General features: G+C 64.5%; 121 protein-coding genes, 1 tRNA gene and 2 pseudogenes (2 of these 124 only partly in view). 64 read left to right on the top strand and 60 right to left on the bottom strand.

All coding sequences use genetic code 11. The annotated features are described in order from the left end of the window. Nucleotides 1-294: the 5' end (the start) of an NAD(P)H-binding protein gene (locus ACFC0O_RS19000; RefSeq protein ID WP_375959478.1), read on the bottom strand. It extends 627 nt beyond the left edge of the window; only the first 294 of its 921 coding nucleotides appear in the window; the start codon lies at nucleotides 292-294; its stop codon lies off the left edge, out of view. A 357-nt stretch (nucleotides 295-651) separates the two neighbouring features. Here ACFC0O_RS19000 and ACFC0O_RS18995 point away from each other — a divergent pair, with 357 nt between their 5' ends. Further along, nucleotides 652-2052, top strand: coding sequence for an ABC1 kinase family protein (locus ACFC0O_RS18995; protein WP_375959476.1), 1401 nt, complete (start codon nucleotides 652-654; stop codon nucleotides 2050-2052). Here ACFC0O_RS18995 and ACFC0O_RS18990 read toward each other — a convergent pair. Continuing rightward, nucleotides 2003-2749: a GntR family transcriptional regulator gene (locus ACFC0O_RS18990; RefSeq protein ID WP_375959474.1), complete on the bottom strand. Its 747-nt coding sequence runs from the start codon at nucleotides 2747-2749 to the stop codon at nucleotides 2003-2005. The genes ACFC0O_RS18995 and ACFC0O_RS18990 overlap by 50 nt on opposite strands. Before the next feature lie 116 nt (nucleotides 2750-2865). On the opposite strand from ACFC0O_RS18990, the gene ACFC0O_RS18985 reads away from it, so the two are divergent. Next, nucleotides 2866-4242 carry an ABC1 kinase family protein gene (locus ACFC0O_RS18985; protein ID WP_375959472.1) on the top strand — a complete coding sequence of 459 codons (1377 nt, stop codon included), beginning with the start codon at nucleotides 2866-2868 and terminating at the stop codon, nucleotides 4240-4242. 5 nt (nucleotides 4243-4247) lie between these two features. Here the strand turns inward: ACFC0O_RS18985 and ACFC0O_RS18980 are convergent, their stop codons facing one another. From ACFC0O_RS18980 to ACFC0O_RS18970, 3 genes are all read right to left on the bottom strand, one after another. Then, entirely contained in the window at nucleotides 4248-6209 is a 1962-nt protein-coding gene (locus tag ACFC0O_RS18980) for a CocE/NonD family hydrolase (RefSeq protein ID WP_375959470.1), read from the bottom strand. Nucleotides 6210-6282: 73 nt separating this feature from the next. Next, the gene (locus ACFC0O_RS18975) at nucleotides 6283-7179 is read right to left on the bottom strand and encodes an SDR family NAD(P)-dependent oxidoreductase (RefSeq protein WP_375959468.1); all 897 of its coding nucleotides are present in this window, start codon (nucleotides 7177-7179) and stop codon (nucleotides 6283-6285) included. Beyond that, a complete protein-coding gene (locus ACFC0O_RS18970; RefSeq protein ID WP_375959466.1) occupies nucleotides 7176-8729 on the bottom strand; it encodes a flavin-containing monooxygenase in 1554 nt (517 codons plus the stop codon). The genes ACFC0O_RS18975 and ACFC0O_RS18970 overlap by 4 nt, the downstream gene beginning before the upstream one ends. A gap of 207 nt (nucleotides 8730-8936) precedes the next feature. On the opposite strand from ACFC0O_RS18970, the gene ACFC0O_RS18965 reads away from it, so the two are divergent. The 5 genes from ACFC0O_RS18965 to ACFC0O_RS18945 all read left to right on the top strand — a co-directional run bounded on the left by ACFC0O_RS18965 (nucleotide 8937) and on the right by ACFC0O_RS18945 (nucleotide 13249). Beyond that, complete coding sequence (locus tag ACFC0O_RS18965) at nucleotides 8937-9860, top strand: SDR family NAD(P)-dependent oxidoreductase (protein WP_375959464.1); 924 nt, start codon at nucleotides 8937-8939, stop codon at nucleotides 9858-9860. 8 nt (nucleotides 9861-9868) lie between these two features. Continuing rightward, nucleotides 9869-10843: an SDR family NAD(P)-dependent oxidoreductase gene (locus ACFC0O_RS18960; RefSeq protein WP_375959462.1), complete on the top strand. Its 975-nt coding sequence runs from the start codon at nucleotides 9869-9871 to the stop codon at nucleotides 10841-10843. A gap of 19 nt (nucleotides 10844-10862) precedes the next feature. Further along, nucleotides 10863-11864, top strand: coding sequence for an alpha/beta hydrolase fold domain-containing protein (locus tag ACFC0O_RS18955; protein ID WP_375959460.1), 1002 nt, complete (start codon nucleotides 10863-10865; stop codon nucleotides 11862-11864). An 11-nt stretch (nucleotides 11865-11875) separates the two neighbouring features. Next, nucleotides 11876-12157, top strand: coding sequence for a hypothetical protein (locus ACFC0O_RS18950; protein WP_375959458.1), 282 nt, complete (start codon nucleotides 11876-11878; stop codon nucleotides 12155-12157). A 150-nt stretch (nucleotides 12158-12307) separates the two neighbouring features. Beyond that, nucleotides 12308-13249 carry an SMP-30/gluconolactonase/LRE family protein gene (locus ACFC0O_RS18945; protein WP_375959456.1) on the top strand — a complete coding sequence of 314 codons (942 nt, stop codon included), beginning with the start codon at nucleotides 12308-12310 and terminating at the stop codon, nucleotides 13247-13249. Here the strand turns inward: ACFC0O_RS18945 and ACFC0O_RS18940 are convergent. The 4 genes from ACFC0O_RS18940 to ACFC0O_RS18925 form a co-directional block, all read right to left on the bottom strand. After that, nucleotides 13244-13702, bottom strand: a complete 459-nt coding sequence (locus ACFC0O_RS18940; protein ID WP_375959454.1) for a pyridoxamine 5'-phosphate oxidase family protein — start codon at nucleotides 13700-13702, stop codon at nucleotides 13244-13246. The genes ACFC0O_RS18945 and ACFC0O_RS18940 overlap by 6 nt on opposite strands. A 38-nt stretch (nucleotides 13703-13740) precedes the next feature. Further along, nucleotides 13741-14256, bottom strand: coding sequence for an SRPBCC family protein (locus ACFC0O_RS18935; protein ID WP_375959452.1), 516 nt, complete (start codon nucleotides 14254-14256; stop codon nucleotides 13741-13743). After that, nucleotides 14253-14612 (bottom strand): metalloregulator ArsR/SmtB family transcription factor, encoded by a 360-nt coding sequence (locus ACFC0O_RS18930; protein WP_375959450.1) that lies wholly within the window; start codon nucleotides 14610-14612, stop codon nucleotides 14253-14255. Before ACFC0O_RS18930 ends, ACFC0O_RS18935 begins: the two co-directional genes overlap by 4 nt. An 80-nt stretch (nucleotides 14613-14692) precedes the next feature. Next, on the bottom strand, nucleotides 14693-15115 hold the full coding sequence (locus ACFC0O_RS18925) for a tautomerase family protein (RefSeq protein WP_375959448.1): 423 nt from the start codon (nucleotides 15113-15115) through the stop codon (nucleotides 14693-14695). A 71-nt stretch (nucleotides 15116-15186) separates the two neighbouring features. Here ACFC0O_RS18925 and ACFC0O_RS18920 point away from each other — a divergent pair, with 71 nt between their 5' ends. Then, nucleotides 15187-16095, top strand: coding sequence for a LysR family transcriptional regulator (locus ACFC0O_RS18920; RefSeq protein ID WP_375959446.1), 909 nt, complete (start codon nucleotides 15187-15189; stop codon nucleotides 16093-16095). A gap of 45 nt (nucleotides 16096-16140) precedes the next feature. Further along, entirely contained in the window at nucleotides 16141-16755 is a 615-nt protein-coding gene (locus ACFC0O_RS18915; protein WP_375959444.1) for an NADPH-dependent FMN reductase, read from the top strand. 4 nt (nucleotides 16756-16759) lie between these two features. Here ACFC0O_RS18915 and ACFC0O_RS18910 read toward each other — a convergent pair whose 3' ends face one another. Next, entirely contained in the window at nucleotides 16760-17686 is a 927-nt protein-coding gene (locus ACFC0O_RS18910; protein ID WP_375959442.1) for a hypothetical protein, read from the bottom strand. Between the two features lie 169 nt (nucleotides 17687-17855). On the opposite strand from ACFC0O_RS18910, the gene ACFC0O_RS18905 reads away from it, so the two are divergent. From ACFC0O_RS18905 to ACFC0O_RS18890, 4 genes are all read left to right on the top strand, one after another. Next, on the top strand, nucleotides 17856-18191 hold the full coding sequence (locus tag ACFC0O_RS18905; protein WP_375959440.1) for a hypothetical protein: 336 nt from the start codon (nucleotides 17856-17858) through the stop codon (nucleotides 18189-18191). Continuing rightward, nucleotides 18188-18592 carry a MerR family transcriptional regulator gene (locus ACFC0O_RS18900; protein WP_375959438.1) on the top strand — a complete coding sequence of 135 codons (405 nt, stop codon included), beginning with the start codon at nucleotides 18188-18190 and terminating at the stop codon, nucleotides 18590-18592. Before ACFC0O_RS18905 ends, ACFC0O_RS18900 begins: the two co-directional genes overlap by 4 nt. Nucleotides 18593-19077: 485 nt before the next feature. Continuing rightward, complete coding sequence (locus ACFC0O_RS18895) at nucleotides 19078-19557, top strand: hypothetical protein (RefSeq protein ID WP_375959436.1); 480 nt, start codon at nucleotides 19078-19080, stop codon at nucleotides 19555-19557. A gap of 109 nt (nucleotides 19558-19666) precedes the next feature. Then, a complete protein-coding gene (locus tag ACFC0O_RS18890; RefSeq protein WP_375959434.1) occupies nucleotides 19667-21484 on the top strand; it encodes an alkyl/aryl-sulfatase in 1818 nt (605 codons plus the stop codon). 40 nt (nucleotides 21485-21524) lie between these two features. Here ACFC0O_RS18890 and ACFC0O_RS18885 read toward each other — a convergent pair whose 3' ends face one another. Both ACFC0O_RS18885 and ACFC0O_RS18880 read right to left on the bottom strand, forming a co-directional pair. Continuing rightward, a complete protein-coding gene (locus ACFC0O_RS18885) occupies nucleotides 21525-22064 on the bottom strand; it encodes an orotate phosphoribosyltransferase (protein ID WP_375959432.1) in 540 nt (179 codons plus the stop codon). 126 nt (nucleotides 22065-22190) lie between these two features. Beyond that, entirely contained in the window at nucleotides 22191-22934 is a 744-nt protein-coding gene (locus tag ACFC0O_RS18880) for a GNAT family N-acetyltransferase (protein WP_375959430.1), read from the bottom strand. Nucleotides 22935-23096: 162 nt separating this feature from the next. On the opposite strand from ACFC0O_RS18880, the gene ACFC0O_RS18875 reads away from it, so the two are divergent. Further along, on the top strand, nucleotides 23097-23546 hold the full coding sequence (locus ACFC0O_RS18875) for a hypothetical protein (protein WP_375959428.1): 450 nt from the start codon (nucleotides 23097-23099) through the stop codon (nucleotides 23544-23546). 1 nt (nucleotide 23547) lies between these two features. Here ACFC0O_RS18875 and arfB read toward each other — a convergent pair whose 3' ends face one another. The 3 genes from arfB to ACFC0O_RS18860 all read right to left on the bottom strand — a co-directional run bounded on the left by arfB (nucleotide 23548) and on the right by ACFC0O_RS18860 (nucleotide 26672). Further along, a complete protein-coding gene (arfB, locus tag ACFC0O_RS18870; RefSeq protein ID WP_375959426.1) occupies nucleotides 23548-23976 on the bottom strand; it encodes an alternative ribosome rescue aminoacyl-tRNA hydrolase ArfB in 429 nt (142 codons plus the stop codon). A gap of 169 nt (nucleotides 23977-24145) precedes the next feature. Continuing rightward, on the bottom strand, nucleotides 24146-25726 hold the full coding sequence (locus tag ACFC0O_RS18865; protein ID WP_375959424.1) for a class I adenylate-forming enzyme family protein: 1581 nt from the start codon (nucleotides 25724-25726) through the stop codon (nucleotides 24146-24148). Continuing rightward, a complete protein-coding gene (locus ACFC0O_RS18860) occupies nucleotides 25710-26672 on the bottom strand; it encodes an alpha/beta fold hydrolase (protein WP_375959422.1) in 963 nt (320 codons plus the stop codon). The genes ACFC0O_RS18865 and ACFC0O_RS18860 overlap by 17 nt, the downstream gene beginning before the upstream one ends. A 110-nt stretch (nucleotides 26673-26782) precedes the next feature. Here ACFC0O_RS18860 and ACFC0O_RS18855 point away from each other — a divergent pair, with 110 nt between their 5' ends. Further along, entirely contained in the window at nucleotides 26783-27382 is a 600-nt protein-coding gene (locus tag ACFC0O_RS18855; protein WP_375959420.1) for a TetR/AcrR family transcriptional regulator, read from the top strand. On the opposite strand, the gene ACFC0O_RS18850 is transcribed toward ACFC0O_RS18855, so the two are convergent. From ACFC0O_RS18850 to ACFC0O_RS18815, 8 genes are all read right to left on the bottom strand, one after another. Then, the gene (locus ACFC0O_RS18850; RefSeq protein ID WP_375959418.1) at nucleotides 27379-27801 is read right to left on the bottom strand and encodes a VOC family protein; all 423 of its coding nucleotides are present in this window, start codon (nucleotides 27799-27801) and stop codon (nucleotides 27379-27381) included. The two genes, ACFC0O_RS18855 and ACFC0O_RS18850, sit on opposite strands and share 4 nt — an antisense overlap. Nucleotides 27802-27871: 70 nt before the next feature. Beyond that, entirely contained in the window at nucleotides 27872-28690 is an 819-nt protein-coding gene (locus ACFC0O_RS18845) for a DUF6881 domain-containing protein (protein ID WP_375959417.1), read from the bottom strand. A gap of 145 nt (nucleotides 28691-28835) precedes the next feature. After that, the gene (locus ACFC0O_RS18840) at nucleotides 28836-29240 is read right to left on the bottom strand and encodes a hypothetical protein (RefSeq protein WP_375959415.1); all 405 of its coding nucleotides are present in this window, start codon (nucleotides 29238-29240) and stop codon (nucleotides 28836-28838) included. Nucleotides 29241-29285: 45 nt separating this feature from the next. After that, nucleotides 29286-30389: a S8 family serine peptidase gene (locus tag ACFC0O_RS18835; protein ID WP_375959413.1), complete on the bottom strand. Its 1104-nt coding sequence runs from the start codon at nucleotides 30387-30389 to the stop codon at nucleotides 29286-29288. A 332-nt stretch (nucleotides 30390-30721) separates the two neighbouring features. Then, complete coding sequence (locus ACFC0O_RS18830) at nucleotides 30722-31264, bottom strand: hypothetical protein (RefSeq protein ID WP_375959411.1); 543 nt, start codon at nucleotides 31262-31264, stop codon at nucleotides 30722-30724. 146 nt (nucleotides 31265-31410) lie between these two features. Next, entirely contained in the window at nucleotides 31411-31899 is a 489-nt protein-coding gene (locus tag ACFC0O_RS18825) for an LOG family protein (protein ID WP_375959409.1), read from the bottom strand. 60 nt (nucleotides 31900-31959) lie between these two features. Continuing rightward, nucleotides 31960-35016, bottom strand: coding sequence for a glycine--tRNA ligase (locus ACFC0O_RS18820; RefSeq protein WP_375959407.1), 3057 nt, complete (start codon nucleotides 35014-35016; stop codon nucleotides 31960-31962). A gap of 25 nt (nucleotides 35017-35041) precedes the next feature. Beyond that, entirely contained in the window at nucleotides 35042-36676 is a 1635-nt protein-coding gene (locus ACFC0O_RS18815) for a GMC oxidoreductase (RefSeq protein WP_375959405.1), read from the bottom strand. A gap of 345 nt (nucleotides 36677-37021) precedes the next feature. Here ACFC0O_RS18815 and ACFC0O_RS18810 point away from each other — a divergent pair, with 345 nt between their 5' ends. The 5 genes from ACFC0O_RS18810 (at nucleotide 37022) to ACFC0O_RS18790 (ending at nucleotide 40909) form a co-directional block, all read left to right on the top strand. Further along, nucleotides 37022-37570, top strand: coding sequence for a hypothetical protein (locus ACFC0O_RS18810; RefSeq protein WP_375959403.1), 549 nt, complete (start codon nucleotides 37022-37024; stop codon nucleotides 37568-37570). Between the two features lie 55 nt (nucleotides 37571-37625). Then, entirely contained in the window at nucleotides 37626-38078 is a 453-nt protein-coding gene (locus tag ACFC0O_RS18805) for a hypothetical protein (protein ID WP_375959401.1), read from the top strand. A gap of 141 nt (nucleotides 38079-38219) precedes the next feature. Further along, nucleotides 38220-38774: a TetR/AcrR family transcriptional regulator gene (locus tag ACFC0O_RS18800; protein WP_375959399.1), complete on the top strand. Its 555-nt coding sequence runs from the start codon at nucleotides 38220-38222 to the stop codon at nucleotides 38772-38774. Between the two features lie 287 nt (nucleotides 38775-39061). Then, nucleotides 39062-40582, top strand: coding sequence for an MFS transporter (locus ACFC0O_RS18795; protein WP_375959397.1), 1521 nt, complete (start codon nucleotides 39062-39064; stop codon nucleotides 40580-40582). Nucleotides 40583-40594: 12 nt separating this feature from the next. After that, a complete protein-coding gene (locus tag ACFC0O_RS18790; RefSeq protein WP_375959395.1) occupies nucleotides 40595-40909 on the top strand; it encodes a hypothetical protein in 315 nt (104 codons plus the stop codon). 16 nt (nucleotides 40910-40925) lie between these two features. On the opposite strand, the gene ACFC0O_RS18785 is transcribed toward ACFC0O_RS18790, so the two are convergent. After that, on the bottom strand, nucleotides 40926-41894 hold the full coding sequence (locus ACFC0O_RS18785; protein ID WP_375959393.1) for an alpha/beta fold hydrolase: 969 nt from the start codon (nucleotides 41892-41894) through the stop codon (nucleotides 40926-40928). A 156-nt stretch (nucleotides 41895-42050) separates the two neighbouring features. On the opposite strand from ACFC0O_RS18785, the gene ACFC0O_RS18780 reads away from it, so the two are divergent. Beyond that, nucleotides 42051-43019, top strand: a complete 969-nt coding sequence (locus ACFC0O_RS18780; protein ID WP_375959391.1) for a YihY/virulence factor BrkB family protein — start codon at nucleotides 42051-42053, stop codon at nucleotides 43017-43019. Between the two features lie 15 nt (nucleotides 43020-43034). On the opposite strand, the gene ACFC0O_RS18775 is transcribed toward ACFC0O_RS18780, so the two are convergent. Beyond that, entirely contained in the window at nucleotides 43035-43409 is a 375-nt protein-coding gene (locus tag ACFC0O_RS18775; RefSeq protein ID WP_375959389.1) for an anti-sigma factor, read from the bottom strand. Nucleotides 43410-43849: 440 nt separating this feature from the next. Between ACFC0O_RS18775 and ACFC0O_RS18770 the strand changes: the two genes are divergently transcribed. After that, nucleotides 43850-44701 (top strand): DUF1206 domain-containing protein, encoded by an 852-nt coding sequence (locus ACFC0O_RS18770; RefSeq protein WP_375959387.1) that lies wholly within the window; start codon nucleotides 43850-43852, stop codon nucleotides 44699-44701. On the opposite strand, the gene ACFC0O_RS18765 is transcribed toward ACFC0O_RS18770, so the two are convergent. The 4 genes from ACFC0O_RS18765 to ACFC0O_RS18750 form a co-directional block, all read right to left on the bottom strand. Continuing rightward, complete coding sequence (locus tag ACFC0O_RS18765) at nucleotides 44691-45107, bottom strand: DUF5994 family protein (RefSeq protein WP_375959385.1); 417 nt, start codon at nucleotides 45105-45107, stop codon at nucleotides 44691-44693. The two genes, ACFC0O_RS18770 and ACFC0O_RS18765, sit on opposite strands and share 11 nt — an antisense overlap. 109 nt (nucleotides 45108-45216) lie before the next feature. Continuing rightward, nucleotides 45217-45540 (bottom strand): hypothetical protein, encoded by a 324-nt coding sequence (locus ACFC0O_RS18760; protein ID WP_375959383.1) that lies wholly within the window; start codon nucleotides 45538-45540, stop codon nucleotides 45217-45219. A 345-nt stretch (nucleotides 45541-45885) separates the two neighbouring features. After that, nucleotides 45886-47340 (bottom strand): MFS transporter, encoded by a 1455-nt coding sequence (locus tag ACFC0O_RS18755; protein ID WP_375959381.1) that lies wholly within the window; start codon nucleotides 47338-47340, stop codon nucleotides 45886-45888. 170 nt (nucleotides 47341-47510) lie between these two features. Further along, nucleotides 47511-48308, bottom strand: a complete 798-nt coding sequence (locus ACFC0O_RS18750) for an SDR family NAD(P)-dependent oxidoreductase (protein ID WP_375959379.1) — start codon at nucleotides 48306-48308, stop codon at nucleotides 47511-47513. Between the two features lie 168 nt (nucleotides 48309-48476). On the opposite strand from ACFC0O_RS18750, the gene ACFC0O_RS18745 reads away from it, so the two are divergent. Beyond that, nucleotides 48477-49175, top strand: a complete 699-nt coding sequence (locus ACFC0O_RS18745) for a PaaI family thioesterase (RefSeq protein WP_375959377.1) — start codon at nucleotides 48477-48479, stop codon at nucleotides 49173-49175. After that, on the top strand, nucleotides 49172-50152 hold the full coding sequence (locus tag ACFC0O_RS18740) for an LLM class flavin-dependent oxidoreductase (protein WP_375959375.1): 981 nt from the start codon (nucleotides 49172-49174) through the stop codon (nucleotides 50150-50152). The genes ACFC0O_RS18745 and ACFC0O_RS18740 overlap by 4 nt, the downstream gene beginning before the upstream one ends. A 10-nt stretch (nucleotides 50153-50162) precedes the next feature. Here the strand turns inward: ACFC0O_RS18740 and ACFC0O_RS18735 are convergent, their stop codons facing one another. Further along, nucleotides 50163-50636, bottom strand: coding sequence for a hypothetical protein (locus ACFC0O_RS18735; RefSeq protein WP_375959373.1), 474 nt, complete (start codon nucleotides 50634-50636; stop codon nucleotides 50163-50165). A 200-nt stretch (nucleotides 50637-50836) separates the two neighbouring features. Between ACFC0O_RS18735 and ACFC0O_RS18730 the strand changes: the two genes are divergently transcribed. From ACFC0O_RS18730 to ACFC0O_RS18720, 3 genes are all read left to right on the top strand, one after another. Beyond that, nucleotides 50837-51679, top strand: coding sequence for a DUF6597 domain-containing transcriptional factor (locus ACFC0O_RS18730; protein ID WP_375959371.1), 843 nt, complete (start codon nucleotides 50837-50839; stop codon nucleotides 51677-51679). A gap of 75 nt (nucleotides 51680-51754) precedes the next feature. Further along, on the top strand, nucleotides 51755-52369 hold the full coding sequence (locus ACFC0O_RS18725) for a dihydrofolate reductase family protein (protein WP_375959369.1): 615 nt from the start codon (nucleotides 51755-51757) through the stop codon (nucleotides 52367-52369). A gap of 33 nt (nucleotides 52370-52402) precedes the next feature. Beyond that, a complete protein-coding gene (locus ACFC0O_RS18720; RefSeq protein ID WP_375959367.1) occupies nucleotides 52403-52810 on the top strand; it encodes a VOC family protein in 408 nt (135 codons plus the stop codon). Nucleotides 52811-52832: 22 nt separating this feature from the next. Here ACFC0O_RS18720 and ACFC0O_RS18715 read toward each other — a convergent pair whose 3' ends face one another. After that, nucleotides 52833-53087: a hypothetical protein gene (locus tag ACFC0O_RS18715; protein WP_375959365.1), complete on the bottom strand. Its 255-nt coding sequence runs from the start codon at nucleotides 53085-53087 to the stop codon at nucleotides 52833-52835. A 162-nt stretch (nucleotides 53088-53249) separates the two neighbouring features. On the opposite strand from ACFC0O_RS18715, the gene ACFC0O_RS18710 reads away from it, so the two are divergent. Then, nucleotides 53250-54476, top strand: a complete 1227-nt coding sequence (locus ACFC0O_RS18710; protein WP_375959363.1) for a hypothetical protein — start codon at nucleotides 53250-53252, stop codon at nucleotides 54474-54476. Between the two features lie 13 nt (nucleotides 54477-54489). On the opposite strand, the gene ACFC0O_RS18705 is transcribed toward ACFC0O_RS18710, so the two are convergent. From ACFC0O_RS18705 to ACFC0O_RS18695, 3 genes are all read right to left on the bottom strand, one after another. After that, a complete protein-coding gene (locus tag ACFC0O_RS18705) occupies nucleotides 54490-55593 on the bottom strand; it encodes a tetratricopeptide repeat protein (protein ID WP_375959361.1) in 1104 nt (367 codons plus the stop codon). 110 nt (nucleotides 55594-55703) lie between these two features. Next, nucleotides 55704-56093, bottom strand: a complete 390-nt coding sequence (locus ACFC0O_RS18700) for a VOC family protein (RefSeq protein ID WP_375959360.1) — start codon at nucleotides 56091-56093, stop codon at nucleotides 55704-55706. Between the two features lie 93 nt (nucleotides 56094-56186). After that, nucleotides 56187-56672, bottom strand: a complete 486-nt coding sequence (locus ACFC0O_RS18695; protein WP_375959358.1) for a winged helix-turn-helix transcriptional regulator — start codon at nucleotides 56670-56672, stop codon at nucleotides 56187-56189. A 157-nt stretch (nucleotides 56673-56829) separates the two neighbouring features. Between ACFC0O_RS18695 and ACFC0O_RS18690 the strand changes: the two genes are divergently transcribed. Further along, on the top strand, nucleotides 56830-57198 hold the full coding sequence (locus ACFC0O_RS18690) for a VOC family protein (RefSeq protein WP_375959356.1): 369 nt from the start codon (nucleotides 56830-56832) through the stop codon (nucleotides 57196-57198). A 47-nt stretch (nucleotides 57199-57245) separates the two neighbouring features. Next, the gene (locus tag ACFC0O_RS18685; protein WP_375959354.1) at nucleotides 57246-58136 is read left to right on the top strand and encodes a class I SAM-dependent methyltransferase; all 891 of its coding nucleotides are present in this window, start codon (nucleotides 57246-57248) and stop codon (nucleotides 58134-58136) included. A 16-nt stretch (nucleotides 58137-58152) separates the two neighbouring features. On the opposite strand, the gene ACFC0O_RS18680 is transcribed toward ACFC0O_RS18685, so the two are convergent. Both ACFC0O_RS18680 and ACFC0O_RS18675 read right to left on the bottom strand, forming a co-directional pair. Further along, nucleotides 58153-58608 (bottom strand): hypothetical protein, encoded by a 456-nt coding sequence (locus tag ACFC0O_RS18680; protein WP_375959352.1) that lies wholly within the window; start codon nucleotides 58606-58608, stop codon nucleotides 58153-58155. A gap of 121 nt (nucleotides 58609-58729) precedes the next feature. After that, the gene (locus ACFC0O_RS18675; RefSeq protein WP_375959350.1) at nucleotides 58730-60034 is read right to left on the bottom strand and encodes a hypothetical protein; all 1305 of its coding nucleotides are present in this window, start codon (nucleotides 60032-60034) and stop codon (nucleotides 58730-58732) included. A 385-nt stretch (nucleotides 60035-60419) separates the two neighbouring features. Between ACFC0O_RS18675 and ACFC0O_RS18670 the strand changes: the two genes are divergently transcribed. After that, nucleotides 60420-61940: an AMP-binding protein gene (locus ACFC0O_RS18670; protein WP_375960758.1), complete on the top strand. Its 1521-nt coding sequence runs from the start codon at nucleotides 60420-60422 to the stop codon at nucleotides 61938-61940. A 156-nt stretch (nucleotides 61941-62096) separates the two neighbouring features. After that, nucleotides 62097-63092 (top strand): aldo/keto reductase, encoded by a 996-nt coding sequence (locus tag ACFC0O_RS18665; RefSeq protein WP_375959348.1) that lies wholly within the window; start codon nucleotides 62097-62099, stop codon nucleotides 63090-63092. Nucleotides 63093-63130: 38 nt separating this feature from the next. Here ACFC0O_RS18665 and ACFC0O_RS18660 read toward each other — a convergent pair whose 3' ends face one another. Together ACFC0O_RS18660 and ACFC0O_RS18655 are read right to left on the bottom strand one after the other, a co-directional pair. Beyond that, nucleotides 63131-63793 carry an HAD-IA family hydrolase gene (locus ACFC0O_RS18660; protein ID WP_375959346.1) on the bottom strand — a complete coding sequence of 221 codons (663 nt, stop codon included), beginning with the start codon at nucleotides 63791-63793 and terminating at the stop codon, nucleotides 63131-63133. A gap of 172 nt (nucleotides 63794-63965) precedes the next feature. Then, on the bottom strand, nucleotides 63966-64217 hold the full coding sequence (locus ACFC0O_RS18655) for a hypothetical protein (protein WP_375959344.1): 252 nt from the start codon (nucleotides 64215-64217) through the stop codon (nucleotides 63966-63968). A gap of 71 nt (nucleotides 64218-64288) precedes the next feature. Between ACFC0O_RS18655 and ACFC0O_RS18650 the strand changes: the two genes are divergently transcribed. Continuing rightward, a complete protein-coding gene (locus ACFC0O_RS18650; protein WP_375959342.1) occupies nucleotides 64289-64693 on the top strand; it encodes a RidA family protein in 405 nt (134 codons plus the stop codon). Between the two features lie 118 nt (nucleotides 64694-64811). Next, nucleotides 64812-65180, top strand: a complete 369-nt coding sequence (locus ACFC0O_RS18645) for a hypothetical protein (RefSeq protein ID WP_375959340.1) — start codon at nucleotides 64812-64814, stop codon at nucleotides 65178-65180. Between the two features lie 100 nt (nucleotides 65181-65280). Here ACFC0O_RS18645 and ACFC0O_RS18640 read toward each other — a convergent pair whose 3' ends face one another. Together ACFC0O_RS18640 and ACFC0O_RS18635 are read right to left on the bottom strand one after the other, a co-directional pair. After that, nucleotides 65281-66489 carry a Cmx/CmrA family chloramphenicol efflux MFS transporter gene (locus tag ACFC0O_RS18640; protein ID WP_375959338.1) on the bottom strand — a complete coding sequence of 403 codons (1209 nt, stop codon included), beginning with the start codon at nucleotides 66487-66489 and terminating at the stop codon, nucleotides 65281-65283. Nucleotides 66490-66571: 82 nt separating this feature from the next. Then, entirely contained in the window at nucleotides 66572-67144 is a 573-nt protein-coding gene (locus ACFC0O_RS18635; protein ID WP_375959336.1) for a TetR/AcrR family transcriptional regulator, read from the bottom strand. A 397-nt stretch (nucleotides 67145-67541) separates the two neighbouring features. Between ACFC0O_RS18635 and ACFC0O_RS18630 the strand changes: the two genes are divergently transcribed. Continuing rightward, nucleotides 67542-68324 carry a hypothetical protein gene (locus tag ACFC0O_RS18630; RefSeq protein WP_375959334.1) on the top strand — a complete coding sequence of 261 codons (783 nt, stop codon included), beginning with the start codon at nucleotides 67542-67544 and terminating at the stop codon, nucleotides 68322-68324. Between the two features lie 24 nt (nucleotides 68325-68348). Continuing rightward, nucleotides 68349-68930: a hypothetical protein gene (locus ACFC0O_RS18625; RefSeq protein WP_375959332.1), complete on the top strand. Its 582-nt coding sequence runs from the start codon at nucleotides 68349-68351 to the stop codon at nucleotides 68928-68930. A gap of 69 nt (nucleotides 68931-68999) precedes the next feature. Here the strand turns inward: ACFC0O_RS18625 and ACFC0O_RS18620 are convergent, their stop codons facing one another. Continuing rightward, nucleotides 69000-69332 (bottom strand): hypothetical protein, encoded by a 333-nt coding sequence (locus tag ACFC0O_RS18620; protein ID WP_375959331.1) that lies wholly within the window; start codon nucleotides 69330-69332, stop codon nucleotides 69000-69002. 339 nt (nucleotides 69333-69671) lie between these two features. Beyond that, a complete protein-coding gene (locus ACFC0O_RS18615) occupies nucleotides 69672-70508 on the bottom strand; it encodes a hypothetical protein (protein WP_375959329.1) in 837 nt (278 codons plus the stop codon). Nucleotides 70509-71075: 567 nt separating this feature from the next. On the opposite strand from ACFC0O_RS18615, the gene ACFC0O_RS18610 reads away from it, so the two are divergent. Further along, the gene (locus ACFC0O_RS18610; protein ID WP_375959327.1) at nucleotides 71076-71576 is read left to right on the top strand and encodes a hypothetical protein; all 501 of its coding nucleotides are present in this window, start codon (nucleotides 71076-71078) and stop codon (nucleotides 71574-71576) included. A gap of 102 nt (nucleotides 71577-71678) precedes the next feature. Here the strand turns inward: ACFC0O_RS18610 and ACFC0O_RS18605 are convergent. Then, a tRNA-Arg gene (locus tag ACFC0O_RS18605) sits at nucleotides 71679-71751 on the bottom strand. Nucleotides 71752-71933: 182 nt separating this feature from the next. On the opposite strand from ACFC0O_RS18605, the gene ACFC0O_RS18600 reads away from it, so the two are divergent. From ACFC0O_RS18600 to ACFC0O_RS18590, 3 genes are all read left to right on the top strand, one after another. Further along, nucleotides 71934-72341 carry a hypothetical protein gene (locus ACFC0O_RS18600; RefSeq protein ID WP_375959325.1) on the top strand — a complete coding sequence of 136 codons (408 nt, stop codon included), beginning with the start codon at nucleotides 71934-71936 and terminating at the stop codon, nucleotides 72339-72341. Nucleotides 72342-72412: 71 nt separating this feature from the next. Continuing rightward, on the top strand, nucleotides 72413-72805 hold the full coding sequence (locus ACFC0O_RS18595; RefSeq protein WP_375959323.1) for a hypothetical protein: 393 nt from the start codon (nucleotides 72413-72415) through the stop codon (nucleotides 72803-72805). A 273-nt stretch (nucleotides 72806-73078) separates the two neighbouring features. Then, complete coding sequence (locus tag ACFC0O_RS18590; protein WP_375959321.1) at nucleotides 73079-73447, top strand: hypothetical protein; 369 nt, start codon at nucleotides 73079-73081, stop codon at nucleotides 73445-73447. Nucleotides 73448-73648: 201 nt separating this feature from the next. Here ACFC0O_RS18590 and ACFC0O_RS18585 read toward each other — a convergent pair whose 3' ends face one another. Beyond that, the gene (locus ACFC0O_RS18585) at nucleotides 73649-73858 is read right to left on the bottom strand and encodes a hypothetical protein (RefSeq protein ID WP_375959319.1); all 210 of its coding nucleotides are present in this window, start codon (nucleotides 73856-73858) and stop codon (nucleotides 73649-73651) included. Between the two features lie 78 nt (nucleotides 73859-73936). Then, the gene (locus tag ACFC0O_RS18580; RefSeq protein ID WP_375959317.1) at nucleotides 73937-74242 is read right to left on the bottom strand and encodes an immunity 53 family protein; all 306 of its coding nucleotides are present in this window, start codon (nucleotides 74240-74242) and stop codon (nucleotides 73937-73939) included. A 551-nt stretch (nucleotides 74243-74793) separates the two neighbouring features. Between ACFC0O_RS18580 and ACFC0O_RS18575 the strand changes: the two are divergent. After that, a pseudogene (locus ACFC0O_RS18575) lies at nucleotides 74794-75057 on the top strand (nuclear transport factor 2 family protein); the annotation flags it as partial. Between the two features lie 152 nt (nucleotides 75058-75209). On the opposite strand, the gene ACFC0O_RS18570 reads toward ACFC0O_RS18575, so the two are convergent. Next, on the bottom strand, nucleotides 75210-75896 hold the full coding sequence (locus ACFC0O_RS18570; protein WP_375959315.1) for a hypothetical protein: 687 nt from the start codon (nucleotides 75894-75896) through the stop codon (nucleotides 75210-75212). Between the two features lie 611 nt (nucleotides 75897-76507). Between ACFC0O_RS18570 and ACFC0O_RS18565 the strand changes: the two genes are divergently transcribed. After that, entirely contained in the window at nucleotides 76508-76906 is a 399-nt protein-coding gene (locus ACFC0O_RS18565; protein ID WP_375959313.1) for a hypothetical protein, read from the top strand. A gap of 192 nt (nucleotides 76907-77098) precedes the next feature. Beyond that, nucleotides 77099-77665, top strand: coding sequence for a hypothetical protein (locus tag ACFC0O_RS18560; RefSeq protein WP_375959311.1), 567 nt, complete (start codon nucleotides 77099-77101; stop codon nucleotides 77663-77665). Between the two features lie 261 nt (nucleotides 77666-77926). Here the strand turns inward: ACFC0O_RS18560 and ACFC0O_RS18555 are convergent, their stop codons facing one another. Beyond that, the gene (locus ACFC0O_RS18555; protein WP_375959309.1) at nucleotides 77927-80941 is read right to left on the bottom strand and encodes a tetratricopeptide repeat protein; all 3015 of its coding nucleotides are present in this window, start codon (nucleotides 80939-80941) and stop codon (nucleotides 77927-77929) included. A gap of 418 nt (nucleotides 80942-81359) precedes the next feature. Continuing rightward, nucleotides 81360-81686: a hypothetical protein gene (locus ACFC0O_RS18550; RefSeq protein ID WP_375959307.1), complete on the bottom strand. Its 327-nt coding sequence runs from the start codon at nucleotides 81684-81686 to the stop codon at nucleotides 81360-81362. Between the two features lie 304 nt (nucleotides 81687-81990). Here ACFC0O_RS18550 and ACFC0O_RS18545 point away from each other — a divergent pair, with 304 nt between their 5' ends. Continuing rightward, nucleotides 81991-82254: a hypothetical protein gene (locus ACFC0O_RS18545; RefSeq protein ID WP_375959305.1), complete on the top strand. Its 264-nt coding sequence runs from the start codon at nucleotides 81991-81993 to the stop codon at nucleotides 82252-82254. 79 nt (nucleotides 82255-82333) lie between these two features. Beyond that, a complete protein-coding gene (locus tag ACFC0O_RS18540) occupies nucleotides 82334-82711 on the top strand; it encodes a hypothetical protein (protein ID WP_375959303.1) in 378 nt (125 codons plus the stop codon). A 59-nt stretch (nucleotides 82712-82770) separates the two neighbouring features. Here ACFC0O_RS18540 and ACFC0O_RS18535 read toward each other — a convergent pair whose 3' ends face one another. The 4 genes from ACFC0O_RS18535 to ACFC0O_RS18520 form a co-directional block, all read right to left on the bottom strand. Next, entirely contained in the window at nucleotides 82771-83082 is a 312-nt protein-coding gene (locus ACFC0O_RS18535; protein WP_364651460.1) for a hypothetical protein, read from the bottom strand. A 79-nt stretch (nucleotides 83083-83161) separates the two neighbouring features. Next, on the bottom strand, nucleotides 83162-83773 hold the full coding sequence (locus ACFC0O_RS18530) for a hypothetical protein (RefSeq protein ID WP_375959301.1): 612 nt from the start codon (nucleotides 83771-83773) through the stop codon (nucleotides 83162-83164). 135 nt (nucleotides 83774-83908) lie between these two features. After that, nucleotides 83909-84415, bottom strand: a complete 507-nt coding sequence (locus tag ACFC0O_RS18525) for a hypothetical protein (RefSeq protein WP_375959299.1) — start codon at nucleotides 84413-84415, stop codon at nucleotides 83909-83911. 340 nt (nucleotides 84416-84755) lie between these two features. Beyond that, a complete protein-coding gene (locus ACFC0O_RS18520; protein WP_375959297.1) occupies nucleotides 84756-85535 on the bottom strand; it encodes a helix-turn-helix domain-containing protein in 780 nt (259 codons plus the stop codon). A gap of 68 nt (nucleotides 85536-85603) precedes the next feature. Between ACFC0O_RS18520 and ACFC0O_RS18515 the strand changes: the two genes are divergently transcribed. Then, complete coding sequence (locus ACFC0O_RS18515; RefSeq protein WP_375959295.1) at nucleotides 85604-86029, top strand: nuclear transport factor 2 family protein; 426 nt, start codon at nucleotides 85604-85606, stop codon at nucleotides 86027-86029. 123 nt (nucleotides 86030-86152) lie between these two features. On the opposite strand, the gene ACFC0O_RS18510 is transcribed toward ACFC0O_RS18515, so the two are convergent. After that, entirely contained in the window at nucleotides 86153-86395 is a 243-nt protein-coding gene (locus ACFC0O_RS18510) for a hypothetical protein (RefSeq protein WP_375959293.1), read from the bottom strand. Between the two features lie 170 nt (nucleotides 86396-86565). Continuing rightward, nucleotides 86566-87156, bottom strand: coding sequence for a hypothetical protein (locus tag ACFC0O_RS18505; protein ID WP_375959291.1), 591 nt, complete (start codon nucleotides 87154-87156; stop codon nucleotides 86566-86568). Nucleotides 87157-87563: 407 nt separating this feature from the next. Between ACFC0O_RS18505 and ACFC0O_RS18500 the strand changes: the two genes are divergently transcribed. From ACFC0O_RS18500 to ACFC0O_RS18465, 8 genes are all read left to right on the top strand, one after another. Beyond that, nucleotides 87564-88124, top strand: coding sequence for a hypothetical protein (locus ACFC0O_RS18500; protein WP_375959289.1), 561 nt, complete (start codon nucleotides 87564-87566; stop codon nucleotides 88122-88124). Between the two features lie 259 nt (nucleotides 88125-88383). After that, nucleotides 88384-89295 (top strand): hypothetical protein, encoded by a 912-nt coding sequence (locus ACFC0O_RS18495; RefSeq protein WP_375959287.1) that lies wholly within the window; start codon nucleotides 88384-88386, stop codon nucleotides 89293-89295. An 83-nt stretch (nucleotides 89296-89378) separates the two neighbouring features. Beyond that, on the top strand, nucleotides 89379-89651 hold the full coding sequence (locus ACFC0O_RS18490) for a hypothetical protein (RefSeq protein ID WP_375959285.1): 273 nt from the start codon (nucleotides 89379-89381) through the stop codon (nucleotides 89649-89651). Nucleotides 89652-89731: 80 nt separating this feature from the next. Continuing rightward, nucleotides 89732-90238, top strand: coding sequence for a hypothetical protein (locus tag ACFC0O_RS18485; RefSeq protein ID WP_375959283.1), 507 nt, complete (start codon nucleotides 89732-89734; stop codon nucleotides 90236-90238). Between the two features lie 84 nt (nucleotides 90239-90322). Further along, entirely contained in the window at nucleotides 90323-91096 is a 774-nt protein-coding gene (locus tag ACFC0O_RS18480) for an IclR family transcriptional regulator (RefSeq protein WP_375959281.1), read from the top strand. A 115-nt stretch (nucleotides 91097-91211) separates the two neighbouring features. Beyond that, complete coding sequence (locus tag ACFC0O_RS18475) at nucleotides 91212-91652, top strand: hypothetical protein (RefSeq protein ID WP_375959279.1); 441 nt, start codon at nucleotides 91212-91214, stop codon at nucleotides 91650-91652. 238 nt (nucleotides 91653-91890) lie between these two features. Next, entirely contained in the window at nucleotides 91891-92313 is a 423-nt protein-coding gene (locus ACFC0O_RS18470) for a hypothetical protein (protein ID WP_375959277.1), read from the top strand. A gap of 196 nt (nucleotides 92314-92509) precedes the next feature. Continuing rightward, the gene (locus ACFC0O_RS18465; protein WP_375959275.1) at nucleotides 92510-93364 is read left to right on the top strand and encodes a hypothetical protein; all 855 of its coding nucleotides are present in this window, start codon (nucleotides 92510-92512) and stop codon (nucleotides 93362-93364) included. Between the two features lie 298 nt (nucleotides 93365-93662). Here ACFC0O_RS18465 and ACFC0O_RS18460 read toward each other — a convergent pair whose 3' ends face one another. Both ACFC0O_RS18460 and ACFC0O_RS18455 read right to left on the bottom strand, forming a co-directional pair. Continuing rightward, nucleotides 93663-94625 carry a hypothetical protein gene (locus ACFC0O_RS18460; RefSeq protein WP_375959273.1) on the bottom strand — a complete coding sequence of 321 codons (963 nt, stop codon included), beginning with the start codon at nucleotides 94623-94625 and terminating at the stop codon, nucleotides 93663-93665. A gap of 127 nt (nucleotides 94626-94752) precedes the next feature. Continuing rightward, entirely contained in the window at nucleotides 94753-95100 is a 348-nt protein-coding gene (locus ACFC0O_RS18455; protein ID WP_375959271.1) for an STAS domain-containing protein, read from the bottom strand. Between the two features lie 321 nt (nucleotides 95101-95421). Here ACFC0O_RS18455 and ACFC0O_RS18450 point away from each other — a divergent pair, with 321 nt between their 5' ends. Continuing rightward, a complete protein-coding gene (locus ACFC0O_RS18450) occupies nucleotides 95422-95658 on the top strand; it encodes a hypothetical protein (RefSeq protein ID WP_375959269.1) in 237 nt (78 codons plus the stop codon). A 596-nt stretch (nucleotides 95659-96254) separates the two neighbouring features. Here the strand turns inward: ACFC0O_RS18450 and ACFC0O_RS18445 are convergent. Both ACFC0O_RS18445 and ACFC0O_RS18440 read right to left on the bottom strand, forming a co-directional pair. Continuing rightward, a complete protein-coding gene (locus ACFC0O_RS18445; RefSeq protein ID WP_375959267.1) occupies nucleotides 96255-97415 on the bottom strand; it encodes a hypothetical protein in 1161 nt (386 codons plus the stop codon). Nucleotides 97416-97674: 259 nt separating this feature from the next. Beyond that, entirely contained in the window at nucleotides 97675-98940 is a 1266-nt protein-coding gene (locus ACFC0O_RS18440; protein WP_375959265.1) for a hypothetical protein, read from the bottom strand. A 237-nt stretch (nucleotides 98941-99177) separates the two neighbouring features. Between ACFC0O_RS18440 and ACFC0O_RS18435 the strand changes: the two genes are divergently transcribed. After that, on the top strand, nucleotides 99178-99531 hold the full coding sequence (locus ACFC0O_RS18435; protein ID WP_375959263.1) for a hypothetical protein: 354 nt from the start codon (nucleotides 99178-99180) through the stop codon (nucleotides 99529-99531). Nucleotides 99532-99618: 87 nt separating this feature from the next. On the opposite strand, the gene ACFC0O_RS18430 is transcribed toward ACFC0O_RS18435, so the two are convergent. Further along, entirely contained in the window at nucleotides 99619-100566 is a 948-nt protein-coding gene (locus ACFC0O_RS18430; RefSeq protein WP_375959261.1) for a phosphotransferase, read from the bottom strand. Nucleotides 100567-100816: 250 nt separating this feature from the next. Between ACFC0O_RS18430 and ACFC0O_RS18425 the strand changes: the two are divergent. After that, nucleotides 100817-101850, top strand: a pseudogene (locus ACFC0O_RS18425) (amidohydrolase family protein). A gap of 18 nt (nucleotides 101851-101868) precedes the next feature. Here the strand turns inward: ACFC0O_RS18425 and ACFC0O_RS18420 are convergent. Further along, entirely contained in the window at nucleotides 101869-102507 is a 639-nt protein-coding gene (locus ACFC0O_RS18420; protein ID WP_375959259.1) for a TetR/AcrR family transcriptional regulator, read from the bottom strand. Between the two features lie 157 nt (nucleotides 102508-102664). Here ACFC0O_RS18420 and ACFC0O_RS18415 point away from each other — a divergent pair, with 157 nt between their 5' ends. The 7 genes in view from ACFC0O_RS18415 to ACFC0O_RS18385 are tightly spaced (at most 39 nt apart) and all read left to right on the top strand, a layout consistent with a single transcriptional unit that may run on beyond the window. After that, complete coding sequence (locus ACFC0O_RS18415; RefSeq protein ID WP_375959257.1) at nucleotides 102665-103534, top strand: alpha/beta fold hydrolase; 870 nt, start codon at nucleotides 102665-102667, stop codon at nucleotides 103532-103534. After that, nucleotides 103531-104559 (top strand): VOC family protein, encoded by a 1029-nt coding sequence (locus ACFC0O_RS18410; RefSeq protein ID WP_375959255.1) that lies wholly within the window; start codon nucleotides 103531-103533, stop codon nucleotides 104557-104559. Before ACFC0O_RS18415 ends, ACFC0O_RS18410 begins: the two co-directional genes overlap by 4 nt. Continuing rightward, the gene (locus ACFC0O_RS18405) at nucleotides 104556-106310 is read left to right on the top strand and encodes a bifunctional 3-(3-hydroxy-phenyl)propionate/3-hydroxycinnamic acid hydroxylase (protein WP_375959253.1); all 1755 of its coding nucleotides are present in this window, start codon (nucleotides 104556-104558) and stop codon (nucleotides 106308-106310) included. Before ACFC0O_RS18410 ends, ACFC0O_RS18405 begins: the two co-directional genes overlap by 4 nt. Continuing rightward, nucleotides 106307-107125: a 2-keto-4-pentenoate hydratase gene (locus ACFC0O_RS18400; protein WP_375959251.1), complete on the top strand. Its 819-nt coding sequence runs from the start codon at nucleotides 106307-106309 to the stop codon at nucleotides 107123-107125. Before ACFC0O_RS18405 ends, ACFC0O_RS18400 begins: the two co-directional genes overlap by 4 nt. Next, nucleotides 107122-108063, top strand: coding sequence for an acetaldehyde dehydrogenase (acetylating) (locus ACFC0O_RS18395; RefSeq protein WP_375959249.1), 942 nt, complete (start codon nucleotides 107122-107124; stop codon nucleotides 108061-108063). The genes ACFC0O_RS18400 and ACFC0O_RS18395 overlap by 4 nt, the downstream gene beginning before the upstream one ends. Continuing rightward, on the top strand, nucleotides 108060-109070 hold the full coding sequence (gene dmpG / locus ACFC0O_RS18390; RefSeq protein ID WP_375959247.1) for a 4-hydroxy-2-oxovalerate aldolase: 1011 nt from the start codon (nucleotides 108060-108062) through the stop codon (nucleotides 109068-109070). Before ACFC0O_RS18395 ends, dmpG begins: the two co-directional genes overlap by 4 nt. 39 nt (nucleotides 109071-109109) lie before the next feature. After that, on the top strand, nucleotides 109110-109194 hold the 5' portion of the coding sequence (locus ACFC0O_RS18385; RefSeq protein WP_375959245.1) for an amidohydrolase family protein. Its footprint extends 1037 nt past the window's final position; the window shows 85 of its 1122 coding nt (coding positions 1-85); its start codon is at nucleotides 109110-109112; the stop codon falls past the right edge of the window.

Genomic DNA, 109194 nt, shown 5'->3' with positions numbered 1-109194 from the left:
GACCCCGGTGCGCACCGCGGCATCGATCACACTGCGGTGCTGGCGAACCCGCCGCTGCCGACTGCTGCTCGAGATGAGGAGCAGCCGATTCACCCCCGGCAGCGCCCCGGTCAGGGTGTCACGCCAGTCGTAGTCGCCGTACTCGACCCGAACTCCACTGTCCGACAGATCCGTCGTCTCCTGCGGATTGCGCACGATCGCGACAATGCGCTCAGCCGGAACTCCTCGAATGAGCAACTCATCGACAACGGCCCTGCCCAGACGCCCGCTGGCACCCGTGACCCCAATGACCATGCTGTGCCTCCCGCATCCCGGCCGGTTGACGAAATCCGAAAATGATCAAGCAGACTTAATCAAGCTAACTTGATGAATATGGTGCGTCAAGGGGTACCGCGCGGAGGTGCTGCACAGTAGCTCCGCGATCCGTACGGGTGCTGAACTCCAGTGATAGCCTGTCGGCGGTCGCCGAATTCGGAGGCTGTGGAGTGTCCGACTGATAGCTGTGAATGTTCTCGTTCGCCGGTTACGGCCGAACATGCCGGCCGCGGACGACATGACGCTAGGCGGTTGGGCATGGCTGGTACGCGATCGGGTGAGCGGCTGGGCCGGGTGATCCCGTTTCCGGGAACGGCACAGGCTGCTGAGCGGTCGATGTCGACGAACCGTCTGGTTCGCGAGGCGAAACTGGCCAAACTCCCGATCGCCTATGTGGGGCGGCGCATGGCCGGGCGCGGACGGCGGATGCTGGGCGGCTCGGTCGGTGATATCGAGCGGGATATCCAATTGCGCACCGCCGAGCACATTTTCGAGGTTCTCGGGGAACTGAAGGGCTGTGCGGCCAAGGTCGGTCAGATGGCGGCGGTCTACCGTTCGATCCTGCCGTTCGATGCGGCGGGGCCCGAATGGGCGAATCTGGCCGAGGCCGTGGGGGAGGCGATGGGGCGCCTGCAGGATTCGGTGCCGCCCATGATGCCCGCGCTGGTCCACCAGGTGATGACCGCGAACTTCGGGCCCGAGTGGCGCGCACGATTCCGGACGTTCGACGACCGCCCGGCCGCGGCGGCCTCGCTCGGGCAGGTACACCGCGCGGTCTGGCACGACGGCCGCGAGGTGGCCGCGAAGGTCATGTACCCGGGCGCGCGGGAAGCGGTCGAATCCGATCTCAACATGCTGCGCAGTGTGTCGGGCATTATCGGCGCGGTCATGCCCGGTGCGGATGTGCGAGCCATCGTGAACACCGTGTGCGCCATCGTGGGCGATGAGCTGGATTATCGGCGCGAAGCCGCCCATCAGCAGGTCTTCGCGGACTGCTACGCGGGGAATGCGAAGTTCTCGGTGCCGAACGTTGTCGAATGCGCCGATGAGGTGCTGATCAGCGATTGGATCGACGGGGTTCCGCTCGGCGACCTGGTCGACTCCGGATCTCCGGACGACCGCAGTCGCGCCGGTCTCGCGATTATCGAATTCGTCGAATCCGGCAAGGAACGCTGCGGCCTCCTCTACAGCGATATCCACCCCGGCAACTTCCTGCTGCTACCGGACGGTCGAATGGGCGTCGTCGATTTCGGCGCGTGCGCCGATATGCCGCCGAACTTCCGCCGCATCGTCTTCGAGATCGGTGACGCCCTCTACAACGGCACCCACGAGGACCTCGAAAACGCCTTGCGCACACACGGTTTCGTGCGTCCCGGCCAGGAGTTCGATGTCCGGGAATTCGCCGATATCGTCGCCCCTTTCCTGGACGTGCTGTTGCGGAACGACTTCGACCTCTCACCGGAGTGGATGCGCGAACAGGTCGCCGAGATCGCGAAAGTCCGTCTCTCCAACGTCTTTCGGCAGATGACCTTGCCGCCCGAGTTCACCGTGGTGGCCCGCGCCGCCGCGACCTGTATGGGCGTGCTGTGTCAATTGCGCACCGAGGGGCCGATCCGCGAGGAATTCCTGACCTGGTGGCCCGAGCTCGCCGAGGTGATCCGCCGATACGAGGCGCGCAACGCCGATCTCAGGCAGATTCGGCCGATGCGTGCAGGTGGTGCCCGGCCGGGGCGGTGAGCCCGGCGAACTTCTCGATGACCCGCTGGTGATAGAGCGCGAGCATATCGCCCAACAGGGCGTATTCGGCCTCGTGCGGAGGTTCGGAGCGGTTGAGCGCATTCACCAGCGCCCGCCAGATCAGCACGTGCGCGGAAGGATCGGCCGTGTAGTACGCCTCCACCGCCTCGGGTACATCGAGAATCACCCCGGCCAGCGAATTGAGCAGCGCGACCGAGGCCGATTGGCCGATCGCGAGCGCTATCTCGCGCAATAGATCGAACTCCCGCACCAGGAATTCGGTGAGATCGGTATCGGGTTGCCGCGCAGCGGCTTCCATCGCGTCCACGATCGCGACGAGATGCGCGGGCCCCGGCCGCGGCGACAGCAGAAAGTAACTGCCGAGCAGATCGATGACCAGGTCCCGGCCGATGTTCACGATATCGGCGAAGATGGCGACGGCCTGCGGGGGATCGCTCATCGACAGGCGAAACACCGTGCCGTACACATCGAATCCGCCGCGCCGCCGCACATCCTGCACGACGAATCCGCGCCCGCGCTCGGCGATGACGAAGCGGGACGCCTCGAGGCGGCTCAGCGCCACCTGGGCGGTGGATTTGCTGATTCCGAATTCATCGGCGAGTTTGCGCACGGACGGCATCAGCGTGCCCGGTCGGTAGTGTCCCGTCACGACGCGGGTGCCCAATTCGTCGGTCACCTCGGACGCTCCGGTTTGGCTACCCACCCGATGTCCCCTCTTGGCAATGCTGTCCGCAACTGTCTAGGACAGCGTACTGTACCGATTGTGCAGCGTGGCGTGATGAGAGCTCGATCGTGAATTCGCACAACGAGACTCGATGGTCGCGCAAACTCGGCTTACCGCGCACGGGACTGCCCGGCGCGCGCAATCTGCAACTGGTCGCACTGCCCGCCGCGTACGCCGGACGCCACACGGTGGGGATGGGCATGCGCCTGCTCGGCACCCCCGGGGACACGGTGCGAGACGAAATCCGGGAGCGCACCGCCCAGCACGTATTCGAGGTACTGGGCAGCCTGCGCGGTTGCGCTGCCAAACTCGGGCAGATCCTGGCGTTGTATCCCGGTGGCGTCCCCGAGGATGTCGCAGGTCCCTATCGTGAGGCGCTGGCACGCCTGCAATATGCCGCGCCGCCAATGCTTCCCGCCGCGGTGCACGGCGCGCTGACCGAGTACCTGGGCCCGGACTGGCGCTCGGACTTCCTGGAATTCGACGACCGGCACTCGACGGCCGCCTCGATAGGGCAGGTGCACCGGGCGATCTGGCGCGATGGCACACCGGTGGCGGTGAAGATCCGATATCCCGGCGTGACCGAATCCATCGAATCCGATATGCGCCAACTGCGGCGGGTGGCCTACCTCGTCTCGGTGCTGTTGCCAGGCATGGATATCGAAGCCCTGGCCGATGAGGTGTGCGCGGGTATCCGGCGCGAGCTCGACTACCGCGGTGAAGCGAACAATCAGCGGGCGTTCGCCGAAAAGTACCGGGACGACCCGGAATTCGTGGTGCCGCGGGTCATCGATCAGCGCGGCGGTGTGCTCATCACCGAATGGATCGAGAGCGATCCACTCACCACGCTACTCGGGCGCGGTGAGCGAGCGGAGTCGCGAGATCGACTGGGCGCATTGATCATTCGCTTCTGCCTGCGGAGCGTTCCACGCGTCGGCCTGATCTACTGCGACCCCCACCCCGGTAATTTCCTGGTACTGCCGGACGGACGCCTGGGCGTGGTCGACTTCGGTGCGTGCCCGCGTCCGCCCGCCGGGATCGAGGTCCTGGTCGCGGCCATGCTCGAAGCCGGGCTCAACGGAGATCCCGACGGACTCTCGGCGATGCTGCGCAAATACGAATTCCTGCGCGACGAAAAGGAATTCGACGCCGCCGAATTCCTCCGGATACTGGAACCCTTCCGCCGCGTCGCCGTGGACCCCACGACGACCTTCACCTCGACCTGGCTGCGCGCCAGGATGGCCGAGGGTCTGAACCTGCGTTTGAGCAATGTGCACAGGCGGCTGGCCATGCCGCCGGAGCTGTCGTCGTACTGCCGGATGCTGTTGACCTTGGTCGCGGTGCTGGCACAGTTGGAAGCGACCGTCGCGGTCGGCGAGATCGTTGCCGACCACCTTCCGGAGTTCGCCGCGATCCGCGCCCGGGCCGAGCACCCGGACAGCTGACACGGCTACGCGGAGTCGCCGGTCCCGAGGGATACGCGGACGGCCTCCGATGCGAGGTCGCTCACCGTGCAGCTCAGATAACTCGGCCGCTCGGGATCCAGCACGACCTGCTGCCCCTTGATCGCTCGCGTGGTCGCCGGGGTGAGCACATAGCGCGGCCAGCTGGTGCGCGCCACCGTCACCCGCAGGCGGTGTCCCGCGCGCAGCACGGCCTCGGTGGCATTGATATCGATATCGAGCTCGTGTTCGACCCCGGGCACGACCGGCAGCAGCGCCTCGGCCGTCAGCGGGTGCACCGCGACCAGCAGCTCGCCGTCGACACGGGTCGAGGCGAGTTCATCGACGGCTCGGCGTGAGGATTTCAACGCACCGCGGGTCAGCACGGTCGAGGTGCCGTCAGGAGCGACATCGCACACGGTGACGGCCCAGAACGCCTCGGTGCCGGTGGCCAGCACGGTCAGGTGCAGGTTCGCCGGGCCGTGCAGCAGGGTGTCCGCCTCGAACGGCGCGCTGGTGAACGCCAGGGCCGAGGATTCGGCGGTTCGGTTGTCGTGCACCCATTTTCGCCCCAGTAGTGCGGGCAGACCCGCACCCACCCAGGTGGTGTTGTGCGAGATCGGACCGGTGCGGGTGCGCGGCAGGGTCAGCCGGGATTGGTCCCCGGGTTCGGAGGTGAGACTGCCGTCGACACCCGCGTGCGCGGCGGTGTGGCTCGGTGCGGCGGACAGATACCAACGGCACACGGACGCAGCGGGATCGGCGAATTCGTCGCGGGTGACCCACTCGCCGCCGAGTCGGCGCAGCGTGACCGGGCCGTACCGATCGATGCCGTTGTCGATCCCTTTGGTCCAGCGGTCGAACCACGCGCACTGCAATTCATCCAGGCGCTGCGGATGCCCCGGCGTACCGAATCCGGTACCGGGCGTCGCGTGGTAGGCATCGTCCATCACCAGCTGCTTGGCGCCGGGTTCGAGCCGAAGCTGTTGATAGATCAGCGGATTCGATCGGTCGAACAGATCATGCCAGCCACCGTGCACCCAGGTCGGCACATCGATTCCGGTGATATCGGGGCGGCGGTCCAGCTCGGCCTGTTTGTAGAAGTTCTCCGGATGTCCGGCCCACAGTCCCGCACCAGCGATAGCGCCGATCTTGGTGGCGGGGCTGGCCGCGCGATCACGCAGATAGCGCAGCAGCACACCGGATTTCATCAGACCGGGCACCGTCGGAGCCCATTTGGCGGCATTGACCACGCCCAGCCAGCCCATGATGAAAATGCTGTGCGCACCGCCGGTGTACATCAGATCCCTGGCGAAATCCGCGGACCCCTCGACCGCGAATACCGCTTTCAGGCCCGGTGGCCGTCGCCCCGCGGCGAGTAGGGCGGCCATCGCGGAGTAGGAGATGCCCGACAGACCCAAAGTGCCATCGCACCAGGGCTGTTCGCGCACCCAGGCCAGGACCTCCTGGAAATCCTGCTGCTCGCGCTCGTCCTGCATCCCCATCACGCCGGTGGAACTGCCGGTACCTCGCACATCCACGTGCACGTACACATATCCCCGCGAGATCAGCGTGCGGCTGGGCCGGATGACGTCCACGGCACCACCGCCCAAGGCGCGCACTACTTCCCGGGCTCCGGCGCGGCCTCCGGGCGTCGGCCGCAATCGGCGGTTGAGTCGGGTGCCCAGCGCGTGTCCCAGACCCAGCAGCGGTGCGGCACGATCGATCGCGGTCTTGTTGTACGGCGTGAAGGTCACCACCGCGGGCAGTGGGTCCCGCACGACGTCCCCGCCCCGCCGAGCGGGGCGGAAGATGTCGGCGGAAAGTGTTGCCCCATCGGATATTCTGATCCCGGCTCCGCGCTGGACTCGAACGGCGGGGTACTGCGCCGGACCGATCTCGAAGCGGGCGTCATGACCCGTCCGCGAATGCCGTTCCGGGCGCGACGCATAGCTTCGTTGCTCAGTCACACTCTCGACAGTACGGTCGCGCCGCGATGCGGTCAATGATTGTCTGGGACAGTTATCGGGCGTGTGGCAACCTCTATGCGTTGCGGACCGATTCGGGCAACTGCTCCCAGCGCTCGGTAATCGAGGCCCGAATGGAGTCCGCCAGGCGCGCCGCCCCGTGCCCGACCACCGGTGCCAGGGTGGGTGCGATCCGGCCCAGCCACCACAGCACCCGCCCGTAGCCGGGCTGAATGACGATGGCGCGATTGCGCTGTACCGCGCGCAGCACCTTGCGGCCGTGCACCACGGGATCCTGGAGGATGAAGTCGGGCAGGTAGTGCCCGAGATAGCCGAATCGGCGGTAAAGCGCAGCGAGATAACCGAATTCGGGCGCATTGCCGTCGAGTCCCGCATTGGCACCCGCCACGATATCGGTGTGCACCGCGATCGGGCATACGGCGGTGACGTGAATGCCGTGCGCGGACGCCTCCCCGCGCAGCGAGAGCGTCATGCCGACCACCGCGAACTTCGCCGTGTTGTACGGGCCCAGATAGGAGAACGGCGTGAACCCGGCCATGGAGGCGGTATTGACGATGCCACCGAACCCCTGGTCCACCATGATCTTGTACGCGGCGTCCACCCCGTACGCGACGCCGGCGATCATGACGTCGATTGCCTTGCGCCAGTGCGCGACCGTGAGCTCCTCCACCGGCCCGCCGATGAACAACCCGGCATTGTTGAACATCAGATCCAGGCGGCCGAACCGGTCCTTGACCCCGTGCACGGCCGCGGCCACCGCGTTCGGATCGGTGACGTCCAGCAGCGCCGCCTCGGCTTTGCCCGGGCCGCGAAGGGTCAATCGCTCGGCGACCTGCTTCGCACCGATCTCGTTGATATCGGTGACGAGCACGAAGTAGCCCTGCTCGACAAGCGCAGTGGCATAACCCATTCCGATGCCGGACGCGGCACCGGTCACAATCGCCGTTTTCATTTCGATCCCGCTCCCGCCAGATCGGCCGCGGTGTCCGCAGACGCCGCGAGCACGGTGGATGGCAGCGCGTGGAAGGTGAAGTCCCGCGTGCGCAGGAACCGCGCCGCCCGCCACTGGCTCAGCACCGTGGTGGGCCGAATCGCCAGCTCGTTCTGATAGTTCACGTAGTAGGTATTCGATCCCGCGCACGGCGCGGCCATCCACATCGAACCCTCGGCGCGCTCCACGCACATGCGCGCGAAATCGTCGAACGGCTGCTGTTTGACCTCGACGCGGGTGGCGCCTCGGCGGCGCGCCGCAGCGATCGCGCGACTGGTGAGGATGGCGTTGTTCTCCGCCGTGGTCAGAATCGACGATGGCACAATGGTATTGGGGCCACAGCAGACCAGGAACAGATTGGGCCAGCCGGGCACCGTCACCCCTTCGTACGCGTGGTAGTGGTTCTCGTGCCAGTAGTCCCCGAGTTCGCGGTCGTGCATGCCGTGGATCGGCATACCGGGCGCGAATCCCCGCTCGCAGACGCGGAATCCTGTGGCGCACACCAGCACATCGAGCTCGTGGGCGGTGCCGTCCGCGGTGATGACCGCGCGGTCGGTGATCTCGCACATCTTCTCGGTGATCAGCGCGACCCGGTCCTTCTGCTTGAAGGTCCGGAAGTACTCGTTGGACATCGAGGGGCGTTTGCAGCCCGGCGCGTAGCTGGGAACCAGCTTGTCCGCCAATTCCTTGTCGCGCAGCCATATTCGGGTCGCTCCTTGCGCTGCGCGGGTGACATAGGGGATGGCGGCCGGGGTCGCGCCCAGTGCCCGCACCCCGACGACCAGCGCCGCGTCCAGGGCGGTCGCGATCGTGTAGCGGACGGCCCTGCGCAGCACCGGACCCTTCAGAGCGCGGTCCAGACCCCAGTCGATGCGAATATCGGGCTTGGGGGCCAGCCAGATCGGGGTGCGCTGGAAGACGGTGAGATGGCTTGCGATCTTCGCCATTTCGGGAATGATCTGCAAACCGCTGGCTCCCGTGCCGATCACCCCGATCCGCTTACCCGTGTAGTCGTACTCGTGATCCCACTGCGAAGAGTGCACGACCTTGCCCGCGAACTTCTCTATGCCGGGTATCTCCGGCAGCTTCGCCTGCTCCAGAATCCCCAGTGCGGGAACGAGATACCGGCAGCTGAGCTGCGATCCGTCGGCGAAATCCAGCTGCCACAGATGGGTGCTGTCATCCCACTTCGCGCCGGTGAAGGTGACCCCGAGCCGAATGCGGTCACGCAAGCCGTATTTGTCGACGATGTGTTCGGCGTAGGCCTGCACCTCGTGGCCGGGTGGAAACAGCCGGCTCGACCGGAACGGCTCATAGGAGAAGCTGTAGTAGATGGCGGGAATGTCCACGGCTATGCCCGGATAGGTGTTGGCCCACCAGGTTCCGCCGATACCGTCGTGCTTCTCCAGCAGGACGAAGTCCTCGATGCCCTGCCTGCGCAGTTCGACCCCGGTGGCGATACCGCCGAAGCCCGCTCCGATGACGACTACCTCATGGTCTGGGGTTGACATCGCCACCCCTTTCTTGTTGGTGCCATTGCGTTTTCGGTCCCGAGACCGTTCGCCACGCCTGCTCTGACTGTCTAGGACAGTTGGCCGCACTGTCAAGCATCTGGGGTATTTCGGCAGATAACTTTCCAAAAGTGTCTGAGACAATCTATGCTTCGACTGTCGCGCCGACGCCGATCGGCCGACTGTCTCCAACGAGGAAGGCATCTGATGTTTCGGGGAATTCGAGATCCGCGCCTGGTGTTCATCACCGGTGCGGGCAGTGGAATCGGACGCGCGACCGCGCTGCGCTTCGCCGGTATGGGAGCGGCGGTGATCGCCACCGATATCGACCAGGCCACCGCGGCCGCCACCGCCGAACGGATCGTGAACTCCGGCGGCCGGGCCACCGCGCACCAGCTCGACGTCGCGGACGAAGCGGCCTGGTTCCGGGTGGCCGATATGGTCTTCGAACGGCACGGGGTCCCGGATGTGCTGGTCAACAATGCCGGATACGGCTTGATCGCACCGTTCCTGGAACAGACCCGGTCGATGTGGGATCGGCAGCTCGCGGTCAATCTCGGTGGGGTGGTTCATGGTTGCCGTGCCATCGCGCCCCTGATGGTCGGCGAACGCCGCGGTCATATCGTGAACGTCGCCTCGGTGGCGTCCTGGATGCCCGCGCCGTTCTGGCCGTCCTACGCCACTTCGAAGGTGGCCGTGCGGATGTTCTCCGAGAGTCTGCGCGGTGAGCTCGCGGTGCATCGGGTCGGGGTCAGCTGTGTCTGCCCGGGTGCGGTGGCCACCAATATCGTGGCCAATGCCGAAGTGGTGACCAGCGCGTTCGATGACGACGCCGAACGCCAGGATGCGGCGACCGCCACGATTCAGTCGCTGGTACACAACCTGGGCCCGAGACTGGGCTTCGGGCCGGACGTCATCGCGCGCGGGATCGTGCGGGCCGCGCGCTACAACATCGGCGTGCTGCCGGTGCGGCCCGAGGCGTGGCTGATCGAATCCTGTTACCGGCTCTCGCCCGCATTGACCGGTCGTGTGCTCGCACAGGCGACTCCCGATCGCCTGAACCGGCTGGGCGCGGCCATCGCGCCGTTGCTGTCGCGCGGGCGCCGTACCGATATGGCGAGTTCGCTATGAAATCGACTGTGCGTCAACCGAATCTAGTGTTGATCACCGGCGCGGGCAGCGGTATCGGCCGGGCAACGGCGCGGTTGTTCGCCGAGGGCGGTGCGCATGTACTGGTCACCGATATCGATCCGGACGGTGCGCGGGCGACCGCGGAGCTGATCAGCGCGGCGGGCGGCCGCGCCACCGACTACCGGCTCGATGTCACCTCCGACGCCGAGTGGGTTCGGTTGATCGCCGATGTCCGTGCGGCCCATGGCATTCCGGACGTGCTGGTCAACAATGCGGGCATCGGCCTGGCGGGTGGCTTTCTCGAGCAACCCGAATCGGCGTGGGACAAACAGCTGGCGGTCAATATCGACGGCGTGGTCACCGGGTGTCGCCATATCGCCCCGCTCATGGTGGCCGCGCGGCGCGGACACATCGTCAATATCTCGTCCGGGATGGCTTTCGCGCCTGTACCGCTGACCGCGGGTTACAACACCTCCAAAGCGGCGGTGCTGATGCTCTCCCAATGCCTGCGCGGCGAGCTGGCCCCGCACGGGGTGGGCGTGTCCGCGGTGTGCCCGGGCGTGGCGGCCACGCACCTCATCGACGGTGAGCTGACCACCGATATCGGTGTGGACGCGGACACTTTCGTCAGGATCCAGCGGTTGATCACCGCGTTCGTCATCGAGTACGGTCCGCGACTGGGATTCGGCCCGGAGGTCATCGCCGGCGGCATCGTGCGGGCGGTGCGCCACAATCGGGCGGTGCTTCCCGTACGGCCGGAATCCTGGCTCGCGTACGGGTTTTCGCGGCTCGCGCCCGGCACCGTGCGCTGGATTGCCGGGCAGATACGCCCGGACCGCCTCGTCGCGGCGTCGCGAATCGCCGCGCGTCTCATCCCCGAGCGCACCGCCCACGCGCTGGAACATGCGTTGACGTCCGAACCGCCCACAATCGCTGCCGCGGCAGCCGAATTCGGCCGCGCACTGCGCGCCCGGACCGTATGACGGCGTCAGGAGAACACTCATGTCGATTGCCATATCGCCCGTCTCCAGCGTGACGGTCGAACTCGCCAACGAGGCCGACTGGCGCACCAGGCTGGTCTACAACGCCGGTCGCCGCAGCGCCCATCCACTGCTCGGCGCGCTGGGCAGGCTGGGCATCAATGTCGTTCGCACCAAACAGGTTTTCGCGGTGACCAGCTATACCGATGCGCCCGCCGCCCTGTTGGTGCCGCCGCGCGGCACTCGCCGCCGGTCGGTCGCATTCGAGAAGTTCGGTGCGGAATGGTTGTGGGACAGGAGCATTCCCGACCCTGCCGCGCATCAGCACGGTGCCATCCTGTATTTCCACGGCGGTGGATTCATCGTGTGCCGGTTGCGCACCCATCGGCGGCTGGTGGCCCGGATCGCCAAGGCGAGCGCACTGCCCGCATTGAGCGTGGATTTCCGGCAGCTGCCGAAGGCGAGCTACACCGACATCATCGATGATGCGGTGGAGTCGTACCGGTATCTGCTCGGGCTGGGATTCCCGGCGGAAAAGATCATCCTGGCGGGCGATTCCGCCGGTGGGGGAGTGGCATTCCGGCTCGCCATCGCCACCCGGGAACGCGGACTGCCGGCACCGGGAGCCATACCCGGGATCGCCCCGTGGGCGGACCTGGATTGGACCTATCGCAACGCCCACCCCAATGGCCCGTTCGATCCGCTCATCCCGCCGATCGGATATGAAGCGGTCGCGCGAATGGGCTTCGCACACAACGGAATCGTGGACCCGACGCTCTCGGCGGTGAACCACGATTTCACCGGCATGCCACCGGCGCTGATCCAGACCGGCTCCAGGGAATGCGTACTGGCCGACGCCGAGCAGCTGGCGCGACGCTACGCCGACGCCAATATCCCACTGACCCTGCACCTTTGGGACCGGGCCATCCACATTCACCAGGCAGGCGCCGACCTGCTGCCCGACGCCCGCCGCGCCATCGCCGATATCGCGGCATTCAATCGCCGCGTCATCGACGCTCGATGAGGAGAGATCACATGGCCAAACCGCAGTTCCGGCACAGCATCACCGCATGGATGGGCCGCAGACCCTTCCCCGTTCCCCAGGTGTGGCGGGTCGTCGACGGTCTGCACCACACCGCCGATGGGGCGCTGACGATGGTCGAGAAGTTGCACTTCGGCGTACGCGACCGCGTCGTCCTGACCACCGCATCGGGTCTCGGTGTTCCCGAATCGAGCATCACGGCCTTCCGTGATCGGCACACCCGGATATTCGGCGCGCTGTATCGCGGCCTGCGCGCTGCGCACTGGTACGTCTGATCCGCTGTTCTCCGGCGAAGCGGACCTGGCGGGAATTGTCGGCGTGCTGTCCGCTGCGGTCGTGGAACCGGCCACCGCCGTCCCGCAGACTTCACTGCGAGGCGCGGCGGTGCCGCGAGACCTTTGTTCACTGGAGAGCGGAGAACTCGGATGGCACGCACCTGCGCAACTCGATCGATCACTGCGCGATTGCGTTGTGGTGTCAGTGTTTTCGGGGTCGGAATACTGGCGGCGGCGTTGCCGTTTTCGATTCCGGCCGCCGAAGCCACAGCAGAGACGCCCGGATGCGCTATCGCCTCCACCACCACGCTGATGTCGTGGTCGGCTCCGGGGCGGGACTGGGTGGAGAACATCGGTTATGACCGACAGGGAAACCTTTGGGTCACACACCTTTTCACCGGCAATGTCGAGCGCTACTCCTCTTCGGGCGAATTGACCGCCATCGTGTGGATTCCGTTCCCCGCCGGAATCCGCCAGGGGCCGGACGGGCTGCTGTACATCAACTACGGTGACGCCCCCACCAGCCCGATTCCGGGGTGGGGGTTCAGCGGCGTCGCCCGCGTGGACCCCGCCGCCGAATCGCCCTCCCCGGAGCTGTTCGTGGTCGGCGCGAGCATGTCCAACGGCTCCGCATTCGACAGCGCGGGCAACCTGTACATCACCGACACCCTCGCCGGCATCACCCGCATCCGGCCCGACGGCGTCATCGACCGCGCCTGGTCGGATCGGGCTCGCCTTTTCGGAGCGAACGGCCTGTCCATCATCGGCGACACCCTATACGTCAGCGCCACAATGAGTTTGGGTGGACAGCTCTGGCGGATGAGCGTCGCCGACCCTGGCCTGCGGAGCATCGTCACCCAGCTGAATCCCGACCAGATGCCCGCCCTGCCGGACGGTCTCGAAGCTGCCCCGGATGGAATGCTTTATGCCGCAACAGCACTCGGCCGCCTCGTGCAGGTGAATCCGACGACCGGCGCTACCTGCGACGCATACCACGGCGAGCCGCTGACCTCGGTGGCGGTCGGCCCGGACGGCAGGCTGGTTCTGGGCACCGAAATGGGCAACGTACTGCGCCTTAATCCAGAGCTATAGGCCCTTGATGATGCGCCGGGGGCTCGGCCGGAAATTCTCCTCATCGAACAGAACCCATTCGGTCACCGCGATCTCGTACAACCGGGACGCGGCGTTCGGCATCGCCTGAAGAACCCCCGTCGCGTTCGGCCATCGTGCGGCGAAATCCTTTGCCAGAGCTTCTATTCCGACGCCGGGGAGTTCGCGAGATACTCCGGTGAAGGACACTCCCCGCGCGACCTGGCCGAGCTCGACGATCGGGATATCGATGATCGCACCGGCGACCGCGGGATTGCGGCTGATGTTCCGGGAGTGCTCTCGGTCCGTGCGTGAGATGAAATGCAATGTGTCGGGGCCGAATCGGGGCAAATACCAGACACTGCACACCCGCGGTGATCCGTCCTCGGCAATCGTCGACAACTGCATCAACTTGCCGCCGGAGACGTAATCCTCCAAGAGCCCGCGTTCATCCATGGCTTTCCCTTCGCGACGACCGAGTGACACCGATGAGTTCAGTGCTGGGTCAGCGGACTGAGGTTCTCGTAATACGCTGCCATACCGGGAAAATAGTCGGCGAAGTCGGGCGGGGGTGTCCCCAGTCGCGCCGCGCCGAGCATGTCGAGGTAGTACTCCCAGCCGGGGCCGACGTGGCTGACCTGGGCGATTTCGGCCTCGGTGAGTAGATGGTGGACGAAGCGCAATTCGGTGCCGCCGTCGATCTCGGTGAGTTCGAGTTCCAGTCGCCATGCGCCCGAATCGTCAACAGCGGAAATGCCGAGTAGGCGGGGCGGGTCGCAGGTGTCGATGGTCATGTCCATCCACGGTTGCTCGTCCTCGAAAGCCATCTGTACCTTGATGATTCGGCCGGGACCGGGTTCGCCGGTCCACGGGCCGAACCACCGGGCGGTGCGGTCGGATTCGGTCACGCTGGCCCACACGTCATCGGCGGGTGCGCGGTAAGTGCGGGTCAGGACCAGGTCGCGGCCCTGCTCGGCGGCCAAAAGGCGGCCGGTGGGTGTCGGGGTCATGCGGTGTCCTCTCGATGTGTGTCGTCGGCGGTGGCGCGACGCTCACGGCGGGTGCGATACACCTCGGTTTCCAGTGCGTCGAGCCGCTGGGCCCACACGGGCTGAGTCTCGAAACTCGTTATCCAGTCGGAGATTTGCGCGAGCGGTTCGGTGTCGAGCAGGTAGTAGCGCTGTCTGCCGACCAACTCGTCATGGACCAGGCCGCTCTCCCGCAGCACCCGCAAATGTCGGCTCACGGCGGGACGGCTGATATCGAACTGTTCCGCGATAGCACCGGCGGTCAACCGGCGATCCCGCAACAGCTCCAGGATTCGCCGCCGTACCGGATCCGCGATCGCGGCTGCCACCTCGTCCACGACCAAAGCGTAACTGATCAGTTACGCTTTGTCGAGATCAACCCTCAGTGCCTCCACACACCATGCGGCGCTTACTCGGATCATTCAGCGGTTGTGGGGATGTCGGTCATGCGGGCGTCGTAGCCGGTCTCCGGGTTGACGACTCGGCCTGCGGCCCACCAGTTCTCGCGCGCTGTTTCGACGACCATGATCGCGATGTCCTCTTCCGGGACGTCGGCGAGTTCCCGCAGGTTTGTGGCGATCTCGCGGAAGAGTTCGTTCTTCTGCTCCGCGGTGCGGTGGTTGAAGGCCAGGTGGATGAACATCGTTCGGTCGGTGCGCGGTAGTCCGAATACGACTCTCTGCATATGGAAGTTGTCGGGGGTGACTTCCACGAAGACGTGGAATTGATCGTCCTCGGGGATTTTCAGGACGTCGACCATGGCCTTGTGGAGGGCGGTGGAGACGTTGCGGCGATATTCGGGCGAGGTTCCCTGGCGGAGATAAATGGTGATCAGCGGCATGAGTCTCACGCTAGGCAGCACCCCTGCATTCGGAAAGCGAATGGTTGGCATACTGGATATGCTGATTGCTCATGGACGTCACGATGGTCGGGCTGCGGGTACTGCGCGAGGTCGCCGAGCGCGGCACGTTCACGGCCGCGGCGCAGGCGCTCGGATATACGCAATCGGCTGTCTCGCGGCAGGTGGCGGCACTCGAACAGGCCACCGGGGTGCGACTGTTCGATCGCTATCCCGGCGGTGTGCGTTTGACCTCCGCGGGTCTGGCTTTGCTACGCCACGCGGTGACCGCGCTGGACGCGCTGGATGCGGCCGACCGCGAGCTGCACGGTACCGACGTCGACACCGGTTCGGTGCGGCTCGGCTACATCCCGGCCGCCGGAGCGGTGCTGGTGGCTCACGCCCTCGCGGTGCTGCGCGGGCAGCGGCCCGGCGTCAAGGTCGCCACGCGGGAGGGCACCACCCCATCGCTGGTGCGGGCACTGCGCGCCGGTCGCCTCGACCTCGCCGTCCTGTCTTCGCGTCCACCGCATCGGTCACCCGACACCGACAAACCGGCCCTGCATGTCGAGCCGTTGCTGGAAGATGCTCTGGCCGTTGCGGTTTCGTCGACCGGTCGGTTCGCCGATCGCACCGGCCTCACCACCGAAGATCTCCTCGACGAAACGTGGATCGCCACTCCTACCGCCGCCGACGAACCGCTACTCGGCGTCTGGCCGGGTCTGCCCGGACGGCCGCGCATTCATCACACCGCCCGCGACTGGCTCACCAAATTGCACCTCGTCGCCGCCGGAGCCGGAATCACCACCGTGCCAACGACACTGGCGTCCGCAATCCCGCCCGGCATTCGCCTGCTCGGCATCGACGACCTTCCCGAGGAACGCCGGCGCATCAGCGTGGTCCGCCTTCCGGGCCCCATCACGGAGCCGGTCAGAACACTCGTCCAAGCCCTGCATCACCACGCCGCCGAGATCGCCGGATAACCTCACTGTCGACGGCGAACTCACACCCGCATCGAGAGGTCGCGCATGACCGAGATCAGCACATCGAAGGAAGCCGCCGGTCAGCCCACCGCACGGGGCGACAGGATCGCCGTCGTCATCGGCAGCACCCGGCCCACGCGGATCTGTCCGGACATCGCGTCCTGGATTCGCGAGGTCGCCCAAGCGGGCAGCCCGCTGACCTACGAACTGCTCGACCTGGCCGAGGTCGGATTGCCATTGCTGGACGAACCCCTCAAAGCGGCGCTGCAGCAGTACCACCACGAGCACACCCGCCGCTGGAGCCGCATCATCGATTCCTACGACGGATTCATTTTCGTTTTCCCGCAATACAACTGGGGCTATCCGGCCGCACTGAAGAACGCCCTCGACTACCTCTACTACGAATGGCGCGACAAACCGGCCACCGTCGCCACCTACGGCACCCGCGGCGGCGGCAAGGCCGCCACCCAACTACTCACCGTCCTGCAGGGCCTGCACATGCGCGCCCTCGACAACCACCTCGAACTCGCCATCGGCGACAACGACGTCGACGACACCTGGCAAATCATCGACGTCGAAGCCACCCTGCACGCGTACCGAGAACAAGTCCGCGCCATCGGTGAACAGTTGATCGAAGCCCTGAAAGACGACCAGCAGTAGAGCGCTAGTCGAGGCTGCTGGGTGCAATGCGCAAGCCCATTGCAGAGGTGTCGGGCTCCTCCCCACGATAGTTACTCTGCGCTCTCAGCGAAAGATGTTGTGGCGCAGCAATTCCGAGGACGTCGCGAAGCGCCGATACCGTCGCCTGGGCGACCTCCCGAATTTGCGCTTCGGTCGCATGCGGATCCATCAGCATCTCCCAGTTGGCGTTGTTGTATCCCCAATAGCTCTTGCTGGGCATGCGCCATCCCAGTCGTGTCAGTTCTGCCATGTGCTGATCCGATAGCGGCTGGCCGTTGTCCAGGATGTCACCGGCGAGGATCTCGCACAGCAATTCATCGTCACCGGCAGTACAGAATTGGGCACCGTTACCTGAGGCGGTGCTCACCACCGTCCATTCGCTCTCGCGCAGCCGGGGGAGGGTCAGCACCAAGCGGTCCGCGAAACTCTCCCAATTCGTCACCGCTGCATCGCCATCGGGCACAAGCTCGCGTGCGGGCCGACCATGGAGCCGAGGGTATTCGATACCGCCCCGATAGACCGTAATTCGGTTCGTCCACTCCGATTCATCGGCAAACCGCATGCGGCCCAAGCAGATCGAACCATCGACATCCGCGGCCGATGAGGCCGCCTTCTCAGCCAGCCAGCAGAACAGCGGCCAGAGCTGTTCGATCTCGGAAGCGTCCGGCTCCTGCCACGCCGTCAACAGCCAGCCCCCGTCCTCGTGTGGGGACAGCGCAACAGCCAGATCGGGGTCGTCGCGGCGAAACCCGGGCCCCTGCTCGAAGAGGTTCACACCATCGGTGACCTGAAGCGGACCGTGGAGTCGGGGCCCCAGACCCAAATGCCAACGCAGCTCATCGATCTCGTTCCGAGTCAACTCGGCGGACAGCCTGATCGAGAGCTGCATGTGGTAGTACGCGTTGGTCACGATGGCTACCGTAATGGCCGGCACCGACGCCCCGCCCTGCTGTGGCGCGCGGTTCGCTCAGGGCATTCTCGACGTGACTGGAATCCGTACACCGCGAGATACGACCTGTACGCACAAAGTCATTGCAGGGCTTGCATCCTGTACCCAGGTACAGGCTTACCGTGGATTCATGACGATGAATGTTGGCCCCGGCGGATGGGTGCCGGAGTCGTGCACTCTTCCGACCGCAGCCCAGCCGATGCGGGTCGCGGAGTTCGATCAGTTCTTCGTCGTTGCGGTGCGGCATATCGAACGGTCCGGCCGCAGCCGCCTGGATCTGCTGATCGACTCCGGCGCTGAACAACTCGGGCGGGATCTGGCGGCTCGGGAAACGAGTTGCTGCTCGTTCTTCACCTTCACTTTCGAGCCGTCGGGCTCCGGGGTGATGATGCACATCGACGTGCCCGTCACGCACGCCGAGGTGCTCGACGCCCTGTACATCCGCGCCGAATCGGCCTCACGGTGAATACCGGATTGCGCACCGGCGAGGTCGCCGCCGCAGCGGGGCTGAACATCCAAACGCTGCGCTACTACGAGCGCCGCGGTTTGCTCGCCGAACCCACCCGGTCGCCAGGGGGTCATCGTCTCTATCCCGAGCAGGCGGTCACCACTCTGCGGCTGATCAAGGCCGCGCAGCGACTCGGATTCACCCTCGACGAAGTTGCCGAGCTGCTGGCAGGCACCCGCGCCAAAGGTCGACCTGCTGCGGGCCTGCACGCCCGCGCGGTCGCCAAGCTGACAGAGGTCGACGCCAAGCTCGCAGAGCTGACCTCGATGCGCGAGACCCTGCGAGCTGCCGTGGCCGCCGGCTGCGAAGATCTGCGTGTGTGCGATGAAAGCCCTTGCTGCCCAATACTTTCTTCTTGACGCACCGGTATCCGGAGGCAGTTCAATGGTTAAATAGCCATGTTTCACAAATGTGGCTGGTTCGCCAGCGCCGTTCAAACACACGATGGGTTGTTCGATGCGACGTCTTCTCGGTTCTGCGCTCTTCGCCGCCGCCATGATCGGGGCGGTGGCTGTGCCTGCTGCGGCTGCTCGAGCGGAAGTATCCCCGGCCTCGGCGACTCCGGTGGCAGGCAGCGGAACCTCTTCCGGGAGCGCGGTTCTCGACGAACTCTTCGGCTGTGTCAGGGACCCGCATTTTCCCAGTCAGGCGCTGTGCATTCCGGGCATGAAGCTCTTTCAGGACCTTGGCTGGAATTTCCCCACATCCTGAACGTTCGTGATTCCTGGCCGGATTGGGTGGGTGGGCCGCTCGAATCTCATTGCGGTGCAGCACATCAGCAATCACTCACACCGGTCGGACCGTGCGACAGGCGGTGTCGGGCCCGCAGTGGCAGGCTGTAGCAATGAGTGAAGCCAGCGCTGTCGGGTCCGAGTCGGAGCGGGCGGGCTTCGCCATCGACCTCGAACTCATTGTCTACCCGCGGGATTCGCTGGGTGTGCACTTTCGTGCCGACGACGATGTCGACAACCTGCTGTGGACCGATATCCGATCTCGAACCTTGCCTTCGGGCGAATTCCCGACCTTCACGGACACGTACCGCCTGGCCGGGCCCGCGGACGTGGTGACGACGAGCACCGAGTTACTGCTTGGAGCGTTGGGTGCCGGCGGTGCGATCACCCTGCTCGTGCAGATTCTGCGCGACTGGGTGGCTCGGTATCAGATCAAGACGCTGAGAGTTCGGCTTGCCGACGGTACCGACATCCAAATTGCCGATGCGTCAATTCAGTCTGTCGAGCGAGTTTTCGCCGCGATCGGAGCTCATCAATCTCAGCAGACGCCGCCCCCGCGGCCCGATGCTGTGGAGAACCCGCAGGTTGGGTGAGTTCCGGGTGACGAATCCGGAATGAAAATCATCCGTGTCGGTTTACGCGGCGGCGTCCTTTTCCGGGAACTATCGAGGTAGGTCAGGACTCAACGGAGAGGGAACGGATATGTCGCTGGACTACACGGACCGAACCGACTTCGAGGACGCCGAGCGCGGGTTCATTGCCGCATTGTCACCGGCCGTCATCACCAAGGCGGACGGAAAAGTCATCTGGGACGGCGACGCGTACAGCTTCCTGGACGGTGAATGCCCGCCGACCGCGAACCCGAGCCTGTGGCGCATCGGCCAGCTGGCCAATAAGCAGGGCCTCTTCGAGGTGACCGACGGCATCTACCAGGTCCGCAACCTGGATCTGTCGAATATGACGATCATCGAGGGTGATACCGGCGTCATCGTCATCGATCCGCTGATCTCGGCCGAGACGGCCGCCGCCGCGCTGGCCTTGTACCGCGAGCATCGCGGTGATCGCCCGGTGACGGGCCTGATCTACACCCACTCCCACGGCGACCATTTCGGTGGTGCGCGCGGGGTCGTCCCGCACGGTCACGCCGAAGTCCCGGTCATCGCGCCGTCGGGTTTCCTCGAGCACGCGGTGAGCGAGAACGTCTACGCCGGAACCGCCATGACCCGCCGCGCCGCATACATGTACGGCGCGAATCTGCCGAAGGGCCCCGACGCCCAGATCGGTTGTGGTTTGGGCATGACCACCTCCACCGGCACCATCACCCTGATCCCGCCGACCGTGGACATCACGCGGACCGGTCAGGAGGAGACCGTCGACGGTGTGCGGATCGTCTTCCAGCTCACCCCGGGCACCGAAGCGCCCTCGGAAATGAACTTCCTGTTCCCGGACAAACGCGCAATGTGTATGGCGGAGAACGTAACTCACAATATGCACAACATTCTGACGCTGCGCGGTGCGCTGGTGCGTGATTCGCGCATCTGGGCGCGCTACCTCGACGAGGCCATCGCCATGTTCGCCGACAAGATCGACGTCTCCTTCGCCTCGCACCACTGGCCGGTGTGGGGTAAGGACCGCTTCGTCGACCTGTTGGCCGGACAGCGTGACATGTACGCGTACCTGCACGATCAGACGCTGCGCATGCTCAACAACGGGCTCACCGGCCCCGAGATCGCCGAGACCTTCGAACTGCCCGAGGCATTGGACAGTAGGTGGGCCAACCGCGGCTACTACGGTTCGATCAGCCATAACGTCAAAGCCATCTATCAGCGCTATATGGGCTGGTTCGACGGCAACCCCGCGCACCTGTGGGAGCATCCGCCGGTCGAGCAGGCCAAACGCTATGTCGTGGACTACGGCGGCGTGGACGCGCTGATCAGCAAGGCGAAGGACTACTTCGAGAAGGGTGACTTGCGTTTCGCCGCAACACTTCTCAACCATGCCATCTTCGCCGAACCCGGCAACAGCTTGGCGAAGGAAACGCTCGCCGCGATCTACGACAAGCTGGGCTACGGTGCGGAGAACGGCCCGTGGCGCAACTTCTACCTCTCCGGCGCGCTGGAACTGCGAAAAGGCGTGGTGCACACCGCGATCGATACCGCCAACCCGGAGATGGCGATGGCATTGACCGTCGAGATGCTCATCGATTCCATGGCCGTGCGAGTGAACGGCCCGAAAGCGGCCAAGACCGGATTCATCATGGACTGGAAGGTCACCGACAACGCCGAAACCGTCCGCCTGACCCTGTCCAATGGCGCGCTGACCCACCGCACCGCGACCAAGGACGCACCCCATCACGGTCCCGCGGACCTCACTCTGACCCTGACCAAAGCGCAGTTGCTGGGCGTGCTGGCGGGCCAGGGCCTCGACGGTGTCGGCGTCGAGGGCGATCCGAAAGTGTTCGCCACTCTCGCGGGGCTGCTCGATACCGCCGATGTGGACTTCGCCATCGTCACCCCGTAGGGAAGTAAGCCCGCCGAGAGCTGACCTGGTAATTCGAATATCAGGTCAGCTCCAGCAGATTCACCAACTCCACCCCGTGTGAGGCCAGGTTGGCGCGCCCGCCGCGACCCCGGTCGACCACGCACAGGGCATGGGTGACGATGGCACCCAGCCCACGGAGATCAGCTGCGGACAGGGCTATCTGGCCGCCGGTGTTCACGACGGCGTCGACGATCATGACGTGCCTGTCGGCGATGTCGGCGCCTTCGGCCAGTCGGCACGTCCCGTGCACCTTGGCCTTCTTGCGAATGAAGCTGACCGGCAGCCCCGTGCGCAGGGAGAGCGCGGTCGCGATGGGCACGCCACCGAGTTCCAGGCCACCCAGGACCTCGGTGTCCGGGGGAATCAGCGGGACCATGGCGAGAGCGGCCGCGTCGAGCAGCGCGGGGTCGGACGCGAAACGGTATTCGTCCAGGAACTGGGTGGCGGTGTCACCGGACCGCAGCAGGAATTCACCGGTCAGGTGTGCCGCCTGACGGATTCGGGTCGCCAGGTCGCCATGATCGGAGGGCGGGGCGGGGGAGGTGTAGAGGTCGCGCATCCTCAGAGAGTAGGGGGCGTTGTTTGCGAGCTTGTATCGCCGAGATTCGCATACACGACCTACGGCCCGCGCGGCCGGATACCCACCGCCCGTTCGACTTTCGAAGTGCGATGACCGCCTGAGCCCTCACGCGTATCGGTCGACGTGCCCGACGGTGACGAATCCGAGCCGTTCGTAGATCCGTTCGCCGTCGGGCGAGGCGGTGAGTATGACGCGATCGGTGCCGGAATCGAGGGCCAGCTCGAGGGCTCGCCTGGTGAGGGCGGTGCCGATGCCTTGCCCGCGGTGATCGGCTCGCGTGACGATGTGCTCGATCGATGCGCCCGCGGGGCTGGTTACGACGGCTGCGCAGCCGAGAACTTCGCCGTGGTCACGCCACACCAGGTAGCGAGTCGATGCGAGGCCCTGGCGCAGGCCCGCCACCAACGCATCCGTATCGGGGGAGTCCGACCAGAGTGCCGCCCACTGCGCCAGGCCGAGGTCGTCGGTGGCTTCCTCGATTCGCGCGAGCTTGTGATGCCCGAGGTCGTGAGGTGCTGATTCGCCCGTACCCGTGAACAGCATGAGCGGCTCGGTTTCGAACAGCGCGAGACCGGATTGCGTTAGCAGTAAAGGGATTTCAGGCGAGTCGATGTCCCGCCAGAAATGCCAGGATGCAGGAATGCCGTCGAACAGGTCCCGCAATCGTTCGATCTCGGCGGGAAGATCGCCGCCCAGTCGCAGCACCGCGTTCAGTTCGTCGCTGGGAGCGCCCGTGCGAAACCAGCTGGATCCCTCGCCGCCACCGGATTCATGTGCTCGCACCAAATGTGTTGCGATGTAAATGGTTACGGCATCGACATGGAGTTGCCGGTTGCCCGGTGCGGTCATCGTTGTTCCTTACTTGCCACGCGATACAGGAAGGCCGACTGACAACCATCCCATGCTCACCACATCGCTCGTCATCGCCTTCCCTTCCGGCGAAGATCAGGCATACGATTTTCGCAGGTCGCAGTACCCGCCGCCGCAGTCGTCGAAGAACGGAAGATCGACATGGACGTCGTCATCCTGGTGATCTGCATCGTCCTGGCCGCCCTGTCGATCCAGCTGATCTGGATCCCCATCGTGATCCACTTCCGGCGCAAGAACGCTCTTTTGGACAGGGACCTGGCCGCGAACATGGCCGCCGAATCGATCATCCGCCCCATGGAGCGTGGCATCTACCGCGGCTCCACAGTCCCGGGTGTTTCCAACATCAGCAACAACGGCCAGATCGGCCTCACCGCCCGCCGCCTGGTCTTTCGCACCGCCACCTCGAAACTGATCGAGATCCCCGTCCCCGCCATCACCGGCGCCCACGAATCCAAGGTCTTCAACGGCGCGGTCCGCGGTGGCAGCACCCATCTCGTCGTCTCCACCCGGGCCGGCGACTACGGCTTCATCCTTCCCAATCCTTCGGAATGGATAGCGACTATCGATGGTCTGGTTCAGCGCTCACACTGAGCTAGTCATCGGGGGAGGCACGGCGATTACGTTTGGTGATCCCGCGCCGCTTCTTCTCCGCGATGCGGCGTTCCTTCGCTCCGCGTGAGGGTTTGGTGGCGCGCCGCACTGGCGGCGGTGCGGCAGCGGCCTCCCGCAGCAGGACGGCCAGGCGTTCGCGGGCGGCCTCACGGTTCTGCAGCTGGGCACGGTGCTCGGAGGCCGCGATCGTGATCACCCCGTTGACCAGACGGGTACCCAGACGCTCGATCATCCTGGCGCGCAACGACTCCGGCACCGAGGGCGAGTTGGCGAGGTCGAACGACAACTCCACCCGGCTGTCGGTGGTATTGACGTGCTGCCCTCCCGGACCGGACGACCGCGAGAATCGCTCACGCAACTCGGACGCGGGAATCACCAGCCTCCGAGTCACGGTCAGGTCCTCCGCCACGATCCGCCACTCTTTCCAATCCGCGAGTCGACCAGGTCTCGTCGGGGTGACTGCGACTCCCTGCCGCAGCGTCGTGATCGAAGATCAACTGTTCAAGCCTATCTCAGCCCCGATAGCGTGCCACAGTGCCGGGATCGGGATGTCCTCGAGAGGTAGCGCTGCTTCGGCCTCACGATGAATCTGCTTTTCGCAGTTGCGCCTTGGCGATCTTGCCGGCGGGAGTCATCGGCAGTTCATCGACGAGGACGATCTGTTTGGGCGCCTTGTAGTCCGCGAGTCGTTGCCTGCAGTGGGCTATCAAGGCCTCGGGGGTGATGTCGGTGCCGGGTTTGGCGATGACGTAGTAGCGCCCGATCTCCCCGAGTACCGGATCGGGGACGCCGATACCGGCAGCCATGGCGACCGCGGGGTGGGTGGCCAGGACGTTCTCGATCTCAACGGGATACACGTTGTAGCCGCCCTGGATGTACATTTCCTTGCTGCGGCCGCGCAGCGTGAGATGACCGCCGGGGCCGACCGCGACCATGTCACCGGTGGCCAGCCAACCGCCGGGCAGGAAGGTCCGTGCGGTTTCCTCGGGCATCCGCCAGTACCCGGCGGCGACACCGCCGCCGCGCACCAGCAGTTCCCCTTCCTGAGCAGCGGCGCCATCGGCATCGACGACCTTGATCTCGACCCCGGCGATCGGGACGCCCAGGGTTGAGGACACGGTGGCGAGATCGTCGTCGACCGCGGAAAGCACACAGGCGCCGGACGATTCACTGAGTCCGTAGAGGTTGGACAGGCGCGCACGGCGGAAACGTGCGGCGATCGCGGCGCACAGCGTCGGGTCGGCATTGGACCCGCCGACCACGGTAACCCGGACAGACTCCAGGTCGTAGTCATCGATATCGTTGTGGGCCAGCATCATTGCGAACATGGCCGGTACTCCCGCGAAGACGGTGGCACCGGTCGCGGTGATTGTGTCCAATGCGCCCTTGGGGCTGAACGCGGGCATCAGAACTACCGTGGCGCGCGCGAGCAGCGCGAGCGTGATGGTGCAGGTGATGCCGCCGACGTGGTTGAGCGGCATATTGCCGATGAATACGTCCTTGCCGGTCACGGCGAGGTGGTCGAGCTGGGCGCTCGCCGCCGCGAGCATGCCGGCGTGCGTCAGTACCGCGCCCTTGGGTTGTCCGGTGGTGCCGGAGGTATAGAGGATGACCGCGGGGGTATCCGGGGTCACCTTCCGTTCGGCCGGGCGCAGGGCATTCCTATCGATCGGCGATCCGGCCAGCGCGGCGTAGGGGAGACCGGTGGTCTCATCGGCTTCGAGGTAGATGAGGTGTTCGACGGCCGGAATGCGTTCGGCGAGAGCGGCATAGAGGCTGACATAGTCGAATTCGCCGAGGCGGGTGTGGGTAATCACCGCCCGCGCGCCGGAGTGGTTGAGCATGTATTCGAGTTCGGTTTCGCGGTAGCGCACATTGAGGGTGACCACGATCAGCCCGATCCTCGTGGCCGCGAAAAACATTGCCAGCCACTCCGGTTGGTTCAACGCGGCTATCGCGATTCGATCTCCGGACCGGAAACCCTCGGTGAGTAATCGGCTCGCGATGCGCGCGCTGAGCCGGTCGAGCTCGGCGTAGGTGACCATCTCGTCACCACAGCGCAGGAACACTTTGTCCGGGTGCGACTGTGCCGCAGCCGCGAGCTCCGCACCGAAAGTCGTTGCGATTCCAGACTTCTCGAAGTCAGGCGGTGTGCTCATATACTCCCACTTTGCGAATGGTCTCGGCGACGCGCAGCACGGCCGAGACGGTCAGGTCGGCATACCTGTCGGGCTGGGCGATGGGCAGATCGTGGTCGGTGCCGATCTCGACGACCGGTATGCCGAGCCGGTCCGCGAGGTCCCGCTGGGCTATTGGCGGGCAGAGCCGGTCTTCGGTCGTGAGCAGGAATTCTCCGGGCTGAACCGCCGGGGCGTGTAATGCCGGGCGCAGGTCCGCTCGCGCTACTTCACCTGCGACCGTGAGCATTTCGAGTAGCGTCGTGCGGCTCAGTTCCCGGCGTATCCAGCCCCAGCGCGCCATCAGCTCGGCATTGCCACGCAGCGAACCGGCCAGATAGCGCGCGGCGAGATCGGGCCCGCCACCGCGCTGCGCGAGTGGAAGCATAGCCAGCAGGCTGCGCCACAACGCTCGCTCCCGCGCCGTATCGGTGTAGCAGGCGGCCGCGGCCTGCACGACGAGGCCCGCGACCCGATCGGGATACCGCAGCGACGCGTCCGCGGTCAGCACGCCACCCATCGAAAAGCCGCACAGCAGCGCCGATTCGATGCCGAGTGCGTCGAGCAGCGCGATGGCGTCGTCGGTGGCGTCCTGCACGTGGAAGTCCCCTGCCATTCGCGGCCCGCGACCGTGCAGGCGAATATCCGGTGCGATCACCGGGTGATGTTCGCCGAGTGCTTCGAAGACGCCCGCGAAGTTCAAGTCCGCGTTCCATGACCAGCCGTGCAGCAGCATCACTGGAATCGCGTCGGCCGGGCCGTCGACCATCCGTACGAAGGTGCGCCCGCGTCCGGGCAGATCGATCATTTCGCCGCGCGGGAGCGCCGGTTCGACAACATTGCCGAACCCGTATCGGGCTCGTGGCATCCGAACAGCACCCACCAACCTGCGGGTATCGGCCACCACGCCCTCCAACTGGGCACGCACCGTCAACCTCCTCGTCGAGGTATTCTGAAAACCAGTCCGACTGGACCGTTTTCCATCTTGCGATGAACCCGGGCACGATGTCAATGAATTCCGGCAGCAGGAGGCGACCGATGGCAGTCCAAGCACGGGGCGAACGATCACGCACCGCGGCGCTCAATGCCGCGATCGCGATCCTCACCGACTCCGGCTACGCCGCCCTCACCACCCGCGCGGTCCAGCAGGCCAGTGGCTTGTCACGCGGCTCATTCCTGCATCACTTCCCCACCCGCGAAGATCTCCTCGCGGCCACCATCGAGGAACTCATCGAGCGCCGCGCTCAACGCGCACAACGAATGATCGAACGATTCGCCGTCGACCCGCCCGCCGATCGCCTCACCGCCGCGATCGCCGCTGTCCGCGAATTATGTTCCGGCCCAGACTTTCTCGCCGAAATGGAACTCTGGGCCTCGGCCCGCACCAACCCCGACTTCCGCGAAACCCTCATCCCCGTCACCGACCGGATCGCCAAACGCCTCCGCGACCAACTCACCGAACTCTTCGGTCCCGAAATCGCCACGGACCCCGAATTCCCAACCCTCGCCATGCTCACCGTCGAAATCGCCCGCGGCCTAGCCTTCAGCGCCCCCACCCGCCGGGGCCGCGGCGACACCGTGATGCTCGACTACTGGGCCCGCGCGGCCACGGCGATGCTCAACCGGCCCGTGGGCTAACGTGCGGTATTCCAGGACTTGTGCACGAATTCCAAGCGATTGCCGTCGAAGTCGGCGACATTGGCGGCGTAATAACCGGGCGCGAAATACGTACGATCCGTCGGCTCACCTTCGTCGACGCCACCGGCATTGATCGCGGCACGGTAGGCGGCATCAACGGCATCGTTGCTATCGCACACGATCCCGACGTACAGCCCGGTCTCGCCGGGTTGCCGTTGCCGCAACCAGATACTCGATCCGACCCCGGTACCGGAGACATAGATGTCATCGCCGACACCGAACAGATCCGGAACATTATCCGGCCCGGAGGCCGAATCGTACTTCCCGAATTCGCGCCAGCCCAGCGGCTTCAGCGCCGCGATGTAGAAGGCCAGCGACTTCTCGATATCCGTGACCGAAACGTAGACATGATCGATCATCTCGACGCGTCCTTCCCGATTACATCGTTCCTAGGGCGACTCAATCGAACCTGCGTCACGGTACCCGTTCCTATCGATAGCAAGCGCCAACGGCAAGCCATTCGGCCTCGAACTCGCAAGGAGAGATTGTTTCCACCATGCCGGGGTGTTCGGCGATATCCGCTACGGGAGTCGCCGAGAGCTGGGTACGCAACGTCGACATGATGCCCCCGGCGAAACCCCTTCGGCCGTCAGCGAAGTACTCGACTTTTCGAACCTCGTATCCGTTGGCGTCGATCTCGACCACGACTTGTCTCGACTCGGTCCCGGTCGCAGTGTGCGCGTTGATCTTCCAGTACCGCATGCCAGGCTCACCGGGTACAAAACCGTATGTGTACTGCGCTTGGTCCGAAGGCCGACCCTCGTCTTCGGGCGTCCACGCGGGATCGAACAGCTGCCATAGCCCGGCGTACAGGCCATCGTCGGCGTCAGGTTCGTCGTCGTACTCGTCGGGCAGGTCCGCCTCGAAAGGGGTTCGGCACCACTGTATTCCGTCCCACCAGCGGACGAAGGTGACAACACCCTCGTGCAATCTGGGGTGAACGACCGTCCGGTCAACGGCCGCTGCCCATGGCGGCGCGCTCGCCCACGGATCGAAGTCGGTGTCGACCAACGCGGTTGATTCATCACCCCCGAACAGCAGTGCCCGTTCGGTGTCCACGTTGACCAGGGCGTACCAGTTTCCGGTACCGTCCTCGCTCACCAGTCGATTGCCCACCGCCCAGGTCGGTTCATCAGCGCGGAAAACCTTGATCGCCCTTGGGTTGCCGTCCGCGAGGTTCAAGAACGCATATCCGTGATCAGCGATTGTGGTCCACAGAACATCAGGTCGCGGCAACTCGAATTCCATGCAGAGCAACGTACTTGGCGCCTGTGACATTCTCGGCTGCCCCTCGGAATCCGCTCGCATGCCGCCAGGTCGAAGGAATCGAGCCGCCGACGGTGATGTGCGGGCCCGGTCGAGATGCCGGATCCGCACATCACCGATCAACGGGTCAGCCGGACTTCTTGGAGGTCTTCGATACGTCTACGTCCACCTTGTAGGTCGTCGATTTGTCGCCTGAGCCCTGGGTGGCGGTGATGACGTATTCACCGTTGCCGGGCGCTGCCCATTCGATGGAGGCGGTCAACTTGCCTTTGTCGCCGTCCTTTTCGGCAGCCGGCGTTGCGGTGCCGATCTTCTGTCCGTTGACGGAGAATGTCACCGGGGCGTTGGCATCGGCACCGGAGAGGTGCGCGGTGATCTGGCAGTGGAAGGCGCAGGGGTACTTGGCTACGTCCTCCGGGGCCTTGACGTTGTCGACTTTGGCGAACGCCTGCGGGGCCAGGATTGCGCTGGTGGCCAAGGCGAGAAAGGTCGCGGTCGCGAAGCGGCGAGTGCGCGAGTTTACAGAGATCATGATTTCTCCCGGCGGTTCGTGCGGAGGCAGTGGAAGGCTGTGCGATCACAGGCCATTGAGGTTCAACCGCCCGGTGGGGTCGTTGCCGTAGAGCCAGTTGGTGTACAGGCCCTTCATGGGTGCCGCATGCTGCAAGAGCCACGTTTTGATCGTGGGCGAGGCGGCGTCACCGAACTTCGATTTGTACAGGGCGGCCGCAGCAGCCACGTAGGGCGTCGAGAATGAGGTTCCCGACTGCATGGTGTCGGTTCCGTCGGCGAGTTTGGTATCGATCCACTGCCCGGGCGCGAAAATGTCGGCACAGCCGAATCCGGATGAAGTCCAGATCTTCTGTACTGAATGTCCCGCTCCCGACGGGGTGATCTCCTGCCAGACATGCTTGTCACTGGCGTCGCTGGCGGCGGCGATCATGGGACCCGCCGCATCGGCTGGAGGGTTGAAGCAGGCATTGACGGAAAGTGGCTGCAGCGGCGCGGGAGCGGTGTCATCGTAATTTCCGGCTGACACCGCAACGAATACATTGTCCGCCGCGAGTGCGTTGACAGCGTCTCGCAGTTGATGATTGGGGTCTCCGCCGAATCCGAAGTTGCTACTCAGATTGGCGGAGATCACCGCCACCGCCGGACCCTTGCCTTGATGGTCCGACTTCACCCAATTGACGCCGTCCACCAGTCGTTGGTAGTCCACGCATTGGCCGCTGCAGTCCGGACGGACCTGCACAGACTTGATCGTGGCCTGTTTCGCCAATCCCAATGTGGAACCCGCGGCGGCGACGGCGACCTCGGTCGCATGATCGTCGAGGAATGTCCCAGTTGTATTGGGAGGGAAGTAATTCTGGGCGATCGACGCTCGTCCGCCGAATTCCGGGAGAGTGATATTCATCGGACCGTCGATGACGTAGATCGTTACCCCGGCCCCCGTGGAGGTCACACTACCCGCGCCCATCAGGCTCTGCGCCCAGCCCGAACTGGGGTGGTACAGAGCCAGATCGGAGGCGTTGTCGGCGCTGCTGCTACCGGCTCCCGAGACAACCGACATAACCGTGGTCATCGCCACCAGGGGTGCCAGCATCAATGCTTTTCGTATTCTCACAAGTATTCCCATCCGGGTAATCGATATAAATGCGCATGACGAATCGAGCGTTGGCATCGAAGCCTCGCCGAATCGACGGCGTCAGAAATTCCGCAATTCGCATTGCGGTTGGCGCAGAACAGTATTCGACATGGCTGTACCGCCAGGCCGACCCTGAAATGCGATGAGACTACCGAGCAGGGGCTTTCCCGCCGACCTCAGTCGAGTCGGGCAGCCACCTCCGGTTCATCTACAAAAGCCCTATTTCCCCATCCTTCATAGTCCCCATCCCTTCTTCGTGTTATCCACGCAGGCAGCACTGTATCGCGGCCCGCCTGAATCCGTAGCAGAAATGAAACATCGCTACTTCACACATAATCGAGGGCTGGGGCATGGCTACGCATCGGGCGTTACGTCGCCGTGGAACCCCACTCATCGAGGCCCGAATAGATCACCGCGACACGCGCCCCGGGGAAATCGAGGCCTTTTGCCTCACCGGTGTACAACGCCACCAGCGAGTCCGGCCCACGCCACCAGGTGTCCGCGAGGCCCATCACCTCGAGCACCGACTCGTAGTCGTCCAAGTCGACGCCATCGACCTCATCACCCATGAGCCTGGTGATCCGGCGTGCGCACACCGATGCGTGGTCGGCCAAAGCCAGCGCTTCCACCCAGCCCTCGATGGTTGAATGCAAGGCCGCCCAACGAGCCCCCTCCGCCTGGATTCCGAATTCACCGGACGGACCGATCATGAACGTGAAGGGCACCGCTGTCCGTTGCGGCCCGGCTTCGAACCACCATCCCGCAGAGTCTGATTCGGGCGAATCCGGCTGGAAATAGTGGGGTCCACCGTCGTACATCGGCGCGGGCGGCAAATGCAGTCCACCCCAGGTGTTCTGGTAGGCCGCATGCGGTCGATCACGCTCGCGGGAACGCCGCGCTCGAGCCACCATTGCCGGTGATTCTGCACGGGCTGGACCTCGAGTTCGACGCCGCGTCTACGGACATACGATCGAGCGCGTGGGGTCAGGCCATCGGGAATGCCTTTGGCGGGACGCGGGATCACCGGAGCGATCCTATCCGGCGGATTCCGGCTCGTTCAGGGGTGGGGCTTCGTGCGTGAGAGGGCTTCGTGCACAGCTGCTTCCGGGGTGTCGGCGGTCAGCGCGGCATCGACCGGGTTGTCATCGGCGTCGAGGATCTTCCAGCCGCCGAGGGTGATGATGGGGATGGCGCCGCGTAGATTGGCGAGGGCGAGTTCGGAGAGGGTGCCCCAGCTGCCGCCGATGACTATTACCGCGTCGGCGGAGTTGATGAGGATGGCGTTGCGGGCCTCGCCCATGCCGGTGTAGATGACGGCGGAGAGTCCTTCGCAGGCGGTGGACGGGTCGGTGTCGGGGCGGATGCCGATGACGAAACCGTGTGCGGCGGTGACGCCTTCGGCGACGGCGGCCATGACGCCTGGGCCGCCGCCGCAGAGGACGCACGCGCCGCGTTCGGCGAGTAGGCGGCCTACTTCGCGGGCGTGGGTTGCCTCTTGCGCGGTGCAGTCACGGGGGCCGCATACGGCGACCTGGATGGGTGGCATCGTTCGGCTCCGATCGTGATCGGCAGTGTCGCAAGGGTATTGGTTGTCACGAGAAGATGGTCAAGCGGTGAGATCTGCGGTGTCGGGGGAGTCGGAGCGCAGTTGGTGTACCGAGCGCCAGTCGATGTCGCGTGGGGCGGCTTGCAGCACACTGGTGAGCAATCCCAGGCGTGCGGCGCGCAGGGCGGGGTCCTCGCTCATGACCAGGATGTCATCGAAGAACTGTCGCAGGGCCTCGCTCAGGGGTGCGGCGGAGGAAACCCAGGTCGGGAGTGGCTGGTCGCGACTGTCGGTGAGGGTGGTGGAGACGGTGATGAGGTGCTGTTCGGCGGGCTCGGTCAGCAGCACGGGGTCGTAGTCGGCCGGGGTATCAGGCGGCAGGATCCGCATGATGCGTTGGAGTCCTTCGACCAGCTCGGCGAATTGGTGGCCTTGTTCGGCGCGGGCCTGCTCGATCTCGCGCTGCAGGTGATCCGCCCGCCACGGACGGGACGCAGTCGCGCGAGTCGCCTCGATCAGTGCGATCGGGATGCCCTCGTCGCGCAGGCGTTGCTCATACCGGGTGCTGAGCAATTCCGCTGCGGTGTCGAGGATTTCATCGTCGACGGTAATGCCCTGCTCGCGCAGCGTGCGCGCGGCGGCGTCGAGGCCGACTCGGTAGGACACCGGCTCGAGCGCGGGGTGGGCGCGCAGGATTCGGACGATACCGAGGGCCGCACGGCGCAGGCCGTACGGATCGGAGGTGCCGGTGAGTTTGGCCCCGACCGCGAGCATCGCGACCAGCAGGTCGAATCGGTCTGCCAGCGCGAGCAGTGCACCGGGGATCGTCTCGGGCAGGCGGTCGTTGTGGTGGCGGGGGAGTTCGGTCTCGAACAGCGCCTCGGCGACCGGCTCGGGTTCGCCTGCCTTGCGGGCGTATTCGCGCGCGATGGTGCCCGCGAGCGAGGTCATCTCGACGAGCATCTGAGTGGCGAGGTCGAACTTCACCAGCTCTCCGGCCCGCGCCAGGGTCTCGGAGTCATTGGGGGACACCGTGATCGCGGTGCCGAGCTCGCGCGCGACGGCGGCGATGCGGTCCGCTCGGTCGGCCACGGAGCCGAGGCGTTGTTCGAAGGTCAATCCCGAGAGCCGAGTGCGGAATTCCTCGGGCGCGGTGTGCAGGTCGGTCTTCCAGAAGAACGCGGCATCCTCGAAGCGTGCGCGCAAGACCTTCTCATTACCTGCGCGGACCACATCGAGATCGCAGGAGCCATTGGCAAGAGTGACGAACAGCGGCAGCAATCCGCCATCGGTGGCGCGAACGGGCAAGTAGCGCTGATGTTTACGCATGACAGTGGTCAGGATCTGTTCGGGCAGTTCGAGATACCGCTCCTCGAAATGCCCCAGCACGCCAACGGGGGTTTCGACCAGGTTAGTGATCTCATCGATCAGATCGGATTCACCGTCGGTGTCGATCGTGCCCTCGTGCTCGGCGGCCAGCGTCTCGGCCGCGCCGACCACGGCGGTGCGGCGTTCGTTGTAGTCGATGAGGATGCCATCGGCGCGCAAGACCGCGCTGTAGTCATCCGCTGTACCGACACCGACCTCGGGATGAGCGGCGTTGCGATGCACGCGCGTGATCCGGTCGGCCCGCAGCGCACCCGAAATCACCGGCAGCACAGCATCATTCAACAGCGCCAGCAGCCACCGAATCGGCCGACTGAAGCTCAGGATCGGATCGTTCCAGCGCATATTCTTATCGGCACGCAACTCCGCCACGAGCTCCGACAGCACCGCGGTGAGCACCTGTGCGGCGCTATGCCCCGAGCGCACCGTCTCGACCGCGACATGTTCGACGCCGTTGACCTCGACGCGCGTCAGGTCGGCCACGGTGACCCGCTGGGAGCTCAGGAACCCTTGCAGCGCGCGGGTGGGCTCGCCGTCGCCGGAATACGCGGCGGCGACCTTGGGCCCGCGCCGGACCTGGACGCTATCGGGTTCACGATCGGCAATCGCCTCCACCCGCACGGTGATTCGGCGCGGAGTGGCGTCCACCCGAATCGCCCCGTGGTCGAGTGCGGTTTCCGCGAGCCGGCGGCTCAGTTCGCCGTGCACCGCTACCGCGGTCGCATCGACCACATGCGGGGGCAGCTCCTCGGTGCCGATCTCGAACACCAACAGTCCACCGTGCGAAGGCAATTCGACCTCTGCGGCAGTGGCGATCGGCAGCGGCTCATACAGTCCGCGCGGATGCCCCGCCTCGGCGCGCAACTCGGTCCACAGCTCAGCCACCGCGCGTGATTGCGTGCGCATCGTCTGAAACCATTTGGCCCGCTCGGTCGTGGAGATCGCCCCGCGCGCATCGAGCACATTGAACGCGTGTGAGCTCTTGAGCACGAAACTGTGCGCCGGAATCGGCAGCCGCCGCTCGATGAGCCGCCCGGCCTCTCGCGAGTAGATATCGAGCAGCGCGCGCGTGGCGGCGATATCGGCGTCATCGAGGTAGTAGCGCGACATCTCGTACTCGGACTGCCCCAGGAACTCGCCATAGGTGACACCGGGTGCGTAGAGCAGATCCTTGAAATGATCGACCTTCTGCACCGCCATCAAAATGCGCTCGAGCCCGTAGGTGATCTCCACCGGGATCGGATCGAGCGTATGCCCGCCCACCTGCTGGAAATAGGTGAACTGCGTGATCTCCATCCCGTCGAGCCAGACCTCCCACCCCAAACCCCAAGCGCCGATGGCGGGTTGGGCCCAGTTGTCCTCGACGAACCGGACATCGTGCGCATGCAGATCGATGCCAAGCGCCGCCAGCGATCCGAGGTACAGCTCCTGCGGATTCCCCGGCTCGGGCTTGAGAATGACCTGGAATTGCGTGTGGGTCTGCAGCCGGTTCGGGTTCTCGCCATAGCGGCTGTCATCGGGCCGCACGGACGGTTCGACGTACGCGACGCGCCAGGGTTCGGGACCGAGCACGCTGAGCAGCGTCGCCGGATTCATCGTTCCCGCACCGACTTCGGTATTGAACGGCTGCGCGATCAGGCAACCGTGACCGGACCAGTAGTCCTGGAGACGAAGGATCGCTTCTTGCATGGACAGGATCTGCGACCCCGTACGGAAGGATTCGTCTGTCATCGCGCGATCCTACCCAGCCGCCGCCTCAGGTCTGGCGGGCGGTGGTGAACGTGATCGGCGCGGGGAGTTCGTGATCGGGCACAACGGGCAAAAAGCTCATTGCCCGCTCGACCATGGCCGTGATGGTGAGGCTCGGATTCACGCCGACATTGGCCGGGATCGCCGCACCGTCACAGACCAGCAGATTCCGGTACCCGAACACACGGTGCCGCGCGTCGACCACACCGGTAGCGGGTGACTCGCCGATGACCGCGCCACCCAGAATGTGCGCGGTGGTGGGTATCGAGGCGATGGCCTCGGGGACCGCCGCCCGAACCACCCCGCCGATCTTGTCCGCGATGGCTTCGGCGGCAGCGTACGCGGCCGGAATGAACTGGGGGATAGGGTGATTGGGGTCTTGCTCGGTGGTCAGCACCGGATATCCGGTAGGCAGCCGGAAGCGCACCCGCAGCGAGATCGAATTGTCCACCGACTCCATCGTGGTCAGCAGCACCGTGCGTCGCGAGGCGTGCCGAATGCGGGTGGCGCGCGCGAACCGCACCGGATGTCGCAGCACCGTGCCCAAGTAATAGAGCGGGCGTGTGCGCCGGGTACCGCGCGCGGTGGCGAGCGTGGTGAGCAGCGACATGAAATCGCCTCCCGCACCGTAGGTTACGGGCTGGATGTGGGTGCTCGGGCTCGGATATACCCCCGAGGTCAATGCCAGTCCGTGCGCGAAGTCATTGCCGTCATCGGGTGCGGTGACCGCGAGAATCGATTCACTGTTTGTGCGCACCAGCGTCCCGAGCCGATTCGACAGCCCGGGCAGTGAGCCGGATAGCTTGCAGCGCAACAACAATCGATTCGTGCCGAGCGCGCCACCGGCCACGACCACTCCTCGGGCGGTGTGCACCTGTCGATCGCGCCGGAACCAGCGCCCGGTGGCCACCGTCGTCACCGCGTATCCGTCGCCGCCGTCCGCCGCACCCAGCGGGCGGATATCGATCACGGTGCGCTGCGGCAGAATCGACGTCCCGCGCTGTTCGGCGAACCAAAGGTAATTCTTATCGAGGGTGTTCTTGGCATTGTGGCGGCAGCCCAGCAGGCAACTGCCGCAGCGTACGCATCCGGTGCGCTCGGGCCCCGCACCGTCGAAATACGGGTCTGGCACGGTCTTTCCGGGCTCGCCGAGAAATACCCCCACGCGGCTGCGTGCATAGGTGCCACCGAATCCGTGCTCGGTCGCATACTCGCGCAACAGAGTGTCGGCGGGCCCGTCGGCGTCGTAATCGACGACGCCGAGCATGCGTTCGGCCACCTCATAGTGCGGTGCGAGCTCGCTATCCCAATCACCCAGATGTGCCCACTGCGGATTGGTCGCGAACTCGGGCCGACTGCGGTACAGCGTATTGGCGTAGGTGAGCGATCCGCCACCCACGCCCGCACCTGTCACCACGAAAACGTCCTTGAACAGGGTCGGCCGGAAAATGCCCCGCATCTTCAACCCGGGGAGAAAGTAGTACCTCGCGACCTGAGACGCCCGCTCTGCGAAATCCTCAGGGGCAAAACGCCTTCCGGCTTCGAGAACTCCGACCCGATACCCCTTCTCGCTCAATCGCAACGCCGACACGCTGCCGCCGAAGCCGGAACCGATGACCAGCCAGTCGAATTCGTGATGCATCGCGGAAACCGTCATTTCAATGGAAGTGCGTCATCGACGGCCACCGCGTCGTCTTCATGCGACGCTTCCAAATGTGCCCACCTACGGGCAATGGCGCGAGCCGACCAACGATTGACCCGTTCAGCCAAGTGTGAACACGCACACATTTGATCTGACCGACTGGTCAGAAACTGACTGGTCGGTTAGGGTTGAGGAGTTCCTTCACGAATTGCGTGTCTTGGTATCGGCGAATCCGCCGGTGCGATGCGGTCCAGCGGAGTCATCGAACCCGTTGACGCACAAGGGATCCGGAGCGGGAATGCCCTCCGGATCGTTCTTCGGACAACCGAGACCACGGAGTCGACAATGATCAAGAAATTCGCCGCAACCGCCATGCTCGCCATCGCCGCGACCGCGATCACCGCGGGCACCGCGCACGCACAACCGGGCGTCGACCAGGCAACTGGCATCGATCAGGGCATGTCCTATACGACCGGCGTGGACGCGGCCGCCGCCACGGTGACCACCGTGGTCGACGGCGGTCATTTCGAACTGTCGGACGATTCGAAAACCGTCACGCTCTTCGGTAGCGCCGGGGCGGTGACCGCGACCCTGCCGATGGCGGTCCAGGTCGCCGGAACCACCTATCCACTAGCCCCGCATATCGATCAGGCGGGCCGATCACTGGCGCTGACCCCGATCGGCGCTCCCGCATTGAGCCCCGAGCAAAGCGTTGCGGCACAACGGCATTTCGTCGATGCCGCCGCCGACCTGAACCGCCATCAGTACAACGCGGGTGTGGGCGCGCTCATCGGACTCGGTATAGGTGCGGTACTCGGCCTTGGGGTGCTGTCACTGCCGTTCGGTGCGATCGGCGCCGGAATCGGGGCCATCATCGGCTGGGTCCTGCCCTGACCACTGTCCACCGAATTCCGGCATCGTTCAGCGCCACTCGAAGGAGACGAGTTCTATGCCCCGCACCGCAAAGACGTTCCTGTGCACCGCGATTGCTTTGCTCGCAGTAGGTGCGGCCGCCGGACCCGCGTCGGCCGCACGCGATTCCGGTGCGACCGCATTCGACGAGGTCTCGATTACGGGGAACTCCCCGCTTTGTTTCGGGAGACTCGAAGCCGAAATGATGCCCGCCGGTTACGACCCCGAGGGTGGGGTGCGGGCACGGTTCGATTTCTGGGCCAGGGTTCCGTTCGTACCGCACTGCGTCGTACCGGCGACAATCTATTGGCAGAATCTCGATACCGGTGGCAGCGGCGCGATCGCGCATGACATCGTGCCGGTGGATCCGTTCTCCGGCAATACCGCGCACGGCGTCGGCGGGGAATACCTCTATTTCCCCACCGGCAAAGGCCGGATCGCGCTGCGGATGAGTACGAATCCCGGTCAGGTCGAAATCACCGTCCGGTGACCTGGGCTCTTTCGTGACGTTCAAACTCTCCACGGAGTCTCCGAACACCCTGACCGGGTGGGCAGGTTTTGACCGGGCAGTCGATTATGGTCGACAGGACGGCCGTCCCGGCCGGTCGGCGGGTTCGGAATTGGAGGGCAGTTGCCTAGGCAGACACGCGAAGAGATGCTGGCCGAATTGCGCGCGGTGGCACTGCGAACGTTCGTCGTCAAGGGGTACGAAGGTGCCTCACTGGCGGAGATCGCACAGGTGGTGGGCTATTCGAAGGGCGCGCTGCTCTATCACTTCGGTTCGAAGGAGCGCCTGCTCGCCGAGATCTTGGCCCCGGCCAGCGCCAATGTCGAAGCGCTGGTGCGGGAATTGTCGGCGCTACCGCGTAAACAGCGGCGGGAGCGGGCGGTTCCGGCGCTGACGGAGTTGGCAATGCGGGACCGGATGGAGGTTGCGTGCTATTCGCGCCTGGCCGAGGAATTACCCGACGATCCCGCGGTGCGACGGATGACGGCGAGTGCGGTCGCGATTCGCGCATTGATTATCGACGACGACGCGCCCCTATCCGAAGTCGTCCGAGTCCAATTCGCGCTCGTCGGACTCTTCCAGACGCCGGTGCGCCTGATGGATGTGAGCGCCGACGACCTGCGCGGCCCACTTCAGGAATCCTTTCGAGCGGCATTGGCGGACGTGGCACCGCTCTGAACGTGCCTCGACTGCCATATCGCTACGCAATCGCTCCCTTCCGCCTCTGATCCGAGGTTCTATCTGCCTGCGGTCTTGGGCGAAAATTGGTGAGCTGACGATTCGCCGCACACATCGCGCAATGGTGTGAACACCCGCACATTTCATTCTGACCAACTGGTCAGAAGTGGACCAACCGGTTAGAATTGAAGAGGTCGCCCATAGTGGCGGATTCTCAGCGGTATCGACTGCGTGCAGCCATTTCGTCCCCGGCGCCGACGGTTTCTGGACTCACGGAGGTGAATTGAATGACGGTGTTATACGCCGATCGCGAGCAGGATAAAGCCATGGACCGTCGGCGCTGGTGGATTCTGCTTGTTCTGTCCGGCTGTTTGCTGATGGTCGCGATGGACGCCACCATTCTGAATGTCGCCCTACCCAAACTGGTGAATGAGCTGAATCTGAGTTCGCTCGAACAGTTGTGGATAGTCAACGCTTACGCCTTGGTGCTGTCGGGTCTGTTGATCACGATGGGCGCGATCGGCGATCGGACCGGACGCCGCCGGGTGCTGTGTATCGGCTTGGTGGTCTTCGGAACCGCATCGCTGATCCCGGCGCTGTGGCCGAATCCGGCCGCGCTGATCTTCGCGCGCGGCATGCTCGGTCTCGGTGGCGCCATGATCATGCCTTCGACGCTGTCGCTGATCCGCAATGTGTTCACCGATACCCGAGAACGCACACTGGCACTGGCGATTTGGGCTACCCTGGCCACCGTCGGCGCCGCGGTCGGCCCGGTGCTCGGCGGCTTCCTGGTCGAGAAATTCCATTGGAACGCAGCGTTTCTGGTGAATGTGCCTGTTGTCGTGGTGTGCGTGATCGGTGCGCTGGCGCTCATTCCCGAATCGTTCACTCCGGCAGCGGGTGGCTGGGACTGGTGGAGTGTCGCGCTGTCCTGCCTGGGGCTGGTGGCCCTGGTGCAGGGGATCAAGATGACCGGCAAACAGGGGCTGCTGGGCTGGCAGTCGCTGCCGATGATCCTGCTCGGCGTGGTCCTGCTGACGGTGTTCGTCCGCAGGCAGCTGCGCCAGCGTGACCCGCTACTCGATGTGCGGCTGTTCGGCTCGCGTGCCTTCTCCGTCGGGGTGGCGGTCTACATGCTGGGCATGTTCGGCATGGGCGCGGTGATGTTCCTGCTCACCCAGTGGCTGCAGTTCGTGCAGGGGCGTAGCCCGCTCTCGGCCGGTCTGACACTGCTGCCCTCGCCGATCGCCGCGCTGACAGCGGCCGTGTTGCTGCCCAGGGTGTTGGATCGGATCCCGGCCCGCACCATCATGGCGTTCGGTATGGCGCTGCTCGGTGTGGCTCTGCTGGTGCCCGCACTGGTGCCCGATCCGAATTCATTGGTGACCGGTATCTCGTTGGCGGCCATGGGTTTCGGCGTCTCCTCTGCCCTGGTGTCGGCAGCCGTGGTGATCATGTCGTTCGCACCGGCCGAGCGAGCCGGTGGCGCGGCCTCGATTCAGGAGACCTGCTATGAGCTCGGCAATGTGCTGGGGATCGCGATTCTCGGCAGCGCCACGATCGGCCTGTACCGGCGCTGGCTCGACCTGCCCGACGGGCTCTCGCCCGGAACCGTGGATACGGCACACGAATCGATCGGCTCGGCGGTCGGTCTGCCGGATGCGGCGGTAACCGCTGCGGCGCGGGACTCCTTCACTTCGGCGTTCAGCGTCACCGGAGCGGTGACGGGAGTGTTCATGCTGGCGGTCGCCGTGGTCGTCTATCTGCTGGTGCCGCCGGTCAAGGCCGCCGACGCGGCCACGCACTGATCGGACAATGACGTGGACAAGGATCGATATGACTACCTTCGATGCGCTATGACGCAACGGCGGAATATGATGATGTGGATCGGCCGATTCATCGCAATCGGTTGTCTGGCAGCAAGTTTCGGCTTACTCGCATTGGGCTCGGTGATCAACGATCGCGCCGAGTGCCTGATGTTCGACGGCTGGGCGCAACACTGCGTGACCTATGCGGACTCGACCCGTTCTCCATACACGGTCGCGGCGGTGCTGCTGGCCGCGTTCGCGGGAGTCATTCTCCTCATGGCGACCGCGAGCCGGGTGCTGAAATCGACTGAAAGGCAACGCAAATAGGAGAACCGATTGCCGGTCACACGGAATTCGCTTCTCGCGCAGGCAATGCGAGCCCGCGCAATGCCGTGGTCACGGTGCTCGGCTGCTCGAGGGGCCCGCAATGGCCCCCGGGCAGCCGCACCGACCCCAGGTAGTTCGGCAGCAGCTCCCGCAGCCGACGTGCGTGCGGGGGCGGCACCAGCCGATCATCGGTGCTTTCGATCACCAATACCGGTGCGGTGAGCCGACTCCGGTCGATCTGGTCGATGCGCAATCGCAGCAGCGTGTGGATGAAATGGCGGCGTGTGGTGGCCGGGGTCGTCATGACCAACTCGTTGATCAGCGCCCGCACCCCGGGTCCGGCCTCGGATCCCGGCGACAGAAACCCGGTTCCGAACGGCACTCGTGCCGGGATCGGTGCTCCGAGAAGCCCTTCGAGGAGCAGATCACCCGCCGGTTTGGCCAATGCGGTGAGTCGATCACGCAAGCCGGACGCCATGGCGTCGTCGAGCGGCCCGCCCGGTGCGGTATTGATCAGCGCGATGCTGTCGGCGTAGCGGGCGACATCGCGCGGATAGTGATTCGCCCAGTGCTGAATCGCGATGCCGCCCATCGAATGTCCCGCGATGAGCGCGCGCTCACCGGGGCGCAGTGTCGAGCGCAGCACCGCGGCCAGATCGTCCGCGAGACATTCCATCGTATGCGCTTCGCGTGCCGGGCTTTCGCTGAATCCGTGCCCGCGCTGGTCGAACGCGATGACCCTATAGTCCTCCGCCAAATCTCGAATCTGGTTGCTCCAGAAGCGAATTCCGCAGCAGAATCCATGACACAGCACGATGGGGTAACCGTGCTCGGGCCCGAATACCTCGGTATTGATTCGAGTATCGTCCGCGGACCGCACATGCACGGTCCGCCCGCGTGTCCAACCGTCGAACAATCGGAACTCATCGTCGCCGCGTAGCCGTGCTGTCCGGCGTGGGCTCAGCGAGCGCCAACTATCCGTCATCGCCGCGATTCCGCCCGCAATGCGCACATCCTGCGAGCCTAGGGGATATGTGCGCCGATTCGATCGCACCCGGGCATCCCCCGGTCGGCGTAGCGTTGATGGCAGTGCCTATCACCTCGGGTGAAGGAGGCAATCGTGTCGCTTCGCGAGGGTTGAATGGCCGGATTGGTCGACCGGGTCGATGGTTTGCAGCAGCGTCATCCGGGGCTGGGGTTTCCGCTCGCGGTGATCTACAAGTTCGTCGGCGATCAGGGCGGTTATCTGGCGGCGTTGATCACGTACTACGCGTTCGTGTCGCTGTTCCCGCTGCTGCTCATCCTGACGACGGTGCTCGGGGTGGTACTCGAGGCGCAGCCGCATCTGCAACAGCGCATTCTCGATTCGGCGGTGAGCCAATTCCCGGTGATCGGTGATCAACTCGGGCAGCCGGAGCGGCTCAGCGGCGGCACCGTGGGGCTGATCGTCGGTATCGGCGGTGCGGCGTTCGGTGGGCTGGGTGTGTCGGTGGCGGTGCAGAATGCGATGAATGTCGCGTGGGGGGTGCCGCTCAATCAGCGCCCGGATCCGTTCGCGGTGCGGGTACGGGGACTGATCGGGTTGGTCGTCGTCGGCCCGCTGATTCTCGGATTGATCGTGGTGTCGCGGATCGCCGCCGCGTGGCAGATCGGTTTCGGCTTCGCGTGGCTGCTAATCGCGGCATCGGTGGTGTTGAACGCGGGTGTTTTCGCGCTGGTGTTCAAGTGGGCGACCATGCGCCCGTTGAGCTTGCGGCAGGTCGCTCCCGGCGCGATCGCCGCCGCTCTCGCATGGCAATTGCTGCAGCGGTTCGGCTCGATCTATGTCGGGCGGGTGGTCAACCATTCCTCGAACACCAATGGGGTGTTCGCGGTGGTCCTGGGGCTGCTGGGCTTTCTCTACCTGGCCTCGTTCGTGGTCGTGCTGTGCGCGGAGATCAATGTGGTCAGGATCGACCGGCTCTATCCGCGCGCGTTGCTGACGCTGTTCACCGAGTCCGCCATCCTCACCCCGGGAGACCGGCGTACGTACACCGATCAGGCTCAGGCGCAACGCAATAAGGACTTCGAGGAAATCGAAGTCACCTTCGATCAGCCGCCCGAGAAGTGAGTGCGGCGGGACGAACTACAGTGGCGAATCGGGCGGCAGGGGAGCGGTGGATACCCGCCCCAGGCTTCGGGCGAACCGCACCTCGACCGGATAGCCGGATGCGCGCGGGTCGAACGGTTTCGCGCTCGTGGCCAGATCATCGGTCATCGCGCGCAATACGTGCCAGCCCAGATCCGCGATATCGAAAGGCGTCGCGCTCTCCGATATCGAGCTGAGCCTGATCCGCATGTGCTGTTCGTCGAAAACGAATTGGCAGGTGATGATGCTGCCGACCGTATGGTGTCGCATCAGAATGGTGGCGGCCTCATCCAGCGCGATGCGAATATCGGTAACTGTGCCGATATCGAAATCAGCGGTGAGACATACCGTTTCGGCGATCGACCTCAGCATGATCAGCTGGGCGGGGTCGGCCGGAATCTGAACGGTTATCGTACGGCTGGGTGTGAGGTGAGCCGAACGGCGCCTGGACACAGGAGCTTCGGTGGAAACCAGTCGAAGATGCGCTCCGGCAGCACGATTCGGCCTTTGGCTGTTCCCGCCGCGGCGGGTTGGTGGTCGTCCGGTCATTCGATTGCCCCCAGGGATCTGATGGACAGTGATATGTACCCGAAATCGATTCTCCGCGTCACAGATCCTTTCGTCGGGTCTCCGACCTGGGGTATTCGGTCGGTCCTTTGGCGAATAGCCCGCATCGACGATCTCAAACAACGCGGTGGCCGGGGGTGGGTCTGGGCGTCGAATGCGGTGCAACGCCGGTGACGCTGTGATTTGGGCGGATTCGAGTGGGTATGCGGCGTGTGCACACTCTCGATCAGCGCGAAGAAGGAATCATGCCGGACACCAACCCCGCCACGCGCTCCCCATCGGCGTCGTCGGACAACTCGTCCTCCACCCTCGGGCGCATTGCGCAGAACAGCGTCTTCGAACGGTTCGCCCGTACGGGATTCATCATGAGCGGCATCGTTCACCTGCTCATCGGCTACATCGCCATTCGCATAGCGTTCGGCGGCGGGGGCGGCGCGGCCGACCAATCCGGCGCCATGGCCGAGCTCGCCGCCAAACCCGGTGGCACCGTTGCACTTTGGATAGGTTTCGTCGCGTTCGTGTTGATGGCGCTGTGGCGAGTCGCTGAAGCCGTACTCGGCAGTGCGTCCAAGCCCGATGCCGACGGCACGATGCACCAGGTGATCGATCGGATCAAGGCGTTCTCGGTTGGCGTGGTCTATTTCGCATTCGCCTTGTCCGCGTTGGGATTCGCCCGCGGCCACGGCAAGTCCAGCAGTGGTCAGAACGCCGGGCTCACCGCCCGCGTCATGCAGCACACCGCGGGCACCATCGCCCTGATCATCGGCGGACTGATCATCATCGCGATCGGCGGCTACCACGTCTACAAGGGCGCCAGCCGAAACTTCCTGGACGATCTCGAAGGCGCGACCAGCGCACTCGTGCGCAGACTGGGCATGGTCGGCTACATCGCCAAGGGTCTGGCTATCGCCGCGGCCGGAGCGCTGGTGATCCTGGCTGCGGTGCAGTCGAAGCCGGATAAGGCCACCGGCCTCGACGGCGCGTTCAAAACCCTTGGCGCGCAACCATATGGAGTCGTCCTGCTCGTGGTCGCCGGTCTGGGCATCATCACCTACGGCCTGTACAGCTTCGCGATGGCGCGCTACGTCAAGATGTAGCCCGACCGCCGCCTTCGGATTCCCAACGCTGCTGTGCGCCGGACAATTCGCCGTCGGCTTGCGATGCGATGACTCTGAGGGCCAGTCGAGCACCGATGCCGACCCCGAGGATTTCCAAGGTACGGGCGGGTAGGTGCCGGTACCCGTCGAGCCGAACCTGGCGTCCGCCGAAGGCGAGTTTGCGCGGCGCGGTATCCCATTCGTCGAGGTTGTAGATCACGCGATGGATCGGGCCGAGCCGGGGCGTGAGCATCGCGAGCAGTTCGGGCAGTTCCGCGCTGAGGTCGCGACCGTGCGGCCACCAGGACCCGTCGGAGGCAGCGCCGCCACCCTCGAGTTCGAGTCGCAGCGGCCGGGCGTGCGATGTCCGCCCTGTGGTGGTGGTGTCGGTCGCCTGTGAGGTCATGATCGACTCTCCTTTCATTCGAGACTCGAGTCCGCCCGGCCGATTTGCCGACCGAGCGTTGTTCCCCACTGCGCGCGGCGGGTCGATTGGCCGCCGCGGGCCGGGATGGTCAGTCGCGATGGGCGGAGAGCGCCCGGGTTTCGATTTCGAGATCGCCGCTCGCGGTGAGCACGGCGCCATAGGTGATGCGCTGTTCAGCGACGTCGTCCCGGGAATCGGCGTTATGCACGGTCAGACAGGTCACCGCGCCGAAATTGACCAGCAGGTAACGGTTTTCGATCGTCGCAGCATCGTTGGTCAGGGTTACTGTGAAGATCTGCCCGCGTGCGATCCAGTCACGTGCGGCGGCGGCCACGGCGGGGGATTCGGCATCGCGGAAGTGCAGGCTGAACGGCAAGCCTGGGGAGTCCAAATATGTTGCCATCGCGCGCATTTCCAATCTTGTCGGGACCGCGATGCGATCGTCACTCGAGTCGGTCGCGCCAACTCGGGTGGGGTGCGGATGTGTCCCGAGCCCCCGGCGTTCTCGTCGAGGTCTCGGTTCGCGGGAGTGTTCTCCAGTTCGTGACCGGCCGAGCAGAGCGATGAGGGCGATCATCGACACTTCTAGTGTTCCCTCCAGTAGACGCTTGCCTCGATCGTGTGTCAACAGCGTAGTTCTATGGACGTAGGTCTACGGCGTTAACACTGCGAGAGGGGGCTGCATCGGAAAGTGCTGCGGATAACGGACCCTCTGTACGCCGATATCGCCGCCCCGAACGGAGCAAAGCCGCGAATCTCACTGCGCCAGTGGTGAATCGCCCCGGAAGTGCGGTGAGAACGATGCGACCGTCGCTATCGCGGAGGCTCCCGCGCACAGCAGTACCGCCCACATCAGCGACTGCGTCGATGCGGTCCCTCCGAACGCGAGCAGCACGCCGGTGGTGAGCGCGATGCAGAAGGTTGCCGAAAGGCGCTGTGTCAGTTGCAGAAATGACGCGCCGACACCGTGTAGTGACGGCGGGGAGAACGCCAGGGTGACCACGCGTAGCGGCGGTTCCACCACACCACCGGATAGGCCGGAGCCGATCTGGATGGCTGACAGGATGAGGAACAGTGCCCATCCGTCACTGCACAGTGCCGCTGCCGCGCTGACCGCCAGGCAGATGGTCTGGATCACCAGGCCATAGGTGACCAGCGCCGGACCGTGAGTCACGAAAAGCCTTTGCCCCCAGCGTGCCGCCACCATCCGCGCGAGCGCCGTCGGGATCAGCGCCAGTGCGAGGGCGAGGGCGGGAATATCAGACATCTGCAGGAAGTAGACGGTCTTGATCGTGCCGAACGCCAATACGGCCCCGAACCACAGTGCCGCCACCACGTTTCCGGTGACATAGCCGCGCGATCGCATCAGCGCGGGCGTGAACAGCGGCAGCTTGCCCCGGCGCGCGTACCGTCGCTCCCACCACACGAGACCGGTGAGCAGCAATGCGCACGCGGCGATCACGGCCACGATGGTGTGCGCGGGAAGTCCGGGGTCGATGACCGGAATCGTCACCAGGACCACCAGCAAGCCCAAAGCGGCGATACCGGGCACATCGAGATCGGTCGTGCGTCGCACGCGCGGGGAGCGGGGCAGCCCTCGGAAGCCAAACACGATCGTCGCGATGGTGAACGGTATCGGCAGTAAAAGTATTATCCGCCAGGCGAATTCGGCAGGAATGAGCCACAGCGCCAGACCGGCCGCCACTGGTCCGACGATCGCGGCGGCCGCGCCCGCGGCGGTGTACCCGGCCAGTGCGCGCAGCCGGGCGGGACCGGTGAAGGTGTCCTGGATGACCGCGAGCACCTGGGCGCTGATGACCCCGGCCCCGAACCCTTGCACGAGCCTCCCGCCGATCACCCACCACGCGCTCATCGCCGTCGCCGACGCGATACCGCCGACCAGGAACAGCGCGAGCCCCGCGATGAACAATCCGCGCCGTCCGTAGGCGTCGCCCAGCCGCCCGGCAGGTGCGAGCCCGAGACCGAACATCAGCGAGAACGAGGCCAGAAACCATTGGATATCGGAGTCCGCCAGCGCGAGTGAGGATTGCACCGCCGGAGCGGTGAACGCGGCCACCGCACTGTCGAGCAGTGTCGCGAAACCCGCACCGAGACAGGACCATAACGCCGAGCGCTCGTCCGAGCGGGTGGCCGTAGGGAGCGGGTCCGTCACGTCCGCGAGCCCGACCGGGGCCGCCGCCGCTTCGGTCATCGCGGAATCGTCCCGGCCGACTGCGCACAATTCATCCGATGATGTTGTACCCACTGCTGTATTCACAACAGGTTTACGCTCGCGCTGATCGCTGCACCGGCCACCGTGTTTGAAGAATGACGGCGTGCGCCGATAGCCGTTGTGTGGCAACGGCTATCGGCTCGGGCCGGTCAGTAGTAGACCGGACCGGGAACCCCACCGCCGGCCGCGATGGCATCACCTGTGATCGCGACACTGCGCGGCGACGCCAGGAAAGCCACCACCGCAGCGACTTCCGAGGCGTCGATCACCCGGTGCAGCGAATTGCGCGCCGCCGTCTGCTCGAGCTCGGCGATCGGGGTTCCGTTCTCCCGCGACTCCGCGGTCAGCCGCTCGGTCAGTCGTTCGGTCCTGGTCAGCCCGGGATGCACCACGGTCACATTGATTCCGTGCGGCCCGAGTTCATCGGCGAGGTTCTTCGTCAGGGCCGACACCCCGACATTGCGGATGGTCTGGGCAATCGAATTGGCTTGGCGCGCACCGAGTCCGCTGATATTGATGATGCGGCCCCACCCCTGCTCGACCAGATGCGGCGCGACCGCCCGCGCGGTGCGCAGATACCCCAGCACCTTGATCTCCACCTCGCGCCGCACCACCTCATCCGAGGTCGCGGCGAGATCCGCGCTCGCGCCCGCGCTCCACGGCGTCGCCGCCGAATTCACCAGAATGTCGACCCCGCCCAATTCCTCGACGGTCCGCTCGACCAACCGCCGCACCTGCTCATCGTCACCGGTGTCGGTGGGCACCGCGATCACGCGCCGACCGGTCGCCTCCGACACCTCCCACGCGGCAGCCTCGAGCCGCTCGGCATCACGTGCCGCGATCACCAGGTCGACGCCCTCGTCCGCGAGCGCCCGCGCCACGGCCAATCCGATACCCAGGCTGCCGCCGGTGACGATCGCGCGCTTCCCATTCAGTTCCAGATCCATCCGGCGAACGCTAACAACACCGTCGCGCCGAGTGACCGGTCCCGCTCGACCTGATCCGAATCCGTCGCATTCCGCACTCGATGTGATCCGGGAGGTCGGTCGATGGTCGGCTGGAACCGCCTGCGGCGCACATCGAACCGGATCTTGTGACGAACCGTTCTAATGAATATGGCTCTTACCTTCCCTGCACGCTTCAATGGGCCGCCCGACAGCGCCAACGGCGGTTACGCCTCCGGCGCGCTGGCGCAACTCGCGCCGGGCGAGACGATGGAGGTGACACTGCGCCGCCCGCCGCCGCTTAATGTGCTGCTGCCCATCGACTCCGCGGACAACCGGTACACGCTCACCGATCAGCAGGGCGAAACCATCGCGGTCGCCGAGCCGGTGACCGAGAAGTTCGACGACCTGGAGCCACCGGTCGTCGGATTCGAATTCGATACCCAGCCCGTCTTCGCCGACCGCGAGCACCCGTTCCGCACCTGCTTCACCTGCGGACCCGATCGCGCACCCGGTGACGGCCTGCGAATCTTCAGCCGACGGGTACCCGGCCGCGACGTCCTTGCCGATCGCTGGACGCCCGACGCATCACTGACAGGCGCCGACGGCCTCGTACATCCCGAATTCGTCTGGGCCGCACTCGATTGCCCGAGCGGCTGGGCCGCCTACGATCAGCTCGCATCCGGTGAGATCGCCGTCCTCGGCCGCATGACCGCGACGATCCATCGGCGGCCCATCGCGCACGAGCCCTGCCAGATCGTGAGCTGGGCCCGCGAGCGAGACGGCCGCAAGATCAAAGCCGGTGCCGCGCTGTACACCACCGCCGGCGAACTCATGGCCGCCGCTCGCACCGTCTGGATTTCGCTGTGACCGCCCGCCGGCTCGGCGTCGCCCTCACGCCGATGGAAACCCGCCGCGAGATCATCGTCGCGACCGCCTTGCGTGCCGAGGAACTCGGCTATGAAGTCTTCTCTCTCGCCGAAGGCTGGGCCCACGACGCCACCCTGCTACTGACCGAGATCGCCACACGCACCTCACGCATCTCCCTGGTCGCGGGCGTGCTCTCGGTATGGAGCCGCACCCCCGCCACACTCGCGATGAGCGCCGCGACCCTCAACGAAATCAGCGGCGGCAGAGCAATTCTCGGCCTCGGAGCGAGCAGCCGAGCCCTGACCGAGGGCCTGCACGACATCGCATTCGAGCGACCCGCGCACCAGCTGCGCGAGGTGGCCAGCGAGGTCCGAACCATCCTCGCGGGCAACCGCGTCCACATCGATCCCACCCGACAAGCGCGCGCCCTGCGCCTGGGACTGGCCCCCGCACCCGACCTTCCGATCTGGATCGCGGCCACCGGCGACCTCACCACCCGCATCGTCGCCGACCACGCCGACGGCTGGTATCCCTTGTTCCTCACCCTCGAGCGCATGCGCGAACGAGCCGCCGAGCTGCGCCAACTACGTTCGGGCCGCCCACCCCTCACCATCACCGCCGGAGCCTTCGCAGCAGCCGCCACCGACCGCCGCTCAGCCCGCGACATCGTCGCCAGCTGCCTCGCCTGGTACATCTGCGCAATGGGCGACGGCTACGCCGACCTGATCGCCGGCCAGGGCTACAAAGACGCCGTGGAAGCCATCCGAGCCGCCAACCCCCGCCCCACCCCGACAGGCTCGGTCGTACCGCCCGAAGCAAACCCCGCACTCGACGCCCTGACCATCTACGGAACCCCCACCGAACTCCGCGAGAAACTCGACACCTGGGCATCCGGCGCCGACATCCAGATGGTTGTTCTTCCTCCCGGAATAGCCTGGGAGACAATCGAAACAACCCTGGAGGCTGCCGCGAAGTGAGGTGCGTCGATTAGACGATCTTCAGCTCGTAGTGGGCGTGGACCCAGAAGCCGCCGGGCTCGTATTCGCCTCCGAAGGATAGGACGTGGTCGCCGGGTGGGAGATCGTCGATGCTGCACCATAGGCCCCAGGCTTTGGCCTTGACGCGGCCTGTGATGCCGAAGGGGCCGCCCGCTGCTGCTGTCACGCGGAAGGATTTGGTGTTGACCACTTCCCGTATCGGGAGGGGAGTGCCGTTCAATTCCGCGTGACCGCTTGCCGCCGGGGCTGTGGGGAGTTCGGGGCGGCCGAACAGTGAGTACGGAACGGCTTGGAAGAGGTTGAATGTCGGGAAGAAGATCGGGCGGCCGTGCGGGATCGTGCACTGTCGCTTGACTTCGCCGCCGAAGGTGCCGGCCAAGAACCACACGTCCGCGGGCTGATCGATGCCCGCGAGCTCGCCCGTCTCGTCAACCACCGGATTCTTGGCGTTGGGCATCGCCATAGCCCACTGCCACCACCGAGCGGCGAGCTCGACATCCCTACCCTGCATTACCGACCACTCCGAACCTAGGAATATCAACGGATCCGTGATCACGGTAGGTAGTGCTGGTCGCAGTGCGGTATCCGACATATGTCCTATTTCCGGCACCGGTTCGCCGAACAGTCGAAGACACCTGCTCGAAGATCATCGACACTGGAGAGGTGCGCTACTTTTGCCGGGTTCCCGGCCCGCCGCTCGATGAGTACATCGACGATATCTACTGCCTGTCGGGGGTGCCGCGCCATCCTCGCGTGCTGGTGCCGCCGATGCCTTCGGCGCATTTGTTCATCAATCTCGGCGGTCCCGTCCGGATGTGGGACGGCGATGGCTCTGCGGAGCCGGTGACGCTGGTCGACGGGTGGTTCATGGGTTTGTGGACCAAACGCTTCCTGCTGGAGTATCCGGCTCGGGTGCGGCTGGTCGGAGTGCATTTCAAGCCCTGGGGGCTCTCGGCGTTCACCGACATTCCGGCGTCGGAGCTACGAGATCGCTGCGTACCCGTCGACGCGGTCTGGCAGCGCGCGCTGGACCGTATCCGTAATCAGCTCGGTGAGGTCACCGCCTCGAATGACGCGCTCGGATTCGTGGAGCGCGAGCTGCGAGCTCGCCTCGCCGAAACACCTTCGCGCACTCTCGATTTGGTGAGCTTCGCCGGTGGACGGTTGGAGCGGTCATATGGCGCGGTCCCGGTCACCGCGCTTGCCGATGACGCCGGGGTGGGAGGCAATCACCTTGCCGCGCAGTTCAAATCGCATGTCGGCCTCACGCCCAAGCGCGTGGCGCGTATCTACCGCTTCGCCCGGCTGATCCTGTCCGTCGATGCGCGACGACCCGTCGACTGGTCCGAATTCGCGCACTCCGCGGGCTATTTCGACCAGGCGCACGCCAGCCGGGAATTCAAGGACTTCACCGGCTACACCCCCACCGAATACCTCCGACTGCGGCGCAAATTTCCCGCCGCGGCCGGATTCCCGCCGGACGCCGGACCGATGCCCGCCGAGTGATTTTTTACAAGCCAGGACACCCCGCGGTGGAACAGAATCTGCACAGGCCATTGCAGAGCGACCCGAGGAGAATCAATGAGCACGGTGATCATGCACAACGTGATGTCGGTGGACGGCTTCATCGCCGACAAGAACGACGATGTCGGCCCACTCCACGAGTGGTACTTCAGCGGTGACACCCCGATCGCCGAGCCCGCGCGCGAAGAAGGCTTCGACCATTCCAGCACCGGATCCGGATTCCGGGTCTCGCGCGCCTCCGCCGCCTACGTCCGGGACACATGGGCGTCGATCGGGACGATCGTCATGGGCCGCACCCTGTTCGACCTGGTGAACGGCTGGGAGGGCGAGCCGCCCGCAGGTGACCACGTGGTCGTGGTCTCCCATCGCCCCAAACCGGAGGGCTGGCACCCCGAGGCGTCCTATCACTTCGTCAGCGACATCACGGCCGCGATAGCCAAGGCGCGTGAGCTCGCCGGTGACCGCAATGTCGCGGTGAACGCCGGACAGGTCGGCGGCCAGATCCTCGCGGCCGGTCTGATCGACGAGGTCGCGATCGACGTGGTCCCGGTGATCTTCGGATCGGGCAAACGGTACTTCGGCGATATCGATGGCCAGCATCTGCTCGAGGATCCGCACGTCGTCATCCAGGGCGAGCGGGTACTGCACCTGAAATACAAGGTCAGGCGCTGAGAGTGTGTCGGTGGGACGGCCTACGCTCGCAGCGTGCATCTGGAGCTCATCGCGGTCATCGTCGAGGAGTATGACTCCGCCATCGAATTCTTCGTCGGCGCTTTAGGTTTCGATCTCGTCGAAGACTCGCCGTCGCGGACCAACGATGGCCGTCCCAAACGATGGGTTGTGGTCCGCCCACCCGGCGGGACCACCGGAATCTTGCTTGCGCGGGCGGATGGGGACAGACAGCACCGTGCGATCGGGGAACAGGCCGCGGGGAGAGTCGGCTTCTTTCTTCGGGTCGCCGACTTCGCCGAGGCATATTGCAGCATGCGCGAGGCTGGTGTGTCGTTCGTGACCGAACCACGGACCGAGCCCTATGGACAGGTCGCAGTATTCCTCGACATCTCAGGGAACCGGTGGGATCTGCTCGGGCCACCGGACCCTGAAATGGTCTAGCCCGCAACCGCTTTCACGTTGATCAGTCGCAGCGCATAATACCCACCGACCCATCGAGACTGGTGTGGAAAAGTACGCACACCAGATGGTTCAGCGTCTGATACGCGGAGCCACTGCGCGGACCGAGAATCCCCGACTGCGACGAGGCCGACCCCGAGAGCAGCCCCCCGTCGATCGACTGTGCCCCGTCAACGGGTGCGGCCTGCGCGGTCCCCGCCAGGGGCGCGCACAGCGCGGCCGCCACGGCAAACGCTCCGACCATCTTCTTCGAATTCATAACTACCCCACAATGTCTCGAACCTGGCGCGAGCCAGTATTCAACCCCTGCCCCACCCCGGACAGCCCCGACACTCGATGCCCCTGATCCTCGGGGGCTGGGCCGCCGGGCCTGTCGTAGTCGACGAGTACATTTCTCGTGGTACGGATGCGAAGGGGTGCAGTGGAATTCGACGATGGCAGACAAGCGTGGGTGGCGGTAGCTCGGTGTATCGCACCGACCCGCACCGTTGTGGCGCAGGCGATCCTGAGCGGCGAGGACGATCCGTACGACGACCTGCGATCAGGTTTGGACGACGCCGGTATGAGCGTCTATGTCGATTGGCGGTCGAACCCCGATGACATTCGTAGCGATCTCAGCGAAATGGGTACTTTCCCCGCTGCTTTCAGCTGGGACTGGTACGCCGATTTCGTCGGCGACACCACTCTGGACTGGGACGCCACCAACGATACGATGTCGCTGCTCGAGGAGATCGGCGAGCACTGCCTCGAAATCGGCTTCGCCCTAATATCTTTGGAGCTCGACGCCGACGGCTATGACCTGACCACGATCGACTGCGCACGGCTCGAGGAACTGCTGGATCTGACGACGCAAGCGGGCAGACCGTTCCGCGTGCTCCGCAGACCGGCTTCGGCGAAGAGCACGCCGAAGCCAACCCGGCAGGCCAGGGCGACCGGCGCTGCACGATTGATGGACCTGCTGCGCGACAGCTTGACCGAGTCGATGCTGCAGGCGGGCTATTCGGTGTCTGCGCCGTTGGACGACGAGCCTGGTGAATCGTTCAAGGGGCAGCAGCTCCGATCGCGCAGATTATGGTTCTCGGCCCCGGAAGGGGAGATCGTCGGAATGACCCCGGCGATCGTGGCTTGGATCCATCGCGGAAGTGGACAGCTGGCTATCCGAGGGACAGCGTGGCTGGCGTCGTCCGCGGCGGGTGACATGGCGCGATCGGTTTCCCAGCAGGGCCTGCGGGGCGATGACGAAGTCGAGTCGGTCTCGTTCGGATATTTCGACAATCGGCACGATCCTGGCCGAGCGCTCTACCTCAGCACTGAGACCGACTTGGACTGGTGTGTCGGCAATTTCATGAACTACGTTCGCGGCCCAGTAGACCTATGGCAGTCAGCACGAGATTCGATGGACAAACTCTTCGCCCTGGCACGAACCGGCAATCCGAGGGATGCCCGCGATCCGGTCAATCCGGATTGGACGCGCCTGCGCGCTGTCGCGGTCCTGGGCATCGAGAACGGCCGCTCACAAGCCAGCGCTGAACTGCTGCAATGGTATTCGAAGCGCCCCAGGTTCGCGCCGCCGGATTCGGCCGAACGGGTGGCCGCGTTCGATGCCGTGTTGGCGCAACGTTATCCGGACTACGCCCGGTACCGGTGAGTTCGCGAAGTTCTCACGAGGAGCGAGCCTGGCGGAACCAATACTTCGCCTCGCCTCGCTCGCCCCGCTCCTTTCGCAGGCGTCCGAGGTCATTCATGGCCCCGGTGTTCCCGCGTGCCGCGGCCTCGCGGAACCATGACTCGGCCTCGCTCAGCTCGCCCCGCTTGTACAGCAGGACACCGAGATTGTGCATCGCGTCGTCACGGTCGCAGGCCGCGGCCTTGCGGAACCACGGCTCTGCCTCGCTCAGCTCATTCCGCCCGGCCAACAGCACCCCGAGGTTGTACATCGCTGCGGGGTTGTCATGGTCCGCGGCTTTACGAGTCCAGGACTCCGCCTCGTCGAGCTCATCTCGCCGAAATAACAGGCCCGCCAGGGCATTCATCGCCTCGGGATGCTCGAGTTCGGCTGCCCGGCGGAGCCATGATTCCGCTTCATCCGCCTCGCCGCGGTCGAAAAGCAGACCCCCGAGGCTGCGCATCGCGTCGGCGCTGCCGCGTGCCGCGGCCTTGTCGAGCCACGACTTCCCTTCGCTCACTTCACCGTTCTCGTAAAGCAGGCACCCGAGGTTGTGCATCGCGCCGGTGTGGTCGCGCCCCGCGGCTTTGCGGAACCAGGACTCGGCCTCGCGCAACTGGCCACGTCGAGCCAGCGCATCCCCGAGCTCGTTCATCGCTTCGGCGTCACCGCGCGCCGCCGCGCGGTCTTGCTCCTGATCTTTCTTCGGCTCCTCGGACAGGCGCTCGAGATTGCGTTTCGAGCCGGGGTTACCGCGTTCGGCCGCAGCGCGGAACCACGACATCGCCTCGCCGGCATCACCCTGCTGTAGTAGCAGCACCCCGAGATTGTGCATGGCGTACATGTCATTTCGGGCCGCGGCCTCGCGATACCACGACTCGGCCTCGCTCACCGCACCTCGTCCGTTCAGCAGGTTCGCGAGGCTGGTCATCGCATCCCTGTTGTCGAGGCCAGCGGCCCGACGAAGCCACGACTCCGCCTCATCGGCCGCACCTTGCGCTTGCAGCACGCCCGCGAGCCGAGCCATCGCATCGGTGTCACCGCGTGCCGCGGCCCTCTTGATCCGCCAAATCTGGCCTATACCAACGATATACGGCAACTGGACCCGCCTCCTCCGACCGTATGCGCCCCGCCCGAAGCCGCCACACGCGGGTTCGAACTCGCGCCGCACTCGGAATATGCGCGCTGCCAGCATATTTCACGGCACGGCTATGTGTGCTGGGCTTCGTCCACCTGGGTGAGGTAAAAGGCGTTTCGGTCGTGATCGCGGAACACGAACATCGGCGGAGCGGTCTCCCATTCGAGCAGCGCGCCGACGGTGCATCCCAGCTCGGCCAAGGCGGCATGGGCCGCCCGCGCGTCGGGGGTGCCCAACCGTATGCCGGTGTCGATTCCGGCGGGCAGGTTCTCGGAGGCGCGGACCAGGGACAGGGTCGTCTCGGACCCGGGCACGCGCATTTCCAGCCAGCGAAATCCCGGCTTTAACTCGGCGTCCAGGTGGGTCTCGAAGCCGAGTTGCCCGAACAGGGCTTTGCTGCGGTCTTGGTCGGTCACGGGCACGGCCACGGTGAGGATTCCGGTACACGTTGTGGTGATCATGGCTGTGCAGACGTTCCTCTGATCCGGAATTCATCGGTGCGCGCCGCGCCGCACGGCAACGATCGCATGGTCGAGTGTTCGACCATGGCCGGTTCAGGTCGTCTGATTGAACAGCGCCAGGCGTTCCGGGGGCATGCCGGGGCCGGGGCGGGCCTGAATCTGTTGCGGGTCGTCCACGCGTCCGCAGTGTTCGCACACCGTCTGCTGGGAGATCGAGGAGCCGCACACCGAGTGGGTGTAGAGAATCGGCGGCGAGTCGTCGGTGGCCCACTGGTCGCCCCATTCGGTCAGTGCGACCAGCGCCGGGGCCAGGGCGCGGCCCTTGGCGGTGAGCAGGTATTCGAACAGCTCGGGCTGGTCACTGTACTTGTGCCGCACCATGATTCCGGCATCGACGAACCCGTCGAGACGGCTTTTGAGAATGTTGGGGGCCACGCCGAGATCGCGCTGGAAGTCGTTGAACCGCGTCATCCCCGCGAATATGGCATCGCGAATGATCAGCAAACTCCAGCGCTCGCCGATCAGTTCCAGTGACCGCGCGATCGAGCACACCTGTGAGTCGTAGGCCTTCCCTAGCATCTGGCCATTCTAACAGGGGGCTTGCATGATGATAGTTGCCTGGTTATGGTTGCTAGCGTGATGCAAGTTCGCAGCTTGCAATCGCATCCCCGCTACCGCGGCCCGGACCAGCAGCTCCGGGTCATACGAAATTCCCCAACATGGCAAGGAGACAGTTATGTCCGCGTTCACAGTTGGCAGCATCCTGATGGGCACTACTCGGCCGCAGGAAATGCGGGAGTGGTACTGCCGAGTGCTGGCACCCGGTCACACCGGAGAGGGTCCGATTGATCTCGGCGGGATGCTGCTGGTCATCGATCAGCGCGACGATGTCGCTCCGGTCAATCTCGAACCGGGTCGAATGATCCTGAATTTCCACGTCGAAGACATCGACGCAGTGGCCGAACACATGCGCGAGGCGGGCGTGAATTGGACTGTGCCCGTGGAAGATCGCGCTATGGGCAGGTTCGGAACCTTCGCCGATCCGGACGGCAATCTGCTTCAGATCATCCAGTTCGCGCCGGATGCGCACGCGGCAATCGCGTAGTCGAATATATGGTGCTCGCGCGGTGTCTGTGAGTAGTTTGTTCGGGTATGGAGCATGAGGGACCCAGTCGTACGGCGCTCACGACCGCCTACGCCCGTGCCTATCATCAAATCGCCGACCGGCCAACGATTCTCACCGATCCGCTCGCGGCACGTCTGCTGGGCATCACCGTCGATGAGTTGATCGAAGTGGGTAAGCCCGGACCCGATCGGCCCGGCGGTGATGCGGGTCTGGGAGTCCTGCGCATGGGGGTCAGTGATCGGTCACGCCGCCTGTTCTTCGCCGCGCGTGGCCGATTCGCCGAGGATCGGGTCGCCGAGGCCGTCGCCGCCGGTGTGCGGCAGGCCGTGATCCTGGGCGCGGGCCTGGATACCTTCGCCTATCGAAACCCGCATCCCGGCCTGCGGGTATTCGAGGTCGATCATCCCGCCACCCAAACGTGGAAGCGGCAACGCCTCGCCAGAGCGAGTATCGACGTGCCCGAGCGATTAAGATTCGTACCGGTCGATTTCGAAACCGACTCGCTGGCAACACAATTGGAGTCCAGCGGATTCATCCGATCGGATCCGGCGGTATTCGTGTGGCTCGGCGTCGTGTTCTATCTGACCCCGGAAGCCGCCCGCTCCACCCTGGAATACATTGCCGGTCAAACCGCACCGGCCGAGGTCGTTTTCGATTACCTGCGGTCGGCGGACACCGATGAGGATCGCGCGCGGCTACAGGAGCGCTCGGATCGGGCGAAGGCTGTCGGGGAACCCTGGTTCAGCTATTTCACTCCCGACGGCATCGCCGCAGAACTGCGCGCGCTCGGCTTCACCGATATCGACGACCGGGCCGCGACGGAGCTCATCGCGGGATATCTCGATGGCTCCACCGAATTCAGCGGCAAACCACCCCAGGCCCTGCGGCCGGTTCGCATACTGCGCGCGAGCCGCTGAAGACGGCTCCGTGGCTCTACGGGGCCTTCTTCAACTCGACGGTCCTATTCGCATACTCCGAGGCATACGTCCCGCGCGTGTCTTGCAGTTGCACCTCGAGGTCGAGACTCTGACCTGCTGTGAAGAACGCCGGATCGGACTGGTTCTTCGAATCCCCTCCGAGGAAGCGGATGTCGTTGCGAGGCACCACTGCGGCGATCGTATGGGGTTGCGAATCGCACGCGGTATCGCTCTCGAATGAGCCCCCGACATTGCCCCGCTGATACACCCAGATCCGATTGAATTCATGGTCCCGGTCGCACGAGTAGGTAATCGATACCGTCGCCTCGGAGTTGTGATCATCTGCGGCAACGGTGGCCTCACCGATGCTGATCGAAGCCGCCGCATGGCCGATGCCGGTAACCGGCAGCATTGCCAAGATGATTCCAATGGCGAAGAGAGCGACGCGGCGGGCGAATGCGGTGCGATGCAATGCAAACCTCCGTGTTCCATCCGATACGACGGGCACACTCCGGAATCGTGAAACCACCGTATCCGCACAGCCCGCCGATCAGCCGGTATCCGCTATGACGACACGTGCCAATGTCCGCTGGTCATGAGGTCGGCAGGTTGTCATCGGGGCCGGGTTGCACCAGTCGGAAGTGTGAGTTCGCCCGTTCCATGACGCGGCTGCGGTAGCGCCCCTCGATGTGGTGGTTGTCGATGGTGCCGGATAGGACCAGGGTGTCGCCGTCCAATCGGTATCGGATGTTGGTCGGCGGGTCGGAGAGTCGCTGACGGATGGCCAGCGTTTCGTCGGTGATATCCAGTGCCCACAGGGTGGTCGCGCCCTGGGGAGTCTGGCTGACGAAACTCGTGTACTCGGTGCGATCGGTGATTGCCACGTTCGCCCACGGGCTCGGCTCCTGGCCCGTCATTGCCGCGGGCACGCCGTCGACGGTGAACGATATCGCCTCCCATTGCCCATCCAGGGACGAGCGAGGGGAGTGGATATTGATGATGGCCGGGATGGCGATTATGGCGATGAGCGCCGAATGTGCCACCACGACAAAGAATCCCAGCGATGCCGCCCCGATGCGAACCCGTCGGGTTCCCGGTGCCGCCCACAGTCGCCGCGGCGGGAGCGGCGTGGAGTTCGTGAGAACTCTGGTCACGTTCGCCCAGTAGGGGAGTGTCAGGGCGATCGCCGTCGCCAGCAGTGTTCCCGAGACGATTTTGACCGGCACGTCGTAGCAAAGGTTGAGCAGAAAGACCTGGGCCATGGCCACTATGGCCAATAGGCCGCCCGCGAGCCAGGTGCGTCGCCACAGCAGCAGCACTCCCGCCGTGATCTCCGCCAGGCCGGTGGCGATGGAGTAGGCGCTCGATGCGCCCATGAAGGTCCACAGTGTGTCCTTCAGGCCCACATCGCCGACCGACGGCAGTTGATGTGCGGGCTGGGTCATGTAACCCATCTGAATGGGTACCGCTTTCGCCATCCCATAGGCGATCAATTCGACCACGAGACCTATGCGGGCGACCTCGAATAGTGCTCGCGCCAAACGCCGATAATTATCGCGCCGACGATCGAGGGCACTCCAGAGGATCGCCGCCGCTATCCCGACGAGGAGACATCCGACCAGCGCGCACCAATCACCAAGGGTGTCACCACTGTTCGAGGTATCCATGGTGACGCTGTCCCCGCGCAAGAGCAGACTCCCGGCCTGAGCCAGCGCAGTCTTGAGCGGCATGATCAGAAGATTCAGCCCGATGATGTTGCCGTACACGAAAAGGACGAGCGCGGATCCGCCGACGGTGAACAGCAATCGGAATGCGATTCTCCCCAGCGGTGTCCATGGGAGCTCGTTCGGAATATCCGGTCGCACAGTGGAATTCGAGTCCAGCACCGAAGAGGGCATAGGTCGAACGCTAACAGCACTCAATGCGCTGCCGATATCGCCCGCAGTGCTCATTCTGCGTCATTCCCGCGGCGTATTGCGGGGGAGTCCGACACTCGCGGTGACCGCGCCGGCGCGGCAGGGGACTAGGGGTTGTCCCGGATGCCGGTCCTGCCATGTGCGCCGTTAGATGCTAATACTGAAATATGCGCATCTAAACATGAGTTCTCAACGTGGCGTAGTCCGCCCGCTGCAGCAAAAAGACAGCAAAGACGGGGGAGTCGCTGCGGCCCAGCGCGACCAATGCCCGAATGCGGAACCGCATAGGGTCGATTCGGGCGACACTATGACGTGTTCACCGCACACTCGAATCCCGTACCTGCGCACTTCTGTCAGAGGAACCCCGATGCAGTTTCCGCTCACCGTCAACGACTTCCTCGATCGCGCGCACACCGTGTATCCCGACCGGGTGGCGATCGTCGACGAACCCGATCAACCGGCGACGTCGTGGGGCGAGATCACCTACGCCCAGCTGCGAGATCGTGCGCGGTCGCAAGCCGCCGCACTGGACAGTCTGGGGGTCGCGACCGGTGCGCGTGTCGCGGTGGTATCGCAGAACTCGGCCCGGCTGCTCAGCAGCTTCTTCGGGGTGAGCGGGTGGGGGAGGGTGTTGGTACCCATCAACTTCCGGCTGACCACCGACGAAATCGCCTATATTGTCGAGCATTCCGGGGCCGAGGTGCTCATGGTCGACCCGGCGTTGAAGTCGGTGGTCGACCAGGTCGATTGCCGGGTGAAGTTCATTTTCGGGCAGGACGACGACAAGATCTGGTCGCAGTCGTGTGAACCCGCTGCCTGGCAGGAGATTTCGGAGTCCGCGACCGCGACGATCAACTACACCTCGGGTACGACCGCGCGCCCGAAAGGCGTGCAGCTGACACATCGCAACCTGTGGCTCAATGCGACCGTGTTCGGCTGGCATACCGGCGTCAGTGATCGCGATGTCTATCTGCACACCCTGCCGATGTTCCACGCCAACGGCTGGGGCCAGCCGTTCGCCGCGACCGCGATGGGCGTCAAACAGGTCGTGATCCGCCAGATCGACGGCGCGGAGATCCTGCGCCGGATCGAGGAGCACGGGGTCACCTATCTGTGCGCAGCCCCCGCGGTGATCAGCGCGGTGCTCGATGCCGCCCGCACCTGGGAGGGCCCGATCCCCGGCCGCGACCGAGTCCGCGCGATTGTCGCGGGCGCGCCGCCGCCGACCCGGGTGATCGAGCAGGTGCGCGCCGAGTTGGGCTGGGAGTTCATTCAGATCTACGGCCTCACCGAAACCTCACCGCTGCTGACGATCTCACGCATGCGCGCCGAATGGGATGAGCTGCCCGCGCCGCAGCAGGCACGTCTGCTCGGGCGCGCGGGTGCTCCGGCACTGGGTGTGCGGATCGATGTCGATGCGACCGGTGAGGTACTGGCGCAGTCCAATCACAATCTACTGGGGTACTGGAACAATCCCGCGGCTACCGAGGAAGCGTTGGCGGGCAATTGGTTTCACACCGGTGACGGCGGCACGATCGCGGACGGGTATCTCACGATCACCGACCGCAAGAAGGATGTGATCATCACCGGCGGTGAGAATGTGTCTTCGATCGAAGTCGAGGATGTTCTCCTGTTGCATGATGCGGTCCGTGAAGCGGCGGTCATCGGTGTCGCCGACGAGAAGTGGGGCGAGCTGGTCACGGCCCTGGTGGTGGTCGCTGGCGAGGTCACCGCCGAGGAGTTGATCGCGCACTGCCGCACCCATCTGGCCGGCTACAAAACCCCGAAACGCATCGAATTCCGTACCGAACTGGCACGCACAGCCACCGGCAAATTGCAGAAGTTCAAACTGCGCCAACAGTTCTCGGATGGTGTAGGGCCGCAATGAGTTCCCGTCCATAGACGATGCTGCAGGTCGACGTCAGCTGAGCCTGGTACGCACGCGGCATTCGCGGTTGCATTTCTGTGCGCCCGAATAGCTCATGATCAGCTGATGGCAGAATTCGGCTCGGGTAATGACACAGCATCGAAGGGATTTGCCGATATGTCGACCGAGCCGGTCATCGGACGCTCCGCCACGTCGGCGATCACGAGGTTCGGGCTGGGTACGGCCGCGGTCGGGCGGCCCGGGTACATCACGCTGGGGCGGGATCTGGATTTGCCCGCTGATCGCAGTGTCGAGGCGTTGCGCGCGCGGACGCATGCGTTGTTGGATGCGGCGTGGGCGGCGGGGGTGCGGTATTTCGATACCGCGCGCTCGTATGGGCGGGCGGAGGAGTTCGTGGGCGCATGGCTGGCTTCGCGGCCCGAGGTGGCCGGGGAGGTGGTCGTGGGGAGCAAATGGGGGTACACGTACACCGCGGATTGGCAGGCGTCCGGGGTGTCGGTGCATGAGGTGAAGAAACATGCGGTCGAGGTGTTCGATCGGCAGATCGGTGAGACGCGGGCGGCGCTGGGCGGCAATCCCGATGTGTACCTGGTGCATTCGGTTACCCCGGACAGTCCGGCGCTGAGCGATCCGGCGCTGCTGGCTCGGTTGGCGGCGCTGGCGGGGGAGGGTGTGCGGGTCGGGTTGTCGACCAGTGGACCGGCGCAGGCGCAGGTTGTTCGTGCGGCGCTCGAGGTGAGCGTGGAGGGGCGGCCGCTGTTCGCGGCGGTGCAGTCCACCTGGAATCTGCTCGAGCCGTCGGTGGGTCCGGCTCTGGCCGAGGCGCATTCGGCCGGATGGCTGGTGGTGGTGAAGGAGGCGATGGCCAATGGGCGGCTCGCGGGCCGCAATGCGGTCGGTCCCGCTCTGGCCGCGTTGCGCGACCAGAGCGCTGCGGCGGGTGTGCCCGAGGATGCTGTCGCGCTGGCCGCGGCCGCCGCTCAGCCGTGGGCCGATATCGTGCTCTCGGGTGCGGCGACCTTGGATCAGTTGGCTTCCAACCTGATTGCCGCCGAGGTAACCTTCGCTCCCGGTGCGTTGGCCGAGCTGGCCGGGCTCGCCGAACCTGCCGAGTCCTACTGGCAAACGCGCTCTGTATTGCCCTGGGAATGAATGGATTTCGCGCCGGGCGGTGATTCGACGACACCCGCTCAGTTGCGGATGTGGACCGCGATGACCCCGCCCGGGCGTTCCTCGATCCGGATGTGGGTCAGGTCGTGCACGTGAGCGGTGGGGTTGAATGCCCCCGCGCGCGGTCCGACGCCGACCACCCGCATCCCTGCGGCTTTTCCGGCGGCGATGCCCGCTTCGGAGTCCTCGAAGACCAGGCAATCCTGGGCTGCCAGACCGAGTTCGGCCGCGGCTTTGAGGAAGCCTTCGGGGTCGGGTTTGCTCAGGTTCACCGATTCGGCGGTGATCCGGATCGTGGGGATCGGCAGTCCGGCCGCGCCCATGCGCGCGGTGGTGAGCGCGTTGTTGGCCGAGGTCACCAGTGCGTGGGGGAGTCGGTCCAGGGCCGCCATGAACGCCGGTGCTCCCGGGATCGGCACCACGCCCTCGACGATTCGGGTTTCTTCGGCGAGCATGCGGGCGTTGTCGGCGAGGTTCAGCGCGGTATCGCGGTCGGGGAGCAGTTGGGCCATCGTGGCCCAGCCTTGGCGGCCGTGCGCGACCGCGAGCACATCCTCGATCGGTAGTCCGTGGGTGGCGGCCCAACCCCGCCACAGGTGTTCCACCACGGCTTCGGAGTTCACCAGGGTGCTGTCCATGTCCAGTAGCAGGCCGCGAGCAGTGAGCGTGGTGTCAGCTGTCATGTACTGGTTATAACCGGGTTGTCGAGGTGGTGCAACGGACTTCACGGCTAGTCGGTGCGCACACGCGTGCGCCGCGGCATCGGTGCGGGTGCGGGCGTGCGGGGTGTGCCTGGCAGAGGACGCATCATTGCGCACGATGCCGGGGCCGGGTGCGCGGCAACCCGATTCCCGCTCACCCGTCCAGGGAAAGTCGCCGCGGGAGCAGCGGATCATCGGGTGCGGGCGCCGGTGCGGCCTGTTCGGCCTGGACCTCGATGTCGATCTGCGTTCGCCGCCCACCCGGATCCCACATCTCCTGGAACGGACCCAGCACCGAACCGCCGCCGAGGCGTAATCGTCGTGCCCGCATCACGATCAGTGCGAACGCCCCGGCGAACAGGACGATCGGTGATAGCGCCACGGCGATGGCCACGACCGTCTCCATGCCCGGATGCTACGTGGGTGCGACCCAGCGCCCGGCCCGCATGATGCCGGTCAACTGACTACATTCAGCGCATGGCATTCGCGAGGTACATCAACCCCGACACCATGCCCAGCAACCCGGCGTTCACTCAGGCGGTGCGGGTTCCGGCGGGCGCGGACACGATCTATATCGGCGGCCAGAACGGCCTCGACGCTTCCGGGCAGTTGGCGGGCACCGACGACGTCGGCGCACAGACGCACCAGGCGCTGCTGAACCTGGTGAGCTGTCTCGACGCCGCCGGTGCGAGCATCGAGAACGTCGTGAAATGGACCGTTCTGATTGTCGACGGCCACGATGTGCGCGCGGGATTCGCCGCGTTCGAGCAGGTGTGGGGCGGGCGTCCGAACCCGCCCGCGATCACCGTGGCCAAGGTCGCCGGTCTCGCGATCCCGGGCGCCCTGGTCGAAATCGACGCGGTGGCAGCAGTTCTGCCCTAGCGCAGCGAAATGTGCCTGGGCACAAAGGTTTTCACAAGGTCCTCACAAGGATGCCGCGCTTACATGCCTTATGGACCGAACATCTTGCACTGCAACGGAATCCACTCCCGGTGCGGACGTGGCCGATCAGGACGCCACGGCGACCTCCTGGGCAACGCGCACCGGACTGACCGCCCTGGTGATCGCCGGGCTCGTGCTGGGCACCGCACCGGCCCACGCGAACGGCCCGGTGCCCAACGCATGCCTGGTCATCGAGAACCAGACATCGAACGGCCTGACGGTCCGGCTGGACAACCGGCTGTTCCAGGGCGATAGCTGGAAGATCGGCCCGAACGTCACCACCATCCTCACCCTCGCGGACGGCAGTCCCATCGCCACCGCCGACGGCGACTGGAGCATCTACGCTCCCACGGGTAGCTGGCGCTACGAATCTCGCTGGGACCGCGATCGCGGATGCAACGGCTCCTGGGTCTACACGGTGTCGTGAGCTCACGAGATCCGCACCGGTGGTTCGCATTCGGGGGAGCATCTCGTTACGTCACCGCTGAGCAGCTCCGGTGATGCGATGGCGGGTCGGCTCATCGGGCTCAGCCGACCAGGACGGGTTCGGCTGATACCGGGGGAACCGGGGTGCGGCGACGGTTGCGGAGGTGGCCGGCGGCCACCGTGAGCAGGCCGAGTGTGCACATGCCCGCGCCGACCCAGGCGGTGGAGCGGTAGCCGAGTCCGGCGGCGACGGCGAGTCCGGCGAGCCAGGGCGCGAGGGTGTTTCCCACGTTGAAGGCCGAGGTCACCAGGGCGCCGCCGAGGGTGCGCACCTGGCCCAGATGCGCGTATACCCGGACGTTGATCGCGGGATTGGTGGCCAGGCCGAACAGTCCCATCAGGAATACGAGCACGATGACCGGGATCGGATGGCTCGCGAACGCCGCGATGCCGATGCAGGACAGCAGAACTCCGCTCGCGCCGAGGTACAGGGTCGGGAACGGGTGTGCGTCGGCCACCCGGCCACCGACGATGATGCCGATCAGCGAGCCGACGCCGAATAGGGCCAGCACCACCGGAACCCAGCTCGCGTCCAGGCCGGTGTCGGTGGTGAGCATGGCGCCGAGGTAGCTGAACGATGCCATCATCGAACTGAAGATCAGGGCGCTGGTGCCGTAGACGATCCAGAGTCCGGGATCGGCGAGGCTGCGCAGTTCGTCGGTGAATCTCGGTACGGCCCTGGGGGTTTCGTCGCCCGGTCGGCGCGGTGCGGTGCGCACGCTGACCGCGACACCGGCCGCGGCCACCGCAGCCAGCGCGGCCACGGTCCAGAATGCGCTGCGCCAGCCCAGTTGTTGGCCGATCACGGTGCCGAGCGGGACGCCCAGCACGGTCGATACGGTGATGCCGCCGATCACGATCGACAGCGCCCGCCCGGCTCGATGCGCACCGACGAGGTCGACCGCGGTCACCGCGGCGACGCCGAAGAACCCGGCGCAGGCGATCGCGCCGATCACTCTGGTGGTGAACAGCAGCGGGTAGCCGGTGGCCACCGCGCCCACCATATGGGCGGCGATGAATACGGCCAGAAAGCTCAGCAGGGCACGGCGTTTGGGCCAGCGCAGCGTCGCCATCGCGAGCAGGGGCGCGCCGATCACCATACCGATGGCGTAGGCCGAGATCAGCAGGCCCGCATCGGGTATGGACACGTTCAGATCGTGCGCCATTTCCGGCAGCAGCCCCGACAGCATGAATTCCGATGTGCCCTGCGCGAATATCGCGAAGCCGAGTACGTAGATGGCCACTGGCATGACGGTCCCTTCCTCATCAGTTTTAGATCGATCAGTCCATAACTAGGGCGCGCGAAAGTCCGCGCCTCCCGGGCGGGTCAGGTCAGAGCGCGTCGAGTGCGTTGGTCGCGATGGATTCCAAGGTCGCCCGATCCGCGCCCCCGCGCGCGGCCACCTGCATGCCGCTGATCGTGGCGATCACGAAATGCGCCAACCCGAGCGAATCACGGTCGGCGGCAATCTCTTTGCGGTGGCGGCCGGCGTCGAAGGCTGCGCGCAGGGTCTGCACCCGCACATCCAGATCACGTCGCAGCGCGCGGGCGATCTGCGGATCATGCGGTGCGAGTTCGACCATCGAGTTCACCACCAGACAGCCCGGCGGCTCCTCGATCTCCTGATCGATCACCCGCCACAGCAATGCGCGCATCTTGTCCCGCACCGGCGCGTCACCACTCATGAGCTCTAGCACCGGCGCGTTCTTCTGCTCCATATAGCGGCGCAGCGCCTTGTCGAACAGCGCGTTCTTGGAGTGGAAGGTGTTGTAGATACTGCTGCGTCCCAACCCCGTTGCCGCGCACAGGTCCGCGGTCGAGGTGGCTTCGTAGCCGGACGCCCAGAACGTCCGCATCGCCGCCTCGACCGCCCGGTCCTCGTCGAAGTTCCTCGGTCGCGCCATGAGCAAGACGCTATCACAGTTTTGGACTGATCGTCTCAATACTGCACGCTATCCGAGTGCGTGACGCCCTGGTCGAGATGATGACATCCGGCGCGCGGCGGGTGGCCTGCGGCGAGGAGGTCAGCCGTGGATCGCGGGCGGATGGAACACACTCGGCTCGTCAGCTGTGCCGCAGGTTAACACCGGGGACGATCGTGTCGATCTTGTCAGCGATCGAGTTCGGGGGAGTGGTGAAACCTGTTGTGACAAGGCTGATCCGCGGGGTCGGCCTATGAGGGGCGTGGGGGCGTTGATGCTATCGACGGGCTGCGCACGAGATCCTGCGGACCAAGGCTGGACGCCGGGGCCGGCGACAGCGTCGTACCGTGACCGGCTCTCGACCGAGGATCAGCGCACGTTGTCGTTGCGGGACAAGCTTCGGGTGATCGACCCGTGCGGGTTCATCGACCTGGATTCGGTTCGGCGACAAGGGCCGATCACCACCACCGGTACTCCCGGTTCGTGCGAGGTGCGCCACCCCGATGGTGCCCTGTCCTATATCCGTGTCTCGATCGAGGGATCGCCTGAGCTGTACGCACGCCGCGATGATCCGAAGAAACTCTCCCTGGCCGGGACCCCCGCTATCGAGACCCATGACAACCCGGGCAATGCCTGCCGCATAAGCATCGGGCGCGACACCGAGTCGAGTCTGACCTATCTGACCGGCGACAGCGACTGCTCGATGCTGGAATCGGTTGTCGCGGCCTCGGTACCGTTGATCGCGACCGCTCCGGCCTATCCGGAGCCGCGAGGCACACTGGACCGGCTCGATCCCTGTCTCCCGATCGAGACCCTGCCCGCCGACCGTCATCCGATCCTTCACCTGCAATTCGATTCGCTGAACACCTGCGCGTACAGCGTTGCCCCCGATACGTATTCGACGCAGGTCACGGTTTCCTTCGGTACCCATCGGGGATATGTGGAGCTGATGCAGTACGTCATCGGGGACGCGCGAGTGTCGATGACCGCGACGGGGCCCAATGACTGCAGAGCCTCAGCGCAACTCGACCAACGCCCCGATCCGGCCGCCCAGCCCTACGCGGTGTACGACGACATCACCGTGTCGGTGAATACCGGCGGTTGCGACGCCACCCGCCCGATCCTTGCCGAGCTCATCGACCGTTACCGCCACATGTCATGAAACCCTGCGTTCGAAGGCCCTCAGATGACCGCATCCGATCCCCTCGTCCGTAGGCTCCGGCCGGTTCGCCAGATGATCGCGGCCAGCCTGATCTGCCTCACGATGGCAACATCCGCGTGCGCATCCGGCGGCGATGGCGGCGGCACCTCCGCCACATCGGCCCCCGGCACCACAACCTCGACTCAACCGCTCACGCCGATGCCCGTGCCGCCCACGACAACTGCGGTCCAACAGCGCGCATTGCCCCCGCAGACCACGATCGCCGCACCGCCACAGGGCACTGTCCTGATCGGAGTGTGGCGTTCGGTGAATGACCCGACCGACGTACGGACCTTCGACGCCGACGGAACTGCCATCGAGCAGGCCGGCACCAGTCCGAACATCGCAACCACCCGGGCGCGCTGGGACTGGGTCACGCACGCGAGCGTGGTTGGAGGGCCGCCGGTCACCGATCTGGTGCTCAGATTGATCCCCGCCGACGCCTCCACTCCACCGGGGATTGCCGGCGTGTTCTTCTATTCGGTCGATTTCGACGATCCGGACACCCTTGAACTGATGTATCTCGAAGGGCCCGTCGTCGGACCGCAATACAGGCGCGTGCGATAAAGTACAAGATTGAAACATGTTGTGGTGCAGCGAATTTGCCGAGATCATCGCGTGGTCTGATGGTCGCGATCAAGGTCCGTGCTCGCTTGGCGGAAGCGATTCGCCGGACTGCCAACAGATCGGAGAGGGCACCCGCGATTCCGCTGCCGCCCGCGCCTCGTCGACCGAACGGTGGGGCCCGGAGTCGGGCCAGAACGACGCATCGTTGAGAACGTCTTTGAATGACACGTAGTAGGCATGCCCGGACGAATCGAGGAACGGTTCCTCACCCGGTGTGAGTGTGTCCTCTTCGCGAGCCACCTCGTACCAGAAGTCGTAGTCGAGACGAACGACGAGCACCGACATGCGAACGACATCGTCATACAGCCACGAACCCGCAGCTACGATCTCCCGGCTGGCCATGATCAGATGCTACGGGGGACTCGTGGGTAGAAATCAAGAACGACGGCAGAGTCGCTGTCGTCCTGAGCCACAAGGACAGAGACTAGATCGGCCGGGTTCCCCGTCGGCATGATCGGCAGCCCCGAGGTTCGCGTCGAAGGTCAGGACGGTGGTTGCGCCGTGCCTGCCGCTCAACGAAGGACGGTCAACTCGGGCTCCGTCGGTGGCTGTTCAGAGCGGCCCCTGTTGCCGAATCCCATCCGTCCACGGGGCGTTGGCGCGCGATCAGCATGGGTGTTCCGGTGAAATAGGCCATCCACTCGGTGGCTGTGAAATCTCGAATATTCGACGTGGCAGGCGTCATCGCCCACCGCCTGGGCGCTGGCGTAGCTCGTCGAGGGTACGGGTCGCCCATTCGCTGGCTCGTTCGTTATCCAACGCCGCGATGAGCACCGAATGCCATGCAGGCGTTGCCAACAGCGTCCAGTAGCCGGTGTGGAGCGGTTGCAGGGTTGCCCAGTCCGGCGGTGCGAGGTTGGGGCGGCCGTCCAGAAAGCACGCGAGAGACCACACCGATCGATAGCGACCCAGGTTCGGCTCCAGCAGGCTGATGTGTGAAAGGTAATGGGTGAGAGCGTGTTCGGAATGCTCGTACTCGCGCAGCGTCCCACCCATGCTGTCGCACCAGGCCAGGGTGGACAGCAGGTTGCCGGTGTGGTCGATGAGTGCCTCGTCGGCATCGGGTGCGGCTATCGCTTCATGGACCGGCGCGGCGCACACGACCTTGTAGGCGAAGTAGCCGTTGAGGTAGTCGCCGTCGAAGGGTTTGCGAAGTAGCCACGGCTCGGCGGCGGGATCTCCGAGCCTGCAGATGGCTTCGACGAGGTACACGCGGCCCCAGCCAGCCGCACGGTCGGCGAGCCAGATTAGGTTGGCCGTGGCATCGGGTAGCCGGGCAAGAGCCTGGGAGGCTAGCAGTCCAAACCTGTTCGACAGCAAACCGATGGTCTGGATCAACGCGATGTCGTCCTCGGTGCCGACGACCGCGAGCAACGCCATACCCAGAACGGTCGGGTTCTGGTCAGTACTGGTGCGGGTGAGGTGTCGGCCGAGCTCACGAACCTGGTTGGGGTCCGCGCGGCGGATCGCGGCGGCGATCGATGGCCACAGCGCGATGCCGATGTCGTAGTCGATCACCTCGCGGTACAGCCGGGCTATGTCACGGTGTTCGGTTGGCGTGCTGAAGAATTCGTCGATGAGTCGACTCGTGCGTGTGCCCTGGTCGTCCGCTCTGTCCGCACTCCACACGCGGTCCCGGTGACAGTCAGCGTCCGGGTAGGGTTCGCCGTCGCGGGGCAGTGGAACATCCGGATACCGGCGGGCGAGGACGAGTGCGTGGTTGTAGAAAGTGGTCGGTGGGCTGGGATGGGCGGAGCCCGTGGTCGCGCTCATCGCGCGGGGATGAACTCGATTCCTTCGATCATGGGATCCGATACTGGCAGGCGTTGAGGGCCTTCGCAATTGGATTAGACCATTCTCGCGAGCCCCTACCGCGTCGTTATCGAACCGTCCGCTATTGCCGCGCCCCGTGCGTTGGTGGGCTGTCCGAACCGGGTTGGCCGACAGCAGTTCCCCAACGCACCACCATCATGCCGATGAGCGTGCAGTCGTGATTGGCGGGAGTCGTACACTTCCGATCGCGAAGCTCCATGTTGTTACATCGTGCGGCGCAACACTGTTCGGCACAGTCATGCCTGCGGTTCGATGACGCTCTGGGACGTCGAGATAGCCCCACTCGAGACGGCTTTCACGGAGTGCCCGAGCAGCGAGCTGCGCACTCTGGGTCTGGCGGTTATCGACGAGACGCTCGCGCTCTACGGTCAGCCGCTGGAGGAACTCTTCGACGCGGCGACGGTCTCGCTCGTTGCCGTCGCGTGCGAGGAGTTTCGAACCTTTCCCATTCCCACAGAGGAAGTTTCAGCACGTTGGGATCTGTTGTTCGAGCAGGCCTGCAGCTGGCAGGACGATATTCGACCATTGACAAAGGCCTCCCTGATGCAAGCGGTTGCCGAGTACTCGGTATTCCTCATCCATCAAGATGTGCAACAGCTCCTCGAAACGCTGTCCTGCTGCTACGAGTCGGTTCTTTCCTTCGCTTCAATCGCTCGCCTCATCACTGTCGACATGGAGCGGAACAACACGTTCTGCCACAATGCAATCGCGCTGCAGAAACGCCTCATCGAAGAGCTGTGCGGGGTGTCCTGATCCATCCGCTCATGGCGCATACCGCGCTGATTGAATCCGCCCGAGCAGTGCGATGGAAGATCCAGCGGTTCAGCCGATCTGAGTGAAGGACTGCGTTGACGGTGCCCCCGGCAGGATTCGAACCTGCGGCCCACGCTTTAGAAGAGCGTCGCTCTGTCCCCTGAGCTACGAGGGCAGCCCGATCAGAAACATACCTGCTTCCCTAAGGTGAGGGTAGCGGCGAGGATGTCCGTTCATGGCGCATACCGCCCTGTTCGGAACGGCCACCGCGGCTTTCTCGGAATGTCCGTCTGGCGCTTGCCGGAAGACCACGGCCAGAGGTCATCTCGGACCACTGGGCGTGCAGGCTGCCACCGAATGGCGAATTTGCTTCGATCCGCCGGTGGCGTAATTGACCGATATGGTGCTGCGGTGGAACCGATCTTGTGTGTGGGCGATGGCTGCGAACTGCCCGCCATCGCTGTTTGTCTGCTGACTGACGATCCTCAACCGGGCATCGTTCTGGTCGAACTCGTCGACGCGCATGGCCGCCCCCATCAACTCGTCGGCAAGACCACGTACTTCGGCGGCCTGCACACCGCACCCGAATATCCATGCCCGACCAGCATCGAGTGCACGATCGAGGACATCAACGGCGATATCGCGACAGTAAGTACCTGGTGGCTGTCCGGCGGGCCGGACCATACGCGTTTCGTCTTCGATGTGCGGCTGGACATCCTCGGCCCGACTGACCGCCTTCCGCCGAGCAGTCGATCAGTGTCATAACGTCTGATGCCCCCTGCCGCGCGCGGCGAAGCCACCCAGTAGGAGTCCGCAGTCAAATGTCAGGAAGGTCAATGAATCCCGTCGAAGAGTCGCTGCTCGCGCGCCTGGTCGGGCTCAAGGTCGTCTCGGTGGCGTTCGTCCGTGATTATCTCGAACTTGAATTCGGCACCGGTGCCCGCTTGTTCTGCTACGCGTGGCCGACTGTCGAGGTCGCCGGCACAACTCGGCGCTTCGGGGATATCGGATATCGAGATGCGTTGTGTGCCTTGATCGATCAGGTGGTTCTATCGACCGATGAAGCGGTGGGCGTCGGGTTGCTCGTGCGGTTCGGTGTAGGCGCTCTGTCGATCCATCCGACGCCCGACGAGCTTCAGGGACCTGAAATCGCGATGCTCTCGGGGTTCGCCGACCAGGCGTTGGAGGTATGGCGTCCCGGTGAGCACACGTTCGCTGACCTCGAATGAAAAGTGCTACAACGGTTCGAACACCCAGAAACGTCCGCACATGCCGCGTTGCGCGCGGAACGAAACGGCCATCGCGGACCCTCGAAAGATCAACGGCCCGAGGCGACTCGGGTCGTTCCGGTGTCCGCTACTGCCGAGTGCACACGAATCTTCGCTGGACGACGGAGGGACGGTCGACGTCCAGCACGCCCACCGCGTTGCGCTTCGACGAGATCGTCGAGCTGGGAGGATCAACCAGTGATCACGTTGGACTGTTGTTCGAAGTCGAGCGAAATGCCGACCGTGACAGTCGGTGTCGCAGTCTGGCACTTCCATGGATTCTTCGAGCAACCCTGGGAGTTCGGGCGTGGTTACCTCAGTGTCTTCGGTACGCACGACCCCGCGACCGGATGGATCGATTCGCAGGAAGTCCCGATGTGCAGCTACGGGCTCGCATACACAATCGACTCGATCGTGGGCGCTTTGTGGAGCGAATGGCTCGGCTACACAGTGAATCTGCACTGGGAGTTGGACTCCGGTACCCGAGCCGACGTAGAACGACTGGACCTGACTCTGCCCGCACACCTGCACGTGGAGCCCGACCCTCCACGTCGGCCGAATCCCGGCACGTGGACGGTGACGTTCGACGATCCGCCGTTTTGACAGAGCTCGCGGGCATCAAGCCCGCGCGGACCCCGACGTCCTCAATTGCCGCATGGCGCGCTGTTCGGAGCGGTCACCCGAATCGCCGGAAGATCAATGGGCAGAAAGCAACTCGGCTCTGGTGACGCACCATTTTGTCGAATACAGGGGTGACCGACCAGCTGATCGCCAGACGATAGGCCCGTCGCCTGTTGGCTGAGGTCAGTGTCGGTCGGGGTGCGCTCTCGCGATGGCGGCGGCAAAGGCGGCCTGTAGCTTGAGGGTGGATTCGTGGAGAAGGGTGCCGCCGATGATCAGCTCGATCAGCGCGCGGTCACAGTCATCGGTCGTTCGCTGATACCGCTGGGGATCCGACTCGACGGCAACCGAGGTGATTTTTCGGCCGCCGGTCGCTAGCGGGGAGAAGGTCACCTCGTATATTCCCGAGGCGATCTCGGCCGGGACGAGCGCACTGAACTGCCGATGATCGGTACGGACGCTTTCGCGCCTTCAGGCCCGCGTCGACGCCCAGGCACGAAACAGCGTGAGCGCCTCGGTCAGATTGCCTGGACCACAGGCCAGGTGGAACGTCTGCCCGGCGGTCCAGCCATGCACCCAGTCGTGCTCGCTCCGATCGATCTTCTGTCGGGGATGTTCCTGGTCTGCCAGCGCCGTTTCCCTGAGATCGATTTTGACCAGCCAGCCGGGGTTGTCGAGCGTTTCGATCCGCACACCCCATCCGTGCTCCCAGCCGCCGTCACACTGCGCGGCGTACCAGCTCTGCAGCCAGTCGAGGACATGGTCGTGCTCGGACATGGACGCCGATGCTAGTCGAGTTCGGCCATGGCAACGATGATTCCGCCAGACGGCGAACCGGCGACCATCAAACACTTGGGGGCTTGCCCTCGGGCCGGTCGGCGGCGGTCCGCCACAGACGGAAATTCTCATACCGATCAACGAGACCAGGCTCGCCTTCGGTACCGAACGCAACGCCATGGCACAGGGCGAGCCAATGATTTTCGATATCCGCTCATACCGCATACCGCGCTGACCAAGCCGGCCAGCGCGGTGCGGCGGAAGATCAACCGCCCGTGCCGATCCGAGCGCCCGGAACGTCCGCTACTGCCGATGATCGCGAATCCGGACACTGACACCGGGGGTCGAATCGCGAAGTCAGAATCCCGCCAGTGTGGAGAACCAGTCGCTGTGAGGATCGGGAGAATGTCAGTTGATGCGATGGTGACTCTGCGCGCCTTCTATGCGGCCGAGGCCGCGTACCTCACCGAGGGCGCCGAGTTCGAGGAGATTGCCGCGCACTTGGCCTCGGACGTCGTTATGTACCAGGCGTCGAGCCTGCCTACGGCGGCGAATGGCGTGGGCACGAGGGTGTCCGGAAGTTCATTGCCACTATGGGCGAGAACTGGGACGGTCTGTGGTTCGACGAACAGCAGTTCCTCAGCGACCAGAATCGGGTCGTGGTCTACAGCCGTGGCCGGCTGCGCGCACGAGACACCGGCCGAACATTGAAAACGTCACTACTGCAATGGATCAGCTTTCGAGACGGCCTGATCACCGAATTTCGCCCGTACTACCACGACACCTCTGCTGTGCTGGCCACACTGACCGAGTGATCGAATCCTGGGTTCTGCACGGTCGCATACCGCGTCGACCGGACTGGCCGCTGCGAGGTGGCGAAGAGACACGGGCTCAAATGATGTAGCGCTCATCCCTCGCGGAAGGACCGGCTTTGTGCCCCTCCATCCGATGATCCCACCCGTGGATATCATGGAGATTCGCTGAATCGTGTTGCGCGGCACGGGAACTGTTCGTCGGCCTTGGCCAACGCGGTCGCGACACCCGGTTGATCCGAGCGGTCCAGCAGCGCTCGATACGCCTCGTCCGAAGGGAGCAGGGCGAGGATTCCGGCGACGAACCGTCTGTCCTTGACGGTTTGGCAGGAATCGAGCAATGCGGCGACTGCGGGAGCCGACGCCGGGCCAACCTGGCAAACCATGTTGTACAGATGTGCCTTGCCGAACAGAATTGAATCGAGCGGAGCCCCGCCCGCCAGCTGGGCGATGCGGTCCAACTGTTCCGCCGTCGTAGCGGCCGGGACGAGCAATCTGATCAGTTCGCGCGAGAGGCCCACGGTCATCGGATCCGCCAGATCGGCATCCACCCAATCCTGCCTCTGCGGAAGCAGATAGGACGAAATCAGCCGAGCGCGAATGGATCCCGTTGCGCGCATCGTCGCCACCTGCTCCTCGGCCGCGACATACTCCGAATCCGAGGCGGCAGCCAGATGCGCCCGCAACCGGGCCAGGTCTCCACCGTGGTACATCCACCAGGCGAAATCGTCCGCGTGAAACTCCACGGTTTCGTACCAGTCGATCCGCCCGTATGGATTCCAGGGCGTCCATCCGACCGCTCCGCCGGGCGGACGGGAGGTCTCGACACCGAGTCTGCCCATCTGCGCGAAGGTCTCAACCGCGAATGAAAGCCCATGCCTTACAACCCATCCGTCGATGAGCACGGGTGCGAGCTCTGCACGGTAGTGGCCGTAATGCCCCGAGCTGCAGCAGACGCTGCGACCATGTTCGATGATTATGGCGATAGCGGCCGCGCCCAAAGGGGATCCAGACCCTGTCCCCAGATAAGCCAGTCCTGCTGTTCCTATCTCCTCTTGACCTCGCTCACGGGTGTTGGTCAGAATCCCCTCGAGTCCGTGTCGGAATCGACCGAGTAGTTCATCGAGTTGTCCCGGCGCATCCTCGGCAACCGGAACTGGTCGGTGCGGCGTGATCCCCTGAAACGGTTCGGCTTTCGTCAGCCAGCGAGTCGGCGGGCTCCATGTGTACTCGGAGGTCATGGTCGTACGTTAACCGCGGCTGGTGACATGGTGGCCGCGCCAGCATCGCGTTGCAGGATGGGCAGGCAACCATCCCGGTCCCGAGATCGTGGGCATCCTCGCGTATTCATGGCCTCTGCCACATGAAATCGCAACCATCCGCTCATGCCGAGTTTCGTATATCGGCACCGCCTCGTAGGGTGATCTTGCTGGCTCATATGAGGGGATGATTTGTGGCCACAGCGGTGACCGGGCTGACACACGAGGACTGCGGCACAATCGGGTTCGTCATCAGCTGTTTGTTCGATCAATCCATCGATACAGCCGAGCTGCGGGCATGGTGTGAGCACGTCATCGTCAGCAATGAGATGGACGATATCCCGCAATACATGTTCGAACTGGTCAGCTTCGATGGAGATCTCTGCGAGCTGTTCGACATTCTGGGGTTCACTCCGTCGTCTGAGCCTTCGCAGCAGGAGGATGCCGCGCTGTACGGTATAGCCTTCCAACGTGGGGTCGAGGTCTACGATCCACCTGTCAGCCGGGTGTCGGCTCTCGAAGCTCTACGACTCAGACCCGATGTTCTGCAACGGTTTCGGGCTACATTCCCGTTCATCGAGGTCGCCGATTAGTTGTCGGAACGTACTAATCTGCCGCGTGGCGCGCGGACCGAAGCGGCCATCGCGGACCCTCGAAAGATCAACGGCCCGAGGCGACTCGGGCCGTTCCGGTGTCCGCAACTGCCGATGCCGCATCGAGATTACGTGGTTGCCTAGCGCTGCCAATCGAGCGGCACCTGGATCGCGATCCTACGATCGTTTGCTATGGGATGGTTTTTTCAGGCATACGCGGTCGATCTTGATCAGGCGCATGGCGCGATCGGGTCGGGCGACGATGAACTGTTGCGGCGGGTCGAGCAGAAGTTCGAGGACGAACTGGACGACGATGAAGAACTGGCCGAGGTAGTTCGGTACGTCGTCTCCGGCACCTTGGACGATGGCGACGACCTCGAGGACTATTTCGTAGAGGCATTCAAGATGATCTGCGAGACGCTGTCGGTGCTGGAGGAAGGAAACGGGCCCTTCTCCAGCGACTGGCCGGGAGCGATCGACACCGGATTGAGCGAACTGAACATCGATTCCATCAGGTTCCGCGAGTTCGAGGGCGGCAAGGTTCTCACCTTCCCTGACGGAATCGAGTACGCGCGCATCTATGGGGAATGGACGCACACGCAGTGCGTCGCGGCTGTCGAGCGATGGGAGGGTACGACCGCGGAACAGCGTCTAGCGCTCGACCCGGAGGTATTGGATTGGGTAGAGATCGGGATCCGTCTGGCTTCGATGGCAGCGAAGACGCCCGGGTACGGGGTAGCTGGGTTCATCTGGATGTGACTCCCCAACGCACTGTCTTGCCGCGTGGCGCGCGGACCGAAACGGCCATCGCGGACCCTCGAAAGATCAACGGCCCGAGGCGACTCGGGCCGTTCCGGTGTCCACTACTGCCGATTTTCGTGCGACTGAGCGTCAGAAATCCGACTGAATTCCGGATTTAGACGTGGCCTAGAATGTGCATAGATTGCAGTCTTCAACGTTGAGCCTACAGCGATATCTCCTCCAGTCGAGTGGAGCCGGAGATTCAGGAGGTGCTGGTCTTTATTGAGCCGGATCAAAAGCGGCGGCAAGGAAGGGATGGGACACGGCGGACCAGCGGACGACTTCACTGATCGGCACGTGGCAAAGCTCACTCTCCTTTGATTGAAATGCGTTGAGCCGCTTGGCCTCCTCAGCAGGAGCTGTCTTCTGAACGCTGGTTATCCACTCGCACAGAGTGCCCTCCAGATCGAGGTCGACACCGAGAGCTGGCAGTTCTTTTGCTGCGGTGGGTGTGCCGAACCTCAATGCGAGCAGTAGCAATAGGCCGTGATCGGACCGGTTCGCTTGGGGCGGCGTGTATTCGGGATCTGTAAAGACTCGACCGCGAACAACAAGATAGGTATTCAGGAATCGTTTTGCGCGCCGCGGCGATGTGGATACCAGCCAGGACACCTTCCCGATTGCTTGAATGTCATCATCTGCCAGCTCAAGTGCCTCGGCGGCGCGGCGAATGTTCGCTTCCGCGGTCAACCCTGCGTCAACAACGAGATCGGCGCCAGCGTCGGCATCGACGTCGGTGTCTGAGACCTCATACTGAGTCAGTTCGACAGGCGAGAGCGAGACCTCCTCGGAGGTAATGTCCCTGATCACTCCAGATGAGGGTGCACTCGGATTCTGTAGTGGCCGAGTATTTTTGGCCGTGGCCATGAGCAACGTCTTGCACCCTGTCTCATTCATAGGTGGGAGGGTGTAGGTGAGTTGGAAAATCTTCTCAAGGTAGTCCGCAGGTGTGGCGGCGCCGGGTCCACCTGGAGACAGTTCACTGGTCGCTTGTCGCAAAGACTTGTTGAGCCACCGTGGGTCGACTCCGACGACCACCACGAACAGCGGGAGAGCCAGTAGCAGGTGCACTGCGGCCAGCACGTCCACCACTGTTTTGGGATCGCAGCGATCCAGGTCGTCGATGTAGAGCACGATCCGCCGTAACGGCTGATCAGTGTCGGCTCTGGCGCTCTTTGCGGCCACCACCAAGTAGCTGCTCAGCTCCTTGAGATCACGGTGGGCGAGGGCGACCACGCCTTTGAACTGCTCATAGTCGGTGCTGTTTGCGCGCGCGGTCAAATATCGACGCAATAGCCGGTGAACAGTCAGATTCTTCTCGTCTTGCTCGGCCGAATGCGCCTCGGACTTGGCAGCGGCTTCCTGCTCGTGTGCGAGTACCAGCGCGGCCCGTGTCGCGACGACGTTCTCCTCAAGGAGGACGAGCTCCGCTAACTGTTTGACGCGCTCAGCGGCTACGCGATCTTGTATCGTCCGTTGAATCTTCTCTGCGGGTTTCAAAATCTTTCGAATCACGTGGGCCTGGGTTTGCAGCACCGTCACGGCTCCGGCAGTAATCGCCGTGAACTGCCCAACCACGGCCGTTGCCGTCCCGACCCACATATGCTGAGTTCGCAGCACCCCGCCGAGAGTAAGCGTGGCAACGGCCACCAGCACCGCGATGCCCAACCCCGCCATCAGCGGGGAATGGCAGACATTTTTGCCTGCTGCGGTCAGAATCCTCATCCGTGATACCCCGGCAATAATATCCCGCGACGCGCTAGCCAGGCTCTGAGCGTCCTTCTGCAGTTCGGGCAAGCCCGCTATTGCGGCGGCGTCACGTAGCTCGGCGATCTCGCCTGACAGACTCTCGGTAACTTCGCTTGGCAGTGTGGCCGTCAGATCCTTGCACCGTAGCTTGGCGGCCTTCTCGAGCGCTTCGTTGTGTTCAGCGGTCACCACAGTGACGCGCTTTTCGGCGGCCGCCACATTCAACTTTGCGGCCTCAACGCGTTCGGTTGAGAGAGCCAGAACCTGTTGTGTGGCTTTCACATTTTCGAGCAGGTCCTTGTGCTCAGACGCAAGTCGGGAGTCCTTCGGGACGAGCGAGGCGAAGATCTGGCTCAGCAAGCTCGCCCACAGATTCCCCTCCGCGTAATGCCACGCGTTGAACCACACCGGCTCGACACCGGGTCCGAACATCTCTGTCGGATACGAACCACTACTGAATTCGTTGATCCACCATTGGATCCTGTGCATGAAAAAGGTCTTTCCGCTGCCCCACTCGCCGTACACAGCCAACGCGACCGGCGGCTGCAATGCATTCGATGCCAACAACGTGGCCAAAGCGCGCGCATCGTCGTCTCTGTTGAGCTGGTCCGGCTGATCCGGGGCATCCATCTCGGGGGCGACCCACGAGACGAGTACACGTCGCGAACGATCAGCCTGCTTGGAGTCATCCGATACGAGGGCACCGAATTGTGTACGCAGAGCGCGTGATTCTTCCCGATCTTGCGTGCTACCCCGTGCGTCGAGCGCGTCGGCAAGTTTGGCGTAGAGGCTTTCATGTCGGCCAGGCGGGGCCTTCGTAAACACCTCACGCAGGATGGCGATGGCTTGGTCGAAGTCGCCGCGGGCCATGCACACATCGGCAAGGCGGACCATCACTTCAGGGCTGTTGGGCGTGACCTCATGTGCCCGGCCCAGGAGGTGTTCTGCCTCTGAGAAGTCTTGGCGGGCAATGAGAACATCAGCCAGGCCTATCAGCAATCCTGGGTCATCAGGGTGATCGTCTAGTGCTAAGCGCAGAATGACTGCGGCGCGCTCGATCTCGCCGCGAGCACGAAAGACATCGGCAAGGCGGACCATCACTTCCGCGTTGGTGGGTGCCACAGCGCGCGCCTGATTAAGGGTCTGCTCGGCCTCTGAGAAGTCTTGGCGGGTAATGAGAACATCGGCGAGACTGACCAACAGCGCCGGATGGTCATCGTAGGCGCTGAGCGCTACCCGCAAAAGTTCTTCAGCGCGGTCAATCTCGCCATCGGTACGGAGTGCGTCGGCGAGCTTGGCAGTCAAGCCTGGGGCTGCAGGATTGATGCCCAGGACGTGCTCGAGAAGACTCTGGGCTTCGGCTAGATCGCCGCGTGCAATGAGTTGATCAACCAGTTCGACTAGATCGGGGTGCTCAGGGTTGGTCGCAATCGTTCGGCGAAGACGTTCAACCTTCGCTTCGCTGTCAGCCTCATCCATGGCCATCGCCCTCCCAGCAGTACAACTGCGGATCCAGAGTGTAGACCCCGCCAAGCGCCGCAGCACATAAACGATCACTACGCCCGCACGCAAGTCATCTGACCCTAAACGCGTTGCCCCACTGACGAACTGGACATCCGCTTAAGCGTGAACGGGGGCGGTGGGGTCGCATTCGAGGCGCCTGTGCCCCGTGTCGTGCCTATCCATCGGGCGGTCGTCGCAGCCGCTGACTCTAGTGGACTCAAGTGCGCGCTCATGCCGCGACCCGCGCGTTCCCAAGCGGCCGCGCGGGCCTGCCGAAGATCAACGAGCAGAGCCTCGTTCGGTCGCGGGCGATGCACCATAATGCCGATGAGCGGTTGTGACCGAGATCGTTTGGGCTCGCTGGTCGTTGGCAAACATGTAACCACCATGGGCACGCTGATCAACTCAAGTCAGAGGCCGCCGGTGGGAGCACTACGTCGACCTCGTCGTCAGCCCTGAACGCCGCCTTGAAAGGCGTCCGGTCCGGCCGCACGCCCCGGATCCACCTGATGAGCCTGGGGTCGCCAGCCCGTGGTGGCGAGTTCAGGGCAACACCAATGTGAACGTACCGTCCGTCCTCCTTGATGAGCAGCGTCTCTCCTTGCTTGACGTCCCTGATCGTCTTCCGGACTGTTGCGGGTGCGGGAACAGCGGCCTTGTCTGGCTGTTCAGGTGAGGCCTCGGTAGAGACCTTTGAGTTCGACTGTGGCCGTTGCAGATCGGTCATTGGAACACCCTGTCACATCAACCGTTCGGCATCCGCTAATGCCGCATGGCGCGCTGACCTAACCGGCCAGCGCGGTGCGAGGGAAGGTCAATTGGCCGTGGCGATCCGGGACTGGCCGGACGCACTGAACTGTCGATCGCGGTGTGTTGAGTCACCGAATATCGCGATGCGGTGCCTCAACCTTGGCGCAAGATGGCAAGGACTGCACCGAACTGGTCACAATCCCGGGTGCGACAGTGACGTTGTGCGGCAACAAGACCGGCGCTGACCATATTGCCTTGGCCCGCTCGCTAACATCGGTTCAATGAACTCGGAGGGGGAGCAAAGCGCCGGACTGCGCGTGGTGACTGCGAGGCGGCAGCGGATGTTGTGGGTGCCGGCGGTTGTGGGTGCAGGTGTGCTGGTCGTCTTCGGCCTGGTCGCTGTGGGGTGTGGGGTGGCGCTTGTCTCGTTCGGGCAATGGGCGCTCGCCTGGTTCCCGTTTGTGGTCGCTGCGGCGATGTTCGTGTACGCGATCAATGTGATTCGCCGGTCGTATGCGTTGTCCGGCAAAGCGCTCCGACGATGACGCGGGAGCTTGGGTCCCGCGGGGTGTGCGGTGACTGATGACGCGGTGGGGCGGATGCGGAAACTGGCCGCGGGGACTGATGACGGCGGTCATCGTGGTTCTGGTCGGGTTCGCTGGAATCGGCCTCATTTCCGCTCCGAGCATCGTGACCTACTACCGCGGAGAGCCCGTTACCGCTCGGGTGCGTGACTGCTGGCTCCGTAACCCGGACCGTCCCCGCTACGGTTATATCTGCGCTGGCACATGGATATTCGGTGACGGCCGCAGCGGGGCCGGAATTCTCGACGGAGTCACGGGAGACCATCGATCCGGTCAGAATATTGCCGTCCGGGTCCGTGGTGACAGGGCGGTCAGCGACAGTCCCCGCTGGCCCGCATATCTCGGCCTGGCGCTGGCCGCGGTGGCATCGCTGCTTGCGATCGCGTATCGCGCGGCGCGGCGCCGCATAGGGTCCTGATAGTTCGGCGCGTCATCCGAACACAGATTTATGCCGAGTACAGCATGGTCGGCCGAGCTCTAATCCACGCTTCCACCCGAGACTTCCCGGATTCGGCCGACTAACGCGCGAACGAATGCAAGCTCGTTGAACGGTTCCTCGTCACCACGATGGCGATGACTTCTGACCTCGAGGAACAGGGATCCCCGCAGCAGGTCCGGATCGCTCGGCAACTCGCCGGTCTCATCCCAGGCCACCCGTACTGTCCGCACCGCCGCGGCAAGGTCTTCCGCGTTGCCAAAGATCACGTATCCGTTGTAGGTGTGGGCAAACTCGATGAATTGCTGTTCATCGCCATCGTCGGGCGGCACCGAGTGGCCTGTGGTCGTCATACTCACCGAGCATGCCAGGGCAATCAGTCACCATCCGCACCTGTGGCCATCGCGATCCGATGCGGGCGGTCGTAGGTCATCACGCGGGGCGATGCTTGTCGGTGTACCAGCGAGGTGCCGGTTCGACCGATTGAACCAGGGCCCAATCGATGTAGACGAAGTACGGGCGTTGATCTCCAGTGTCGGGGTCAGCGGCGGTGAATACCGCCACGTCTCCGACCGCACCGAAGCCGTCGACGTAATCGATCGGGCCCAGGCTCAAGTTTTGCAGTTCCTCGGATGTGCACGACCAGGGCGTCAGATCAGCGATGGACTCGATCCGCGGGGGCGGCAGGTCGGATCTGCGCAACAATCGCCGGAATATGTTGTACCCGCGATTGATCTCCATGAATTCGAGCTGTAATCCCGGCCAGAACGTGAGATCCCATGCCGCATACCGCACCTCGCGATCGCCAGGGTGGTCGATCCGCTCGTATACCGGTGCGCCCCAAGCTGTTAGGTACTCGTCGATCGACCGGAAGTTGTTGACGGCCTCTCCGTAGAACCACCGCTTCTCGGCGATCGCGGTTTCAACCGGAGTAGCGCCGATGCGGTCGAGTAGCTCCGCGGCCTGGGCCGGAGCGCTCTCGTTCATCGGGTGAAGCATCGCCAGTTGATAGTCGTACAGCGTGGTAACGGTCTCGCCGACCATAGTCCCTCCCCATTGGCACCCTGCCCACGAATGTACCGACATGAATGACGCACTGGTACTTCCGATTTCACCGACACAGCATCCCGACGACCCAGGTTGCCGTCGTTGTACTCAACCAGCGGCAGCTCGTGCGGCCTACTCCTCGCCGTAGTCACTCTCTTCGCGCCCGTCTCGGGTCGTGACGGTCACGAGCGGTCGTTCCCCTCTCTGCGCACGGACCAACGCCAATACCAGACCGCCGTCACCGATTTCCGGATAGCGGGATTCGAGCGTGGTCAATACGCGCACCGAGACCGCATCCAATGCCGCCGTCCCGACGACCGCGTACCACACGAACTTTCCGTCGAGACTGGACTGGATACAGCCCGACTGCTGCGCCAACGGCATCATGGGAAAGTTGGTGACCAGCCGGTCGGGATTTGGAAGAACTTCGCCGATGATCACACCTGGTTCGAGCCATCGGTCACCTTCGCGCTCAATGACGACGACGTAGCGCCACTGGTCGGTGTGAACGACCACGGCCACCGCGCCGTCCTCCTCCCAAATGACAGAGCCCATCACCCGGGCTCTCCCATCGTCCTGCGGCATGCCTGAGAGCACGACGGCGATGGCCGGATGCATCCGACGGTCGCTTTCAGCCATGGGACAAGCATCGCAAACGGATATGCAGGAGGAGGTGTCGTTAGCGTATGCGGGGAAAGTCGAGTGGCCCTTGGTACTTCAGGCCCACCCGCGCGCCATGATGTGAAGAGCCGGGGACATCATCAGGTCGAACCCGACGGTCATCTGCGCTACTACCGATACCTCGGTGACGGGACCGCCGACCACTCGGGCAGCACCGGCTGGGATACCCACTCGCGCAACATCATCGGGAACCGATGGTGACAGGACAGGGACTGTCGAGCGATGGGTTCTTACAGCAGGATGGTCGTCGTAATCGCGAATTCGGCTGCCACCGAACCAGTTCCGGCGTGGGGGAAGATCAGTCATAGTGGTCGTCGATATGGAGCCGTGCGCCCACGCGTGCCAGGTGGGTGGGAGTGAATCCGAACATGCGGTGGAAAACATCGGTGTAGTGCGACGGTGTCGAAAACCCTGCGTCGACCGCGCACCGGGTGGCGTCGTGGCCCGATAGATACCCGTGAGCGGCGCACAGCATGCGCGCCCATTGCACGTAGCGACGCAAGCTGGTCCCGGTTTGCTCGGCGAACAGCCGCAGGAAGTAGGCCTGTGACAAACCCACCCCGGCGGCCAGTTCCGCCGCCCGGAATCGGCGTGCCGGATCGGCCCGAATGATGTTGGCCGCCAATATGATTCTCTGGTCGTGGATCCTGACCCCAGGAACACTTGCCAGCTCCAGCACGCGGTCGACGTCCATGCTCGGACGATTGCACAGCTCGATGAGTTCGGCTTCTCTGTGGTGATCGATTCCGAACCCGAACACGGTGCGTCGCATGCCCCCGAGGCTGCGGGTCATTCGCGCCGAGGTCGGATCGAAGTAACAGAACAGCAAGCGGCCCGCGCTCCGAACCAGCTTGTGTCGCTCGCGGGCTCGAAAAAGGAAGCTGCGCGCGGTGATATCCGGATACCCGTCCGGCCGAACGGTGAACGGCTCGTCCACCCCGACGCCCAGACACGCCAACGCGCTGGAGTGAGTGTCCAGTTCCAGCGACGCTCCCACGCTCACCGCATGCCCCAACCGCAACCACACGACGAGCGGCGGAGCTGGATGGCACGTTTCTGACAGCGCGGCGGAGGCCATGTCGGCAACGATACGGACCAGTGCCGACCGACCGAAGGTTCGGCAATCACCCAGGGGAGCAACAGATTATGTCGAACGACACGCTCGTGTCTGTCGAGAGGTTCGTGAGGCGCTTCGCGGACGCCTGGGCGGACCCGACCTTCGAACGCCTCATCGCTCTGGTCCACACCGATGCGGAACTGCTTCAACCGTTCAGTCGAAACGTCATCGGCCACAGGAAGATTGATCGCTGGTTGAAACGCACCTTCGCGATCATCCCGGACCTGCGTGGTGAGGTGATCAGCTGGGCGTACCGCGGCGATGTGCTGTTCATCGAACTGCGCTTGTACGGCACGATCGGTCGTCGGCCCGTGGAATGGATCTCCCTCGACCGCATCACCCTCGACGGTGATAAAGTGCGCCGACGGCACGCGAATTTCGACCCGACCCCGCTCATCCTGCCCCTCGCGATGAGCCCACGAACTCTGGCCCGCGCGCTTCACCGGCAGCTCTGATGATCTGGTCGCGCACCCGAGCCGAAGATCGAGGGCCGCGAACCTCTCAGCATCACCGGCGCACTGAATTTCGTGCGAGTTCAGGCTGCTGGCAGCACCGCCGCCAGACCTAGCGTCGAAAAGCTATGCCCGGCTCTCACCGCGGCAGCGGTAACCACCGTTACGCCGATCAGCCCTGACGGCCCACACCAGTGCAGCGCAGAAGCCGCCGAACGCTATGCCTCCAGCCAGCAAGATTCCCACGCCGACAAGGAAGGTAACGAGCACAGGATTGCCGAACCCGAAGTACACGGCGAACGGACTCGACAGCAGTACGCCGACGAAGCCTCCAGCCAGGGCCACGATGAGGACAGGCCGGTCTTTCATCCCTCCAACTCTAGTCTTCGAGCAGTCATTCGCTCCGTCCGAGACGCCAGCATCACAGGCCTCCGCACATCCCGCGCCGACCGAACCAGCCGGCCCGATGCGGTGGAAAGTCAACTGGCCGTGGCGATCCGAGGCCGGGGAATGCACGCTACTGCCGATGAGCGAGTGCCCTACCGGGGTTCTACGACCTCGAAAATTCTGTCCGCCTCGTAGGTGAAGCCCGCGGCAGCCGCGTCGGCTAGCAGCAGCCCGCAACGATCCGCTCGCACGAAGCCCACGTTGTAACTGTCACCACGCCACAAGCGGAACAAGGCCAGGCCCACCGCACGGCATTTCCCGGCCACTTCCCGCACATAGGTATCACCGTCGAATTCGGCGGGCTGAGCGAAACCGAGGCTCTCGGGATCCAGGTCCAACGGAATCTTCCAATTGCGGAACACATAACGCAACCGGTCGTAGACATAGTCGGCGCTCTCGCGGTGATCGAACAGGGCAAGGTATGAATCCATGCCCCACATGCCTCCCTGCAGCGAGGCAATGAGTGTTTCGCGTGCGAGTTCGACAGGGGTACAAGGACGTTCATCGAGCCAGTTGCGATGGCGCTGTTTGAACTCATCCGGGTTGTTCAGCGCATCGGTGACTACCTCGACGAGAAGTGATGCCCAGCTCTCGTCCGGGGCGAGGAGCACAGCTAACGAAATCACCGCGTACTCCGGGGAGCAGGGAAACGGTGACGGCAGCTGGCCGGCAGTCTCGGACACGGAATCTCCTACGGTCTCTGATCAGGTTGTGCCGCAATAGCTTAGGCCTGGAGTCGGACAACACTGACCGCGTGCCGACACTGCGCCGCCGGGGCACCGGAACGTTGCCTGTTCCGGCGGAACCGAGATTCGCACAGGACCACGTAGGCCAAGCGCATCAACCGATGTTGAACCCAGACCCTGGACGTAGCCGATGCCCTCTCATGCCGCTGATCGATCGGTTCTGGACGGCTGCTGCGGCTGACAGCGGACGCACCGCACTGCCAATTACGGCGTCTTGGAGCGGGCGTGCCCGCGCCCTATGGAGGCGCGTGGGTATGTAGTGACAGGATATTCGGTGGGCTACGAATCCTGTTGACTGTCAAACGAGTTCGCATGTTGACGGACGATCGGCCTACCATCTCGTAATGGCTGCGTTGATCACGACTGTCGCGTTGGCGTTTGTCGGCTACCTGGCTACATATGTCAACAGCTTGCGGCTGGCTCAGAGACAGGCGCGGCTGGCGAGGGTCAATCTTCAGTTGAGCGACTTCTACGGTCCGCTATTCGCACTGACGGAAGTCAATGGTCGGATCTATGACACTTTCTCGGCGAAGTCCGCTCGGGCCGATGGTCGTGTCCCCTTTCACCACGATATCCCGCCGACCGAGGACGAACTCGCCGAGTGGCGTACGTGGGCAACGACAGTCTTCATACCGAACCTCCGAGCGATGCGCGATGTGGTGGTGAGCAAAGCCGACCTCCTCATCGAAAAGGAAATGCCGCCGGTCCTGCTCGAACTCTGCGCGCATACCTCTGGATACGAGATCACTGCGGCGGGGTGGGCACAAGGAAACTATGGCGAACACCTGTCGCTGATCCCGTTCCCTGGGAGCGAGCTTCGTGAGTACACCCGTGACCGGTTCATGCTCTTGAAGGGCGAGCAGACACGGCTCCTGGGCAGCGGTCGTACCTATCTTTCCCGTTAGCAACGGCTGGACATCGGCTACGCCGGCCAGCCGACGAGGCAAGTTCCGCCGGGTGTGATGGCTCGACGCGTGGCGGCCCCAGTACAAACTCGCTCCGGCCGGCCTGTCTTCAGGACGGATGGAACATCAACTGGCCGTGATGATCCGGGCTGGTCGTATGCACCGAACTGCCGATTACACAATGCGGGCGCGTACTCGAAGGCGCGCGATTGCCGTGGAGCGAAAGTGGTTGTCGGAGGGTTGATCTAGCTTTCAGGCTGTGTCAGAGAACATCGATCTCCGTTTGACGATCAGGTTCGACGGCGATGAGGAATTGGCCCGGGCGGTGCTCGCCGCAGTCGATGCCGTATTGCTGCATGAGCGCGTCTACTACGAAGTGCCCACGTACTGCGAAGCGTTCGAGGACGGAAGGTTCGTGGTCCGCGGGGAAACCGATCCTGCGCCCATGGGTATCACCCGCTGGTTCAAGTGGGGGCCTCGGTTCGAAGCGCAGATCGAACACACTGTCGCTGAGCTGGTACCCGATGCGCGAGTGGCGATTGACTGGGGATTTCCCGACGAGGACTGGGAATTGGCGGATCCTCCCCGCGACCTCGGGACTGGCCGACGGCTCGAGCCCCAGCTCGCGGCCCCGCCGGTCGAGTGGTCAGATCTCGCCGACCGTTTGGCGCGGGTATTGTCCGACATGCCTGCCGATGCGTACCTGACCTTGCGCGCGACAGACGGTAGATACGCCCAGGTCGTGCACCGGCCTGGAGAAGTCTATTGCGAGGTGGCGTCCAACCGCACCCTGGACCTGCGGCATCGAATGTCCGAAGAGCAGGAAGATTTCATGTCCGCGCACGGCTGGTCCGAGCCCCCGGGCAACGGGACAGAGAATTGGGCAAAGGAACTGCACCAACCCCCAACCTCCAGTGACTACACCGAGCTCGCCCAGGACGTGACAACGGCGCTGTCGAGTGCGCTGGCGATCGCCGCTCCCGTCGACCTGAAGGTTCAGGCATGGAGAGACGGTCTCTCCCAAGCCTTCGCAGTCGATGCTCTCGGATTGAACCGCCTCCCACGCCCGGATCGATTACGCGTCTTCGCGGACGCACCACCACGAAAGCGGCTCAAACTACCTGGTATCGCGACGAGGTACTTGTATCTGAATTGGACCCGGAGAAAGTAGCCGCCGCTGTCGCGAAAAGTGACAAACGCACTGTCATGGCGCGCGACGGGCGGCACTGCCACCGTTGTCGTACTCTCCAATCCATGCCGAGGATCAGGTTCACGAATCCACACTCCGACAAGAGTTTTGCGGTGTGGGTCGAGCCTTGGGCAAGGGATTATTGGCTTCGTCCCGGCGACGTGATCACTCTTGAGTTCGACGAGAGCGACCGTGCGGTGCAAACCAGTAACGACCCGGACTTCGACGTGGCCCGGTATGACGACAGCCTGGTGGTGTGGACGGGATCCATCAATGAAGTCACTGTTCTGGACCGATTGGGCACTGCACTCGAATGCGGTCACCAGCGGCCGACATAGAGTTGACGTCGCCGACACGCACTGATCTGCCGCGAGTCGGGCGGTTGGGCTGTGCCGGACGCGGTCGGTAGATTGCGCGCGTGCAGGTTGATTCGCTCTCAGAGCTACCGGACGGGGGCTGGTCTGTTGCCGTCCACGGCGCACGACCGTCCGAGCTGGTTCGGGCCTTCGATCCGGCTCTGCTGTACGTGGTGATCGAAGGTCATTCTCCCGCCCGGCCAGGCTGGCATCGCCTTCCAATAGCGTTGAGCGGCAATGGTGAATCGATTCGACCGCGCACGGTGCGAGGTATCCGCTTCGACCTCTGCGTGAGTCCGCGAGAGGCCATCGAAGCCGGGCCGGAGTTGGACGAGAGTGACCAGGGCCGGCTCTATGCGTGGCAGGTGCCGACCGAGCCGCCGGACTATTTGGTGTTGAGCGACAAGGAAGGTCGGTCGCGACGAGCCGCGATGGACGGTATCGGTGTCGCTTTGCTCATCGATCTTCCGCACCGCCGCGAGACGGCGATCGTGTGGGGCTCCAGTCGGGATGTGCTGGAATCGGCGGTGGAGCGGCTTCGCTGCCAGATGATCGGCGAAATCCGTTGACAGCGTAGGGCTGTGCTCGCACACTGGGCCGGTCGCCTTGTTGTCGGGGAAGCCGGGTGGTCGTGTATGTCCGATGATCACACGATGGTCGGTCGCGTAGTCGCGATCACCGATGCGGTGGCGGCCGCGTCCGGGCCGATGTCGCTCGCGGAACTCACTCGCGGTACCGGATTGCCCAAGGCGACGGTCCGCAGAATCGCCAATGATCTTGTGCGCCATGAGGTTCTGGAACTCGTCGCCGATGGCTACCGGCTCGGCGCGCGGCTGGCCTACTACGGATTCCGAGCGGTGAACGAGGAAGGGCTGTCCGTCGTCGCGCCGCCACATCTGAGGGAGCTCTCGCTGCGCGCGCACGGGGAGGTCAGCTGGTGCGGGGAGTTCTTCGACGGTGAAATGGTCTTTCGGCAGCTGGTTTTCGGGCACGAGTACCGCGAGGCGGTCCGGAACCAGAACTGGCCGTCCAATGCCCGCCTCGGGTCCAGCATTGCGCTCACCGCTGCCGGAAGGCTGCAGACGGCATACGACGCCGAACTCAGCGAGCGGATCACGCATACCGGATGCGCTCCGCTGACCAAGCATTCGGCGACCTCTCCCCGCGAGCTCGGGCTGCTGCTCGAGCAGGCGCGCGCGACCGGGCTGGCCTACGAACGCGAACAGGTGACCCCCGGCTGGAGTTGTGTGGCGGCCGCCATTCTCGACGCCGAGGAACGGCCGCTCGGAGTCATCGGCATCACCGGCCGGAGCTCGGCCGCCGCCCAGCGCTCCACCCAGCGTGCCCTGATCGCCGCCGCCGATGCCATCGGCCGCGATCTGCGTTCCCTCGTCCGCACCGCGATCGCGCCCCGTATCACTGAGTGATACGGCCGCTCGCGACGACCTGCGCGAACACTCCGAACAAAACATCGGAGGAACACATCCTGAATTAGGTCACAGCACGAAAGCTCGTGCCGTACCACCTGATACAGGAGCCTCCATGTTCTCCCAGTTGACACGAACGCTGTGCGCAGGACTCTTCGTACTCGGCGCCACCGCCGCCTTCACCGTCTCCGGCACGATCACCGCCCCGGCGCTTCCACCCGGCACGATCGAGTTGCAGCACGAGTTCGACATCTACCAGCGCGCATCCGGCACCAACGACAGCCCCCTCGGATTCCACGTCTCGATAGACGATTCCGCCACCGCGACCAAATTCACCGGATTGGCATACACCATCAACTCTTCCGGACGGGTCAAGGAGGGAGTGATCAACGGGCGGACGATCACCTTCCGGATCGAATGGATCAGGGACAGCAAAGTCGGCATCTACCAGGGAACCTACTTCGACGACGGCTACCTGCGCGGCAACACCTCCCAGGAGGAGTCGAACCACTCCGCCGAATGGTGGAGCCGCTACGCCAACTGGAGCGTCTCCTGACCTGCTGACCGAAAACCTAAGCCCCGCATCTGTTTTCCCAGATGCGGGGCCACTCGGCACGGGCTGCTGCATGGGTGGGTGTCACTGTCACCCGATCCGGAGGCAGCTCCCGCCGATTCCAAGGTGCTGACTTGTCACACCTGCTTGCCGAGTGGCGCGCGGTTCGAAACGGCCGTGCGGCAAAACGAAGGTCAACGCGCCGAGGCAATCTCGGCCGGCCGAACGCACTCAATTGTCGATGAGCGCGAAGTTCGGGTCGGTAGGCGACCAGGTTGTCCAGGGCGTGATCCACAGCGACGATTGGATGGTGATCAGTGTGGATTGCTGCTTCTCATCACCGGAAATGCCTTCTGTGACAGTCGGTATCGCTATCGTTCAGTTGAACGACGGGTTCTTCTCGCATGGGGAGCTGAATCGCTGGCGCCTCATTCTTCGCGGAACGTACGACGCGCAGCTCGGATGGGTGGATGATCCCGGGGATCCGGAGATTGGTTCGACGCTTCGATTGATCATCGACGACACCGTCAGCTGCCTGTGGGACGTGTGGGCGGGTCATGTCGTAGATCTGCAGTGGGAGCTCGACGCCAGTGTCCGCGCGGCGGTCGAACAGCTGAACCTGAGCCTGCCGTCACACGTGCACCTCACCAACGAATCTGCCTAGAGAGGATGACCGCCTGAGCCCACACCGCATGGCGTGCGATCCGGGACTCGGGGCTGGGCGGCCTGTGACGGATAGCCGCCCTGTCTACATGGGTAGCCCTGTCTACGCTGATCGAGAGCAGCGGGTCTCATTGCCTCTGCAGGAGTTGATGATTGAGTGGGTCGATTGGTAGATGGGTAGATCGAAGTCGTCGGACATGCCGGCCGATGTCCGTCAGCAGTGGCTGTTCGAGCGCCTGGTGGAAGAGGTGTGGTCGAACGGCCCCACCGAACACTGGTACGAGCTGAACATCACCTACGTCGCCGCGGGTTCGTCGGTGATGATGAAAACCGAGGCCAGTCTGCAGGATGGCACGACAGTGCTCGACCGGCCGCTGGGCCTCAGGGATCTCCCGCAACAGCAACGAACCTTGATGTACAAGGCCGGTCGGGGCACGTGGTTCACCCAGTATCTGACGATCAGCCGCACCGGTGACGCATTCACCGAGTACGGGTACGACGAGCCCGAATACTTCCCATTCGGACGCGCCGACCTCGAGGAGGATCTGCGCCTCTACCCACGAGAGATCGTGCCGCAATGGATCATTGACCGCTCAACGCAGAATCGGCCTTTACCCTCAACCAAGGTGGATGGGTTTGTGTCGCTGCCATCACCAGTGGCACTGCGATCGGATGAAGAGCTACTCGCGCGGACCGACGCCGAACAGGCACTCGCCAGCGCGATCGCCGGTGGAACCCCCGAGCCCGTGGACGATGACTGGTGGTGCTTCAAAGTCGAACTCGATCCTCGACGCCACGGCGGCCTCAGCACCGTGTATTGCCAAGCCCTCACCGATCACCATCAAGGGCTTATCAATGGATCCGAGCGTCGGCGCGCGGACATCTTCGCCGACCGCCGAATAGTGCTGATCGACTCATCTGTCGCTACCGGCCAGACCCACAGCCCACCCCTGAGCCAACTCCTGAAGGCTCCGGACGCGGCCGAGACACTCCTTACCCTCACACAGCTCCGCCAAGCTTGGACCAAACTCGGCGGACGCTGGGAGCCTTGACGAACGGGGCTGCCAGCCACTCTTGCTGGGTGCATCGGAAGATCACCAGCGAGCCCTGGGCTGTCTGTGGGCTGAGACGGATGAAGCTGTCGGCGGAAATGAGGCCGAGCAGGTAGGGGCCGTGCAAACTGGGCGAGCTTAGGTCGTCGGGACCTCCGTCGGCATAGTTGTCGCGGTATTGCGGGTGACGGAGTACTGACCCGGTGATAGGTGCCGGAATCCAGGTGGATCGTCATGCAGGATCTCGAGGGCCGTGCGAGGCCGGGGCAGAGTTCGGCACCCTATTTGCTCGGTGCGGCTATCGAGTGATCCGCCACAGGGTGGTGGTCCGCTTACGCGATTCCCACAGCACCGCCGCGAACAGGTCCGGGGACACGGGCATCACCGTCTCGACGAAACCCTCCGGTCCGGCCCACACCTCGAGGTCCACCATGTCGAGGATCGCCGCGTCGGTGAGCATGCCGTCGGTGAGCACCGGGGCCTGCTCGGTGCCGAGCAGCAGGGCGCGGTCGTCGCACAGATAGCCGCCGGAGGTGTCGAATCCTGTTGCGAGACCTAGCGACTCGGCGTCGAGCGTCGCCAGGATCTCCAGGTCCGGCCAACTTGCCACCATGACGCGGGACGGGTCGGTGGGGTAGGGGCCCAGCAGCAACCGCGCACCGGTTGAATCGAAGGCCAGGGGGAGCAGTTCCTCGGTGCGGAAGATCTCTCGCACCACGAGCGCGTCTCCGTCGGCGCGAATCACGGTGAGCGCGTTGCCGTCCTGCCCCATCGCGAAATCACACACCACCGCGGGCTGTACGGGGTGGCGCAGCAGGTGCGGTGTTGCGTCGTCGACATCGACGTGCGCCTCAGCCAGGATCCGACCGGCCAGGTCCATCAGCATCACCCGGTGCGACTCGGAGAACTGCCGTCCTGTTCGCGGGGCACCGGGCGCGGTCACGAGCAGTCGATCCGGGGCGAGGAACACTGCGCTGTCGGCGGGCACGGGTGCGCGCACCGGGTCCGCGCCCGCACCGGACTGGATCCAGAGACCGTCCGGGCAGGTGGCGGCGAAAGTGTCGGAGCCCGCGGCGATATCGAGCAGTCTCGCTGTGCCCGGCAGCGATGTGGGCCGGTGCCTCAGTGGTGAGAGGGTCGCGTCCCACAGGGTCAGCACGCCGCGGGCGAGTGTTGCCGCGGGCCCGGGTGTCGAGGGCGTGCGCGGCAGTGTTCCGTCGAGTTCGTCGATGATCTGAACCAGCTCGGCACGCGGTGACACAGGGCGACGGTACAAGGCCCGAACAGTGTGCGATCCGCGCGGGGCACCAGGTCGACCCGGCCTGGCGCGCGCGACCGCCTCCTCTTGCCGAATTGTCCGTCGCGACAGGACTCTCCGAGTGCTGAGCTCAACTCCTGGTCGCGGCCAGGGCGGTGTCGAGACTGTCACACAGCACGAACAGTGCGTCCGCGCCGGTGATCTCGAGCGGCCGCCGCACCGGGTAGGAGGCGACCACGCGTGGCAGTTCCCGGCATTGCTGCGCGGCGGCGGCCAGGACGGTGATCCCTGCCGAGCCCAGGAAACTGACCCCGGTCATATCCACCACCACGGTGCGCGGGTTGGGCGCCAGCGCTTGGCGCAATACGCGTTCGAGCATCGGCGCGGACGTCACGTCGATTTCCCCGCTCACGGTTACCACCGGGTTCGCGGGGTCCTCGTCGAGCCGTATCCGCAGAAGCTGGTCCGGAGCGTTCATCAGCGAACTTCCCTCCACGTTGGTCCGATTCACACCATTCGGTGAAGGGTTTACCACCCCGGCACCGGTTTCGATACTGGCATCGGAGCTGACCATTCATGCCAATCCGACCGACCAGTCACTTTTGCCCCGCGTGCCCGGTCCGGGGCCCCGCAGAGATCGGGGGAGGGCCGACTCGTCGTGTCGGCGGGCGTGTCGCAGGTGCGGGGTTTGGTGCCGAGGAGACCGGGGTATCGATCGGTGCGAGTCATCGCGCCCAGGCACGCTGACCGCTCAGGGGCGTCCGCGCCCGCATTCGTCGAATCCGAAGGAGAACCCGAGGTGGCACAGATGCGAGAATCCGCCACGGCGAACACCATTGGCGCGCCCGCAATACCGGCGGACCAGTCGATGCCGCTGGAGCGGGCCGCAGCGGACCGGCACAGCCGGGCGATGCATCTGATGGTTCGGCTCGCCCCGGGACTCTCGGACTCCGCGCTCGCGGATCTGGCCATCGCCGCAGACCGGCTGCGCGGACAGGAAGGACTGCCCCCGATCGAGTTCACGGCGCAATGGTGAACCCGAATCTGTTCGCCTGAAGCGGTCGCCGCGTCGACAGGGCCCAGGGTCGCCGCGGCCCGGTTGGCCGGCAACTGGGGCGGCACCACGTTCCACTTCGTCCCCGACCGATTCGAATCCGCGCTCGAACACGCACCCGTCGCCCTCGAAATGGACGTGCCGCAGGCTGCGAGCAAGCTCGTTGACTGCGCTCTGTAGCGGCGTCGCATCGTCCGGATCGGGGTGATAGCTGAGCCATCCCTCGTCCAGGGCGCGGTCGCAGACCGTATGAGCAAGCAACTCGACCCGACGAAGGTACTCAGACTCGCTTAACCTTGCCATCACGGATCGGTTCTACAGGACTGAAGAGTGCGTGCGCACTCTCTTTTCTCGAAGGGCGCATCGATGGGGGACGCTCCGCAATGTCGCGTACCGCCTCGGCCGATCCGGCCAGGTCGATGTTGTGGACGCGAGATGAACTGCGGCGCAGGCGCATCCGCTACTGCCGAGTTGCGGATGTGTTTCGTGGGAGTGGATTCGGGGGTGGGAGTGATACTGAGCCGGATGATTCGCGCTGGATGACCGTCAAGTGGCTGGTTCAACAGCGTCGACCTGGTTCAGGTCTGAGGTGATCCCAACTCTGTTGCGACGTAGGGAAGTTCTTGAACGTCCGGCCGATATTCGAAAGCTCTGAACTCCAGGCTGTTCGGGTCTGTAGCACCGCCGACCGTGCGCAGGGTCGCGACCGTCTGGGCGGCAAGGCTGTGCACCGTGGGATTCGCGGTGCCGGTGCCGGTCTTGGGGCCCATCCATCTGCGGTTATCAGGATGATCGATGAGATATCCCGGAGTGCCCCAACGCCATCCGAGTTCGAGCAATGGATCGTGAAGTGCTGCGGGACCTGGGCTTGCCCCTTTTTCGTTCCAGAGCCGACTGTCGAGCTGGTCGCCCTTCGACCCTTTCGAAAGTTGAATCGACAGTTGGGTTCCGGGGATCGGCAGGTCGAGATATCCCTGGCGAGGCAACGTTGTCAACACCCAACCCAGCCGATCGGTGAAGTCGTCCCAACCCGAGCAGCGGGCGGGCACACCTCTGGTGGTTGGTCGATCGGGAACAGCGGTTCCCAGGCGCGGGCGATCGGCGGGTCCGTCGTCATTGAAGGCGCACACGCGGAGATGGGAAGGGGCGGAGCCCAGTCCATCTCGAAGGACAGCAACAATCGCCGCCGCGATCTCGTCGCGGTAGGTCGCGTTGTGTCGCCAGCCTGTGCGCCATTCGTGGGCGAGTTCTGCGGGGCTCTCACCCTGCCCGCCGATCTGGCCGTCGTTATCGGCTGCCTGCGCGGCATCAGGTAGTGGCTCCCACACAGCGTGCTCCATAGGGCGCATACCGCCGGTTTCGTGATCGCGCACGAGCGACAACGAAGCTGTCCGCTGCGCCTGCAGAACCATCCGTAGCTGGGTCGCTGCCTCGTGATCATCGGGGACCGAGACCGTGACGCCGACGCCTTTCCCGTCCGGGCAGAACAGGATCCGTTGGCCGCTGCCGGTATCGCGCAGTTGGACGGTCTCTCCGAGCTGCGGCCGCACGACCTCCCCGTCATCATCCCGATTCGGGGACAACACCCGAGGAATATCGGCTTGCAGCAGTGCCCAATCATCCTCGGCCACAGTCACTTCCTTCCACATCGCGGCCGCCAATCTAACAAGACAGGCCGACAACGATCCGCCAAGTCGGGAGATGGCACGCGCGCGGCCGAACACACTCAACTGCGACATAGCGCGCTTGCCGAACCTGCCTGCCGGAGGTGGCGAAAGTTCAACTGGCAGAAGCGACCTGAGGTGAGCTGAACCTCCGCTGCTGCTTGCGGGTGAGCCTGCTGTCCGAGGTGACAGCCAATGGGCGTCGGACTACGTGCTCGGCGTCAACGATTAGGGCGGTCCCGGTAACGGGTCCCAGCCATCGACTTCGCGCTGGCGGCCCATGAGCGTCTCGGTTCCATTGAAAATGGCCAGCCAACCGGTTGTATTGAAGGCTCTAATGCTCGTCATACGAACCGTCACCGCGCCTTTGTGTACCTTGCTGATACCTCGCGCGACGTCGATCGAGTTGGTCGAAGACGCGTTGCGCCCATTCGCGTGTTCCTTCGTTGTCACTGTTCGATGCGGTGGTGAGGGTGGCGTGCCATGGTGAGGTGGTCAGCAGGGACCAGTAGCCCGTTCTTAGTGAGTGCAGGGTTTCCCAATCCGGGGGAGTCACGCTGGTGTGACCGTCGAGAAAACTAGCCAGTGCCCACAGATCGTGATAGCGATCCTGGTTTGGAGCCAGTCCACCGATGTGTGAGAGATAGTGGGTGAGAACGTGTTCGGCGTGGTCGTAGTCCCACAGCGTGCCGCCCATGCCGCCACACCCGGTCATGGTCGACAGTAGGTTGCCGGTGTGATCGATGAGAGCTTCGTCGGCATCGGGTGCTGCGATCGCGTCGTGGATCGGCGCAGCGCACGCGACTTTGTAGGCGAATTCGCCGTTCAGATGGTGTCCGTCGCAGGCTTTGCGCAGGAGCCACGGTTCGGCCGCGGGATCACCGAGCTCGCAGAGAGCGTAGACCAGGTACACCCGCCCCCAGCCCACGGTGCGGTCAGCGAGCCAGATGAGGCTGGTGCTGGCATCGGGTAGCCGGGCAAGAGCCTGCGAGGCAAGTAGTCCGAAGGTGTCCGACAGCAAACCGATCGTCTGGATCAACGAGATGTCGTCCTCGGTGCCGACGACCGCGAGCAATGCCATACCGAGCACGGTTGGGTTCTGGTCGGTGCTGGTACGGACGAGGTGACGGCCGAGCTCGCGGGCCTGGCCGGGGTCGGCGCGGCGGATCGCCGCCGCGATCGATGGCCACAGCGCGATCTCGATGTCGTAGTCGACAACCTCGCGGTACAGGCGGGCGATATCGCGGTGTTCGGTTGGTGCGCTGAAGAATTCGTCGATGAGGCGACTGGTGCGGCTGCCCTGGTCGTCGGATCTGTTCGCACTCCACACGCGGCTTCGTCGGCGGGCGGCGTCCGGGTATGGTTCACCGTCGCGAGGGAGAGGAACGTCCGGGTTCTGGCGGGCGAGGGTGAGCGCGTGTTGGTAGAAAGTGGTCGGGGAGCCGGCCTTGGCCGAGCCCGTGGATGCGCTCATCGCGCGGGGGAGAGCTCGATTCTTTCGATCATGGGCACCGATATTGACAGGCGTTGACTGCCTTCGCAATTGGATTGGGCGGCGCCGCTGAAAAACCTGACTACGGCGATTGTCCGAATCGGCCATTCGTACCGCATGGCGTGCTGACCGAACCGGCCAGCTTGGCGGCGCGAAGATCAACGGGCCGAACGGATCTGGCGGCGGTCGACTGCGCGCGGTTGCCGAGTTGGGACCGACAAGGCCGCTCGGATGTGGGTGTGCGAGATACCTCAAGATTGCCACCGGTGCGTGCTCTGAGGTGGTCGTGGCTGTTCACACCTGTCGAGGTAGCGGGCGGTGCGGTGATGTGATGGTGTAGGTCTCGTGTTAAAGAAGCCGGCGGACTGCCGCGACGTGTATGACCTGCTCGACTACAACATTCGACCGCGGCCGGGGATGTGGGCGCGGTCGCTGCAGGAGTTGGAGGCGATGCTGCTCGGCTATTCGGTTGCCCTCGAGGTGCATTCGGTGCCCGAAGAGTTCGCTTTCGGCGCTCGGGGGCCGTTCACGAATTGGCTCGGATCGACGTACGGATGGGGTATGTCCTTGGGGCGGGCCGTTGCCATCGAACAGCATCTGCAGGATGAGGAAACGCCGATCGACGCGTTCTTCCGGTTGACCGATCAGTACCGAACAACGCGAGAGCCCAACACCGCACAAGAAGTCGGGGATATCTGAACGGTCAGCCCGTGGTGGACTATCAGTCGACGAGGAATACCGTTCGCCTTCGATGTGCGGGTGTTCTCGAGCTGCGGGAAGGGCTGGTTAGAGCGAGGTGGGCACGCCGGTGGCGAGCCAGTGTCGGATCTGATGGGCGGCTTGGTCGGCGACGGGGTGGCCGGGTGGACGGGTGGCGAGATCACTGAGGGCGAACATGTCCAGGACTCGGCCGAGGTAGCCGAAATCGGATGGGGTGTTGAGGTCTTCGGGGAGGTGGTTGGTGAAGCCGGCCGCGAAACCCTGCAGGAAGGGGGCGGGGTAGTCGTGGCCGAAGCGCACCATGTTGGCGGCGTCGGCGTAGGGGCAACCGGAATGGCTGAACTCCCAATCGAGGACCGCGTCGACTCGCCATCCGGTTGAGGTGCGGGTGACCAGCAGGTTTTTCGGGTTCATGTCCGAATGAACCAGGCGGGCCTGATGGTTCACCGCGGTCAATGCCGGAGCATGTGCGGCGCACAGCTCGGCCCAGGCTCTTCTTGCCGACAGCTCCAGGCGAACCTCCGGAACTGCGGTCATGCATTGGTCGGCGAACGCGGGCAGTTGCTCCGACCACAGCGGCACCGTCGACACGGTCAGGTCCGAATCGGCGAAAAAGCCAGGGCGGTCGAAACTTATCGCACTGGTTTCGGCTGCCACCCGTCCGACCTCTTCGCCGAGTGAGCGAAAGTCTTTGCTGCTCAGCGATGTATCCGACAGGACCTGGCTGAGCTGAGTGCCTGCGACGTAGTCGAGCATCATCACCGAGCGTGGTGGCTCGTCGGCCGAGGTCGACGGCACGACGCCGATGACCGTCGGGACCGGAAGCCGCTGTGCGGCCGCGGCCATGACGGCGGCCTCGATGGCGTGGTCGGCGGTGCCCACGCGCACCACTACCGAGCGCGCCGAGAGCACCAGCAGACAGGTCTCGTGCGAGTAGCCACCGGCCAACACCCGTGACTCGAGCACGCGATCCCCGAGAATCTCACCGATACGCCTCGCCTCGTCCCATCGCACTCGGCCAGTCTTCCTGAGCGTCAATACCTCGAACACTTCAGGAGTTCGATCGCCGCCGCGGTCGGTGGGCTCGGTCCGCTCGTATGTCCGGAGGCGTCCTCGCGAGGTCGTTGCCTTGGTGGTTGCGGGAAAATTCAATCCCGCTGCCCGTTGTTGATATTAATGTCAGTAATGATCATACTGTCGAGTGTGGTTGTGGTGCTTGGACCACATGCCAGTAGGCTCAACCGAGAGGACGTTCGGCATGACGCTGAACCGAATCGACGTGCATCAGCACATGATTCCGCCGGTCTATGCAGAGGTGCTCCGTTCGCACGGCATCACAGCGGCGGGTGGTCGAGAGCTGCCGCAGTGGAGCCTGCGGGAAGCCGTCGATACCATGGCGGGGGCCGGTATCGGATCGGCGATTTTGTCCGTGTCGACTCCCGGCACCACCTTCCTGTCCGATCCCGCTGAGGCGGCAAAGCTGGCGACAGCGGTGAACGATTATGCCGCCGAGCTGGCGGCGGGCTCGCCGGAGACCTTCGGATTCTTCGCCACGGTCCCTCTTCCCGATGTGGCGACCGCAGCGGAGGAGGCGGCCCGGGCGCTGGATGAGCTGGGCGCGGATGGGGTTGTCCTGCTGGGCAATTCGCGCGGTACCTACCTGGGTGAGGAGGGCCAGGACGCGTTGTTCCGCGTGCTCGATGAGCGCGCGGCGGTGGCGTTCGTGCACCCGGGGATCTGCCCGGCCCCACCGTCCCGGGTGTGCTGCCGTTCGCGGCGGACTTTCTGCTCGATACCAGCCGCGCCGCATATCTGCTGGTGCGCAACGGTATTCGTCAGCAATACCCGAACATTCGGTTCGTGCTCAGTCACGGCGGGGGATTCGTTCCCTATGCCTCGCATCGCATGGCGCTGAGCATTTTCACCCAGACCGGGCGTAGCCCGATCGAGGTTCTCGATGATCTCGCGAGTTTCTACTTCGATACCGCGTTGACTTCGAGCGCGGCGGCCCTACCCACGCTGCTCGAGTTCGCGGCACCGGGCCATGTGCTCTACGGCAGCGACTGGCCGTTCGCCCCCGAACCGGCCGTGCACTACTTCCAGGCCGGTCTCACCGAGTTTCGAGGAGCCGACGAGGCGACGCGTGCGGCGATCGACCGCTCGAACGCCGCCGCATTGTTCCCGCGTTTCGGCGGCGTGACGGCTCCGGTGCGCGAGCGGTCGTTGCGCACCCGAGTGCGAAACGAGGTGCGCACGCGCGTGTTTCGGGCGGTGGCGCGCGCCGCCAACCGCCGGTGACTCGGCAGCGGAACCGATTCAGAGTTCCGGAATCTCGGGCAGCGGTCCGGTGCTGAGTCGTTCCGCAGTGCGCTTGTTCATACCGAACATGCGCAGCATGCGATAGGTCATCTCGTCCGAGAGGGCGTCGGCGTCCGCGCCGGGGTCCGCGTCGAGCAATTGCAATAGCCCCAGCAGGGCCCCGCCCGCGGACATGACGGCCAGATCCGCGTCCATCGGCTCGAAGCGCCCGGCGTCCTGGGCCGCGCGGATGTCGTGACGTGCCCGCGGGGCGAGTCCCTCGTTGCGGAGCATGACGCCCATCCCCGAGTTGAGCACGACCTTCACCATTTCCGGTATGCGGCGTTGCAGGCGCCCGGTCATCCGGAAGCTGACCGCGAACACCTCGGCCGGGTCCTCGTACAGCGCCACGATCTGATCGCGCATTTCGCTGTAGACCAGCAGGGCCGAGCGGACCGCTTCGTCGAAAAGCTGTTCCTTGGAGTCGAAGTGGTTGTAGAAGCTGCCGAAGCCGACGTCGGCGGCATCGGTGATCTCCTGGATGCTCACCGAGGACCGGCCTTCGGACAGGAACCCGCGCGCGGCGGCCAGCAGCGCGTTGCGGGTGCGCTCGCGGCGGCGATCGGTGCGGGTGGGCGCCGCGGGTTCGGCAGTCATCGGACCTACTTCCCTCTTGGAAGCCAAATCATATCTGAGGAATCTGTCAGTACCGATTTACGATGCAACTCACAGTTCTGATCAAATCATCAAATACTCCTTGACAGAGGAAACCATCTTGACTGATGATTTCATCATCAATGCTCTGGAGGTAGCCGTGACAAGCACAGACAACGAGGTCGAGGCCGGGCGAACGGTCCGCGTCGGTGATCGTGACATCTTCTTCACCGAGGCGGGTACCGGCCCGGTGCTGGTGCTGTTGCACGGCGGTGGACCGGGAGCGTCGGGGTTGTCGAACTACTCACGCAATATCGAGGTCCTGGCCCGCCGGTTCCGGGTGATCGTGCCCGATCTGCCGGGTTACGGCCGATCGAGCAAACACATCGATCAGCGTGACCCGTTCGGCGATCTCGCCGCCGCGATCGGCGGACTGCTGGAGGTGCTGCAGGTGCCCCGAGCCCATCTGATCGGCAATTCCTACGGCGGTGCCGCGGCACTGCGGCTGGCGATGGACCGGCCCGAACAGGTCGACAAGCTGATCCTCATGGGCCCCGGTGGCGTCGGTACCACCCGTACGCTGCCGACCAGCGGGCTGCAGTCCCTGCTGTCCTACTACACCGGGCAGGGCCCGAGCCGGGAGAAGCTCGCGCAGTTCCTGCGCGACTACCTGGTGTACGACGCGAGCGCGATCACCGACGCCATCATCGACGAACGGTACCGCGCGAGTGTGGATCCCGAGGTGGCGGCGAACCCGCCGCTGCGTCGTCCGTCCGGGCTCGGCGCGCTGCGCACCGTATGGCGGATGGACTTCACCCGCGATCCGCGCCTGAGCTCGGTCACCCACCCGACCTTGGTGATCTGGGGTGCCGACGATCAGGTCAACCGGCCCGAGGGCGCGCGCATGCTCGCTGACCGCATGCCCAACTGCGATCTCTACCTGGCCGCGCGCACCGGCCACTGGGTGCAGTGGGAACGCGCGGAACTGTTCAACGATCTCGTCGTGGCGTTCTTGGGACAGTCGGCATGAGTGACCACCCGCTTGTCGATCCGAGCGAATCAGTCTATGGCGCAGTGCATCTGGGCTACCTGGTGGTCCACTCCCAGCGACTCGCGGATTGGCACCGGTTCGGTGCGCTCGCGATCGGACTGCACACCGACCGGCCCGACGCGGACACACTGCGCTTTCGGCTCGATGACCGCGCGTGCCGATTCCTGATCCGGCGCGGCACCGCCGAGGATGTCACCGCGCTGGGCTGGCATGTGGACGATCACGAAACGTTCGACCGGATTCTGGCCCGCGTCAGCGACCGTGGCGTACCGATCCAGGAAGGCACCGCCGAGGACTGCGCGCTGCGGGGCGTGGAAAGGCTCTGGCGCTTCCCGGGCCCCAAAGGCATTGCGACAGAGGTCTTCACCGCCCCGATCACCACCGATGAGCCGCTGCGGATGCTCAGCTCCGGATGGGTGACCGGCGAGGCCGGTCTGGGTCACGTGGCGATCGTGTCCCGCGAGCCGGAGTTCATGCACGCCTACTACCGCACTCTGTTCGACTCGCGCCTATCGGATTTCATCGACGAGAACGTCTCGGGACTGAAGATGAAGATCCGATTCCTGCGCGTCAATGAACGCCATCATTCGATCGCCGTCGCCAATATCCGCGGCCTCAAGATCGACCCCATCCGGACCCGCGTCCAGCACGTCAATATCCAGTCGGCGACCCTCGAGGACATGCTCGCCGCGTTCGGACGCGTCACCGACCTGGGTTTCCGGATGGCGTGGTCGGTCGGGCAGCACACCAACGACCGCGAACTGTCCTTCTACTGCGTCACCCCTTCGGGTTTCGAACTCGAGGTCGGCTGGAACCCGGTCGTGATCACCCCGGAACTGGATCGGGCCTGGACGGCCACGACCTACCAGGGCATCAGCATCTGGGGGCACAACACCGTCGCGCCGAGCCCGCTGGACAAGTTCGACCAGTTGCGCAATGTCGTTGCGCGCCTGCGCACCCCGGAAATCACCGTCCCCGAACTCATCGGAAGTACAGGCAAATGAGCGAATTCGATCATGAGGTCGTGATCGTCGGCCTCGGGCCGACCGGGTTGACCCTGGCCAATCTGCTGGGCCGGCGCGGGATCGACGTGCTGGTGCTCGAACGCGAACCGCACTACTACGGCCTGGCGCGCGCGGTCTACACGGACGACGAAGGCATGCGTATCTTCCAAACCGCCGGTGTGGCAGACGAACTCGCCGCGGACATGAACACCGACTCCACCGTGCAATGGGTGCGCGGCGACGGCCGGGTCCTGGCGCAGTTCCGTCAGGTCGAACGTCCGCTGGGCTGGCCGGTATCGAACTTTCTGTATCAGCCGTATCTGGAGAACAGCCTCGAACGAGCACTCGAGCAGTACCCGCACGTCACCGTTCGTCGCGGCCGCTCGGTCACCGATTTCGAGCAGGACGCCGACGGGGTGGTGATCGACCACGAGCACTGCACGAGCTCGGGATACGGCACCGGTCCCCTCGAGATCGAACCCGGGAGCCGCGAGCGGGTCCGGGCGCACTACCTCATCGGATGCGACGGCGGCCGCAGTATTGTGCGCACCCATCTCGGGATCGATATGTCCGGCACCAGCTTTCCCGAACGATGGCTGGTCGTGGACCTCGAAGCCCGCGACGGTATCGACGCCTTCCGGCACCTGCCCTACTTCGACTTCGTCTGCGATCCGGCCATGCCGATCGTGTCGTGCCCGCAGCCCGACGGGCATCACCGGTTCGAGTTCATGCTCTGCGAGGACCAGACCAAAGAGGAGATGGAGGACCCCGCCACCGTCGAGCGGCACATCTCCCGTTTCGTGGACACCAGCGAAGTGCGGGTGCTGCGCAAACTCGTCTACACCTTCAACGCCGTCGTCGCCGACAGCTGGCGCGACCGGCGAATCCTGCTGGCCGGCGACGCCGCGCACATGACACCCCAATTCATCGGTCAGGGAATGAATTCCGGGGTCCGCGACGCGGACAACCTGTCCTGGAAACTCACCGCGATCCTGCGCCACGGCGCGGACGGCTCGATCCTGGACAGCTACGAGTCCGAACGCCGACCGCACGCCAAGGCGATGATCGACCTGTCGGTGTTCAACAAGAACCTTGTCTCCCTTGATAATCCGGTGCTCGCGACCCTCCGCGATATCGCACTCGCCACCGCGGTGCGCGTACCCGGCCTCGGCGGCTGGGTGCGCGGCGCGAAGATGAAGCCCGCACCTCGATTTCGCCGCGGCGCCTATCTCGGCATGGACCGTCCGATCCTGTTCGGCATCGAAGGTCGGCTCACACCCCAGCCGCAGGTGCGCACCTACGACGGCAAACTTCAGCGATTCGACGACGCCCTCGGACTCGGTTTCGCACTGGTCGGGCTCGGTGTGGATCCGCGCACCACGCTCGGCGCGCGGGACCTCGAGGCCCTGCGCGCGGTGGGCACGCGGTTCGTCACCATCTATCCCGTCGGTGGACGCCCGCAGGGCAAACCCGGTGACGGGCGCGACGATGTGACCGATATCGAGGACCACACCGGGGTGTTGACCCTCTGGTTCCAGCGCGCGCGTGTGCGAGCGGGCGCGGTCGTGCTGATCCGCCCGGACCGTTTCGTCTTCGGTACCGCCACCCCCGAGAACGCTCCCACCCTGATCGCCGCCCTCACCGGCCAGCTCGGCCTTGCAGCGCAGTCGAGCCCCGCGCCGACATTCCGCACCCCGAGCGCCCCGGTGGAGCCGGACCTGATCGGCAACCACTTCGAGGAGACCCGATGAAACTCCAGAGCTCCCAACAGTTTTCGACGCTGCAGAGCGCCGCTGAACGCCTGCGCACGGCCGCGACCAGCGGCACCGCTGTTGCTCCGGTCCGCGATCTGATCGGCCGCGACGATGTCGAGGCGGCCTACGCGGTCCAGAGCATCGGAGTCGCCCACCGGCGCGCTCTCGGCGCACGGATCATCGGACGCAAGATCGGATTGACCTCGCCCGCGGTGCAGCAGCAACTCGGGGTGGACCGGCCCGATTTCGGCGTGCTGTTCCACGACATGCAGGTTCCGCAGACCCCGCCGGCCGAACGTCCACTTCTGTTGCAGCCCAAGGTCGAAGCCGAACTCGCCTTCGTGCTCGCCGCGGATCTCGATCACGATCGACTCGACGCCGACACCGTGCGTGGCGCGGTCGCCTATGCCGTCGCCGCCCTCGAGATCGTCGACAGTCGTATCGCCGGATGGGATATCAGTTTCGCCGACACCGTCGCGGACAACGCCTCGAGTGGCTGGTTCACCCTCGGCGAGCGGCATCTGATGCTGAGCGAGTTCGAACCACGCGAGATCACCATGCGCATGAGCATCGGCCAGGACCTGGTCTCCGAAGGCACCGGCGCCGCGTGCCTGGGCGACCCGCTCAATGCACTGGCATGGCTGGCGCGGACCGCCCGCGAACTCGGAAATCCCTTGCGGGAGGGGGACATTGTTCTCTCGGGTGCACTGGGCCCGATGGCGCCACTGATTCCCGGCGAGCAGGTTCGCGCGGAGCTCTCGCTCGGCACCGCGATCCTGAGCTGCGTCGAATTCACTTGGGAGAATGCATGACTCGCACCAGAGTAGCCGTAATCGGGTCGGGCAATATCGGCACCGATCTGATGATCAAGGTGCTGCGACTGTCCGAACACCTGCAGATGGCCGCGATGGTCGGAATCGACCCGGACTCGGACGGTTTGGCGCGCGCACAACGCCTCGGAGTGCCCGTCACCGCCGCCGGTGTGCGCGGATTGATCGCGATGCCCGGCTTCGACGAGATCGACATCGTGTTCGACGCGACCTCCGCGGGCGCTCATCGCGCCAACGCGGCCGCGCTCGAGCCGTATGGCAAGTTCTTGATCGATCTCACCCCCGCCGCAGTCGGCCCGTTCGTGGTTCCGGCGGTCAACCTCGATGATCACCGCGACGCCCGCAACGTCAACATGGTCACCTGCGGTGGGCAGGCCACCATCCCGATCGTGGCGGCCATCGCCGGAGTGGTCGAGGTCGCCTACGCCGAGATCGTCGCCTCCATCGCCTCGAAATCGGCCGGACCGGGAACACGCGCGAACATCGACGAATTCACCGAAACCACCAGCGCGGCGATCCGCGATGTCGGCGGCGCGCGACGCGGGCGCGCGATCATCGTGCTCAACCCCGCCGAACCACCGCTGATCATGCGCGACACGGTCCTGGCACTGGTGCACGACCCCGCCGGGGCAGCCGCAGCACGGATCGATCGCGCCGTGCGCGAGATGGTGGACTCGGTCGCGGCCTATGTGCCCGGCTACCGGCTCAAACAGCAGATCCAGATCACCCCGATTCCGCCCGACAGTCCGGTGCACACCTTGACCGGCGGTGAGCCTGTGACACACCAGGTTTCGGTCTTCCTGGAAGTCGAAGGCGCGGCGCACTATCTGCCCGCCTACGCCGGAAATCTCGACATCATGACCTCCGCCGCGATGCGCGTCGCCGAACAGATCGCCTCGACCCGGGAGCACATCCGATGACCGAGCTCTTCCTGCAGGACGTCACGCTGCGCGACGGCATGCACGCCCTGCGCCACCGCATCACCCCCGCCACCATCGCCGCGGTCGTGACCGCGCTGGACGCCGCGGGCGTCGACGCGATCGAGGTCGCACATGGTGACGGGCTCTCCGGCAGCAGCCTCACCTACGGCCCCGGCAGCCATACCGACTGGCAATGGCTCGAAGCGGCCGCCGAGGCCCTGACCCACGCCCGGCTGACCACACTGCTGCTGCCCGGGATCGGCACCATCGCCGACCTTCGCCGCGCCTACGACCTCGGAGTCCGCTCGGTGCGGGTGGCCACCCACTGCACCGAAGCCGATATCGCCGCCCAGCACATCGGATTCGCCCGCGAACTCGGCATGGACGTGTCGGGCTTTCTGATGATGAGCCATATGAACACCCCCACCGGGCTCGCCGAACAAGCCAGGGCGATGGAATCGTATGGCGCACAGTGTGTGTACGTCACCGACTCGGGCGGTCGGCTCACCATGAACGGGATTCGCGATCGCGTGCGCGCCTACCGCGACGTCCTCGCACCCAGCACCGAGATCGGTGTGCACGCCCACCAGAACCTGTCCCTGTCGGTCGCCAACAGCGTCGTCGCCGTCGAGGAAGGCGTCACCCGCGTGGACGTCTCACTCGCCGGACTCGGTGCGGGAGCGGGCAATACACCGCTCGAGGCATTCGTGGCGGTCGCGGATCTGAGCGGATGGAAGCACCGCGCGGACCTGAACGCGCTCACCGATGCCGCCGAGGACCTTATCCGCCCGCTCATGGACCGACCCGTGCAGGTCGATCGCGAAACCCTGACCCTGGGTTATGCCGGGGTGTACTCCAGCTTTCTGCGCCACGCCGAAACCGCTTCGCGCACATACGGAATCGATGTACGCACCCTGCTCCTGGAAGCCGGGCGACGCGGACTCGTCGGCGGCCAGGAAGACATGATCGTCGACATCGCGCTCGATCTGTGCGCCGCGTCCAGGTGAATCCGACCCTCTCCATTTCCACCGACCGTGAGTGAGACCGTGACCTCTTTTCCTTCCTCCCGCCAGACCAGTCGACGCCGCCTCCTCGGCGGAACAGCCGCCGGCGCACTGGGATTCGCTGCCC

The organism is Nocardia sp. NPDC056100 (assembly GCF_042266325.1).
Taxonomy (GTDB): Bacteria; Actinomycetota; Actinomycetes; order Mycobacteriales; family Mycobacteriaceae; genus Nocardia.
This window is presented reverse-complemented; position numbering and strand designations above follow the sequence as displayed.

Excerpts from the sequence above, each read along its gene's own strand:
- ACFC0O_RS18490 (WP_375959285.1), top strand. The coding sequence starts at position 89,379 with ATGCCGAGGATCAGGTTCACGAATCCACACTCCGACAAGAGTTTTGCG.
- ACFC0O_RS18620 (WP_375959331.1), bottom strand. The coding sequence starts at position 69,332 with ATGGCCAGCCGGGAGATCGTAGCTGCGGGTTCGTGGCTGTATGACGAT.
- ACFC0O_RS18875 (WP_375959428.1), top strand. The coding sequence starts at position 23,097 with ATGGACGTCGTCATCCTGGTGATCTGCATCGTCCTGGCCGCCCTGTCG.
- ACFC0O_RS18970 (WP_375959466.1), bottom strand. The coding sequence starts at position 8,729 with ATGTCAACCCCAGACCATGAGGTAGTCGTCATCGGAGCGGGCTTCGGC.
- ACFC0O_RS18700 (WP_375959360.1), bottom strand. The coding sequence starts at position 56,093 with ATGATCACCACAACGTGTACCGGAATCCTCACCGTGGCCGTGCCCGTG.
- ACFC0O_RS18560 (WP_375959311.1), top strand. The coding sequence starts at position 77,099 with ATGGGATGGTTTTTTCAGGCATACGCGGTCGATCTTGATCAGGCGCAT.
- ACFC0O_RS18525 (WP_375959299.1), bottom strand. The coding sequence starts at position 84,415 with ATGGCTGAAAGCGACCGTCGGATGCATCCGGCCATCGCCGTCGTGCTC.
- ACFC0O_RS18480 (WP_375959281.1), top strand. The coding sequence starts at position 90,323 with ATGGTCGGTCGCGTAGTCGCGATCACCGATGCGGTGGCGGCCGCGTCC.
- ACFC0O_RS18675 (WP_375959350.1), bottom strand. The coding sequence starts at position 60,034 with ATGCCCTCTTCGGTGCTGGACTCGAATTCCACTGTGCGACCGGATATT.
- ACFC0O_RS18470 (WP_375959277.1), top strand. The coding sequence starts at position 91,891 with ATGAGCGCGAAGTTCGGGTCGGTAGGCGACCAGGTTGTCCAGGGCGTG.
- ACFC0O_RS18725 (WP_375959369.1), top strand. The coding sequence starts at position 51,755 with ATGAGCACGGTGATCATGCACAACGTGATGTCGGTGGACGGCTTCATC.
- ACFC0O_RS18515 (WP_375959295.1), top strand. The coding sequence starts at position 85,604 with ATGTCGAACGACACGCTCGTGTCTGTCGAGAGGTTCGTGAGGCGCTTC.
- ACFC0O_RS18850 (WP_375959418.1), bottom strand. The coding sequence starts at position 27,801 with ATGATCGATCATGTCTACGTTTCGGTCACGGATATCGAGAAGTCGCTG.
- ACFC0O_RS18580 (WP_375959317.1), bottom strand. The coding sequence starts at position 74,242 with ATGTCCGAGCACGACCATGTCCTCGACTGGCTGCAGAGCTGGTACGCC.
- ACFC0O_RS18775 (WP_375959389.1), bottom strand. The coding sequence starts at position 43,409 with ATGCTGAGGTCGATCGCCGAAACGGTATGTCTCACCGCTGATTTCGAT.
- ACFC0O_RS18400 (WP_375959251.1), top strand. The coding sequence starts at position 106,307 with ATGAAACTCCAGAGCTCCCAACAGTTTTCGACGCTGCAGAGCGCCGCT.
- ACFC0O_RS18950 (WP_375959458.1), top strand. The coding sequence starts at position 11,876 with ATGGCCAAACCGCAGTTCCGGCACAGCATCACCGCATGGATGGGCCGC.
- ACFC0O_RS18750 (WP_375959379.1), bottom strand. The coding sequence starts at position 48,308 with ATGGATCTGGAACTGAATGGGAAGCGCGCGATCGTCACCGGCGGCAGC.
- dmpG (WP_375959247.1), top strand. The coding sequence starts at position 108,060 with ATGACCGAGCTCTTCCTGCAGGACGTCACGCTGCGCGACGGCATGCAC.
- ACFC0O_RS18955 (WP_375959460.1), top strand. The coding sequence starts at position 10,863 with ATGTCGATTGCCATATCGCCCGTCTCCAGCGTGACGGTCGAACTCGCC.
- ACFC0O_RS18655 (WP_375959344.1), bottom strand. The coding sequence starts at position 64,217 with ATGGAGACGGTCGTGGCCATCGCCGTGGCGCTATCACCGATCGTCCTG.
- ACFC0O_RS18635 (WP_375959336.1), bottom strand. The coding sequence starts at position 67,144 with ATGGCGCGACCGAGGAACTTCGACGAGGACCGGGCGGTCGAGGCGGCG.
- ACFC0O_RS18500 (WP_375959289.1), top strand. The coding sequence starts at position 87,564 with ATGGCTGCGTTGATCACGACTGTCGCGTTGGCGTTTGTCGGCTACCTG.
- ACFC0O_RS18555 (WP_375959309.1), bottom strand. The coding sequence starts at position 80,941 with ATGGCCATGGATGAGGCTGACAGCGAAGCGAAGGTTGAACGTCTTCGC.
- ACFC0O_RS18650 (WP_375959342.1), top strand. The coding sequence starts at position 64,289 with ATGGCATTCGCGAGGTACATCAACCCCGACACCATGCCCAGCAACCCG.
- ACFC0O_RS18815 (WP_375959405.1), bottom strand. The coding sequence starts at position 36,676 with ATGCATCACGAATTCGACTGGCTGGTCATCGGTTCCGGCTTCGGCGGC.
- ACFC0O_RS18765 (WP_375959385.1), bottom strand. The coding sequence starts at position 45,107 with ATGACCTCACAGGCGACCGACACCACCACCACAGGGCGGACATCGCAC.
- ACFC0O_RS18465 (WP_375959275.1), top strand. The coding sequence starts at position 92,510 with ATGCCGGCCGATGTCCGTCAGCAGTGGCTGTTCGAGCGCCTGGTGGAA.
- ACFC0O_RS18625 (WP_375959332.1), top strand. The coding sequence starts at position 68,349 with ATGACCGCATCCGATCCCCTCGTCCGTAGGCTCCGGCCGGTTCGCCAG.
- ACFC0O_RS18835 (WP_375959413.1), bottom strand. The coding sequence starts at position 30,389 with ATGCCAACGCTCGATTCGTCATGCGCATTTATATCGATTACCCGGATG.
- ACFC0O_RS18855 (WP_375959420.1), top strand. The coding sequence starts at position 26,783 with ATGGCAGTCCAAGCACGGGGCGAACGATCACGCACCGCGGCGCTCAAT.
- ACFC0O_RS18865 (WP_375959424.1), bottom strand. The coding sequence starts at position 25,726 with ATGAGCACACCGCCTGACTTCGAGAAGTCTGGAATCGCAACGACTTTC.
- ACFC0O_RS18535 (WP_364651460.1), bottom strand. The coding sequence starts at position 83,082 with ATGACGACCACAGGCCACTCGGTGCCGCCCGACGATGGCGATGAACAG.
- ACFC0O_RS18760 (WP_375959383.1), bottom strand. The coding sequence starts at position 45,540 with ATGCGCGCGATGGCAACATATTTGGACTCCCCAGGCTTGCCGTTCAGC.
- ACFC0O_RS18845 (WP_375959417.1), bottom strand. The coding sequence starts at position 28,690 with ATGGAATTCGAGTTGCCGCGACCTGATGTTCTGTGGACCACAATCGCT.
- ACFC0O_RS18590 (WP_375959321.1), top strand. The coding sequence starts at position 73,079 with ATGCCGACCGTGACAGTCGGTGTCGCAGTCTGGCACTTCCATGGATTC.
- ACFC0O_RS18975 (WP_375959468.1), bottom strand. The coding sequence starts at position 7,179 with ATGAAAACGGCGATTGTGACCGGTGCCGCGTCCGGCATCGGAATGGGT.
- ACFC0O_RS18410 (WP_375959255.1), top strand. The coding sequence starts at position 103,531 with ATGAGTGACCACCCGCTTGTCGATCCGAGCGAATCAGTCTATGGCGCA.
- ACFC0O_RS18595 (WP_375959323.1), top strand. The coding sequence starts at position 72,413 with ATGAATCCCGTCGAAGAGTCGCTGCTCGCGCGCCTGGTCGGGCTCAAG.
- ACFC0O_RS18735 (WP_375959373.1), bottom strand. The coding sequence starts at position 50,636 with ATGGCGATGCCCAACGCCAAGAATCCGGTGGTTGACGAGACGGGCGAG.
- ACFC0O_RS18995 (WP_375959476.1), top strand. The coding sequence starts at position 652 with ATGTCGACGAACCGTCTGGTTCGCGAGGCGAAACTGGCCAAACTCCCG.
- ACFC0O_RS18510 (WP_375959293.1), bottom strand. The coding sequence starts at position 86,395 with ATGAAAGACCGGCCTGTCCTCATCGTGGCCCTGGCTGGAGGCTTCGTC.
- ACFC0O_RS18940 (WP_375959454.1), bottom strand. The coding sequence starts at position 13,702 with ATGGATGAACGCGGGCTCTTGGAGGATTACGTCTCCGGCGGCAAGTTG.
- ACFC0O_RS18475 (WP_375959279.1), top strand. The coding sequence starts at position 91,212 with ATGTTCTCCCAGTTGACACGAACGCTGTGCGCAGGACTCTTCGTACTC.
- ACFC0O_RS18395 (WP_375959249.1), top strand. The coding sequence starts at position 107,122 with ATGACTCGCACCAGAGTAGCCGTAATCGGGTCGGGCAATATCGGCACC.
- ACFC0O_RS18825 (WP_375959409.1), bottom strand. The coding sequence starts at position 31,899 with ATGCCACCCATCCAGGTCGCCGTATGCGGCCCCCGTGACTGCACCGCG.
- ACFC0O_RS18715 (WP_375959365.1), bottom strand. The coding sequence starts at position 53,087 with ATGAATTCGAAGAAGATGGTCGGAGCGTTTGCCGTGGCGGCCGCGCTG.
- ACFC0O_RS18520 (WP_375959297.1), bottom strand. The coding sequence starts at position 85,535 with ATGGCCTCCGCCGCGCTGTCAGAAACGTGCCATCCAGCTCCGCCGCTC.
- ACFC0O_RS18895 (WP_375959436.1), top strand. The coding sequence starts at position 19,078 with ATGAGTGAAGCCAGCGCTGTCGGGTCCGAGTCGGAGCGGGCGGGCTTC.
- ACFC0O_RS18545 (WP_375959305.1), top strand. The coding sequence starts at position 81,991 with ATGAACTCGGAGGGGGAGCAAAGCGCCGGACTGCGCGTGGTGACTGCG.
- ACFC0O_RS18690 (WP_375959356.1), top strand. The coding sequence starts at position 56,830 with ATGTCCGCGTTCACAGTTGGCAGCATCCTGATGGGCACTACTCGGCCG.
- ACFC0O_RS18945 (WP_375959456.1), top strand. The coding sequence starts at position 12,308 with ATGGCACGCACCTGCGCAACTCGATCGATCACTGCGCGATTGCGTTGT.
- ACFC0O_RS18665 (WP_375959348.1), top strand. The coding sequence starts at position 62,097 with ATGTCGACCGAGCCGGTCATCGGACGCTCCGCCACGTCGGCGATCACG.
- ACFC0O_RS18840 (WP_375959415.1), bottom strand. The coding sequence starts at position 29,240 with ATGATCTCTGTAAACTCGCGCACTCGCCGCTTCGCGACCGCGACCTTT.
- ACFC0O_RS18795 (WP_375959397.1), top strand. The coding sequence starts at position 39,062 with ATGACGGTGTTATACGCCGATCGCGAGCAGGATAAAGCCATGGACCGT.
- ACFC0O_RS18810 (WP_375959403.1), top strand. The coding sequence starts at position 37,022 with ATGATCAAGAAATTCGCCGCAACCGCCATGCTCGCCATCGCCGCGACC.
- ACFC0O_RS18820 (WP_375959407.1), bottom strand. The coding sequence starts at position 35,016 with ATGACAGACGAATCCTTCCGTACGGGGTCGCAGATCCTGTCCATGCAA.
- ACFC0O_RS18550 (WP_375959307.1), bottom strand. The coding sequence starts at position 81,686 with ATGACCGATCTGCAACGGCCACAGTCGAACTCAAAGGTCTCTACCGAG.
- ACFC0O_RS18685 (WP_375959354.1), top strand. The coding sequence starts at position 57,246 with ATGGAGCATGAGGGACCCAGTCGTACGGCGCTCACGACCGCCTACGCC.
- ACFC0O_RS18600 (WP_375959325.1), top strand. The coding sequence starts at position 71,934 with ATGGCGAATTTGCTTCGATCCGCCGGTGGCGTAATTGACCGATATGGT.
- ACFC0O_RS18830 (WP_375959411.1), bottom strand. The coding sequence starts at position 31,264 with ATGGTGGCTCGAGCGCGGCGTTCCCGCGAGCGTGATCGACCGCATGCG.
- ACFC0O_RS18890 (WP_375959434.1), top strand. The coding sequence starts at position 19,667 with ATGTCGCTGGACTACACGGACCGAACCGACTTCGAGGACGCCGAGCGC.
- ACFC0O_RS18455 (WP_375959271.1), bottom strand. The coding sequence starts at position 95,100 with ATGAACGCTCCGGACCAGCTTCTGCGGATACGGCTCGACGAGGACCCC.
- ACFC0O_RS18770 (WP_375959387.1), top strand. The coding sequence starts at position 43,850 with ATGCCGGACACCAACCCCGCCACGCGCTCCCCATCGGCGTCGTCGGAC.
- ACFC0O_RS18530 (WP_375959301.1), bottom strand. The coding sequence starts at position 83,773 with ATGGTCGGCGAGACCGTTACCACGCTGTACGACTATCAACTGGCGATG.
- ACFC0O_RS18745 (WP_375959377.1), top strand. The coding sequence starts at position 48,477 with ATGGCTCTTACCTTCCCTGCACGCTTCAATGGGCCGCCCGACAGCGCC.
- ACFC0O_RS18885 (WP_375959432.1), bottom strand. The coding sequence starts at position 22,064 with ATGCGCGACCTCTACACCTCCCCCGCCCCGCCCTCCGATCATGGCGAC.
- ACFC0O_RS18695 (WP_375959358.1), bottom strand. The coding sequence starts at position 56,672 with ATGCTAGGGAAGGCCTACGACTCACAGGTGTGCTCGATCGCGCGGTCA.
- ACFC0O_RS18965 (WP_375959464.1), top strand. The coding sequence starts at position 8,937 with ATGTTTCGGGGAATTCGAGATCCGCGCCTGGTGTTCATCACCGGTGCG.
- ACFC0O_RS18670 (WP_375960758.1), top strand. The coding sequence starts at position 60,420 with ATGCAGTTTCCGCTCACCGTCAACGACTTCCTCGATCGCGCGCACACC.
- ACFC0O_RS18925 (WP_375959448.1), bottom strand. The coding sequence starts at position 15,115 with ATGCCGCTGATCACCATTTATCTCCGCCAGGGAACCTCGCCCGAATAT.
- ACFC0O_RS18755 (WP_375959381.1), bottom strand. The coding sequence starts at position 47,340 with ATGACCGAAGCGGCGGCGGCCCCGGTCGGGCTCGCGGACGTGACGGAC.
- ACFC0O_RS18915 (WP_375959444.1), top strand. The coding sequence starts at position 16,141 with ATGACCGAGATCAGCACATCGAAGGAAGCCGCCGGTCAGCCCACCGCA.
- ACFC0O_RS18405 (WP_375959253.1), top strand. The coding sequence starts at position 104,556 with ATGAGCGAATTCGATCATGAGGTCGTGATCGTCGGCCTCGGGCCGACC.
- ACFC0O_RS18780 (WP_375959391.1), top strand. The coding sequence starts at position 42,051 with ATGGCCGGATTGGTCGACCGGGTCGATGGTTTGCAGCAGCGTCATCCG.
- ACFC0O_RS18905 (WP_375959440.1), top strand. The coding sequence starts at position 17,856 with ATGACGATGAATGTTGGCCCCGGCGGATGGGTGCCGGAGTCGTGCACT.
- ACFC0O_RS18420 (WP_375959259.1), bottom strand. The coding sequence starts at position 102,507 with ATGACTGCCGAACCCGCGGCGCCCACCCGCACCGATCGCCGCCGCGAG.
- ACFC0O_RS18445 (WP_375959267.1), bottom strand. The coding sequence starts at position 97,415 with ATGTCGCAGTTGAGTGTGTTCGGCCGCGCGCGTGCCATCTCCCGACTT.
- ACFC0O_RS18440 (WP_375959265.1), bottom strand. The coding sequence starts at position 98,940 with ATGGCCGATTCGGACAATCGCCGTAGTCAGGTTTTTCAGCGGCGCCGC.
- ACFC0O_RS18785 (WP_375959393.1), bottom strand. The coding sequence starts at position 41,894 with ATGACGGATAGTTGGCGCTCGCTGAGCCCACGCCGGACAGCACGGCTA.
- ACFC0O_RS18880 (WP_375959430.1), bottom strand. The coding sequence starts at position 22,934 with ATGACCGCACCGGGCAACCGGCAACTCCATGTCGATGCCGTAACCATT.
- ACFC0O_RS18610 (WP_375959327.1), top strand. The coding sequence starts at position 71,076 with ATGACGCTCTGGGACGTCGAGATAGCCCCACTCGAGACGGCTTTCACG.
- ACFC0O_RS18920 (WP_375959446.1), top strand. The coding sequence starts at position 15,187 with ATGGACGTCACGATGGTCGGGCTGCGGGTACTGCGCGAGGTCGCCGAG.
- ACFC0O_RS18570 (WP_375959315.1), bottom strand. The coding sequence starts at position 75,896 with ATGGGCAGACTCGGTGTCGAGACCTCCCGTCCGCCCGGCGGAGCGGTC.
- ACFC0O_RS18640 (WP_375959338.1), bottom strand. The coding sequence starts at position 66,489 with ATGCCAGTGGCCATCTACGTACTCGGCTTCGCGATATTCGCGCAGGGC.
- ACFC0O_RS18540 (WP_375959303.1), top strand. The coding sequence starts at position 82,334 with ATGACGGCGGTCATCGTGGTTCTGGTCGGGTTCGCTGGAATCGGCCTC.
- ACFC0O_RS18805 (WP_375959401.1), top strand. The coding sequence starts at position 37,626 with ATGCCCCGCACCGCAAAGACGTTCCTGTGCACCGCGATTGCTTTGCTC.
- ACFC0O_RS18935 (WP_375959452.1), bottom strand. The coding sequence starts at position 14,256 with ATGACCCCGACACCCACCGGCCGCCTTTTGGCCGCCGAGCAGGGCCGC.
- ACFC0O_RS18660 (WP_375959346.1), bottom strand. The coding sequence starts at position 63,793 with ATGACAGCTGACACCACGCTCACTGCTCGCGGCCTGCTACTGGACATG.